The sequence below is a fragment of the Mycobacterium sp. BK086 genome, from assembly GCA_004362315.1.
GTDB lineage: Bacteria > Actinomycetota > Actinomycetes > Mycobacteriales > Mycobacteriaceae > Mycobacterium.
The window spans coordinates 225,351-337,405 of sequence record SNWL01000007.1 but is presented as its reverse complement, the minus strand read 5'-3'; the positions used below and the strand labels follow the sequence as shown (position 1 = coordinate 337,405).

Sequence of the window (112,055 nt, the reverse complement as noted above, 5' to 3'; positions counted from 1 at the left end):
CACCGCAGTGGCGAGGAGACCCGGCAGGAGTGGTTGCGCCGCAGGCTGATTCGACCCATCGGGCCGACGGCGGTCTACGTGGTGTTCGCGGTGCTGGTCGTGACGGCGCTGCTCGTCGTGGGGGTTGCGGGCTCGGAGCTGGACTTCGGCGCCTGGGCGGTGGCCATGCACCTGTGGTTCCTGGGCATCTACGTCCTGGTGGTCGCGCTGACGCCGGTCGCGGTGGCCGCGCACCGCCGCTGGGGTCTTTGGGTGCCGGTGGTCATGACCGTGGTGATCGCCGCGGTCGACGTGGCCACCATCGGTGCGCACGTGCCATACGTGGGCTGGCTGAACTATCTGTTGGTGTGGGGGTTGCTATACCAGCTCGGAATCGCCTGGCACGACGGCAAACTGCGCGGCTGGGTGCCCGTCGCGCTCGCTGCCTGCTCGGCGATCGTGCTGGTGCTTCTCGTGACCGTGGGGCCCTATCCGGTGAGCATGATCGGCGTCCCCGGCGCGGTGGTGGACAACACCGGGCCACCCAACCTGGCACTGCTTGCGCTCGGCTGCGTCGAGGCCGGAATCGCGCTGGCCGCCGCCCCTGCTGTCAATGGTCTGCTGAAATCGGCTCGTGCCCAACGTATTCTGGTCATCGCCAACGACAACGTGATGGCACTCTATCTCTGGCACATGGTGCCGGTGGTGATCGTGGCGCTGGCCGGTTATCCGACCGGGCTGCTGCCGCAACCGACGCTCGGCACGTCGGCTTGGTGGTGGTTCCGGCTGGAGTGGGTGGCGATCCTGGCGGTGGTGGCGGCCATCGAGCTGGTGTTCCTGTGGTGGGGACGCCGGCTGTTCTCCGCGCCGCTGCCGACCGTCGCGGTCCCCATCCCGCCGCGGCTTGGCGAAGTTCTGCTGTTCGCGGGCACTCTCGCGATCGCGGTCACGATGTCGGTGTTCGCCGCGCTGGGCTTCGCGCCACACGGGCGGTTTCCCGTCACGACGACCGTCGGCTTCGCCGTCGGCATCGTGTTGGTGGCGCTGGCCCCTATCGGTACGCGTCAAAGCCGAGCTTGACCGCCAGCGCCAGACCGGCGACCCCGATGAGGATGCGCAGTGGGGTCGCCGGTGCGTGCCGCACGACGACGGGGCCCAGCCGAGATCCGATCAGGCAGCCCGCGCCCAGCGGGATCACGGCCAACCAATGCACCGGCGCAAGAAAGGCGAACAGCACCGCCGCCACCGTATTGGCCAGCCCGAGCAGGATGTTCTTGGCGGCGTTGGCGTGCGCCAGGCTGTCCGCTCCGGCGTTGAGCAGCAGCGCCAGGAACAGCACCCCGGCCGCCGCTCCGAAATAGCCGCCGTAGAGGGCGATTCCGAACATCGCCGCCATCTCGGCCACCAGCACCGCCCGGCGCCGACGGCCCGGATGGGGTGTGCCCAGCGGCGCGACGATCGCCAGCGAGGCCGCCGCCAGCAGCACCGGAACCACCTTCTCGAACGCGTCCGCCGGGGTGGTCAACAGCAGCACGGCGCCGATGGCGCCACCGGCGACGGTCACCGGTGCGGCGCGGGTGATGAAGCGTCCCTGCCCGGCCAATTCAGGTCGCGATCCCCAGGCCGAGCCGATGCCGTTGAACACCAGTGCCACGGTGTTGGTGACGTTGGCCGTGACCGGCGGTAGGCCGATCGCCAGCAGTGCCGGATAGGTCGCCACCGAGGCCAGGCCCGCGATACTGCCGGTCAATCCGCCGAGCACACCGGCGATCAGCAGGATGGCTGCGTCCAGTGCGCTCAGAGTTTCTCCCTACCGGTGTGTCAGTGCTCGTAAGAAGAACATCAGGTTGGCCGGGCGTTCGGCAAGTCGGCGGATGAAATATCCGTACCACTGTGTGCCGAACGGCACGTACACCCGCATGTGATTGCCCTCGCCCGCCAGCCGTCGCTGCTCGACGTCCCGAATGCCATAGAGCATCTGGTATTCGAAACCGTCGGTGTCGCGCCCGAATTCGCGAGCCATCTCACCCGCGGCCGCGATCACGGCCGGGTCGTGCGAGGCAACCATCGGATAGCCGTTGCCGGCCATCAGTATCCGCAGGCAGCGCAGATAGGAGTCGGTCACCTCACCCGCATCGCGGAAGGCCACCGACCCCGGCTCGTCGTAGGCACCCTTGCACAAGCGGATCCGTGCACCCGACGTCGCGAACTCGGCACAGTCGGCTTCAGTGCGTTTCAGATAGGCCTGCAAAACCGTTCCCACCCAAGGGAACTCGACACGCAGGTCCCGCACGATCGACAGCGTGGAATCGGTGGTGGTGTGATCCTCGGCGTCGATCGTGACCCACGCGCCGACCTGTTGGGCCCGTTGGCAGATGGTGTGCGCGTTCTCGAACGCGATCTTGTCACCGTCTTTTGCCAGCGCCTGACCGAGCGCCGACAGCTTCAGCGACACCTCCAGCGCACGCACCGTCGCCTCCCGATACTCACAGCGCGCTCCGAGCGCGTCGAGCAGTTGCAGGTAGGCCTTGACGGTGGCCTCGGCCGCGTCGACGTCCGTGACGTCCTCCCCGAGATAATCGATGCTGACCAGCCGCCCCGAGTCGCGCAGCGCGGCGACCGCGTCCAGCACGTCGTCCTTCGTCTCACCGGGCACGAAGCGGCCGACGACATCGCGGGCCACGGGCATACGTTCGGCGCTGTGGCGCAAGCGATCTGAGCGGCTGGCCGCAATGATCACCGGTCGCGCGACGCGGCTGAAGACGCTCATCACTGCACCTCCATGTGTGGGTAGGTGTGGTTGGTGGGCGGGACGAACGTCTCCTTGACCGAGCGTGCCGACGTCCAGCGCAGCAGGTTCAGTGGCGAACCGGCTTTGTCGTTCGTTCCCGAGGCGCGCGACCCGCCGAACGGCTGCTGCCCGACGACGGCACCGGTCGGCTTGTCGTTGACGTAGAAGTTGCCCGCGGCGAAGCGCAGACACTCGGCCGCGGTCTGTACGGCCGTCCGGTCCTGGGCGATCACCGCACCGGTGAGTGCGTATTTGGACCCATGGTCGACGACATCGAGGACGTCGTCGAACTCGTCGTCGGGGTAGACGTGCACCGCCAGGATCGGGCCGAAGTACTCCGTGGAAAACGCTTCGTCGGACGGATCGTCGGACAGCAGCACGGTCGGGCGCACGAAATAGCCTTCGCTGTCATCACATTCACCACCGACGGCGATCGTGACACCGGGCGCGCTCTTCGCCCGCTCGATCGCCCGGGAGTTCTTGGCGAATGCGCGGGCATCGATGACCGCCCCGCCGTAGTTCGACAGATCGCTGACATCGCCATAGGCCAGTGCGGCAGTGGCGCCCAGGAAGTCGTCGCCCATGGCCTGCCACACCGAGCGCGGAATGAACGCCCGCGAGGCGGCCGAGCACTTCTGCCCCTGGTAGTCGAATGCGCCGCGAATCAGCGCCGTGCGCAACACATCCGGGTCCGCCGAGCTGTGCGCGACCACGAAGTCCTTGCCACCGGTCTCCCCCACCAGTCGCGGATAGGCGTCGTAGTCGGCGATGCGGGTGCCCACCTCGCGCCACAGGTGCTGGAAGGTGGCGGTGGACCCGGTGAAGTGGATACCTGACAGCCGGCGGTCGGCCAGCACGACATCGGAGACCGCATACCCGTCGCCGGTGACCAGGTTGATCACGCCGGGCGGCAGGCCGGCCGCCTCGAGCAGTTGCATCGTCAGGTAGGCCGAGAAGGTCTGGGTGATCGACGGCTTCCACACCACGGTGTTGCCCATCAGTGCCGGCGCGGTCGGCAGGTTGCCGGCGATGGCGGTGAAGTTGAACGGCGTGACGGCGTAGACGAAGCCGTCCAGCGGGCGGTAGTCGGTGCGGTTCCACACGCCGGGACTGCTGATCGGCTGCTGACCCAGGATCTGCCGGGCGAAGGCGACGTTGAAGCGCCAGAAGTCGACCAGTTCGCAGGGGGCGTCGATCTCGGCCTGGTAAGCGGTCTTGGACTGACCCAGCATGGTGGCCGCGGCGATCTTCTCCCGCCACGGCCCGGCCAGCAGGTCGGCGGCCCGCAGGAACACCGCGGCACGCTCGTCGAACGGGGTGGCGGCCCACTCGTGCTTGGCGGCCATCGCGGCATCGACCGCGGCCGCGGCGTCGGCGGTGGTCGCGTTGGACAGGGTGCCCAACCGAGCACGGTGCCGGTGCGGCTGTACGACGTCGATGCGCTCACCGTCGCCGAGGTGGTGGCGGCCGCCGATGACGTGTGGCAGGTCGATCGGGTTGGTGGACAGATCGTGCAGGGCCGCGATGAGGCGGGCCCGCTCGGCGGAATGAGGCGCGAAATCGTGAACCGGCTCGTTGGCGGGCACGGGAACTTCGGTGCGGGCGTCCATGCGATTCAGGATCGCGCCCGGCACGCCTCAATCTGTTGGCTTATCGGACAAGCATTGAGCGGGCTGCTAGTAGAATCCGACAACATGAGCGAGGCCGGCATCGGACTGGGCCAGTTGGTGTTGGCCCTGGATGCGACGCTGGTCCGGCTGGTCGAGGCGCCGCGAGGGCTGGACCGCCCGGTGCGCTCGGCCGCCCTGATCGACGGCGACGATGTGCGGCTGGGCTTATCGGTCAGCGTCGGCTCGGCGGATGTGTTCTTTCTGCTCGGCATCTCCGACGCCGACACCATCCGCTGGCTGGACCGGCAGATCACGGCGCACGGTCCGCCGGCCGCAATCTTCGCCAAGGAGCCCTCCGACACCGTCGTCGCCCGGGCGACCGCCGCGGGCACAGCCGTCGTCGCCGTCGACCCCAACGCTCGGTGGGAGCGGTTGTATCGCCTGGTCAACCACGTCTTCGAGCACCGGCGGACCGGCTCGGTCACCGATTCGGGCACCGACCTGTTCGCCTTGGCGCAGTCGATCGCCGACCGCACCCGCGGCATGGTCAGCATCGAGGACGCGCAATCTCATGTGCTGGCGTACTCGGCGTCCAATGACGAAGCCGACGAGCTGCGGCGGTCGTCGATCCTGGGCCGCGCCGGCCCGCCCGAACACCTGCGCTGGATCGCCCAGTGGGGAATCTTCGACCGGCTGCGTGCCGGACCCGACGTCATCGCGGTCGACGAGCGACCCGAGCTGGGACTGCGGCCTCGGCTGGCGATCGGCATCCATCGTCAGGGCTCCCCCGGCTTCGACGGCACCATCTGGGTGCAGCAGGGCACCCGGCCGTTGGCCGACGACGCCGAGGAGGTGCTGCGCGGCGCGGCCGTGCTGGCCGCCCGGATCATGGCCCGGCTGGCCGCGCGACCGTCCGCGCACCTGCTGGCTGTGCAGCAGCTGCTCGGGCTCGCCGACACCGACGGGGCGGACCTGACCACCCTGGCGCGCGAACTCGGCGTCCCCCTCCACGGGCGCGCGGCGGTGATCGGCTTCGTCGCCGGTGAACCGCACCCTCGGATGGCCGACGTTCTGGCATTGAGCGCCAGCGCTTTTCGACCCGACGCGCAGGTGGCCGCCAACGCCAATGGGTCGCGGGTGTACGTGGTGCTGCCCGACTCCGGGCGCACCGCCGCGGTCGTGTCCTGGATCCGCGGCACGATCAGCGCGCTGCGCACCGAGCTCGGCCTGGACTTACGCGCGGTGATCGCGGCGCCGATCGCCGGGCTGGCCGAGGTCGCCGGCGCGCGCCGCGATATCGACCGCGTCTTCGACAGCGCCGCCCGCCACCCGGTGTTCGGTCAGGTGACCACCCTGGCCGAGGCCCGCACGACGGTGCTGCTCGACGAGATCGTCACGCTGGTGGCGGCCGACCCCCGGCTGGTCGATCCGCGAGTGCGCCGTTTGCGCGAGGCCGAACCGGTGCTGGCCGAAACATTAGAGATTTACCTCGACAGCTTCGGCGACGTCGCGGCTGCCGCAGCGGCGCTGCATGTGCATCCCAACACGGTCCGGTATCGCGTGCGTCGCCTTGAGCAGGTACTTTCAACCTCACTGGCCGATCCCGATGTCCGCCTTCTGCTGGCGTTGGGCCTCCGCGCGACGGCTTGATCGGCGCCGTCAAGTAGCCGCGCCGCATTCGCCGAGAAAAATTATTAGAACTCTGGTAACAATGTTGCATCTGTTGCCGATGAGGCTTTTGTCATGACTGGGTGTGAGCCCCGTCACGACGCACCAAAACCTCGGTGAAAGGGCCCTCCGATCACCGTCGAACCACAAGCACCAAGGGGTCAGCATGAAACATCTGGGTCGAGTGCTGGTGGCGATGATCGCCGCCTTCGCCGCACTCTTCGTCGGGACCGGCACGTCACACGCAGGTTTGGACAATGAACTGAGTCTGGTTGACGGCGGTGGCCGCACGATGACGATTCAGCAGTGGGACACCTTCCTCAACGGCGTGTTCCCCCTGGACCGCAACCGGCTGACGCGTGAGTGGTTCCACTCCGGCAAGGCTGTCTACAGCGTGGTCGGCCCCGGTGCCGACGAGTTCGCGGGCACCTTGGAGCTGGGCTACCAGGTCGGCTTCCCGTGGTCACTGGGTGTGGGCATCAACTTCAGCTACACCACCCCCAACATCCTGCTCGACGACGCGAACATCTCCCCCACGGGCTTCAACCCGCTGGGCTCGGTGATCACCCCGAACCTGTTCCCGGGTGTCTCGATCAGCGCTGACCTGGGCAACGGCCCCGGCATCCAGGAAGTCGCCACCTTCTCGGTGGACGTCTCGGGCCCCAACGGCTCGGTCGCAGTGGCCAACGCCCACGGCACCGTCACCGGCGCGGCCGGCGGCGTGCTCCTGCGCCCCTTCGCCCGCCTGATCTCCAAGGCCGGTGACAGCGTCACCACCTACGGCGAACCCTGGAACATGAACTGACGAAAAGCGTCTGACCCCGCTTTGGGTGGGGCAGTTGGGCTTCCTAGCCCAGCCGCTCCACCGCGGCGGCGATTCGTTCGTCCGATGCGGTCAGAGCCACCCGAACGTGCTGGGAACCCCGGGCTCCGTAGAACTCCCCGGGAGCGACGAGAATGCCACGTTCGGCCAGCCAGGACACCGTCGTCCGGCACGGCTCACCGCGAGTAGCCCATAAGTACAGTCCCGCCTCGGAGTCGTCGACGGTGAAATCCGCCGACCTCATCGCGGCAAGCAGGACATCGCGGCGGCGCGCGTAGCGCTGCCGCTGCTCGAGTTCATGGGCGTCGTCGTCGAGCGCGGCCACCATGGCCGCCTGCACCGGCGTCGGCACCATCATTCCGGCGTGTTTGCGCACCGCCAGCAGTTCGGCGACCACATCGTCGTCGCCGGCGACGAAGCCCGCGCGATACCCCGCCAGCGATGACGTCTTCGACAGCGAGTGCACCGCCAGCAGCCCGGTATGGTCACCGCCGCTGACCGACGGATGCAGTACCGAGGTCGCCTCTGCCTCCCACGCCAAGCCCAGGTAGCACTCGTCGGACACCACCAGCGTGCCGCGCTCGCGGGCCCACTCGACGACCTTGCGCAGGTGGTCGCGGCCCAGCACCTTGCCGGTCGGGTTGCTCGGGGAGTTGATGAACACCACCGCGGGCGACTCGGGGCCCAGCTGGGTCACCGAATCGGCGGCGATCACCCGCGAGCCGGCCAGCCGCGCACCCACGTCGTAGGTCGGATAGGCCAGCTCGGGCACCACGACCACGTCGTCGGCGCCCAACCCCAACAGGGTCGGCAGCCACGCGATGAGCTCTTTGGTGCCGATGACCGGCAGCACCGCGTGCTCGGCCAGCCCGGTGATGCCATAGCGCCGCTGCAGCGCGGCCACCGCCGACGCACGCAGCGCCGGAGTGCCCGCGGTGGTCGGATAGCCCGGCGCGGAACTGGCCGCGGCGAGCGCCTCGCGGATCACCGGGGCCACCTCGTCCACCGGGGTGCCCACCGACAGATCGACGATGCCGCCGGGATGCGCCCGCGCGGTCGCCGTCACCTCAGCGAGGGTGTCCCACGGGAAGACAGGCAGCGCCGCCGAGACGGGGCGCCGCCGCGCACGCAGCGGGATCGGAGGCGTCAGTCCTCTTCCTTGGGCGGCAGATCCTTGACCGACTGCGGGTCGTTGTCGGTCTGCCCGACCTTCGAGGCACCGCCCGGCGAGCCGAGCTCGGCGAAGAAATCGGCGTTGATCTGGGTGTAGCCCGACCACTGATCCGGGACATCGTCCTCGTAGTAGATCGCCTCGACGGGGCAGACCGGCTCACAGGCACCGCAGTCGACGCACTCGTCGGGGTGGATGAACAACATGCGTGCGCCCTCGTAGATGCAGTCGACCGGGCACTCCTCAATACATGCCTTGTCCTTGATGTCGACGCAGGGTTCGGCGATCACGTACGTCACTGAGGTTCTCCTCGGTCTGTCTGCTATTCGGTGTGGCTGTGTGTCTAGCGCGGGCGCTGGGAACGCCTAGTATCCGATGCCGGTTGCCGGGTAGACGAGTCAGTGTGCCCTAACTTGTCCTGTACCCAATACCGGTTCACTCAGCTGTTTCGCGCGGTTACTGATACTAGACGTTGCGTACATTATCCAGCCACACAAAACACCAGCGGCGACGACACTCGGGCTACACCTCCCGCACGCGCACGACCTCGACCTGCCGCCCGACGAGCAGCGGCCGAATGACGCCGACGACATGCTCCTGGTAATGCGGTGAGTTCAGATGCGCTTGCTGCGCGTCCACATCGCGATAGCGCTCGACGATGATCAGTGAGGTTGGCTCTTCGGCGTTCTGCCAGGTCTCGTACGAGAGGCACCCCGGTTCGGCACGAGAGGCCGCGCGCAGCGCTGCCGTGTGTTCCACGACGGTACCGAGGGCGTCCTGCGTGGTCTGCCAATGCGCGATCACCACGACCGGCTCAGCGGCGTCCATCACTTCTGCTTCAGCGCGCTCGCCAGCGCTTCGCCGATGGCCGTCCCGGATTGCGGATTCTGGCCCGTGATCAACCGCCCGTCGACGACCACCTTCGACTGCCAGGGATCGGTCTGCTCGAACAGGGCGCCTTCGGCACGCAGGGCCTGTTCGAGATCGAACGGCACGTCCTGGTCGGCGTACCCGTTCTCCTCCGCGTCCGAGAATGCGGTGAGCCGGCGACCTTGCACCAACGGAGTGCCGTCGTCGAGCGTCACGCCCAGGAATGCCGACGGTCCGTGGCAGACCGCCGAGACGATCAGGCCCGCGTCCCAGGCCCGGCGCACGGTGTCCTGCACTTCGGGGTTTCCGGTGATGTCCACCATCGGACCGAGACCGCCGGGCACGAAGACCGCGTCATAGTCGAGCACGTCGACCTCGGACAGCTTCCGGCTCCGCGACAGTCGCCGGTATGCCTTGCTACCCAGGAACGACGTCTGCACGCTGTCGGCGTCGTCGAATCCGTCTTCGGGGGGCTTACCGCCGAGCGGAGAACAGAACTCGACGGCGATCCCAGCCTTGTCCAATTCATGGACCGGATGGGCGATCTCCGGAAAGAAGAAACCTGTCGCGCGATTGTGCGGTCCGATGACGGCCGCGTTGGTCACGACGAACAAGACGTACGGAACGCTCATGACGCATCTCCCTGAGCAGAAGTGCTTGTGTTCCATACCATCCCAGCACAACAGTGCCGTCGACGCGCCCCAATGCCCGAAGGTCAGGCCGCGCGGTCGGCGTAGGTCGTGGTGCGCTGCCGTGCCGGGCGGCCGATGCCCTCGGCGATGGCGACCAGCTCCTCGACCGACTTCGCCGAGCCGTTCTCCGAACCGGCCATCCGCGAGATGGTCTCCTCCATCAACGTGCCGCCCAGGTCGTTGGCGCCGCCGTTCAGCATCACCTGAGTGCGCTCGACGCCGAGCTTGACCCAACTGGTCTGAATGTTGGAGATCCTGCCGTGCAACATGATTCGCGCCAGCGCGTGAACCGCGCGGTTGTCGCGATGCGTCGGCCCCGGCCGTGCGCCGCCGGCCAGGTACAGCGGCGAGCTCTGATGCACGAACGGCAGCGGCACGAATTCGGTGAAACCACCTGTGCGGTCCTGGATGTCGCGCAGCACGTTGAGATGCCCCACCCAGTGACTCGGGGTGTCGACATGGCCGTACATCATCGTCGAACTCGACCGCAGTCCGACCTCGTGCGCGGTGCTGACCACCTCGATCCACATCGACGTGGGCAGCTTGCCCTTGGTGAGCACCCAGCGCACCTCGTCGTCGAGGATCTCGGCGGCCGTGCCCGGGATGGAGCCGAGGCCGGCTTCCCGCAATGCCGTCAGCCATTCCCGAATGCTCAAGCCACTCTTGGTGACTCCGTTGGCGATCTCCATCGGCGAGAACGCGTGCACATGCATGGACGGCACCCGCGCCTTGACCGCGCGGACCAGATCGGCGTAGCCGGTGACCGGCAACTCGGGATCGATACCGCCCTGCATGCACACCTCGGTGGCGCCGGCGACATGCGCCTCCCAGGCCCGGTCGGCGACCTCGTCGGTGGACAGCGAGTAGGCGTCGGCATCGCCCTTGCGCTGCGCGAACGCGCAGAACCGGCAGCCGGTGTAGCAGATGTTGGTGAAGTTGATATTGCGGTTCACCACATAGGTGACGTCCTCGCCCACCGCGTCTCGGCGCAGCGAATCTGCCAGCGCGGCAACGGCATCCATTGCCGGCCCGTCCGCGGTGGCCAGCGCCAGGTACTCATCGTCGGTGCACCCGGCAGGATCGCGCTCGGCCGAGCGCAACGCGGCCAGCACGTCGGTGTCGAGCCGCTCGGGTGCGCGGGCGGCCAGCTCGTGCACCTTCTCCCGGATGGACTCCCAGTCACCGAACGCACTGCCCAGATCGCTGCGCGTTTCGGTGAGCCGGCCCTCGCTGTCGATCGCCGTGTGCAAGTCGGTGCGCCCCAGCGACTCGGTGGCTTCGTCGGGCTCCTGCCACGGGCGACCCACCGGGTTGATGTCGAGGGCATAGCCCGTCTCCGGGTCGGCCAGCGCCTCGACGTGCCCCTGGACGCGGGGATCGATCCAGGCAGCACCGGCCTGCACGTACTGCGGCTGCGCGGTCAGCCGCTGCACCAGGTCGTAGCCCGCCTCGGCGGTGACTGCGGCCAACTCATCCAAGGCCGGCCACGGCCGTTCGGGGTTGACGTGGTCGGGCGTCAGCGGCGACACCCCGCCCCAGTCGTCGACGCCCGCGCCGATCAGGGCCAGGCACTCCTGCCGGGACACCAGGTTCGGCGGGGCCTGGATGCGCACCTTGGGCCCCATCACCAGACGGGTCACCGCCAGCGTGGCCAGAAAATCGTCGATGCCGGCGTCGGGCACCGACGCCATCGCGGTGTGGTCCTTGGCCCGGAAGTTCTGCACGATCACTTCTTGGACGTGACCGAATTCCTTGTGCGAGCGCCGAATCGCATGGATGGTCTCGGCCCGCTCGGTCAACGTCTCACCGATGCCGACCAGCAGACCGGTGGTGAACGGAATCGAGAGCCGGCCCGCATCGTCAAGGGTGCGCAGCCGCACCGCCGGATCCTTGTCGGGGCTGCCGTAGTGGGCCTCGCCCTTGGTCTCGAACAGCCGCCGCGACGTGGTCTCCAGCATCATGCCCATCGACGGCGCGACCGGCTTGAGCCGGGAGAGCTCCGACCAGCTCATCACCCCGGGGTTCAGATGCGGCAGCAGGCCGGTTTCCTCGAGCACCCGGATCGCCATCGCGCGCACGTAGTCCAGCGTGGAGTCATAGCCCCGTTCGTCGAGCCACTGCTTGGCCTCCGGCCAGCGCGCCTCAGGACGGTCGCCGAGAGTGAACAAGGCTTCCTTACAACCCAATTCGGCGCCGCGCCGGGCGACGTCGAGAATCTCGTCGGGCTCCATGAACATGCCCATGCCCTGAGCGCGCAGCTTGCCGGGCACCGTGACGAACGTGCAGTAGTGACAGGTGTCGCGGCACAGATGGGTGACCGGGATGAACACCTTGCGCGAATACGTGACGGGAAGGCGCCCGCCCGGTCCGCGGCGCCCGCCCGATTCGAGACCGGCATCGCGCACCCGCGCGGCACTCGCACACAGATCCGCCAAGTCCTCGCCGCGCGCGGTCATCGCGATCGCCGCCTCGTCGACGTTGAGGGCCACACCGTCCCGGGCTCGACGCAGGACACGTCTCATCGCGGCAGGCGAAGGAGTGTCAGACCGCGGTGGAACCACCGGTGTGGGCAGCGGACTACTGGGCTGCGAGTTCAGGGCCACTCCCCGGTAACCGTCGACAGCTGGGAAATCATCCGCGCGTCTCACAATCTGAAACTCGGGTGACGGACATGGTCCACACAGTAGTACTCGCATTAAGCGGCGTGGCCGCGTGTCTCAGCGGGTCACAAACCTGCAAACACGGCAAAGAAATTTGTAACACCGGGCTGCCGGCAACGTAAATTGTCATTGTTAGCTGCAATCCGAATCCGGGGGTTTTGCCATGACCGTGTCCATCCGTTCGTATCTGAGCGCAGGTATGGCGGCGATGGTGGCCGGATCCGTCGCGATCGCCCCGATCCAGCCATTGGCGCCGGCCTCGGTCACGGTCGACACCGTACGCCTGTCGGCGGCGGTGCAGCCGCTGGTCAACCAGGTCAACGCCGCTGCCGCGACACTCGGTCAGAACGCACCCACCGCGGCCGTGCAGCAACCCCTGGCGCAGAAGTCGGCGCAAGCCAACAACAACGTTTCCGACGCCATCGACGCGGTCTACGGCGCGATCATGTACTGGGCGGACTACTGGGCCCTGGAACTCGGGCCGTATTTACTGGGATGGGTCCCGTTCGGCTACCTCATCAGCGACCAGCTCTACATCTGGTACCCGAACTTCACCGTGCCGGTCTCCGCCAGCTTCGTCTACGACTTCCTCGACCCGGTGGTCAACGACTTCTGGAACTTCAATGTGTGGCGTGACGGGCTGACCGCACTCGCCAACACCACCAGGGTCCAACTGGGCGTCGTGACGCAGCAGGAGATCGCCTACGTCTTCAGCTTGGCCTGGTTCCCCTTCCCGCTGCCGCCACTGCCGCCGATCTTCGGCTTCAAAGTGCCCGCCGGTGCGGCAAATTCCGCCGCGGCCGCGGAGAAGACCACGACGACGACCAAATCCTCGGGGACGGGTCATTCCGCGCGGCCGCAGGCCACCAAACAGGATCCCGATACGACGGATGCGACGGACACAACCGATACGACGGGTGACACGGTCGTCGTCGCGGCCGCCAGCACGCCGACCGCGGCCAAGACCCCCAAGGCCGGTGCCGGCACGTCGTCACCTAAGAGCGGCTCGGCCAAGTCGGGTACTGACAGCGGACCGAAGAAGTCCACCGGCGGGTCGGCACGAAGCCACGGCCCGAAGGCAAACAAGAGCGCCGACTAGCGGGGGCGCCGCCACAGGAACCATGCCGGCGGCGCGGCGCCGAGCGCCAGGAACACCAGCACCGAGTAGGCCATCAGGCCGGGGCCGCCGAACACGATGTCACCGCCCGGCCCGCCCAGGGTCAGCGCGGCGACGGTCACCAGCCAGGTCATCAATGGCAGTGCGGCAAGACGGGCGGAATCCGTCCAGTGCACGGCCGCCCACACCAGTGCGAGGTTCAGTAGACCGCTGACCAAGGCGCTGATCGGGAACGGCACCGAACCCAGATAGAACGGGAGAAGCAGCGCTCCGGCCACCGCCGAGATGACGCCGTCGACGGCCAGCAGCGCGAGCACGACGGTGCGGATGGCCGGATCGGTCGCGCCCGGGTCCTCGGCGACCGCGACGGAACGCTTGGTGGCGGTCAGGTCGGGATGCTGTCGAGCACCGCAACCAGCGAGCCGACGACCCATTGGAAATTGTCGGCCCGGTCCTGCCAGTGCTGCAGGTTGGGATCGAGGTCGGGGTCCATGGCCGTCCCTTCGTCGCTGGGTGAACCGCAGCCTACCCCGCGGGCGGCCGCTTCAACCCCGTCTACTCGTCGAAGCCGAGACCGGCCAGAAGGTCGGTCTCCCAACCACGCTCGTCGGTCGGACCGGCCGTGCCCTCGACGAGGACGTAGTGCTCGGCGGACAACACGGGCAGAACGAGCTTGTTGGACAGGGTGAAAGCGCGCCGGGTCGGGCCGACCATCATCTGGGTGGCGTGGGCTTCGATGGCGTCCACCTTCGCCTCGACATGTTCGGGTGCCTCGACGACGGCGGTGATCTTGTCGTCGGTGAAACCGAACACGACGTCGGCGGGCGGCCGAATCCAGTCGGCCAGCACATCGGACTCGCTCAGCGCGTTGCCTGCATCGCGAAAAGCCGTGGCCCCGATGACACCCCAGTAGAACTTCGGCACCGTCCACGCCGAGGCGGCGACGGCGGCGGTGGTGATGCGGTGGGTCTGGATGTGGTCGGGGTGACCGTAACCACCGCCGGGGTCATAGGTCGCCACGACGTGCGGCCGTAGCTCGTCGATGACCGCGGTCAACAGGCCGACGGCTTCGTCGAAATCGGCGTCGACGAACTTGGTGCGACCGCGCTCGGGCGTGCCCGGCATGCCCGAGTCCCGCCAGTGGCCTGCGCCGCCCAGGAACCGCGGCCCGCTTATGCCCAGCTTCTGCAGGGCGCTCGTCAGTTCGGCGATCCGGTAGCCACCGAGCTGATCGGCCTCGTCGACCGCCAGACCCAGCCAGCGCTCGTCGATGATCTCGCCCTCTTCGCCGAGGGTGCACGTGACGACGGTGACCTCGGCGCCCCGCTCGACGTAGCGGGCGATGGTGACGCCGTTGTTCATCGTCTCGTCGTCGGGGTGGGCGTGCACGAACAACAACCGCGGAGTCTCCTGCGAAGCCACGAGCGTCACCCTACCGCCGCCGGTGGCATAGATTCGGCCCGTGAACCGGCGCGACCTGGAGTTCGGCTGCGCGGTCATGGCGATCGGTCTGCTGGCCGGGCTCGCCGGCGCCGCGACGACGTTGGTGCTGCACACCGTCGAGCATCTGACCTATCACTACAGCTTCGGATCGCTGCTGGACGGTGTCACGGGTTCGAGTCCGGTGCGACGGGCGGTCGGCCCGATGATCGGCGGCGCGCTGGCCGGCCTGGGCTGGTGGCTGCTTCGCCGGCGGACGCGGGTGCCGTCGCTGACCGACGCCATCGAGGCACCCGGGCCGATGCAGCGGCTGGCGTTGACCGTCGACGCCGGACTTCAAGTGCTGCTGGTCGGCGCGGGCGCATCCCTGGGCCGCGAAGGTGCGCCCCGCCAATTCGCCGCCGCCCTCGGCGATTTGGGCACGTCGCGATGGACGTTGACCGAGCAGGATCGCAGGCTTCTGCTCGGTTGCGCGGCCGGCGCGGGCCTTGCGGCCGTGTACAGCGTGCCGATGGGCGGCGCACTGTTCGCCATCCAGATCGTGGTGCGCAGCTGGAGTCTGCGAACGGTCGGCACGGCGCTGATCACGTCGAGCATCGCGGTGGCGGTCGCCGCCCCGGTCACCCACCTCGAAGTGCCGCTGCACTGGCCCAACCCCGAATTGTCCTATCTGCTCACCGGATTCGCGATCGTGCTCGCCCCGGTTGCGCTGGCAGTCGGGCGGGGCTTCAACCGCCTGATGGATTCCGCGAAAGCCCGCCGGCTCGGCGACTCGTGGCTGCTCATCCCGGCGATCGCGGCCGCCGGGCTGCTGATCGGCGTCCTGTCGCACTGGTGGCCCGAACTTCCCGGCAACGGCAAGAGCGTGCTGACCGTCAGCGTCGCCGACGGCCTGACCCTCGCTTCTGCCGCGATCATCCTGCTCCTCAAGCCGCTGCTGACCGCACTGTTCCTGCGCACCGGCGCCGTCGGCGGCATGCTCACCCCCGCACTGGCGACCGGCGCCGCGATGGGTTCGGTGGTGGCGGTGGCCGTCAACACCTGGACCCCGTTGACGGTCAGCGTGCCCGCGGTCTCACTGGCCTGCGCCGCGGGCGTGCTGGCCATCACGCAGGGCGCGCCGGCGTGGGCGGCACTGTTCGTGTGGGAGCTGGCCCGCCCGCCGCTGTGGCTGCTGATCGTCTTCGCCGCCGCGGCGGCCGCCGCGCATCTGCTCGACAGTCTGCTCAAAGAGCGGGCCGAGCGCCGTGTGCCGCACTGACCTCACGTACACAGGTCGACGACCTGCTTGCGGTCGAAATCTCCTTCGGCCTGCCGCGCGGCCTGGCGCGGATCGCTGTAGGGCACTCCGGCCAGCGCGTTCATCCCGACATCCTGCAGGTCGCGGGCGAACGCGCGGACCGCGTCGGCAAGACGGGCCGGGGTTTCGGCGTCGAGCTGGCGCAGCAGATAGTCGCCACCGCCGATCAGCGCCAGGCCGGCGTCGGGTGGCGCCAGATCGTTGCGCGCCTGCATGGTGGCCACCATCTTGAACGCGTTGCATACGCGCACCTTCGGATCACCTGGCAGCGCAGCGGAATTGGTGTCGCTTGCCGATACGCGCACCACCGCCCAGACCGAAAGGGCCAGCGCGATCACCGCGAGCGGAATCGCGATCGGCGCGAGCCGCTGCCAAATTGTCGGCGCGGTAAACGTTGGCGCAGAACGAACTTCGACATCTTCGTCGGCATCCGACATCAATTGACTATATCGGCCTTCGAAAGCAGAAGGGCATCAATGCATCTGGATATCCGTCAATCGTGACCTGAATTCCCAGTTTCGGACATGGTGTCCCATCGGCGGCACGGCCGAACCACGAACCCCTGACAATCGCCGCCGCATCGGGTAGAAGGACGGGGTGGACAACTCGGCGCTACACAGCTCAATGGCCCGCCGACTGCACCGGCGGGCGATCGCCACGGGCGAGATCGTCGTGCCCGCGGTGCCCGGCATGCTCGAAGACTATGTGGCGATGTGCGCCGCGCTGTTCGAGAGCCTGGGCCGGGGGTTCACCGACGACCAGATCGACAGCCTCCGCGAGATCCTGCGCGACCAGCTGACCGAAGCCTTCGCCGCGTCTCCCCGTTCGGAGATCGTGATCAGTTACGAGGCCCCGGTCGGCATGGTGGTGAACTACCACGTGAAGTGCCGCTGGTGGTCGGTCGAAGGCGCCTATGAGAACTGGATCGCCACCCGCGAACCACCGCTGTTCGGCTCCGAGCCCGACGCCCGGGTGTGGGCGCTGGCCGGCGAGGCGGCCGACCCTCACGCCTATCCGATCCTCGATCTGGGCGCCGGGACCGGACGCAACGCCCTGGCGCTGGCCCGGCGCGGCCACCCCGTCGACGTGGTGGAGATGACGCCGTCCTTCGCCGAGGCGATCCTAGTCGGAGCGCAGAAGGAATCACTGGCCGTCCGCGTGCTGCAGCGCGACATCTTCGCGACCCTGGACGACCTGCGCCGGGACTATCAACTGATCCTGCTGTCCGAAGTGGTGTCCGACTTCCGCTCGGTGGATCAACTGCGCGGCGTCTTCGACCTGGCCTCGCAGTGCCTGTCCCCGGGCGGCCGGTTGGTGTTCAACGCCTTCGTCGCCCACCGGGACTACACGCCCGACGAAGGCGCCCTTCAGCTGGGCCAACAGTGCTACACGACGATCTTCACCCTGCACCAGGTCGCCGAGGCGCTGGCCGGGTTCCCACTGGCGCTGGTGTCCGACGAGTCGGTCTACGAATACGAGAAGACTCACCTTCCGGCCGAGAATTGGCCTCCCACCAGCTGGTATGCCGACTGGGTCAGCGGCCAGGACGTGTTCGACGTGCCCCGTGAGGAACGGCCGATCGAGATGCGGTGGCTGGTCTACCAGAAGCCTCACGCGGTCGGCGGGCCCGGAATCGGCTGACGCCGGCGGATATTTGCTGGCGTTGTACCGGCCTATGTATCTATCGCGTGACACCCGTCACAGCCGTCCCACGCGTATCTGGTTTCTCCGATATTTGCGGGCGCGAAGACCCTCAGCTGCGCCTTAGCCACCTCCGCACGCGGATTGGATTGGCCCGCAAGCATTTTCTCCAGCGCGCGCCACGAACCCGGCCGACCGGATGGCAAAAATTCTCAGGAAGAGTCTTTAGCCTTATCAGCCTCCTCTCAGGTATCGTTCTGGTTTAGCCATGCCGCAAACAGCGGAGGGAGACGGCATGCGACGGGCCTTGGGGCCATTCCTCACCACAGGAGTGGCATTGGTGGCGGCCACTGTGGTCGTCGCTAACCCCGTCGCGCCTCCATCGCGGGACATGCAGATCTCGACGACTCAGCTGTCGACCAGTCCCGACCTGCTCAGCCCGTCCGACAAGTCGCTGCTCAGCGCGCTGACGCCGCAGCTGCCGACGTCGAATCTCGGCCCCGCGCTGGCGCAGATTCTGGCCGCCCTGGCCGCCGACGCCGATCGCATCAGCCGCGAGGTCTCGTCTGAGGTCAGCCCCGATGTCGTCGTCGCCGCGGCCGCGCCCGAGCAAACGGCATACCGGCCCGAACCCATGGTCGCGCCGTTCATCGAGTCGGCCAATGCCGCTGTCGCCGCCGCCGCCACGGGATTTGCTTCGGACGTCACCGGCTCCGCGGTGTTCCAGGTTCTCAATGGCCTCGTGGCCGACACCTCCTATCTCGGTGGGAAGGTCGTCGAGGCATCCGTCGCCCTGGTCCAGGTCATCATCCGGGTACCGGAATTCGTGATCACCGCGGTCCTCGACCTGCTCAACGGGGACGTCGCCGGCGTCCTCGAAACCGTCAAATCGGTGGTCAGAGCATTCTTCGGCCCCGCGCTGACCATCCTCGACGGAATCCGGGACGTCCTGTACGGCCGGCAGCCACCGCCGGTGCCGCCGCCCACCGCTGCCAAGCGGCTGGTGGAGAAGGTCACCGGGGCCGAGACCCCGAAGCCCGCAACGGGTGGGTCGGCGCGTCCGGGCCGGGCCGTCACGGGCGAGGGCGATTCGGCGCGCAAGCAGCTCGAGGCGCCGTCGGCCACCGTGCTCCGGCCTACCACCGCGTCGAAGTCGGCGGAGTCGACTGCGACGTCGACCAAGGCCCACAGCAACGACAAGCCGGCCTCGGGATCGACACGTTCGAAGGCTGGTTCGGCCCGGGATTCCAAGTCCGGCGCCAGCTCCGACTCCTCGTCCGACTGACCCGACCTGCCGAAAGCGGCAGCACGCACGATCAGGCGATCGTTGCATTCTCAAAAAACGCGCTCCGCAAAGGCGAATTTCCCACTTCCTCAGTTTGCTCTCAGGTACTTTTCGCAGGTCGGTACATTTCGGGGGAAGGGGCTTGGAATGCCTGCAGCAATCAACGCGCTCTATAAGACCAGCATCGCGCTCGTGGGGGCAGGCGCCATCGCCATGAGTCCGTTGGTTCCCAGCCAGGACGCCCGGACCACCTCCGTGCACCTCCCCCAGATCCAGCTCACCGACCTCACCGTTCCGGCGTTCGGGGCCATCCCCTACCAAATCGGTATCAACGTGCTGGGCGACGTCATCGCCGCGGCGCCGATCCTGATCGGCAGCACCCAGCAGTGCGAGACCTACTGCCTGGGGCCGAACACGCCCGCGCCCGACCCGACCTACGCCCCGTTCACCGGGTGGGGCCTCGTCGGACTGGGCCAAGGCCTGATCAGCAGCCCGGTCGCGTTCGTCCAAGCCCTGCAGAACGGCCAGGACCCCGCCCAGGCACTCGGGGTCGCGCTGCTGGCCATCCAGGTGCCGATCGCGAACACCTTCAGTCTTCTGCTCGCACCGCGCATGCCGTCCGGCGGCTTCCAGTTGCGCGCCACCCTCGACCGGGCGTTCGCCGCCTCCAAGCACGCGGTGGACTACGCGGTCAACATCGCCGCCCAGGCGTTGGTCACCGGCCCGATCACGGTCCTGGGTGGTGTCGTCGAAGGCACGACGGTGTTCGCGGCCACCCTGGCCCAGACGGGCGATTTCACCACCGCCTTCACCAACGGCATCGCCCCGATCCGGGCGTCGGTCACCACCGCCACCACTGACCTCGTGAACGAGATCAACGAGGGCCGCTCGACCATCTACGCCGACCTCACTGCCGGGCCGGGTGCCACCACACGGCCGATCCCCACGGTGCCGGCACCTACCGGGGCCGCCTCAAGCAAGAAGGTGAATTCGACGAAGGCCGCGCCCAGCGCGGGTCAGTCGAAGAAGGGTTCGGTCGCCGGCTCGAAGCGCGCGCACAAAGCCGGCTAGGCCTACTGCGCGGCCTTGGCCCAGCGGCCGGCGTCGCCGACGATGCCGACCGGCACCGCCCCGGTGAGGCTCACGTTCTGCACGCTCGGGCCTACCGCGACGATCGTGGTGTCCTGCAGGATCGGCAGCACCGTCGACAGGTTCCACAACCGTGGTTCGACCAGATTGATGACATCGTCGATCTTGGCCGAACCATCAAGGGCCGCATCGATATTGGGCTGGATGCTGCGATCACAGATGCCGGTGAGGTTCGACGGCGCCTGCACCAGCGCACCGGGTTCGGGCGCCGGCGGCGGTGTGGCGGTCTGCGTGGTGGTGGCCGGGCTCGGCGACGGCGGAGATGACGGGCTGGGCGACGCGCTCGCGGGTGTGGTGGCAGGCGCGGTCGACACGGCCGTCGCCTGCAAGGCCGGGCAGCCGTAGCGGGAGGCCAGCAGGGTGGCCAGGTCACCACCGGCGGCGTGCCAGCCGACGATCGCGTCGATCCGGTTGTTCACCAGCGCATCCCCGTAGAGCACCGGCGGATCCAGCGCCAGCACGGTCGCGGCGATGCCGACACTGCGCAGCTGATCGGCAGCGGTGTTGGCCACGGCCACCGACGTCGGGTCGTTGGCGGCCACCCCGATCACCAGCGAGAGTGTCTCGCTGTCCTTGCTGATCCGTCCGCGGGTGATCTCCGGCGGGCCGGGCTGCGGGGTGGCGGTGCGCGACCCCGCCGACGGCGGTGGCTGAACCGGCGATTCGGTTGGGGTGCGGTCGATTTGGAAGCCCACCTGCTCGAGCAGCTCCAGTGACCGCTGCGTGCCCAGGGCGGGCGGCGCGGTCGGCACATAGCCCGGATCGCTGGGCGCACGGACCTGCGCCTGGGCCAGAGTGACGGTGTTGTCGCTGCCGGCTCCCACCGCGGCCAGCAGGTCCACGTCGAGCAGGCCCAGGATCGCTTTGCGCACAGCAGGATCCGAGAGTTTGGGCGCCACCGCCCGCAGTGTCAGCTGCATGACCCGCGGGGTGACGATGCGTGCGGTGCGCACGTCCGGGATGGCCGACAACTGTGCGAACGCCGCCGCGCCGCCGTGCACCTGCGCCACCTGTGTGTCGCCGTTGCGGATCGAATCGGCAAGTGCGGCAGGCGCACCCGCGCGGCGGAACAGGATCTGGTCAGGGTGGGCGGGCGGTCCCCAGAAGCGGTCGTTGCGCGCCAGCAGGATCTCGTCACGCTGCGGGTCGATGTTGTCCACCCGGAACTGACCGGCGGTGACCGGCAGCGCACGGACCAGACCGGCCGGGAAGCCGCCCGGCACGTCCTTGACGATGTGGGCGGGCAGCAGATCGTTGAAGAGCTCCCGCCACGCCGGATACGGCTGCGAGAAGGTGACCACCGCGGTCTTACCGCCCTCGATCGACTGCACGCCGGTGATCAGGTCGTAGCCCGCCGGGTCGACCACACCCGGCTCACTGACCATCTGGCGCCACAGGTACCAGAAGTCGTCGGCGGCGATCGGGGCGTTGTCAGTCCAGGACGCTTCGGGGCGGATCTTGTAGGTGACGGTGAACGGGTTCTGGTTGGTCACCTCGGCCGAGACCAGCAGCGTGGGATCCATCTCCCAGCGCGAGCCTGTCGAGGTGGTCGGGTCGGGCACCGGGCGGAACGAGCTGGGCAGCACCAGCGCACTGATGGCCGCGTTGACCGGCGACTGGTCGGAAAGCAGATGCGGGTTGAAACCGGCGCCGATCGAGTCGATGCCCATGATGATCTGGGTCGCCCTCGGCGGTGGCGGCGGCAGCGAGTTCGTCGTGTCGGTGCTCTGCGGGGCGGGCGGCGGACTGACCGTACACGCGGCGGTGACCAGCACCGACACGAACACAGCCGCGGCTTGCAGGCTGCGATGTCGGTCCGGCACGCCCATCAGAGTAGCGATAGGCGCGGGCACTAACCCTGCTGCTTGGCCCGCGACTTGGCCCTGGCCCGGCTGGTGGCGTCCAGCTCGACCTTGCGGACCCGGACGATCTCCGGGGTCACCTCGACGCACTCGTCGGCCGCGCAGAACTCCATGGCCTGCTCCAGGTCGAGTTCCAGCGGCCGGGCCAGCGTCTCCATCACATCGGCGGTGGACGACCGCATGTTCGTGAGCTTCTTCTCCCGGGTGATGTTGATGTCGAGGTCCTCGGCACGCGGGTTGATGCCCACGACCTGCCCCTCGTAGGTGTCCTGGCCGGGCTCGACGAAGAACTGTCCGCGGTCGGAGAGCTGGATCATCGCGAACGGGGTGATCGACCCGGACCGGTCCGACACCAGCGAGCCGGTGTGCCGGGCGCGGATCTCCCCCGCCCACGGCCGGTAGCCGTCGAACACCGCGTTGGCGATACCGGTGCCGCGGGTCAGCGTCAGGAAGTCGGTGCGGAAGCCGATGAGGCCGCGGCTGGGCACGATGAAGTCCATCCGCACCCATCCGGCGGCGTGGTTGGTCATCTCCTCCATGCGGCCCTTGCGGGCGGCCATCAACTGGGTGATGGCGCCGACGAACTCGTCGGGGCAATCGATCGTCATGGCTTCGAAGGGCTCGTGCAGCTTGCCGTCGACGGTCCTGGTGACCACCTGAGGCTTGCCGACGGTCAGTTCGAAACCTTCGCGGCGCATCTGCTCGACCAGCACCGCCAGCGCGAGTTCGCCACGGCCCTGCACCTCCCACGCGTCCGGGCGGCCGATGTCGACGACCTTGATGGACACGTTGCCGATCAGCTCGGAATCCAAGCGGGACTTGACCATTCGCGCGGTCAGCTTGTGGCCTGACACCTTGCCTGCCAGCGGCGAGGTGTTGGTGCCGACAGTCACCGAGATCGCGGGCTCGTCGACCGTGATGCGCGGCAGCGCGTGGGCATGGTCGGGGTCGGCCAGGGTGTCGCCGATCATGATCTCGGGGATACCGGCGACCGCCACGATGTCTCCAGCCACCGCTTCGTCTGTGGGCGTGCGCTCGACGCCCTCGGTGACCAATAGCTCGGTGATCTTGGCGTTGGTGATGACGGGATGGCCGTCCACATCGCGCATCCAGGCCACCTGCTGGCCCTTCTTGATACGGCCCTTGTAGATCCGGATCAGCGCGAGACGGCCCAGGAACGCCGACGCGTCCAGGTTTGTCACCAGGGCCTGCAGCGGCGCCTCGGGGTCACCCTGCGGCGGCGGGATGTGCTCGAGCAGGACGTCGAACAGCGGGTCGAGGTTCTCCCCGTCAGGGTTCTCGCCGTTGGCGGGCTCGGTGGTGCTGGCGATGCCGGCCCGCCCGGACGCGTACAGCGTGGGCAGGTCGAGCGCCTTCTCGGCGGCGGCCTGGGCCTCCTCGTCGAGATCGGAGGCGACGTCGAGCAGCAGGTCGTGGCTTTCCTCGACCACCTCGGCGATGCGGGCGTCGGGCCGGTCGGTCTTGTTGACCACCAGGATCACCGGCAGGTGTGCGGCCAGGGCCTTGCGCAGCACGAACCGGGTCTGCGGCAGCGGGCCCTCGGAGGCGTCCACCAGCAGCAGCACGCCGTCGACCATGGACAACCCGCGCTCGACCTCGCCGCCGAAGTCGGCGTGGCCGGGGGTGTCTATGACGTTGATCACGGTCATGGTGCCGTCGGGGTGATGACGATGCACGGCGGTGTTCTTCGCCAGGATCGTGATGCCCTTTTCCTTCTCCAGGTCACCCGAGTCCATCAGGCGCTCGATCGCGTCGTCACCGCGGTGCGTCAGCGCACCGGACTGCCGCAACATGGCGTCCACCAGCGTCGTCTTGCCATGGTCGACGTGCGCCACGATGGCGACATTGCGGAAGTCTTGGTTATTCACGTGCCTGATTCTCGCAGCGCAGGTGCCCTTTTGCGAAAACGGGGAAGCACGAGCAGGGCCGCACCGAGGAAACAGAGCGCCCCGAGGAACGTCCCGAGGTTGGCCATCAGCTCGTCCTCGGTGATCCCGGTGCGCCGCACGAAGGCCCCCACCGCCGAGACGCCGAAGGCGATCGACCCGATCATGTTGATCCACTCGGCCTGCCAGTCCCGCGAGCCCAGCGCGATCAGGCCGATCGCGATGGTGGCCGCCGCCACCCCGAGTGCCGCACTCACCAGAAAGGCAACCGAACCCATCGCGTCCGGCGCCCACACGTAATGCCGGCGCACCCCCGTCGCATGCGCCCACACCGCGGCACCGGTGCTGACGTTGAACAGCACGGTTCCCGCGAATTGGATTGCCGCCGAAAGCCATTCGAGCTTGCGCGGCGGGGTGGCCAGCATCAGCTGCATCCAGGCGGCGGCGGTGAAAAACCAGGAGCCGATGAAGCACAGCCAGTTGGTGGCACCGGCACCCGCGACGGCCGAGAAGCCGGGGACGGTGGCCAGCGCGAAGAAGAACGAGCCGACGGCGAAGAGCCAGCACTGCCGCGACAGGGTCGCATACGTCCCCACACTCGGCATTTCAGCAGGCAATCCACACCGGACGCAAACCCCGCGGAGCTAGCCTGAATTACCGCCGTCAATTGGAGGTCTGACATGACGGTTTACGAAGTTCTCACCATCGCGGTCATCGTCGTCCTGGGCACCGCGGCCACTGCCGCCATCTACCTCGGACTGCTCAACTGGATCGGCGGGGCGTACATCGTGCGATGTGCCACCTGCCGGCACCTGACGGTCTCCTCAGACCGCGGGCAGCCGCAATCGTGTGCGCACTGCCGCCATCCCGTGCTCATGCATCCGGTGCATGCCGCCCATCACCCGCGAGAATTCGCGGACGTACGGGTGACCCGCGACTCGCTGAGGTACTAGGTCCGATGTAGCCACTTCTCAGCGCCTCGCTCCGCTGCGGCGAATCGGCGTGACTAGGTCCGATGTAGCCACTTCTCAGCGCCTCGCTCCGCTGCGGCGCATCGGCGTGACTAGGTCCGATGTAGCCACTTCTCAGCGCCTCGCTCCGCTGCGGCGCATCGGCGTGACTAGGGGTAGGACAGCAGAAGCATGACGCGCCCGCCCGGCGGTGGCTTGGCGAACGCGTCCGGCTCGAAACCGTAGTAGGTGCGCTGGTCCTCGGTGATCTCGTCGATCACCTTGCCGGTGGCTTTCAGCAAGCCGTTGTCGACGTCGTTCATCACGCCGCGGAAGTCGGCCACCGACAGGGATTCCGCGAGCAGCAGCGCCTGCCCACCGGTCTCGAGGTCGACGAGAATTCCGGCACCCGCGAAGTTGTTTCCGCCTCGGCCGGTACCGCGCGGCGCCCAGTACACCGGCTCCGACGCCGTCCGACCTTCGACTCGCCGGTAGTCGCCGACGTGGGTCTGCGAGTCGGCGACGGTGACCTCGGGCAGGTGCGCGATCGTGCGCTTTTCGGCCAGCCACATCCAGCCCAGCGGGATGCAGACGATGCCGTACATCAGCACCATCAGCATGAGCACCGGTTTCCAGGCGATCTCCCAGGACAGCCGTCGCGGTGAGACCGGCAGCCCCGACAGCTGATCGTCGAGTTGCTTGCGGCCGAATCTGAAGACGTACCAAGCCAATACCCGCGCCAGCGCCATACAGCCCAGGATGATCAGCCCGACGATCCCGGTGACGCGCCAGTAGAAGGTGCTGTCGCCCTGGTTGGTGGTGGCCGCGAACATCCCCGCCGGGATGGGCGCGGTGAGCAGAAGCAGCAGGGCGTAGGACGGGTGGCTGCTGAGGTAGACGTAGTTGACGCGGGCGGCGTTGTTGGCGGCGTACAGGGTGAAATCGCCGACGTTGGCGCGGACCACCGGTGCCCACGATCCTTGCACGATGCGGGGTTTGACCAGTGAGCGCACGAAGAAGAACCCGGCGATCAGCGCGACGACGAGGGCACCCCAGAAGGCACCGGGCATCGACTCCCCCGTGCCCGGCACCCCGAACGCGCCGTGGATGTCGATGGCCTTGCCGATGAAGAACGCCAGCGGCAGTGCGAAAAACAGCTCCAGTAGCCAGATTTGGATCAGTTGGGGGATGCGTGAGGCGATCCGGTCGAACGCCAGCACCCGTTGCCAGATGAAGCGGAGCACGCCCACGCGCCTGCCCTCAGCCGAAAAGAGGTGCGGTCGGGGTGAATTCGACGGGCATGGCTTCCAGCCCGCTGACGAAGTTCGCGGGCCGCAACGGCAGGTCGACACCGTCGGCCAACCGCAGATCCGGCAGCCGCGCCAGCACGCGGCGGGTCATGACCGTCAGCTCGAGGCGGGCCAGCTGATTGCCCAGACAGAAGTGCGTACCGAAGCCGAAGCTGACGTGGTTGTTGGGGGCGCGGTCGATGCGGAACACGTCGGGGTCGCCGAAGACCGTCTCGTCGAAGTTCGCCGACTCGAACAGCAGCAGCATCTTCTCCCCGGCATGCAGCGCGGTGCCGTGAAAGTCGGTGTCGGCGGTCAGGGTTCGGCACATGTTCTTGATCGGCGAGGTCCAGCGCAGCATCTCCTCGACCGCCCCGGGCAGCAGATCGGGATCGTTCTGCAGGGCCTGCCACTGATCGGGATGCCTGCTCAGTTCGGCGGTCCCGCCGGACAGCGTGTGGCGGGTGGTCTCGTCGCCGCCGATCAGGATCAGCAGCGTTTCGGCCAGGATCTGCTCGTCGGTGAGCCGCTGCCCGTCGACCTCGGCGGCGATCAGGATGCTGACCAGATCGTCGGCCGGCTCACGGCGGCGGGACTCGACGAATACACCCATGAACTCGTTGTACGAACTCAGCGCATTGGCCGCCGTCATCAACGATTCTTCGGAGGCCACCGAACTCAGCGCCACCACCATGTCGTCGGACCACGACAGCAGGGTGGCGCGATCTTCGGGTGCCACGCCGAGCATGTCGCCGATGACGGCCATCGGCAGCGGCGCCGCCAGGTCGCGGACGAAGTCACACTCGCCGCGCTCGCACACCGCGTCGATCAGCGTATCGCACAGCGTCTCAATGGAATTCATCTTGTCCGCGACCCGCTTGCGGGTGAAGCCGGCATTGACCAGCTTGCGGCGCAACAGGTGCGCGGGATCGTCCATGTCGATCATGTGCGGCAATGCGGGCGTGGTCGGGCGAATGCCGCCTGCGTTGGAGAACAGTTCGGGGGCACGCTCGGCGTCGATCACCGCCCGGTAGGTGGTGGCGGCGGCCAAGCCGTTGCGATCCCGGAAGACCGGTTGATGGTCGCGCATCCAGCGATAGGCGTCGCGCGCCTGTCCACTGGCGTAGAACCGGCCGTCCATCAGATCGACGCCGGCGGTGACGTCCGTGAGCACGCCCCAGATCATAGGGTGACGGGCTCACGCCCCAAGGCGTTTCGCGAGCTCCGGCAGCCAGGCCCGGTCGGCGGGCACCCAGTCCAATGCCGCCAGGTCGCTCGCGGTGACCCAGCGCAATGCGCGGTGGTCGTGCGGGTGCAGCGCCCCGCCCGTGTGAGTGACCAGGTAGGCGCGCAGGACCAACGACTCCGAGATCGGCACGTCCGCCCCCACGCGCTCGCCGACGACGACGTCGACCCCGAGTTCCTCACGCAGCTCCCGCACCAGCGCGTCGGCCTCGGTCTCTCCCGGGGCGACCTTGCCGCCCGGCAGCTCCCAGAGCCCGGCGAGTTCGGGTGGCCGCTGGCGCTGTGCCACCAGAAGCGTCGCGCCGGAGATCAGGGCTCCGGCGACGACGATCTGGGACACGCCAATGAGCTTATGTCGTGGTGGGATTCGCCTTCACGATGGTCAGCTCGTAGTCGTTGCTCTGCCACCCGTTGAGGAAGGCACCGATCGGGACCGCCATGTCCTGGCCATATCCGGGCCCGCTGTCGTTGAAGTACACCGTGCCGCCCACCAGGTCGACGGCGATCACCACCGCTTCATGGTTGGCGCGGGTGTAGTTCGGCGTCGCCGACGTCCGGTAGTCCGGCTGGGTGCTCCACACGGAGTCGGTGTTGATCGTCACCATGGTCGCGTTGCCGGCGGCCAGGGCCGCCGCCAGATCGTTGAGCGCGATCTGCGCGTCGGTGGCCGTGGCACCGGTGATCCGGTTACCCGCCTCGTCGTAGGTGCCGTACCGCTTGGTGGTCGCCGTGACGTTCCAGTCGGTGTTGGTGTTCATCAACTGGACCGCGTCCTTGACCGCCACCCCGTTGGCGATGTCCTCGTCGAGGTACATCCGCCGGCCCGGGTAGACGACGCTGGCCGTGGTCTTGGCGAGATCGACCATCGTCGTCTCGTCGGGCTTGTTTCCGGTGACCTGGCCGACCGCCATCGCCGTGGCCATCAGGGTGCAGTTCGAATAGCTCTGCTTGACCCAGTAGACGGAGTTGTCACGGTCGCCGTAGTAGCCCGTGCCCGGCACCGTGACCACGATTTCGCGTTCGACCGTGTCGAGCTTGGCCACCCCCAGCCGGACGGCGATGGTGTGCAGTGCCTGCTGCAACATGCCAAGCGCGCCAGGCAGATCCGCCGCGGTCCCGTTGTCGACCCGGATCGTGAAACGGTCGGTGATACCTGGGGTGACCAGCTCCGAGTTCGGCGTGTATCGGTATGTGCCCGTTGCACTGTCGTAGGTGACCGTGCCGTGGGTGGGCTGCTGGCTCACCCCGTAGGTGACGGCGTAGCCGTTGTTGCTCACCCCGTTGGCGTCCACCCGAATCGTCTTGCCGGAGCCCGACGGGAGATACCACGTCGGCGACAACGTGGGCGTCCGGTTGAAGAAGATGTAGCTCAGCTGGCGGGAGAGATCGCTCCACATCGATTGCAGGGTCTGCATCGGTGTGGCCGCCGCCGTCGCGCCGGCAGTGGGCGTCGCCGCTCGCAGGGCCACCGCCGCGGCCGTGGCCGGGGCGCCCGGATCACCGTTGATTCCGGCAACGCCGTTGGTTCCACCCTGCCCGCCGGTGCCACCGGAGCCGGTGCCGCCCCAGCCACCGCTGGCGCCGCCGCCTGCCGCCCCGCCGTCACCGGCGCCCTGGCCACCGTTGCCACCATTGCCGCCGTTGCCGCCGATGGCGCCCTTGCCGCCGTTGAAGCCGTTTCCGCCCGACCCGGCCGCGCCGGCCCATCCGCCGTCACCGCCGTCACCGCCGCCGGTGCCGCCAAGGCCACCGTTGCCGCCGTACCCGCCGTTGCCACCGTCACCGCCTGTGCCGCTGGTGAATCCGCCCAGGCCGCCCCGACCGCCGGCACCGCCAGTGCCACCAGTGCCGCCCGCCGCATTCGCACCGCCGGCACCGCCATCGCCACCCGTGCCGCCGTAGCCGCCGAGGCCGCCGTTGCCGTCAGGGTCGTTCGTCCAGCCGCCGGACGACCCGACTCCACCGTTACCGCCCCGGCCGCCGGCGCCGCTGCGCCCGTTGGCGCCGTTGGCGGCGATGACGAACAGGTACCGGCCGGCTCCCCCGGCTCCGCCGTTGGCGCCTCCGGCACCCCCGAAACCGCCGTCACCGCCGTTGCCGCCCGCCGCGCCGTCCCCGTCGGCGACGGTGCCGGGATACCTGCCGTTACCGCCCTGGCCGCCCTGGCCACCTTGGCCGCCGACGCCGCCGTTACCGCCACTGCCGAAAACGAAGCTGCCGCTGCCGCCGTCGCCACCCTTGCCGCCCGGTCCGCCGTCGCCACCGGTCCCACCGTCGACATTGGGGCCGACCACCGGGCTGGTGCCGGGCACGCCCGTCTGGCCGGTGCCGCCGTTGCCGCCACTACCGCCGCTGCCAAAGACCGACAGCAGGCCGACGTTGCCGCCGATCCCGCCATCGCCGCCGCCGAAGCCACCGGCGCCGCCCGCGCCACCGTTGCCCGACCACAGTCCGCCGGTGCCGCCGTGTCCGCCGTCGCCACCGTGATCCCCGGTGGCGCCGTAGTACGGGCTCGTGCCGCCGGCACCACCGGCGCCGCCGTTGGAGAAGATCGAGAACAGTCCTCCGCTACCGCCGTTACCGCCCTTGCCACCGTTGGTGGATGCACCGCCGGCACCACCGGCACCGGCGTAGCCCCACACCGACATCAGACCCGTGTCGCCGCCGTGGCCGCCGTCGCCGCCGGTCGCGCCGATGGGTATCGCGTTCCCGCCGGCACCCGCTGCGCCACCGTTGCCGAAGTAGAGGCCGCCGGTCCCACCGTTGCCTCCCTGGCCGCCAGTGCTGTCGACCTCGGCCTCGCCGGCCAGCACACCGCCCTTGCCACCCTTGCCGCCGTTGCCGAACATGCCGGCTGATCCGCCGTTACCGCCCGTGGTGCCCTGTGCGAATGCCTCACCGCCGGCACCACCCGCACCGCCGTTCCCGGCGATCAGGCCGCCGGTTCCGCCCTTGCCGCCGTTACCGGCCTCCACACCCGCGCCGCCGGCACCGCCGTTGCCGAACCAGCCGGCCGCGCCGCCATTGCCGCCGTTGAACCCGGCGCCGCCGTCGCCGAAGAATCCGCCGTTGCCGCCCTTGCAGGCGTTCACGCCGGTGCAGGTGTCCGCCGTCCACGAGTAGCCGTTGCCTGCGATGAGCCCGGCATTGGGATGCGCGGCGGTCCCGTTGCTGAAGAAGATGCTGACGACGTCTTCCGGTGTCGGCAGCGACGGCACCGCCGCCGCCCTGGGCAACGTCACACGCGCTGCCGCAGGGGCTTTCGCGCTGGAGTCGGACTCGGCGACCGCCGCGGCCGCCTTGGGCTTCGACGACTTCGACGCGGCCGGCGGCTTGGAGCGCACGGTCGGCCGATGCTGGCCGGTGGACTTGGTACTGCTGGCGGACGTGCTCGGTCCTTTGGCGCCATCAGAGCTGCCCGTGTCGGCCGCTGCCGTCGCGGGCATCGAGGCCAGCGCGGCACCGATGCCGATGGCTACCGCGGACGCGCCGAGCCAACCACCGAATTCGACGGGAAGTGCCCTGATTCGGGTGATCGTAGGCATGGCAAAGGAATTCATCAGCGCCCCCGGAGTTGATGTGCGAATGTGCCCGGATTCCGTCCCTCTTCTCGAGACGGGGCCTGTCGAGCAACGCACGCAACCTAGCACCGTTCTGGCAAACATGTCCCGCAATTGAGACTGATGTCCCGGTTTCTTTGCCTTCCGCTCGCGCGCCCGTTGGAGAAGACTGGCCCCATGCCACTAACCGATGAAGAAATTGCTTCAGCCATCAAGGATCTCGACGGTTGGGAGCACACCGACGGGACCCTGCGCCGCTCGGTGAAGTTCCCGACATTTCTCGACGGCATCGACGCCGTGCGCCGGGTCGCCGAACACGCCGAGGACAAGGACCATCACCCCGATATCGATATCCGTTGGCGGACAGTCACTTTCACTCTTGTGACCCACTCCGAGGGCGGAATCACCGACAAAGACGTGCGGATGGCGTCCGATATCAGCGGGATTGTCGACGACCGCTGATCGCGATCCAGGCCAGCGTCGCCAACGTCGCGACGATGTAGACCAGGCCGGGCCACGCCAAATACCAGGGCCGGCTGATCTGCCAGATCGTCGGCTGGGCGAAGCTCAGCAGCCACGGCACCCCGATCAGCGTCAGCACCAACCAGCCCCACCCCAGGACGCGCGCGCCCGCTCGGGTTCGCCACGGCCCGTGGATGAGCCAGATCATCAACGGCAGCAGCCACACCCAGTGATGGGTCCACGAGATCGGTGAGATCAGCAGTCCGAACAGCTGTACCACCAACAGCGAGCCAAGCCGGTCGCCGTCCAGCGCGCGCCAGGCCAGCAGCGCCAGCACCGCCGTCACCGCGATCCCGGCCAGCACGATCGGTCCATAGCCGGCGTCGTGGCCGAGGATGCGGGAGATCGCGCCGCGCCAGGATTGGTTGAACGAGGTTCCGATCGGGCCGACGCGGCCGGCGTCACCGAGCAGATCGGTGAAGTAGAAGCGGGCCTGCTGTCCGATCACCGCGACCGACAGCGCGACGGTGCCGAAGAAGACGACCGCGGAGAAGACCGCCGCGCCCCAGCGGCGCACGCCGAGGAAGTACAGCCCGGTGATCGCCGGGGTCAGCTTGATCCCGGCCGCCACGCCGACCAGCAGACCGGACAACCACCACCGAGTGCTGTAGGCGGCGTAGAGGACGGCCAGCACGAGGATGACGTTGATCTGGCCGTAGTCGAAGTTGCTGCGCAGCGGTTCGATCCAGATCCCGACGGCGGTCCACAGCATCGGCACATGGTGGCCTTGCCAGGGTTGGGCGCCGAGCAGCCGCTGGCTGACGCGGACCACACCATAGAGCGCGGCGACGATGCCGAGCTGCCAGCAGAACGCCACCAGTCCGAACGGCAGCAGGTGCAGCGGGTAGAAGACCAGCGCGGCGAACGGCGGATAGGTGAACGGCAGCGGGAAGTCGGGAGTCTGGTCGGCGTAGACGTACGAGTAGAGCGTGCCGGGGTGATCCAGCGCGCCCGCGCCGCCGAGATACACGTGCAGATCGACGAAGTTCGCACCGTTGGGCACCAGGTAGGTCCACGCCAGTCGGGCCGCGATGCTGACCGCCAACACCACCGGCGCCAGCCAGGCTCGCCGCGCCGAGGCCACCGGGGCCGCTGTGTCCACCGTGCGACTCTAACGACGGACCCTGCGCCGGGGTCTTCGGCGCGCTAACCGGCGCTGCGCACCGGTTACCGCCCAACTCGATTCAGGGCTCAACCCGCCTCTGGCATCACCATCGGCAATCACTGCCGTAACGGTTGAATAAACACCACACGTGTCACTTGAGTAACTCTAGTAACGGACTACCTTCGGGTTCAGACCTGCACTCAAGGGAATGGGATAACCATGTCACGTATATCAAAGCTGTTCGCCGCCAACGCAATTGCGGCTGCCGGGCTGTGCTCGGCAGCGCTCGCACTGAGCCCGTCCGCCGCCGCTGACCCGGGGGTTTCGCCTGCTGTTCCCGGCGTGCCCGCGCTCAACATGTTCCAGCAACTGCTGACGAATCCGGCGGCCGCCGCCGGCGTGTTGCAGAGCGCCGCGACCGCGCTGTCCGGGGCATCCGCCCTGACCGGCGCACCGTCGACGCTGCCGGTGTCGCCGATCGGCGGGGCCCCGGCCACCTTGCCGGTCTCCCCGATCGGTGGCGTTCCGGCCACCGCGCCCGTCGCCGCTCCGGCTCCCGCCGCGGCCAGCAGCATCGCCGGACCGATCATCCCGCTGCTGAACCAGCTGGGTGTCCCCGGTGACCTGGCCAGCCTGACGCCGTCGAACGTGCCGTTCCCGGTCAAGGTCGGCGACAACCTGTCGGTCGGCGCGCCGGCCCCGGTCGCCCCCGTGGCCACCGGCGTTGCCGGACCGGCCGGTGTTCCGCCGGCCAGTGCGCCGGTGGCACCGACCACTCCGGGTGGCGCTGGCATCGGCCAGCTGCTGCCGCTGTCCGCTCTGCCCTGACCAACCACCACCCGATGAGGGAGTTCACCGTGCTGCGGAATGCCAAGCTGGCTCTTCTGCTGACCACCGCCGTGGCCGCGACCAACCTGGCGTTCAGCCCGGTCGCGGCCGCGGACCCGGCCATCCCGCTGGATCCCGGCCAGCTGCCCGGCCTCGACGCCATGCAGATGCTCGGCCCGGTGGTTCAGCAGGCCGCGGGGAACCCCTCATCGGCGCAGTCGCTGCTGCTCGCGGCGGCTTCGCAACTCGCAGGCGGCGCCGCCACGCCGGGCGGCTCGGCGGCGCTTGCCGAGCAGGTCACCAAGTTCGTACAGGAGGGCGGGGCCGCCGGCCCCTCGGCCGCACTGCCGTCGGCGGCTTCCCCCGCCGCCGCGGCGACCGGCATTGCGCACGGCACCACGCCGCTGATGACGCCGGGCACCGGAAACGGCCCCGTCCCCCTGCCCGAGCACCTCCCCGACGGCGCCGCACCCAGCTCGATCTTCGGCACCCAAGCACATCTGCCGGTCGGCATCGACCCGGCGCACGCCGCCGGCCCGGCACCCGAGGCGATGCCCGAGGTGCCCACCCCGGTTCAGGTCGTCACCCCGTCGGCGACGCCGGGCGCGACGCCGGTCGGCAACTCGATCAACGTCGCGACACCGAACCCGGCACCGGCACCCGCGGCCGCGCCGAACTACGACCCGGCCGCCCCGCCGACGCAGGACTTCATGTACCCGTCGATCAGCAACGGCTGCCTCAAGGACGGCGGCAACGTGATCGCGACCGCGATCTCAGTCGCCGGCCCGGCGAAGATCCCCACACCCGGACCGACCGCCGGCCAGACCGCCTACGTGTTCACCGCGGTGGGCACCCCGGCTCCGGCTGCCGAGCAGAAGCTGCCGCTGAACGTCACGTGGGTCAACCTGACCACCGGCAAGTCCGGCAGCGCCACTCTCAAGCCCAACCCCGAGATGAACGCGGCGGGGCCGACCACGCTGATGGCCATCGCCGATACCGGCTCGGGCAGCATCATGTCGACGATCTTCGGCCAGGTGACCACTGTCGACAAGCAGTGCACCTTCATGCCGACGATCGGTTCCACCGTCGTGCCGTAAAGCGCGAAAAGCCGCGCTAGGGTTGGGAAATCGAATTCCCAACCCTAGGTCGGTTCGACATGGAGACGCTCGATCCCTTTGACGCGATGATGCTGACGGCCGAGCTGATTTCCAGCCCCATGCACGTCGCGGTCGCGTTGATCATGAGCCCGCCCGAGGGCATGACCGGCACGGAGTTCATCGACGAGGTCTACGAGCAGGGGCTGACGGCGCCGGATCCCGTGGACCCTCGGCTGCGCCGGCGCCCGCATCGCGGCGTGGAGACCGGTGGCCTGTGGGCGTGGCGCGACGTGGCCGACCTCGACCTGAGTCACCACGTGCACCGGCTGACACTGCCGCGCGATTCGAGTACAGAAGATCTGTGGGCACTGGTGTCGGAGTTGCACGCCGAGCCGCTCGACCGGTCGGCACCGATGTGGATGGCGTATCTGATCGACGGACTCGACGGCGACCGGTGCGCGCTGTACATCAAGATCCATCACATCGTCGTCGACGGCGTCGCGGGCCTGAAGATGATCAGCGACTCGCTCACCGAGGATCCCGACCGGCGCGAGATGCCGCCGTTCTACGCGGGCGCCTCTCCCACCTACCCGACAAAACGCCGGAGCCTCAATCCGCTGTCGGTGGTGCGTGACGTGGCGGGCGCCGCGGCCTCGGGGCTGAGCCTGGCCCGCCACGTCGCGTCCGCGGAGGTGGCCAACATCATCGGCGGGCTGGCGACGTCGACCGTCGCGACGCCGTTCGGCGCGCCACGCACGCGGTTCAACACCAAGCTCAGCCCGCATCGGGTGTTCGCCGCAACGAGCTTGGACCGCAAGCGAATTCGCGCAATCCAGGATGCCGCCGATGTCACAAGCAACGACGTGGTGACGGCGTTGATCACCGGGGTGCTGCGGGACTGGCTGATTAAACAGGACGAGCTGCCGCACGAGTCCCTGGTGGCGCTGTGTCCGGTGACGGTGCGCGGGCACGACTCGTCGGGGGACGACGGGCACGGCAATCAATTCGGCCTGGGCCTGTGTCCGCTGCCCACCGCCATCGAGGACGCGGCCGAGCGGCTCAGCCTGGTCCATTACGCGATGTCGAACGTCAAGCATCAGGTCGCGGCCAACGGTCCCGGCGCGATGCTGATCGTGCTGATGCCCGCCGTCGTGCCGACCGCGCTCGCGCCGCTGCTGCCGTTCGGGTCGCGGGTGAAGCCCAGCTACAACCTGCCGATCTCCAATGTGCCGGGCCCCCAGACGCACAGCTACTTCAACGGTGCCAGCGTCGACGAGATCTATCCCGTGTCAGTGGTGTACGACGGGATGGCGCTCAACGTGACGTTGTGCTCCTACGCCGACCGGATCGGCGTGGGCTATATCGCCGACCGAGAGGTGGTGGCCGACGTCGACGACCTGGTTCCGCTCACCGAAACCGCGCTCGCGGAACTCGAGGCCGCCGTCGGGGTGGCCTAACTGCGTTGAGTCAGTAGGCCATGAACAGGATTTCGTCCCGCCCGTAGTCCATGCCGGGGTGCGCGGCGGCCAGGTGCTGCTTGGTCAGGTCGACCAGTTCGTCCTCGTCCTTGGCGCTGATCGCCTCACCACACGGGCAGTTGATGTGCGTCTTCATGGTTCCTCCGTTATCCGGCCTTTGCTTTGGCTGCGGCCTTCATCTTCTTCTTGTACGCCCTGACCTCTTCCAGCGACCCCTTGTCGACCACATCGGCGATCGACATGTGGGTGCCGGCCCTGCCGTAATCTCCGGCGGCCTCGCGCCAGCCCTTGGGGGTGACGCCGTACTGCTTGCCCAGCAGGGCCAGGAAGATCTTGGCCTTCTGCTCACCGAATCCGGGCAGGGCCTTGAGTCGGCGCAGCACCTCGGCGCCGTCGGGGTTGCCGTCGAGCCACAGCTGGGCGGCGTCACCGTCGTAGCGGTCGACGATCTCGCGGGCCAGATCCTGCACCCGCTTGGCCATCGAACCCGGAAAACGGTGCACGGCAGGCGTTGTCGAAAATTTCTCGGTGAACTGCTCGGGGTCGTAATCGGCGACCAGCCGGGGGTCGATACCCCCGATGCGCTCGACGATCTTGCGCGGTCCGGCGAACGCCACTTCCATGGGAATCTGCTGATCAAGCATCATTCCGGTCAGCAATGCGAACGGATCCTCACTCAACAGGTCGTCAGACGCGGGATCCTGGGTGAGCTGCAGTCTCGCCATGGGATGAGTGTAGGCACGTGAGGATGTAGGCGGAACGCCTGAGCAGGACGGGAGGGACGATGTCGGGTGCGGTCGCGCTCGCGCTGGCGGTCGCCCTGGCCGCGGTCGCACTGATCGTCGGCGCCATCGCCGTCCTGACCCGCAGCGTGGTCAGCACCCCCGCCGAGCGCACGGTGCACGCCGCCCTGCACACCGCCTCGCTGGCGGCCCGCTCGCTGCGCAAGGGCCTGGACGCCGACTCCGCTGCCGCCGCCGCCCCCCACCTGCGCGGCCTGACCGGTTCCGACGGTGTCGCCCTCTACAGCGGCGACACCGCCCTGCTCGCCTTCGACCCGCCCGGCGAGTTGTGGACGCCGGCCACGCTGGAGATCTCCCACCACACCGCCCGCGACGCGATCACCGGTCAGCGCCGGGTACTGGCCCGCGAACAGTCCCCCGCCGTCGTCGCCCAGCCGATCCTCGACGACGACGACGCGGTGATCGGCGTGCTCGTCGTCGTCAACACCGACGAACCGTCGCCGGGCATGCTCGGCGCCATCGCCGAAGTCGCGCGCTACGCCGCCAGCCAACTCGAGCTGGCCGAGCTCGACGCGTCGCGGGCCCGCCTCGACCGCGCCGAAGTGCTCGCGCTGCGCGCCCAGATCAGCCCGCACTTCATCTACAACGCGCTCAACACCATCGCCTCGTTCGTCCGCACCGACCCCGACCGGGCGCGCGATCTCATCCTGGAATTCGCCGACTTCACCCGCTACTCGTTTCGCTCCGCGGGCCCCTACACGGTGCTGGCCGACGAACTGCGCAACATCGACCGCTACCTGACGCTGGAACGCGCCCGCTTCGGCCCCAATCTGGCGGTGACACTGCAGATCGCGCCCGAGGTGCTGACCGTCGTCGTGCCGTTCCTGGCGCTGCAACCGCTGGTGGAGAACGCGGTTCGGCACGGCCTGGCCGGGCGGCAGGGCGGATCCATCGAAATCGTCGCGCGTGACGAAGGGTCCGACTGTGTCATCAGCGTGGAGGACGACGGCATCGGCATGGATCCCGAAATCCTGCGCTCCGGGCATGGCGACGTCCTTGGCGAGGGTGAGCAGAGCGCCCACGTCGGGCTGAGCAATGTCGACCATCGACTGCGCGCCGCCTTCGGCAACGACTACGGTCTGGTGGTCGAGACGGCCCTGGATGCGGGTACGAAGGTGATCATGCGGGTGCCCAAGTTCCGCGCGGGCGTACGGGTTTAAGGAGAACCATGGCAGGGCTGTGGGTGCTGGCGGTCGACGACGAAGCCCCCGCGCTCGACGAGCTCACCTATCTGCTCGGCGAGCATCCTGACATCGCCGAAGTGACCGGCGCGGGCGATGCGACCTCCGCGCTGCGCATCATCAACGAACGCACCGTCGATGCGATCTTCCTCGACATCAACATGCCCGGCCTGTCCGGCCTCGAACTGGCCAGTGTCCTCGGCAATTTCGCGCACCCGCCCGCCGTCGTCTTCGTCACCGCGCACGACGACAAGGCACTGGCCGCCTTCGAAGTCGGCGCGCTGGACTATCTGCTCAAGCCGATCCGCAAGGAGCGCCTCGACGAGGCCGTCCGCCGGGTGGTCACTGCGCGCACCGCCGAGCCGGCTGACGAACCCCAGGCCGACGCCATCCCCGTCGAACTCGGCGGCGTCACCCAGCTGGTGCCCTGCGACACGATCGGCTGGGTGGAGGCCGAAGGCGACTACGCCCGGCTGCACGCGGCATCCGGCTCGCATCTGGTGCGAATCCCGTTGAGCACCTTGGAAGATCGCTGGCGCAATCGCGGCTTCCAGCGGGTGCACCGCTCCTATCTCGTCGCGCTGAGTATGGTCACCGGCCTCCGCACGTCGGGCGCATCGACGCTGGTGCGGATGCGCGCCAACGGCGCATCGGCGGCCATCGAGCTCCCGGTCAGCCGCCGCCAGGCCCGCGAACTGCGCGACCGGCTGATCCGCGACCCGATGCGCACCTTCCGCCCAGGGGCCACCAATGACTAAGCCGGGCCGCCCGCAACGCGAACGCGTGGTCCTGGCCCACCGCCGCGGAACCCGCGTGGTGCACACTCGCGTCGAAGTCCAGGAGCAGACCGAAATCGGCGACGCACTGGTCCGCGGCCTGGTCCGAGCCCAGCTCGGGCTGGCATTGCGACTGGCCGCCCTGGTGGCCGGCGCCATGGCCGCACTGCCGTTGATCAACGCGGTGTTCCCAGAGTTGTCCAACGCCAGCGTATTCGGGATACGGCTGAACTGGCTGACGCTGGCGGTCCTGGTCTACCCCGCGCTCTACGCCATCGGCCGGCTCTTCATCCGGCTGGCCGAACAAGGCGAACGCGACTTCATGGGTGTGGTCGACGATGAGAGCCCGCCGTGAGCTCGACCGCGACGGCCCTGACCGCCGGTGGCCTGCTGGCCGCCGCGGTGGCGACGGTGGCCGTCGGCGCCTACGGGGTTCGGCTGTCGCGCACCACATCCGACTTCCTGGTGGCCTCGCGCACCGTCGGGGCCCGTTGGAACGCCGCCGCCATCTCCGGCGAATACCTCTCGGCGGCTTCGTTTCTCGGCGTCGCCGGGCTGATCGCCAAGTACGGCGCCGACGCGCTGTGGTACCCGGTCGGCTTCACCGCGGGCTATCTGGGCCTGCTGCTGTTCGTCTCGGCTCCGCTGCGCCGCTCCGGCGCCTACACGGTGCCCGACTTCGCCGAGTTCCGGCTGGGCTCGCCGCGGGTGCGCCGGGTCGCGATGATCGTGGTCGTCACGGTCTGCATCCTCTACCTGATCCCGCAATACCAGGGCGCCGGCATCGCCCTGAAAGCCCTTCTCGGCGTTCCGGTCTGGCTCGGCCCGCTCGTCGTCGGCGGGATCGTGATCGTCAACGTCGTCGGGGGCGGGATGCGGTCCATCACGTTCGTGCAGGCGTTCCAGTACTGGCTGAAGCTGACGGCGGTCGCCGTCCCCGCGCTGGTGCTGCTGACGCATTTCGGCCACGACCATCCCCCACTCGGCGGCCCTCTTCCGCCGACCGTGGACCAGCAGACCGTCGTCACCGTCGAGACCGATGTCGTGGTCACCGTCGCCGACCCCACTGGTGTCACGGTGGACAACCACGCGCTGGAAACCCCCGGCCGGTACACCCTGCAGGGAGGCACCACCCTGACCCTCGCGCCGGGCGCCCAGACCCCCGTCGTCGCCGGGGCACCGGCCAGCGGCACGGCCTGGATCCAGAACGGCGGCGGGCTGGGCGGCAACCATCCTCTCTACCAAGTGTTTTCGATCATGGTGGCGACGTTCCTCGGCGCCATGGGCCTGCCCCACGTACTGGTCCGCTTCTACACCAACCCCGACGGACGTGCGGCCCGCCGCACAGCCTTGACCGTCATCGGCCTGCTGTCGTTCTTCTATTTGTTCCCCGTCCTGCTCGGGGTGTTCGCCCGGCTCTACGTGCCACAGCTTCTCGTCACCGGCAAGGCCGACGCCGCCGTACTGCTACTCCCCTCGGCCGCCATCGCCGGGCTGCCCGGTGAGCTGATCGGCGCCCTGGTCGCGGCCGGAGCCATCGCGGCATTCCTGGCGACATCGTCGGGCCTGCTGGTCAGCATCGCCGGCGCACTGTCCACCGACGTGCTGCGCGGCCGGGTCAGCGACTTCCGGTTGGTGGCATTGATCGCCGGGCTCATCCCGATTCCGCTGTCGCTCGTCGCACCCGTGCTGGACCTGTCCCGCGGCGTCGGCCTGGCGTTCGCGGTCGCGGCCTCCACGCTGTGCCCGCTGCTGGTACTCGGGATCTGGTGGCGCGGGCTGACCGCCGCGGGCGCGATCGCGGGTCTGGTGGTCGGGGCGCTGGCCTCCGGCGTGGCCATCCTGGTCGCGGTGACGGGCTGGGTCGACGACGACGTCCTCGGCGGCTGGCTGACCACACTGATCGGCTACCCCGCCGCGATCACGGTGCCGCTGGCGTTCGCGACCATGATCCTCGTCAGCCGGCTCACCCGACGCGACGTGCCACCCGACGTGGCGCGCATCTTCGCCCGCATGCACGTGCCCGAACGGCTCGGCATGGGCCTGGATCGGGCACCGCGCGGCTGACTCCCCCCGACCGTTCAGCGCCGCCCGCCAACCGTTCACCGCATCGTCCGCGCGGAGCCTAGGGCTGTGACGCACCTCTCAATACGCTGTGAAAACGATCGGAGTTCACAACCTGAGCTGAGGAGCATCTGGTGCCCACAACCGACCTGCCGCCGCAGGAAACCCAACCCAGCGGCGCCCAATATCTGGCCGTACAGGCCAGTCCCGAATTCCAGGAGCTGCGCCGCACCTTGCGCCGCTTCGTCTTCCCGACGACGGCGTTCTTCCTGATCTGGTACGCCACCTACGTCATTCTCGGTGCGTTCGCCCACGACTTCATGGCCATCAAGGTGTGGGGCAACGTCAACGTCGGCCTGCTCATCGGCCTTGGTCAGTTCCTGACGACGTTCCTGATCACCGGCCTTTACGTGCGGTTCGCCAACCGGGAACTCGACCCGCGCGCCGAAGCCATCCGCAACGAGATGGAAGGCAGCGCCCAGTGACCACCACCGTGCTCGCCGAGGCCAGCCGGATCGGCAATCCCATCGTCAACATCAGCATCTTCGTGGCGTTCGTGCTCATCACGCTGTTCATCGTGATCCGGGCCGGCCGCACCAACACCAATGCCACCGAGTTCTTCACCGGCGGACGTGCCTTCTCCGGACCGCAGAACGGCATCGCCATCGCTGGCGACTACCTCTCTGCCGCAAGCTTTCTCGGCATCGCCGGCGCCATCGCGGTGTACGGCTACGACGGCTTCCTGTATTCGATCGGCTTCTTGGTGGCCTGGCTGGTAGCCCTGCTGTTGGTCGCCGAATTACTGCGCAACACAGGCAAATTCACGATGGCGGATGTGCTGAGCTTCCGCCTCAAGCAGCGACCGGTGCGGGTGGCCGCGGCCACGTCGACACTGACGGTGTCGCTGTTCTACCTGCTGGCGCAGATGGCCGGCGCCGGTGGCCTGGTCGCCTTGCTGCTCGACGTGCACGGCCGCACCGCCCAATCCGTCGTGATCGCGGTGGTCGGTGTGCTGATGATCGTCTACGTCCTGGTCGGCGGCATGAAGGGCACCACCTGGGTGCAGATCATCAAAGCCGTCCTGCTGATCGCGGGCGCAGCGATCATGACTCTGCTGGTGCTGATCAAGTTCGGGCTGAACTTCTCCGACATCCTCGGTTCGGCACAGCAGATGGTGCACGACGCCACCACCAAGGGAGTGGCCAGCCGCGACGTGCTGGCTCCGGGCGCGCAGTACGGTGCCAACACCACCTCCAAGATCAACCTGCTGTCGCTGGGGCTGGCACTGGTGCTCGGCACGGCGGGCCTTCCGCACGTGTTGATGCGCTTCTACACCGTCCCGACCGCGAAAGAGGCTCGGCGGTCGGTGGTTTGGGCGATCGGCCTGATCGGCGCCTTCTACCTGTTCACCCTGGCGCTCGGCTACGGCGCGGCGGCCATGGTCGGCCCCGACAAGATCCTGGCGGCTCCGGGAGGACAGAACTCGGCGGCACCGCTGCTGGCGTTCCAGCTCGGCGGGGTGATCCTGCTCGGCATCATCTCGGCGGTGGCCTTCGCCACCATCCTGGCGGTGGTGGCGGGTCTGACGATCACCGCGTCGGCGTCGTTCGCCCACGACGTCTACGCCAGTGTTCTCAAGAGCCACAAGGTGACTGAGGACGAACAGGTGCGGGTCTCCCGGATCACCGCGGTGGTCCTCGGTATCGCCGCGATCGGCCTTGGCATCCTGGCCAACGGCCAGAACGTCGCCTTCCTGGTGGCCTTGGCGTTCGCGGTGGCCGCCTCGGCCAACCTGCCGACGATCGTGTACTCGCTCTACTGGAAGCGGTTCAACACCCGCGGCGCACTGTGGAGCATGTACGGCGGCCTGATCAGCTGCCTGGTGCTGATCGTCTTCTCGCCGGCCGTCTCGGGCAACAAGACGGCGATGATCCCCGGCGCGGACTTCGACTTCTTCCCGCTGGCCAACCCCGGCATCGTGTCGATCCCGCTGGCATTCCTCCTCGGCATCATCGGCACGCTGACGTCCAACGACACCGGCGACCCGGAGATCAATGCCGAGATGGAGGTCCGGTCGCTGACCGGCGTCGGTGCCGAGAAGGCCACGCACCACTAAATGAGGTGAGAATCTCGCCGGACGCGGGAATGGTGTGGGTGTGCAGACGTTGCTGATCCCATGACCCGCATCCGGCGAGATTTCGCCTTCGCCCTGCTGGCCTACGCGTTCGCCGCGATCATGGTCGGCACCACGCTGCCCACCCCGCTGTACGCGCTCTACTCCGAGCGCATGCACTTCTCGGTGCTGACCACGACCGTCATCTACGCCACCTATGCCGGCGGGGTGTTGTTCGCGCTGCTTGTGTTCGGCCGCTGGTCCGACGCCATCGGCCGGCGGCCGGTCCTGTTGGCCGGCACGGTGTGCGCGCTGGCCAGCGCCGTGGTGTTCCTGATCGCGGACTCGATACCGCTGCTGTTGGTCGGCCGGGTGTTGTCGGGCCTGTCGGCGGGCATCTTCACCGGCACCGCCACCGCGGCGGTCATCGAAGCCGCACCGCCGAGCTGGCGCACCCGCGCACCGGCGGTGGCCACCATCGCCAACATCGGCGGGCTGGGCTCCGGTCCGATCCTCGCAGGCATCCTCGCCCAGTACGCCCCGAGCCCGCTGACGCTGACCTTCGTCGTGCACATCGCGCTGGTCGTGCTCGCCGCGATCGCGGTGCTGCTGGTTCCGGAAACCTCCAGCCGAACCGGAAAGATAGGGCTGCAACGGCTTTCGGTGCCGCCCGAGGTCCGGTCGGTGTTCATCGTCGCGGCACTGGCCGCGTTCGCCGGGTTCACCGTCACCGGCCTGTTCACCTCCGTCGCGCCGTCGATGCTGACCACCCTCATCGGGATCGGCGACCACGCGCTGGCCGGGGTGATCGCCGGATCCATCTTCGGCGCGTCGGCCATCGCCCAGATCTTCGGCACCCGCATCGCACCCCAGCGCGCCGTCGCCATCGGCTGCGCGATCCTGACCGCGGGCATGGGAATTCTGGTTGTGGCACTGCACTATTCGTCACTGATCGGATTGATCGCCGCGGCGGTGGTATCCGGTATCGGCCAGGGCATCAGCTTCAGCCGCGGGCTGGCCGCCGTCGCCGAGCTCACCCCACCCGAACGCCGGGCCGAGGTCAGCTCCACCTACTTCGTGGTGGCCTACATCGCGATCTCGATCCCGGTGATCGGCGAGGGTTTCGCCGCGCAGGCCTGGGGTCTGCGTACCGGCGGCATCGTGTTCGCCACCGCGGTGGGGGTGCTGGCGCTGGCCTGCCTGGGCGCAATTCTCTGGCAGGAATCCCGCGCAAAATCAGGTAGATCTACCTACGCCGACGCGGGCTAGATTTTTCTGCATGACCCTGGCGTTCCCCACCCCCGACGAGGTTGCGGCGCAGACATCACCGGATCGCGATCGGGCGATCGACGTCATTCGCATCGGCTCACTTCTCGGCGTCGTGGCGGGCCACACCGTGATGGCGACGAGCATCATCACCGACGGTGTCCTGCACTGGGATAACCTGCTGACCACCTCGGTGATCTTCCAGGCCGCGACGTGGATCTTCCAGATCATGCCGCTGTTCTTCTTCGCCGGCGCCGCAGCCAGCATGGCGTCCTGGCGGCCCGACGTGAGCTGGGGCCAGTGGCTGATGAAGCGCTGCGCCAGGCTTTTTCGACCCGTCTTCTACTACCTGACGTTCTGGGCGGTGGCCCTGACGCTGCTGCACGAAGTCCTCCCCCCGCACGTCTACGACCCGGTGGCCGGGGTGTCGACACAACTGCTGTGGTTTCTGGGCGCCTACGTCCTGATGCTGGCGGTGATGCCGCTGCTGGTTCGAATCACCACCGCCCATCGGCTGATCGCCGGTGTGGCAGCCGTCTATGTCCTGGTCGCCGCCGTCGACGCCATCCGGCTCACCGTTGCAGGCTCGCAGGGGCTGGGGTTCGCAAACCTCGTGGTGTGGCTGATTCCCGGCATGTTCGGGGTGGCCTACCGCCGCGGGCTGCTGCGGCAAGCGACAGCGCTGAGGGCGGCGGTGGCGATGCTGGCGGTCAACGTCGCGTTGGTGGCGTTCGGCCCCTACGAGCTGAGCCTGGTCGGTATCGAAGGTCAGCGGCTGGCCAACATGACACCGCCGTCGCTACTACTGGCCGGGCACGCAATCATGATGTGCTGCTTGGCCATTGCCGCGATGCCCGCCATCCAGCGGTGGGCTCGGAATCCCCGAGTGTGGCAGTTGACGGCGATCGGCAACTCGGGTGCGATGACCCTGTACCTCTGGCACATGCCCGCCCTGCTCGGAATCCACCTGCTGTTCGATCTCGCCGGCCATCCCCGCTATCCCGGGCAGCCGGACTTCCTGGCGATCTCCGTCGCGCAGCTGCTGCTGATGGCGGTACTGGTCGCGGTGTTGTTCGTCGCGCTTCGGCCCCTGGAGAACAATCCGCTGCCCGGCTGGGACGGCCCGATCGCCGTCACCGGAGCCCGCAGCATCGGCGTCGGCGTCCTGCTGTGCGTGGCGGGGCTGGCCACCCTGGTGTCGGTGAAATGGGGACTGAAGGACGACGGCCTCTACTGCACGGCGGTGACGCTGCTCGCCCTGATCGGCGCGCGGGTTTTGACAGCCGGAAAGCGCCCTGCGGCAAGGCTTCCCGAAGAGATCGCGGGCTAGCCGCTCTTGCGGCGGAACTCCCGGCGGCCACCACCGGCCGCGCCGTGCGACCGGGACTGCTTGGCTCCGCCGTCGGTGTGCGCGGCGCCGCCGGCAGCTTTCGCCTTCTTACGCTCCAGCGCCTCGCGGAACTTCGCCTTGGTGTCGTCCTGCGGATCGGACTCAGATTCGGCCATGCTGGTCAGACTAGCGCCACGCGACCGAAGTCAGCGGATACCGGGCGGCATTCCGTAGACGTGGGAGATCGGCATCTTCAGCAGCACCCGGCGGTCGTCGACCATCGCGCGGCGGTAGTCGTCCCAATCAGGATGCTCACCGGCGACGTTGCGATAGAGCGCGATCAGTGCTTCGACGGTGTCGTCGTGCGGTGACGCGGCCGGCGGGGTGAGGATCGCATTGCCCTCGGCGACGGCATAGGACCAGCCGTCGTCGGAGGACACCATGATCGAGGCCCGAGGATCGCGACGCAGATTGCGGGTCTTGGCGCGCGGCTCGGTGATCGACACTTCGATGACGAGAGCGTGCGGGTCGAAGTGATACGTCACGTTCGACAGCTGCGGTCGCCCGTCACGTTTGATGGTCGCCAGCACACCCAGCTTGTTGCCCGCGATCACCGCCAGCAGCTTGTCGTCGAACACGTGACGAGACATCCCTCGAGACTACGTCGCTAGCATCGAAACATGACCCGCTATGCGGCATTCCTGCGCGGTGTGAACGTGAGCGGCACGACCATGAAGATGGCCGATGTCGCCGCCGCCTTCACCGATGCCGGTTTCACAGGAGTCAAGACCATCCTGGCCAGCGGCAACGTGCTGCTCGACAGCGGCGCCGCGGCGAAGACGGTCCGCACGAAAGCCGAAGCGGCGCTGCGGGATGCGTTCGGATACGAGGCCTGGGTGCTGGTCTATGACTTGGAGACGGTCGGCACCATCGCAGCGGCCTATCCGTTCGAGGCCGAGGTCGACGGGTACCAGTCGTATGTGACGTTCGTCAGCGACGCAGAGATCCTCGACGAGCTCGCCGCACTGGCCGACGAACCCGGGCCCGACGAGAAGATCGCGCGCGGCGACGGCGTCCTGTACTGGCAGGTGGCCAAGAACTCCACCCTGGATTCGACGATCGGCAAGACGATGGGCAAGAAGCGCTACAAATCGTCGACCACCACCCGCAATCTGCGGACCCTGGCGAAGGTACTGAAATGACACCGAAGATCGACGCCAGTGAGCTGCGCGGCGTCTCCGAGACCGCGTTGATGACACTCAACGGCCGCGCGCATCAGGCCGGCCTGCCCGGGCCGATCCTGCACGACCCGATGGCCATCGCGCTCGTCGACTCCATCGACTTCGACTTCGACAAGTTCGGCCGCAAGGGCCAGGAGATGGCGCTGCGCTCGCTTGCAGTCGACGCCTGCGCGGTCAGGTACCTGACAACGCATCCACACGCCACCGTCGTCGCGCTCGCCGAAGGCTTCCAGACCAGCTTCTGGCGGCTGAGCGAGGCCGTGTCCGATCCTCAGTTCCGCTGGTTGTCGGTCGACCTGGCCCCGGTGATCGAGCTGCGCGAGCGGCTCCTGCCGTCGTCGCCGCGGATCAGCGCGCTGGGCCAGTCCGCGCTGGACTACAGCTGGATGGACCAGGTGGACACCGCCCAAGGCGTGTTCATCACCGCCGAGGGCCTGCTGATGTATCTGCAGCCCGCCGAGGCGATGGACCTGATCACCCAGTGCGCCAAGCGTTTTCCGGGTGGGCAGATGTTCTTCGATCTGCCGCCGACGATGGTCAAGAGGCTGGCCCCGAAGGGGTTGAAATCGTCGAAACACTACCGGGTGCCACCCATGCCGTTCAGCCTGAGCACCGTGCAGCTGGCCGATCTGGTCAACACGGTGCCGGGAATCAAAGCGGTACATGACATCCCGATGCCGAAGGGCCGCGGCTTCTTCTTCAAGACGCTGTTCCCCGCGGTCTGGCATTTCGGCCCCACGAAGCGCTTCCGCGGCTCGTACACCCTGCTCGAATTCGGCTGAGCCGTCAGCCGAACGCGGAGTCCAGGTACTGCAGCGCCTCGTGCTTGCCGAGCCCGAGCGCCCGGGCGGCCTCCACGTAGGCGTTGGCCGCGGCCGCCATCGCGGCGTCGGCCGGATCGGCCCGTGCCACGAACGTCCCGAATCGGCCCCGGGTTTCGACGATCCCCGCGGTCTCCAGCTCCCGGTACGCACGCGCCACGGTGTTGACCGCCAGCCCCAGCTGGCCGGCCAACTCACGCACCGTCGGCAACCGGGTGCCCGGTGGCAACCGCCCTTCGCGAATCCCCTCGATGATCTGCGTTCTGAGCTGATCAAACAATGGACGCGCCCCCGCTGCGTCTATGCGCAGTCCCAGCCCCAACTCCGACACATGCTAAGTATCGCTTAGACCGGCTATTTTGGGGGATGTGCGTATCGCGGTGCTGAGTGGGGCGGGGATTTCCGCCGAGAGCGGCGTGCCGACCTTCCGCGATGACAAGACCGGGTTGTGGGCCAAGTACGACCCCTACGAACTGTCGAGCACCGACGGCTGGCAAAGCCATCCCGAGCGAGTCTGGGCCTGGTATCTGTGGCGTCACCACCTGGTCGAGCGGGTGGAGCCCAACGACGGCCACCGCGCGGTGGCGGCCTGGCAGGACTACGCCGACGTCACCGTGATCACCCAGAACGTCGACAATCTGCACGAGCGAGCCGGCAGCAAGACCGTTCACCATCTGCACGGCAGCCTGTTCGAATTCTGGTGCGACACCTGCGGTTCTCGCTACCACGGCCCGCTACCGGACATGCCCGAGCCCGAGCTGGAGAAGATGCCGCCGCAGTGCGACATCTGCGGCGGACTGATCCGCCCCGGCATCGTCTGGTTCGGGGAGCAATTGCCCGATGGGCCGTGGCAGGCCTCGGTGGAGGCGGCCGCCCTCGCCGACGTCCTCGTCGTGGTCGGCACCTCGGGGATCGTCTACCCGGCGGCCGGGTTGCCCGAGGTGGCGCTGGCGCGCGGGGTGGTCGTGGTCGAGGTCAATCCCGAGCCGACCCCGCTGTCCGACACCGCGACGCTCTCGATCCGCCAGTCGGCGAGCACGGCGCTGCCGCGCTTACTGCAGCAGCTGCCCGAGCTTCTCAAGCCTTGATAGCCCGTCCCAGCGCGACCTCCTGCGCCGGCAGCGGCACCCACGCCGGCAGCATGGCCTCACGGCGCGCGGTGTCGATGGTGAAACCGGCACCTGCGATCGAGCGCTCCGTCTCGCGGTGGGTGTGGCAGTTGCCGGTGAACCGCGGCCAGATCGTCGCGTCGGCCAGGCGCTGCAACCCGCCCCGCCAGCCGGTCGAGGCGATGTGCTCGAAGAAGCGCAGCTGCCCGCCCGGCTTCAGCACGGCGGCCAGTTGACGCAGCACCCCGTCCGGGTCGGCCACCGAGCACAGCACCAGCGAGCACACCACCGCGTCGAAGGGCTCCGTCGGCGGCATCGTCTCGATCGTCGACTCGATCAGCGTGACGGGAACCGGGGCCGTCGCGGCGGCCGCTTTGGCGAGCGGCGCCAGGCGGGTTTCGGGCTCGAGCGCCACGACCTCGGTCACCGAATCGGGGTAGAACGCGAAGTTGGTTCCAGTGCCCGCGCCGACCTCCAGGACACGCCCGGACAGGTCTAAGAGATTGGCTCGGCGCAGCTCCCGCATGGCCCGTGACTCGTGGGCGGAGAGCACCGTCCAGAAGCGGGCGAAGAAGGGATTGTCAAAAGTCTCTGTAGCCATCGTTGTAGCGTCCTTCCTGCTGCTAACCACCCTAGTCACAGACAGTTTTCGGGCCTGACCTGCGGGTAAGGTACTAGCGAGTAACCATGGACCTGACTCGCGAGTAACCCGGCACCTGACTCGGGAGTAAGAATTGCCAGGAAACTCCGAATCGTGACTCAATGATTCCTTAAAAGAGACTCATAGAGTCCTGGGTATGTGGATCGACGACACCAGTGCCGATGTCATCAAGATCGATTTCGATGAGCTCTACCACGGTGATTTTCTCGTGGAGGGCGATACCTCGGAGCAGTTCGAGGATCTCCCCCCGCTCGCTAACGCCAGCTGAGCTCAGCGCCAAAAGGCGCCAACACCGCTAGCGTGCGGCGTGGCGCCCTCTGGAGCTTCTGATACGCGTTGAGTGCCCGCCTGTTTTCAGGCGGGCACTTTCGCGTCTTCACTGGGTTCGACCATCCCGGCCAGCCGCCCGGCGATGATGTCCTCGGCCTCGTTGACGATCCGGCTGATGAGCTCGCCACAGGTCGGAATGTCGTTGATGAGACCCATCGCGGTGCCCACGGTCCAGATGCCGGCGTCGATGTCACCGTCGTCGAACACCTTGCGGCCACGCACGCCGGCCACCAGATCCTTGACGTCCTCGAACTGGCCGCCGCCCTTGAGGATCTCCACCACCTCGCGCGAGACGATGTTGGAGGCCACCCGGGCGGTGTTGTGCAGGCTGCGGAAGATCAGCTCGGTGCCACGCTCGTCGCCGGCCACGATGGCGTCCTTGACGTTCTGGTGAATGCAGGACTCGACCGTGCACATGAAGCGCGAGCCCATGTTGATGCCGTCGGCGCCCAGCGCGAGTGCGGCCACCAGGCCACGCGAATCGGCGAACCCGCCCGAGGCGATCATCGGGATCTCGATCTTGTCGGCCGCCGCCGGGATCAGCACCAGGCCCGGGATGTCGTCCTCGCCCGGGTGTCCCGCACATTCGAACCCGTCGATGCTGATGCCGTCCACGCCCAGGCTCTGCGCCTTGACCGCGTGCCGGACCGACGTGCACTTGTGCAGCACCTTGATGCCGTTGTCGTGGAACATCGGCAGGTGCGGAGCCGGGTTGGAGCCGGCGGTCTCAACGATCTTGATGCCTTCGTTGACGATGACCTGGCGGTACTCGTCATAGGGCGGCGGGTTGATCGACGGCAGGATCGTGAGGTTCACTCCGAACGGCTTGTCGGTCAGGTCCCGGGTGCGGGCGATCTCGTTGGCCAGATCCGCCGGAGTCGGCTGCGTGAGCGCGGTGATGAAACCGAGCCCGCCCGCATTGGCAACCGCCGCAACAAGTTCCGCGCGACCGACCCACTGCATACCGCCCTGGGCGATCGGGTGCTCGACACCGAAAACCTCGGTGAACTTTGTCTTGATCGTCATGTCCGTCCTTACCGGGGAGCCATCCGGATCGCGCCATCGAGGCGGATCACTTCGCCATTGAGCATCGGATTCTCGACGATATGCGCTGCCAGCGCGCCGTACTCGTCGGGGTCTCCGAGGCGGGCCGGGTGCGGCACCTGCTTGCCCAGCGAGTCCTGTGCCTCCTGCGGCAACGAACCGAGCAGCGGCGTCTTGAACAGGCCGGGAGCGATGGTGACGACGCGAATGAGCTCGCGGGCGAGGTCACGGGCGATCGGCAGGGTCATGCCGACCACGCCACCCTTGGACGCGGAGTAGGCGGCCTGGCCGATCTGGCCGTCGAACGCGGCGACCGAGGCGGTGTTGATGATGACGCCCCGCTCCTCACCCACCGGCTCGGTCTTCGAAATCCGTTCGGCGGCAAGGCGAAGCACGTTGAAGGTGCCGATCAGGTTGACCTGGACGACGGCGTTGAACCAGTCCAGCGGGAACGGTCCGTCCTTGCCGAGGGTCTTGACCGCGTTGCCGATGCCCGCGCAGTTCACATTGATGCGCAGCGGACCCATTTCCTCGGCGAGGTCGAGGGCGGCCGAGACCGACTCGGGGTCGGTGACGTTGGCCTGGGCGAACCTGGCGCGCGGGCCGAGCTCGGCGACGACGTCTTCACCCTTGAGGTCGATGACCACCACGGATGCGCCCTTGTCGAGCAGTCGCTTGGTGGTGGCCAGGCCCAGGCCTGAGGCCCCGCCGGTGACGACGGCTACGGCGTCCTTGATCTCCACGAATGGGTTTCCTTTCGATAGCTCGACCTACTGGTTGGTTGGGGACTATACCCAGTCCCTCAGAACTGCTTCGTTGTCGGCTCCCGGGACGCCGGGAGCACTCGGCGCATCGAGCGCCGTCCTGGAGAACCGGGGGGCCGGCGCAGGGAACGTGGAGCCCTGCTCGGTGTAGAACGTATCGCGCTCGGTGTTGTGCGGTTCGGTGTCCACTTCGGCGAACGACAGCACCGGGGTACAGCACGCATCGCTGCCGGTGAAGACCTGAGCCCAGTGATCGCGGTCGTGGGCGGCGAACGCTTCAGTGAGCACCGCTCGCAGTTCCGGCCAGCGGGCGATGTCGTTCTGATCGGGCAGGTCAGCGGCGTTCAGGCCCAGCTTCTCGAGGAGTTCGGCATAGAACTGCGGCTCGATCGCGCCGACCGCGACGTAGCGGCCGTCGGAGCATTCGTAGGTGTCGTAGTAGGGCGCGCCGGTGTCGAGCATGTTGGTGCCGCGCACGTCGCCCCACATCCCCATGTGGCGGAACGCCCACATCATCTGAGCCAGCACGCTGGAGCCGTCGACCATCGCGGCGTCGATGACCTGACCCTTACCGGAGCGCTCCCGCTCCCACAGCGCCGAGAGGATGCCGACCAGCAGGAACATCGAACCGCCGCCGAAATCGCCGGCCAGGTTCAGCGGCGGGACGGGGCGCTCGCCGGCCCGGCCGACGGCGTGCAACAGGCCGTTGAGCGAGATGTAGTTGATGTCGTGGCCGGCCTGCTGGCTGCGCGGGCCGGTTTGGCCCCAGCCGGTCATCCGGCCATAGATCAGGCGCGGGTTGACCTTGGCACAGTCCTCCGGGCCCAGCCCGAGGCGTTCGGTGACGCCGGGACGGAAGCCCTCGATGAGCACGTCGGCCTTGGCGATGAGCCCGAGCACCATGTCACGATCGTTCGGGTCTTTGAGGTTCGCGCCCACCGACCGGCGGTTGCGCAACAGGTAGTCATTGCTGGGAGTTCCGCCGCCCTTGCCGAGCCGGTCGATACGGACGACGTCGGCACCCAGGTCGCCGAGGATCATCGCGGCGTGCGGCCCCGGGCCGATGCCGGCCAATTCGACGACGCGCAAACCGCTCAGTGGTCCGGCCATAGCTGTCTACCCTCCAGTTGATTGATCGCCGTCTTAACTATTTACACGTGGGCTGACCCGGCGCGGGCTGCGCCCCCGTCGGGGCCTACTGTGCAGCCATGACGACCATCGACGCTTACGCCGGTATCCCGGAACTGACCGTGTCGCTCGACGGCGGACTGCTGACGGCGACGCTGAATCGGCCGGACAGCCTGAACTCACTGAACGCCGCGATGCTGCACACCCTGGCCGACGTGTTGAACCACGCGGCTGACGACCCGGCCGTGCGGGTCGTGCGCCTCGGTGGAGCCGGCCGCGGGTTCAGCTCGGGTGCGGGCATCAGCGCCGAGGACCAGTCGAACCGCAGGCCGGATACCCCCGACGAGGTGCTGCAGGGAGCCAACCGTGCCGTGCAGGCGATCGTGAACCTGCCGAAGCCGGTCGTGGCGGTGGTGCAGGGACCGACGGCGGGAGTCGGGGTGTCGCTGGCGCTGGCCTGCGACATCGTATTGGCTTCGGAGAAGGCGTTTTTCCTGTTGGCGTTCACCAAGATCGGACTGATGCCCGACGGCGGTGCGTCGGCGTTGGTGGCCGCATCCATCGGCCGGGCCCGCGCGATGAAGATGGCGCTTCTGGCCGAACGCCTCTCGGCTGCAGACGCATTCGACGCGGGTCTGATCAGCTCGGTGTATCCCGCCGACGAGCTGGAGGCCGGGGTGGCCGCGGTGATCGACAAGCTGGCGAACGGCCCGGCCGTTGCGCTGCGCAAGACCAAGCAGGCGATCAACGCCGCGACGCTGACCGAACTCGACGCCGCGATCGGCCGGGAGAGCGAAGGCCAGCTGATCCTGTTGGGAACCAACGACTTCCGCGAGGGCACCAAGGCCTTCCAGGAGCACCGATCGCCGGAGTTCACTGACAGCTAGGCGATCTCAGACCGAGATTGCGTAGACCTTTCCGCCGCCATTCGCCCCCGCATAGACAGTGCCGCCGTCCGGGCTGGTCACGATCGGGCCTGCGCCGTAGATGTTGCGGATCGTGTTGGTGACTTTGTTGGTGGCCGTATTGATCACCGTCACCGTGTTCGTGAAATAGCTTGCGGCGTAGAGTGTTTTTCCGTCTGGACTGATGGCCAAGTCCTTGAATGTTCCCGCCAAACCGATCGGAATGGTGGCTGTGACGACACCAGTAGCCGTGTCGATCACAGACACCATGCTCCCCGTATCTGAAATGACACTCGACGTATCCGCGGGGTTGTTGGACACGACATAGAGCCTGTTGCCGCTCGGGCTGATTGCCACGCCCTCCGTGGCAACGTTGAAGCCGCCGGCTGTGATCATCTTCGCGACGGCGTTGTCAGCAGTGTTGACCACTGCCACAACGCTTGATTCGGTGAACGATCCGTCTGTCTGGCGGGTAAAGAGTCGCCCGGTGACGTAAAGCCTTGCGCCGTCAGGGCTGAACACCAGACCAGTCTGGTTGTGGAAGCTGGGAGAGAATCCGTAGCTGGTGATGGTGGCACCGACGCTGTTGTCGGCGGTACTGATCACCTTGAGAGATCCGTTGTTGCAGACGTCGCTGCAACTTCCCCAGTAACTGGTGTCCACGGCGTAGATCGTGCTTCCGTCGGGACTTACCGCGACCCCGGCGGTGGAGGCGGAGCTCAGGGTGATGGTCGTCGTGACGAGATTGGTGGCGGTGTCGATCACCTGGACAGCACCGCCACCGGGCGTGGTGTTCGTGCTGTAAGTCGAGTCCGTGACGTAGACGTAGCGGCCATCCGGGCTGACCGCCAGGTCCTGGGGATTCAGTTTGACGCCGATCGTGGCGGTGACTTTCTTGGTGGCGGTGTCGATCACGGTCACCGCTCCGCTTCCGTTCGTGTTGCCGTTCAGGACGTAGACACGTTTGCCGTCGGGGCTGATCGCCAGGGAACGAATACCTGTACCGGCGTCGATGGGGGTCACGGTGCCGCCCGGGGTCACCACCAGGGGCAGCACCGGCACGGTGATGGTCAGGACGGTCGCGGCGACCGCATCGGTGGCCACGACGTTGAACGAATCCGTTGTGCCCAGGGTGGCGATTTGGCGAGCCGCCTGGCTGGGGGTGTAGGAGAACGTGCCGTCGTAGAACACGGTCACGTCGCCCATGCTGGGGTCGTTGTACACGTACTCCATGGCCAATCCGGCGGGCTGGGTGAATGACCACGTGCCGGTCACTGTGCCGGTGACCGGGTCAGGAGTGCTCACGGTCGGAACTCCGGCGACGGGCGTAAAACCCAGAGCATTGTTCAGGTTCCGGAACATTCCCCACACCAGTCCGCCAACGGGATTGGCGGGCCGATAACGGGTGTTCACCCCGAACAGGTTCTCCAACGCCGAGATCAGCCCAGCGACGAGTTTGGTGACGGGATTGGCCGTCGCCGACGCCCGGGGTACCGCCACCGCTCGAACCGTCGACGTGGCGGGACGGTCCACTGCGACGCGCGCGCTGCGAGCGACGCTGCCGCGCCGCGGGGTGGCTGCGGCAACCGTGATCGTCGCGCGCGCCGTCGGCGGTCGCCGATCGGCTGAGGGGGCTACCGGTGTCGAGGACCGGGCGCTGACGCGGGGCGAGATCGACGGCGATCTCGTGCTCGGTGGGCGAGCAGTGTCGGACCTCTTGCCAACCGCCGTGGTGGACCCGCCGCTGTCGGCATGGGCCGCACCGGCACCACCGGTGGCCAATGCCGCGCCGACGCCCAGCGCGACCACGCCGCTCCCCAGCCACGCATAGGCCTGGCGGTGTCGCGTCGATGAGACCTTCGTATGACCTTTTTTCGCGACCATGTCGCACCCCCGAAGCTGACATCCGTCGCACCCGAGTAATCGACGGTGTCGTCAATTCAATGTCACCCCAGCGATCGCACATAGACCGCGCGAAAAACTGCCAGGACATTCTTAGGTTCGATGCTGGTCAGCGGGGCCGTCAGGTGCCGCGGACCCGTTCGGCCGACCTGAAAATCGTTGGACTCGGCCGCGATCCGTCAGCGACCATCGACGGATGAGCACGCCCTGCGACATCGACGAGCCGGTGAGAACCACCGGCCGATGGCGCGTGCTCGCGCCCTTCCAATTCCGCGAATTCCGTCTGCTCATCGCGGCGATGTCGCTGTTCCTGTTCGCCGAAGGCATGTGGGCCGTGGTGATGGCCCTTCAGGTCATCGCACTGGCCGACGACCCGGCCGCGCTGTCCTTGGTCGCGGCCTGCCTGGCCGGCGGCATGCTGGCCTTCATGCTGGTCGGCGGCATCGTCGCGGACCGGGTTCCGCAGCGCGCCATCATCATCGCCGTCGAGGCCGCGAATGTCGTCGCGACCGGCGCGGTGGCCGTCCTCGGCCTGGTCGGCGAGCTCAAACTGTGGCATATGGCCGTCGCCGCAACGGTTCTCGGCATCGGCGCGGCGTTCTTCTTCCCGGCCTACAACGCCTATCTGCCGCGCATCCTGCCCGCGGAGCACCTGCTCGCCGCCAACGGTGTCGAAGGCACGATCCGGCCGACCCTGCAGCAGGCCGTCGGCCCCGCTGTCGCGGGTGTCCTGATCGGGCTCACGTTCCCCGCTGTGGGCTCGGTGGCGGTGACGGTGCTCATGGTGATCGGCCTGATCCTGCTGGTGGCGATGCGTCCCGGGCACGGCGAGCACATCGTGCTGACCGTCGAGCGGGAGAAGCCGCACGTGCTCGCCGACCTCCGTGACGGGCTGCGCTTCGTGGTCCACACCCCATGGCTGCGCTGGACGCTGCTGTTCGCCAGCACCTGGGTGTTCTTGGCGCTGGGTCCGATCGAGGTGCTGCTGCCATTCATCGCCCGTGACCGGTTCGCCGACGGCGAGCAGGTGTACGGCCTGATGCTCGCCGCATTCGGGGTGGGAAGTGCGATAGGTGCCGTGGTGGTGGCCTCACGGCCGCTGCCACGGCGCTATCTCACGGTGATGATGACGATGTGGAGCGTGGGCTCGGTGCCGTTCGTGATCGTCGGCACGACGTCCTCGCTGCCACTGATGCTGGCCGCGCTGTTCCTCATCGGTATCGGTGAAGGCGCTGGCGTCATCTGGGGCACCCTGCTACAGCGTCGCGTACCGCCGCACATGCTGGGCCGGGTGTCGAGCCTGGACTTCTTCGTCTCGCTGGCATTCATGCCGGTGTCGATGGCGGTCGCAGGTCCACTGTCCAAGGTGGTCCCGGTGGAGGTCATCTTCGCCGTGGTCGGTATCGCACCGGTACTGCTGGCCGCGGTCGCGCTCGTCGCGGCGCGCATGCCCAGGGACGAAATCGCCCACCCACTCGGTTAAGTCGACACACCGAACATCGGCGGCAGTGCCAGCACCATGATCAGCCCCCACACCACGTGGGTGAGGACAGGTGCCAGCACTCCGCCGGTGGCTCGGCGCTGCCAGGCATTCACGGTGCCCAAGATGATCGCGGCGAAGCCGAGCATGGGATTGCCACTGGCACAGGTCGCCACGATGTACAGCAGCGTGGAGATCAGCACCGGATGGAACCCGCCGAGCGCGGAATACAGCGCCCCGCGGAAGAACAGCTCCTCGGCGAAACCATTCACCAGCGTGATGATCACGACCAGTGTCAGGCTGCCGTGGTTGGCGTACTCCAGAACTCGCGAAATGAGTTGGGCCACCGGCCCGATCTCGCGAACCACGAAACCACCCACCACGAACACACCCCCGAGCAGAAGCCCGATCGTGATGCCGGTCAGCACCGGTCGCTGATTGCGCCCACGCCAGCGGATGCAGCCCAGGTGCAGAGGACCCGACAGCAGCGACCCGAACCCCCATGCCGCCGCCAGTGCGAATGTCAGCCAGTAGAACGCCGTATCGCCAGGGGTCCGGCTCAACGAAAGACCAAGCAGCACGGCGCCGACGACCAGCACCACACAGACGATGATCCGTCTGCGCCGAATGACCGATGGCCATTCTGACTGCGGCACAGCATTATTGGTGACGACAGCGCGAATCTCGGCCAATGTCGTCATCCGGCACGCACCTTCGCCAGCAGCAGGTCCAGGCCGGTGCGCAGCGCGCCCGCCAGCGGTCCCGGCACCGCGTCGAGCAGTCCCAGCGCGGGCCGCGCCACCGAAGGCGTCACCGTCGCCGCCATCCGCCGCAGCCGAAGGACGTCTCCCCCGGCCCAGACCGGGTCGCTGTCGGCCAGGTGGTGCGGGTCGGCCAGCTTGTCGACCGGACGCGGCTCTCGACGGGACACCGCCGCGGCGACGGCGTCTTCGATGGCGGTGAGCCCACCCGGCGGATCGGGCACGTGATCACGTAAGACAGTGTCGGAGGCCGTCATCGGATGGTCCAGTGATTCGATCAGATCGGCCGCCAGCCCCGTCGGTACCGGCACCGCGGCGCCGGCCACCCGGCCCACGACAGCGCGCGGCAGGACATCGCGCATCGGCAGACCGGCCCGGACCGCACCCACCGCGTCGATGTAGGTGGACAACAGCTCGCGATAGGTCATGCGGCCCGGCCCGGCGATGTCGTAGGAGCCGGCAGGCACCAGCGCCGAGTCCGCCGCGGCCAGCAGGTAATACAGCACGTCGCGGATCGAGATCGGGTCGATGTCGTGATCGGCCCAGGGCGGCAACGGGATCAGCCAGAAGCGGTCCCCCACATAGCGGACCATTTCGAACGACGTCGACCCGGCACCGATGATCACCGCGGCTCCGAGCCAGACCAGCTCGGCCCCGCCCTCGATGTTGAGCGCCGCGGCCACCTCGGCCCGGCTGGCCAGATGTTCCGACAGCGTGCCGTCGTCGGGCACGAACCCGCCGAGGTAAACGATCCGCCGCACCCCGGCCGCCTTGGCCCCGGCCGCGACGGTCGACGCCGCGGCGTTGTCCAGCTCGCGGAAGCCGGGCTGACCGATCGCGTGCACCAGGTAGTAGACGACGTCGATCGGACCGGCGACGGCGAACGCCGTCTCCACCGACGTCGGATCGTCGGCATCCAGCACGACGGCCTGCACGCGATCACACCACCCGAACCGACCGAGCTTTTCGGGGTCGCGCGTGGCGGCGACGACCTCGTGTCCGGCGTCGAGCAGGCCGGCGATCAGCCTGGAGCCGACGTATCCGGTGGCACCGGTGACCAGAATCCGCTGCGAGTGCACGCTAGGACTATCGGCATTCTGGCGCCGGCGCAAACCTACTCAGGGTTGCGGTGCAGGTCGATGAGGTGTTCGTAGACCGCGGCGTTGAGGTTGTTGCCGTCCAGCTCGGCGTCGGAGAGCTCGCGGCGGACCTTGGCCGGTACCCCGGCGACCAGTGAGCGCGGCGGCACGACCATGCCCTGGGGCACCACCGCGCCGGCACCCACGATCGAGCCCGCGCCGATCACCGCTCCGTTGAGCACGATGGAGCCCATCCCGACCAGGGACCCGTCCTCGACCGTGCAGCCGTGCAGCACCGCGTTGTGCCCGACCGTCACGCCGGCGCCGATCCGCGCCGGGAATCCGGGGTCGACGTGCACGGTCGCGCCGTCCTGGATGTTGCTGCCCTCGCCGACCTCGATCGACTCGGCCTCCGCGCGCAGCGTCGCCGAGTACCAAACGCTGGCCCGCGCCGCGAGTCGCACCTGCCCGATCACCGCCGCGTTGGGGGCGACCCAGGACTCTTCGTGCAATTCGGGCGATTGTCCGCGCACGGACATGATCAATGGTTCGGCCATGGCGGTCATCGTAGGCAGACGGGTTCAGCTGCCCTGAAACACCTTGCGGTAGCTCGAGGGCGACATGCCGAGGCCGCGCCGCAGATGGTGACGAAGATTACCGCCCGATCCCAGGCCGGCGCGGCGGGCCACCTCGTCGACGGGCAGATCGTGGGTCTCCAGCAATTCGCGGGCGAGCTCGACCCGGCGGCTTCGCACCCAGCCGCCGGGCGACTGCCCGGTCTCCTCGCGGAAGCGGCGACAGAACGTGCGCTCGCTCATCTGGGCGTGCCGGGCGAGTTGTTCGATCGACAGCTCCTCGTCGAGATGATCCAGCGCCCACTGCCTCGTCGCCGCGGTCGAGGCATATCCGTCGTCATCCCCCGGCACCTGTCGCTCGATGAACTGGGCCTGCCCGCCCTCGCGCCACGGCGGCACGACGCAGTAGCGGGCCACGTCGTTGGCCACCGACGCGCCGTGGTCCGCGCGAATGATGTGCAGGCACAAGTCGATTCCGGCGGCCAGCCCGGCCGACGACAACACGTCCCCGTCGTCGACGAACAGCACGTTCTCGTCGAGCACCACATCGGGGTGCAGAGCGCGCAGGTCGTCGGCGAAGCGCCAGTGCGTGGTGGCGCGCCTGCCCTCGAGTAGTCCTCCGGCGGCCAAGACGAAAGCGCCGGTACAGATCGACACCATCCGCGTGCCGGGCCGGATCGAGGCCAGCGCGGCTGCGGCGTCGGGCTCCAGCACGCCGTGCAGCCGGGCGGGCTGGTAGCGGGTGCCGGGGACGACGACGGTGTCGGCGGTCGCCAGTGCCTCGGGGCCGGCCGCCGGGACGATGGCGTAGCCGTTGGTGGTGGCGACCGGGTCACGGCTCAGCCCGCACACCACCACCTCGTAGAGCGGCACCCCATCGGCGCCGGTGGCCGCGCCGAACAAGAGCGGCGCGATCCCGGCGTCGAAGCCGACGACGTGATCCAGCAGCAGAACGGCCACGCGATGCATGCCGCCAGTCTGGCATGTTTTTAACGAATAGTGTCATTCTTGCCACTAGCCGGATCGGCACCGAAACGCCAGAGTGATCCGGTGACCTCCACATCCTCTGGACCGGCCACCCGGACCGGCCTGCACTGGGCCTGGGTCGTGGCCGCCGTCAGCTTCGTGGCGATCCTCGGCGCGGCCGGGTTCCGCTCGGTCCCCGGCGTGATGATGAACCCGCTGCACCACGAGTTCGGCTGGTCGCACGGCACCGTCGGCTTGGCGATGTCGGTCAACATGACGCTGTTCGGGCTCACGGCTCCGTTCGCGGCCGCCCTGATGGACCGGTTCGGCGTGCGCCCGGTGCTCGCGGCGGCGCTGCTGCTGATCGCGTCGGGTTCGGCGGCCAGCGTGCTGATGACGGCGAGCTGGCAGCTCGTGCTGCTGTGGGGCGTTCTGGTGGGCGCGGGTACGGGCGCCATCTCGATGGGATTCGTCGCCACCGTCGCGGTGCGATGGTTCGAGGAACGCCGCGGGCTGGTCACCGGGGTACTCACCGCGGCCGGCGCCACCGGGCAGTTGATCTTCCTGCCGATCATCGCGGAGGTGACCACCCGCCACGGCTGGCGCTGGGCGTCGCTGATCGTCGCGGCCGCCGCCCTGGCGGTGGTACCGCCAGTGCTCCTGCTGATGCGCAACTATCCCGCCGACAAGGGCCTGTTGCCCTACGGGGCCACCGAAACCGAAGCACCGCAAGCAGTTCCGGCGTCGAGTTTCCGGGCCGCGTTCGACGGTCTCGTCATCGGCGCGCGCGTCCCGGCATTCTGGCTGCTGGCAGGCAGCTTCGCGATCTGCGGCATGACCACCAACGGACTGATCGGCACACACTTCATCCCGGCGGCCAACGACCACGGCATGCCCACCACCCTGGCGGCCGGGCTGCTGGCGACCGTCGGTGTGCTCGACGTCGCGGGCACGATCCTGTCCGGGTGGCTCACCGATCGCGTCGACCCTCGGCTGCTGCTGGTGGTCTATTACCTCGGCCGCGGGCTGTCGTTGCTGGCGCTGCCCGCCCTGCTTTCTCCGCAGGCCGAGCCGGGCACGTGGGTGTTCATCATCTTCTACGGGCTGGACTGGGTGGCCACCGTGCCGCCGACGATCGTGCTGTGCCGCGAGTACTTCGGAACGCGCTCGCCGGTGGTGTTCGGCTGGGTATTCGCCGCCCACCAGGTCGGCGCGGCCGTGGCGGCCGTCGGGGCCGGCCGGCTGCGCGACCTCCAGGGCACCTACGACCTGGCGTTCTACCTGGCGGCCGGACTGTGCGCGGTGGCGGCTCTGCTGTGCTGGCGGGTCCGCCGTCCAGGGCTCTGACCAGCCGATTCACCGGTCGTTTTGAGACTCACACTTTGCTGCACGTACGATTCTCGGCGGCGCAGCGGTAACGGGGACCCGCATTTCGCCGACTCCATTAGAGACTCAAAGGAGCCGAAGTGAGCACTCGTACGAAGTCCCTGGGCGTCGCCGCGGCGCTTGCGGCCATCGCCGTCGCCATCCCGACCGCCGTCCAGGCCTACGCCGATCCGACGCCGACGCCCACCACTCCGGCCGCGCCGACGACGACAACGTCGGCCTTTCCGGCAGTCGGCCCGACCCAGCTGCCCGATCCGCAGGGCTCGGGCTGCGACGCCTACAAGAACCGCATCCCAACCGGTGCCGGATCGTTCGCGAGCATGGGCACCCAGCGGGCGACAGCGGCCATCGCCGCCAACCCGGATCTGAGCACCTTCAGCGCGGCGATCTCCGGCGGCTTGGACCCCGCCGTGAACATCGTCAGCGTGATCGACGGCGGCCCGTACGTGGTGTTCGCACCGACCAACGACGCGTTCGCCAAACTCGACGAGAGCACCCTGGCGCAGCTCAAGAGTGACCCGGCGCTGCTGACGTCGACCCTCTTCTATCACCTCGTCCTCGGCTACCTCGGCCCCGACGACCTGCACGGCAAGATGCCGACGCAACAGGGCAGCGTCGTGAACGTGACCGGCAAGGGCGGCGACATCAAGATCAACGATGACGTCAAGGTGGTGTGCAGCTACACCGCGTCCGGCGCCTACATCTACATGATCGACACCGTGCTCAGCCCGGGCGATGCCCCGGAGCCGAACACGGCGACGACCACCACGAGCACGTCGGCCACCGAGACCCCGACGTCGACCTCGGCCGAGACGTCGTCGTCGGCGCCCTCAACGACGCCGACGACAACGACCAAGCCCGCCTAGCGCGCCTTCCAGACCGGCTGGCGCTTCTCGGCGAAGGCCAGCGGCCCCTCTTTGGCGTCCTCGGACTTCATCAGAGGGCCGATCTCGCGCATGGTGCGGGTCCAGCCGGCCTCGTCGTCGGTGATGATGCCGTCGTCGACGCCGACCGCGACGCGCTTACTGGCCTGCACGGCCAGCGGAGCGTTGACCGTAATCCGTTGCGCCAGAGCCAAAGCCGCGTCGACGACGGTACCGTCGGGCACCACGTCGTTGATCAGGCCCCAGTCGAGCGCTTCGGCGGCGGTGATCGGTTCGCCGGTGAACAGCATCTGCATGGCCACCTTGCGCGGCAAATGGTCGACGATGCGGAACACGCCGCCGGCCGCGGCCACCAGGCCACGCTTGACTTCGGGCAGGCCGAACTTGGCACTCTGCTCGGCAACCACCAGGTCGCTGGCCAGCGCCAGCTCGGTGCCGCCGCCCAGAGCGGTGCCGTTGACCGCGGCGATGGTCGGCTTGTCGATGAAGTGCCGGACGTAGCCCGCGAAGCCCCACTCCGGGTGCTGCGGGTGAAAGAGGTTCTCCCGCTTATAGATCGCCTTCAGGTCGGCACCGGCGCAGAACGACTTGTCGCCGGCACCGGTGATCACCACAGCCCAGACGTCCGCGTCGTCCTGGGCCTGCTGCAGCAGGTCACCGACCGCGGTGCTGACCGCACCGTTGACGGCGTTGCGCGCCTCCGGGCGGTTGATCGTGATGAGCAGGACGTTGCCCCGCCGCTCTCCAAGAGCGGCGGGGGTCTCGACGTCGGTCACTACAGCAGCTCGAGGATGGTGGCGTTGGCCTGGCCGCCGCCTTCGCACATGGTCTGCAGACCGTACTGAATGTTGTTGTCCCGCATGTGGTACAGCAACGTGGTCAGGATGCGGGCACCGGATCCACCGAGCGGGTGGCCCAGCGCGATGGCGCCGCCGTTGGGGTTGAGCTTGGCTTCGTCGGCGCCGATGTCCTTCAGCCAGGCCATCGGGACCGGCGCGAACGCCTCGTTGACCTCGAAGACACCGATCTGGTCGACACTCAGCCCGGACTTGGCCAGCGCCTTCTGGGTGGCCGGGATCGGCGCGGTCAGCATGATGACCGGGTCGGCGCCGGCGAGCACCGCAGTGTGCACCTTGGCCAGCGGCTTGAGGCCCAGATCCTTGGCCTTGTCTGCCGACATGAGCAGCAGCGCGGCCGAGCCGTCCGAGATCTGGCTGGAGTTACCGGCGTGGATCACACCGTCTTCCCGGAAAGCCGGCTTGATCTTGGCCATCGACTCCACGGTGCCGCCGCGGCGGATGCCGCCGTCTTCGAGCACCACGGTGTCGTTGCCGTCGGCGTCGGTGGTCTTGATGCCCACGATCTGGTCTTTGAAGGCACCCGAATCCTGTGCGGCGGCGGCCTTCTCATGCGAACGCAGGGAGAACTCGTCGAGCTCGGTGCGGGACAGGCCCCACTGCTCGGCGATCATCTCGGCACCGACACCCTGGTTGGGCGTGCGGTCGTAGCGAGCTTTGAAGCCGGCCGAGTAGGGGTTTCCGCCATTGGCCAGTGAGGCACCCATCGGGGTGCGCGACATCGACTCGACACCACCGGCGACGACGACGTCGTAGTGGCCGGCCACCACGCCGGCGACGGCGAAGTGCAACGACTGCTGACTGGAGCCGCACTGGCGGTCCACGGTCACACCGGGGACGGTCTCGGGCCAACCCGCGGTCAGCACTGCCGTGCGGGCGATGTCGAGCGCCTGCTCACCGGCCTGCATGACGCAGCCCCAGATGACGTCGTCGACGAGGGCAGGGTCGACACCAGCGCGCTCAACCAGGCTGTTGAGTACCTGAGCCGACAGCTCGGCCGGGTGGATGCCGGACAATCCACCGTTGCGCTTGCCAACTGGCGAACGTACAGCTTCGACAATTACCGCTTCAGCCATCGGCCTACTCCTTAAAGACGGGATGATCTTTGGATCAAAACACACGCCTTTTGACGACCGTCAAGCGGGTCAACCAACCGTTCGGTCAGCCCCCGACGTGACGTGCACCGGCAACGTGTCGTCCCACGGCTGGCGGTTCACCATGTCGGCGACGTTGACGTAGCCGGTCTCGAACTCGCCGGTCGCGGCGTCGACGAGCCGGTACTCCTGGCGCTGCCGGTGCAGCGGCTGGCCGTCGAGCAGCACCACGCGCACCTCACCGGGTTCGAAGTGGCAGCGCTTCTGCATCGCGGCGATCAGCTGCTCGTTGTGCATGTGGCCGTCGCCGAAGTTCCAGCCGATCGCCATGCTGCAGATGCGCTCGCCGTCGGTGATGGAGTAGTCGTCCTCGTTCTCGCCGGCCATCGCGCGGTGGGCCAAGGTGAACAAGGCCTTGCCGTGGGTGTTGAAGGCCCGGAACGCATATCCCATGAACAGCGGGATCTGCGCGGCTTCCTTACTGCCATAGAACTTTTCGAGCTGCGCGGCAGGCATGTTCGCGATCGTCACCAGGTTCTGCTCGATCTTCGCCTCGGCCGAGGGTTTCACGCACCACAGCGTGGTGTCCCAGTTGCCGGCGTAATAGCGCATGCCAGGCAGGAAGGAAACCTTGCGCGGCACCGTGTTTCCGAGCACGACCGTCGTGACGAGCGCGGCGAACAGCAGGATCGGCCACGGCGAGGTGAGGTCGGTGATCCCGATCTGGGCGTGCGCGACGAACAGCGACAGCACCGAGAAGATCATGAAGACGTTCCACTCCAGCGGCACACCCATCGGGATGGCCGACAGGATGCCGAGGTGGAAGCAGACCATCGCGATCGCCGCGATCGTGGTCGGCCAGCCCCCGTGGGAGAAGAACAGCGCCAGCGGAACGCCCATTTCGATGGCGGTGCTGATGTGGGCCAGGGTGTGCGACATCGGGCCTGGCCGAAGGTCTTCGGGGAACTTGTTGAAGAACATCCGCTTGAGGAAGCGGGGCCGCACCACCGGGCTGTTGGACATCATCGTGGAGATGACGAACGGGAAGTGCCGGGTGAGCTTGGAGGTCGCCGCACCGATCCAGATCGCCATGCAGACGAGCTTCGCGGCGATGATGATGTCGACACCGGAGAACAGGAAGGCCACCGCGAAGGCGCCGTACACCTCGCCGCGAGCGGCCAGGAAGATCACCTTGTCGCGCAGGCCCGCCAGCGCCAGCAGCGCGACGATCGTCGCGATCTGCCACGTCGGCAACAGACCGACTTCTGTGCCCAGCTCTGGGATCGGGCCCGTTCCGCCGGAGAACAGCGCGACCAGGATCATCACGATCAATGCCGCATAGAGCGCGATGTCGACCGGGCCGCGGTTGTCACCCTTGGTCAGCGGCACCAGGTTGGGCCACGGTGGCAGCCGGATCGTGTTGGGGCGCAACCAATAGATGATCGAGCCCATCGGCGGCCAGAACCGGTTGTTGAGCGGGCCGAACCCGCAACCGAGGCCGACGACCTCGAAGAGCATCGTGTAAAGGACGGCCTTCTCGTAGACGATCGGCTCCGACCACCACGACCCGATATCGCCCAGTCCGCCGATGCCCGCGGTGGCCCAGCCGAACAGTGCACCGACGAAGACGTACAGCAGGATCTTGATGACATAGAACAGGTGCAGAGCCACCGGAGTGCCGAAGCCGACCTCGGCCCAGTGCCGGGCCATCGGCTTGATCTTCTCCGCGCGGGTGCCCTTGCTCCACGTCTCGAAGTCGATGACGGGTACTTCCTGCTTCAGAAATCCCATGCCGGAAACACTAGAACGCGTTCTAGTCGGGTGGGCCAGAATTCCCGCGCGGCGGGACTGAGGTCAGGCTTTTGCGGGTGGGCGGTAGAAGATGGCCAACTGCCCGATGCCACCGCCCAGGCCGAGCACCAGCGCGACGAGCAGCCCGCACCAGCCGTGCAGCCACTGGTAGACGCTCGTGCCGTGGAACAGCGCGTAGTCCAGGCTGTACTTGCCTGCGCCGGTGGTCGCGAGCGCCACGGCCGCGGCGGCCAGCACCAGGTTGTACTCCCAGCCCTCCTTGACGATGAAGAAGCCGTTGTGCCGGTGCACCGTCCACGCGGCGACGAGCATCAGTGCGACGAACCCGGCGGCCGGCACCGGGGTCAGCAGACCGAGCGCCAGGCCGATACCGGCGGCCATCTCGGTGCTCGCGGCCACTCGGGCATGGAAGGTGCCCGGCTTCATCCCGATGCTCTCGAACCAGCCGGCGGTGCCCTTGATCCGGCCGCCGCCGAAGAACTTGTTGTAGCCGTGGGCGGCCATCGTCAAGCCGAGCACCACACGCAGGATGAGCAGTCCGACACTGTAGGCAGTCATGGCAGTAAACCTAGAGCATCGCCCCGACTGCTGGGCAGGTGCTCAGCCCACGTAGCCGATCACCGGCATGGTGTAGCTCAACCCACCGTTCTCCATCCAGTGCATCAGCGGCTGGTAGTCACTGTTGGGCGGCTGCGGCATATAGCCGCGGCTGGTGGCGCCCTCGATGGGCTGGTTGAACTGGCGCATCCTAAGAACGTTGGCCCACAGGTAATCCTGGATCTCGGCCATGGTGGTGAGATCCTTCTCCTTCTTGAAGATCTTCATGATCTTGTCTTTGTCATCGCCGTCGTCGATCAGGCCTTCGACCAGATCGTCGAAGTCGCCTTTGCTGATCGTGTAGAGGTTGTCCCCGGTGACTGTCTCGGCGCTCAGGTAGCCCTGCTCGGCGACGATCGCGACCTGAGTCTCCTTGAGCGCTTCCTGCGCGTTCGGCACGTAGCCGAGATCGATCGAGCTGAGTTGCGAGTAGGGGTTGATGACGTAGAGACCGCCCCAGCGGTGATGGCCGTCGACGATGTAGAGGCCACCGTCGGCGGTGAGGATCACGCTCTTGGCCAGCACGGTGCCGCCGGCCAGATAGTCCTCCAGCAGGTCGGGGTCTTGCAGCGGATCCTCCAGCGCCTTGGTGGCGTCGATCTCGTTCTGCGACGGGATCAAGCTGGACACCGCCGCCGTGATCGGGGTGACGGCGATGGCCTGGTTCGGGATCCCCCTGGTGTAGCCACCGGTGGTGATGAGATCCAAAAGTGGTGTGTTACAGGTTGATTGGCACTGCTCACCGGTGAGGGGGTCGGTCTTGAGGTAGGTGTTGAACAAGTTGACGAAGCCGTCCGGGTCTTCGTCGTAGGCGGCCATCAGGATCTGCTGCAGCTGGTTAACGGCGACCATATCGGGCAGCGGCACCCCGTCGGTGGTCATCCGTTCGGTGTTCTCGGCGCTGTTCAGCACGATCTTCGCGGTGCCGGCCAGTCCTCCGTTGGGGATCCAGTTGTTCAGGTAATCGGCCAGTTCGGTGGCGGTGGGCGTCCGGCCGAGGGCGACTTGGAAGATCTCTTGGATCTTCACCGCGCGGAAGCTGTTGGCCCTGATGAATTGCACGGCCACCATCTGCGTCGGCTGGCCGGACCGCAGCCGCTGGACATAGATCGCGGCCTGGGCCGCATCGGTGGGCTCACCCAGCAGGCTGCGGTAGAACAGCTGGACGTAGCTGTCGGCGGTGCCGCCGCTGAGCCGATAGAACTCTTTGGTGCTGGCGATCTGCGCGACGACCAACGGCTCGGGCAGGCCCATCCGCAATTCCATGGTGCCCATCGCCAATTCGTTTGTGGTGGGGGCCCGCCCGAGGAGCTCGAGGTAATAGCTCGTCACCTGCTGTTGCCGGAAGGCCGTCGACCGGTAGAGGTTGCCCACCACGGCGGCCTGCCCCCGTGAATCCAGCAGGTTGGTGTAGCGCTCCAACTGCTCGGCGGTGGGGTCGGCGCGCAGGATCTCACGGAACAGGCCGGTGACGATCTCGGTCGACGTGCCCGCGTCCGATGGTGCGGCGGCGGCCACCCGCACCACCCGCCGCGACGCCGCGGCCGGTCGAACCGTGGTCCGAGGTCGCGTCGCCGCCTGGCGCACAGACGTTTTCGGGACGTGCCGTGCGGACCCCGCCGAGTGTGACGGGCGAGCCGAGGACGCCGATCCGCTGTCGTCGGCCGACGCGATGGCCGGCACGGCGAGCATCGCCGCACCGACTCCGGCCGCCACCGCACCGGCCTGAAGCCACCGCACTACCGTCACATCCGCCATGGCACATGGCTTACCAGCCCGGGCAACCCGGGATAGCGGGCGTCAACTGGGCTTCACGTGGGCGACGGCAAATATTCAGCCCGCCAGGGCGGCCCGCAACCGGTCGAGGTAGTCGTCGACGTCGACATTGTCGGGGTCGGCGTTGATGCTCAGCGTGATGGTGTCGCCGAGGCCGTGCACACCGTGGGTCAGGCTCATCATCGGCGACAGCCCGGAGAACCCGGCGGCGAGCAGGACCGGGAGACCGCCGAAGGACAGGTCCGCGGGTCCGCGGTTCACGCTGGACACCACGGTATTGCCGGTGACCGTGGCACCGCGGGCATCGGGATCGAATTGCCGGACTCCCCAGCGCATCAGCGGCGCCGGGATGGCGGCGGACGCGGCGGCCGAGGCCCGCATAGCCGGATGCTCGCCGCGGCGGCGCTGTGCGGCCAGCTCGGCGGCGATCAGCTCAGCCCGGCGGGCGCGGTCGACGTCGGGATGCAGACCGATCCCGACATTGCGAAAGTTGTTGTGGCTGCCCGGATCTTGCTGTCCGGCCATCGTGACCTCGGCGCCCAGAGTCGACGTGTCTTCGCCGCGCCCGGCGAGGTAGCCGGCCAGCGCCTCGGCGACCGCGACCAGTACCCCGATCGTCACGGTCGGTTTCGCCAGCTGCTCGCGCCGCAGTACCAGCGTGCGCACCACCGGTGTCGCCAGCGGCCGCGCGTTGATGCTGAGCAACGGGCATCCCGGCGCGGGCGGCGGCACCAGCCCAGCCTCGGTATCGCGCACCAGCATCCGATGCGCCCGTCCGGCGGCCAGCCCGCGTAGCGGGAGGAATCCGCGCCGAGGGGCGGCGGGCACCGGCACCGGTGTCGGCCTGCCCAGAAGGGCACCGGCCAGTGCGGTCCCCCGACTCCCGTCGGCGAACGCATGGCCGGTCTGCAACACCACCACCGAGCCCGTCCCGCTGCAGCCGGGAACGCCCGTGACGCGCGGGAAAATGTGTGCGCACCAAGTCATTCGGCGAAGATCGAGCGTGTCGCGGCGCAGTGCCGCCGCGGCGTCCAAGCATCCCTGCCAGTCCACTCCCCCGGCGTGGTCAACGACGAACTGCTCGGCCCCGACATCACGGGGGCTCCAGAGCGGGTAGCGCCAGCCGCCGTCGTCGACGACCTTCAGGCGCAGTTCGTCGCAGGCCTGCGCCCGGCGCATCAGCTCCTCGACGGCGGCGTCCGAAGCGTCGGGCGAACCGTCGAAGGCGTACAGCACCAGTTGATCGTTGGGAATCACGGCCGACAGCCAGAACATCTGCGCGTCAACCGCGGTCATCCGTCTGCTGGCTACCATGGCAGCCATTGTCCTAGGCTCTCAATGTGATGCCGTCTCCTGGTCCGAATCGCGCCGCGCTGATCACCGGAGCCTCCTCGGGTATCGGCGCCGAGATCGCCCGGCAGCTCTCCCGCCGCGGCCACCACGTCGTGCTGGTCGCTCGCCGCACCGAACAGCTGACCGAACTGGCCGGACAGCTCACCGGTCCCAGTTCTGTTGTCGGAGCTGATCTTTCGAAGCCGTCCGACCGGGCCGCGCTCCCCGACCGGGTGGCCGCCCTCGGGCTCGAGGTCGACATCCTGGTCAACAATGCCGGGCTGTCGACCACCGGCCCGGTGTCGGCGGCCGATCCCGCCGCCGAGTTGAACGTGGTGGAGGTCGACGTCGCCGCGGTGGTTGATCTGTGTACCCGGTTCGTGGCGGGCATGGTCGACCGCCGGCGCGGGGCGGTGCTCAACGTCGCGTCGTTGGGCGCCTTCGGACCGTTGCCCGGCCAGGCTGTCTACGGCGCCGCCAAGGCCTTCGTGCTGTCCTACACCTACGCGCTGCGCGAAGAACTCAAACCCAGCGGTGTCACGGCCACCACCTTGTGCCCCGGCCCGGTCAAGACCGGATTCGGTGCGGCCGCCGGGATCTCCGACGAGGACGCCGAGGCCGCGCTGCCCAAACCGCTGTGGGTGTCGGCCGAAGATGTGGCCAAGGCCGCCGTGGACGGATTGGCGGCAGGCAAGGCCGTCGTCGTACCGGGACGGCTCAACCACGCGGCCACCGCGGTCTACCAGTTGACGCCGAAGCGGCTACTGCTGCCGATGCTGGCCCGCAGCCACCCCAGCCTCAAGAAGAAGTAGCCGACAGGCTCAAGTAGCTGACAGAAAGGCGACGATTCGCGCGCCTACGGCGTCGGGCTGTTCGAGCTGCAGGAAATGTCCGGCGTGCTCGACGACAGCCACATCGCTTCCCGGCGGCAGGATGTCACGCACCCACGGGGTGAATTCGGCTGTCATACAACCGTCGTCGTTGCCGTGCAGGTACAGCGTCGGTAGCCGCGGGGGCTCGAGCCACAGGGGCTGCAGTTCGGCATAGCGGGCCGGCGGACGGGTGTTGCGGATCATTGCCCGGTAGGTGCCCAGCGCAGCGCGCCAGCGGTCCGGGGTGCCGATCGCGGCGTCGACATGGCGCAGGTCCTCGGCGGCGTTGTAGCCGGGCGACCAGCGCCGCCACAGCAGCGGGACGATCCACGACGGCGAGCGTTCGGGCAGGGCGGGCAATTGGAAGTAGCTGATGTACCAGCTGCGCAGAAACTGCCTGGCGCCCAGCCTCAACAAGCGGCCCTTGTTGGCCAGCGGCCTGCCTGCGCTGGGCCGCATCGCAGCCGACGGCGGCACCGACATGACGACGGCCTTGACGAACGGGCTGTTCGGCATCGCGGCCAGGCCGGTGGCGGCGATGGCGCCCCAGTCATGCCCGATGACCACATCGGCGTCGGTGGGACCACACGCGGCGCGCACCTGCAGCGCGTCATCCATGACGGCCCCGATGTGATAGCTGCCGTCGGTGGGGATCGACGAGGGCACGTAGCCGCGCATGAACGGGGCGACAACGCGGTAGCCGGCCGCCACCAGGTGGGGTGCGAGTTTCCGGAAACCGTAGGCGGTGTCGGGAAAACCGTGCAGGCATAAGGCGATTGGGCCGTCGGCCGGGCCCCAGCTGAGCGCACGCAGCTGGACCGCCGGCGCTGAGACGTCAATCCAGCGTGGCTCGGTCATCGAACGCCGGAGATCACTAGACCGGATCGAATCCCGAGATGAGCCAACGACCGTTGACCTTGTCCAGGGTCACCCGCACGCTGGACGTGGTGTTGGTGGGCGCATCAGTACCCATCACGACGGTCTGGTTCACGAACAACAATGCCACCGCATGTTCGCCCTTGGGCGACACCGACACCGATGCCGCGGCGGGCACCTGGGCCACCGCCGAGATCTTCTTCTCCTTGGCGCCGGGGATGACGACGTTGTTGACCAGCTGGGTGTAGGCGTCCAGGAAGCTTCCGGTCAGCCGGTCGCGCGCCGCACCCAGATCCTTGTCGACGGTCTCGGCCTTGTAGCTCAGCAGGGCGACGGTGGAGTCCTTGGCGGCCTGCACCGATTCGGTGCGGGCGCGATCGGCATCCCGGGTCGACCACGCCTGCCAGCCGAAGAACCCGGCCGCCACGGCCAGACCCACCGCCAGCACCGACACGACCACCAGAGCGGCCACCGTGACCCGGCCCGCGCGCCGCTTCGGTTCGGCTTCGGGCGTCACCTCGGTCTCCGAGGTCTCCTCGACCTCGGCCTCCTCCACGGTGCTCTTGGTCAGATCGAGTGCGGGAGCCTCCTCCGCCTCACTCTTCGTCAGATCGAGCGGCTTATCGGGCTTGTCGTCGGTCGTCACGGTACGAACTCCACTTTCGAGACCTTCGCTTCATCGGCACCGGTCTTCTTGACCGTCAAACGCATCCGCCAGGCGCGCGGCGGCTGGTTGGCCGCACCGGCATTGGAGGTCGTGACGGTGACGGCCACCAGCACCTGACCCTCGTTGCCCGACACCGACTCCAGTCCGGCCTCGGTCACCTGTCCATCCGATTTCGACTGGGCCTGCTTGACCACCTCGATGAACGGCTGGGACCGCTTGGCGAAGTCGTCGTAGAACGAATCGGTGGCGGAGTCCAGGATGCGCTGCACATCCTTGTCGGCCTCGTCGAAGTGGATGGTGGTCAGGTTGATCGCACCCTGCCTGCCGACTCCGACCAGGAGCTCGCGCAACTGGGTGGCCTCCTTGGCCTCGTACCAGCGATAACCGAGCCAGCCGGTCAAACCGCCGAGGACCACCATCACGACCGTCACGATGATCAGCGCGACGAGGACACCGCCAGATCGCTTGGGTCCGGGGGCCGGCGCAACGAGCACTGCCTCGTCCGGAGTCTCGGTGGTTTCGGTGGTCGCTTCGACCTCGTCTGGCGTAGCGGCCTCGCCCTCGGGCGCGGCAGGCTCGTCAGCCATAGTTCTCCCTCTGCGGCACTACGGGCCGATTCACCCGCACTGGGGCGAAAGGCTACCGGTAGGCCCTGTGAGGGCCGTCACGGGTTCGCTGCGGCAGCCTCCAGATCGGCGATGACGATCTTGCGCATTCCGAGCATGGCGCCGGTCGCGGCGGCCGCCCGGGCCGGATCGGGATCGCTCAACAGCTCGAAGAGCCGGGTGGGTACCACCTGCCAGCTCAGACCGAAGCGGTCCTTGAGCCAGCCGCACTGCGACTCCTGACCACCGGCAACAAGGGCGTCCCAGTAGTAGTCGACTTCGGCCTGGTCAGTGCATTCGACCAGGAACGACACGGCCTCGGTGAACGAGAACACCGGTCCGCCGTTGATCCCGACGAACCGGGTGCCGTCGAGGGTGAATCCGGCCGACACGACTTCGCCCGCGGTGCCGGGACCTGCCTCGGTATACCGGTTGACGTATTCGATGGACGAGTTCGGAAAGACGCCGGTGTAGAAGCGCATCGCCTCTTCGAGGTCGTTGTCGAACCACAGCGACGGGGTGATGGTTGGCACGGCTGGCCTCCTGTAGGTGGGTGTCGTTGGGGTTGACCTGTCGGGGTGCCGAAAGTCATCGCTAGCACCGCTAGGTAACGTGCTGTTCAGGTTCGGTCGAGAGGATGCCCGTGAGCAGCACAAACAGTGGTTTACAGACAGTGGAGTTCCGGGGCGACAACGACCTCACGCTGGTGGGCGACGAATGGAACCGCGGCGCCCCGCAGGCGGCCGACCGGCCGACGATCCTGATGCTGCACGGCGGCGGCCAGAACCGGTTCTCCTGGAAGAACACCGGCCAGGTGTTGGCCGACCATGGCTTCCACGTGATCGCGCTGGACGCGCGCGGACACGGCGACAGCGACCGGGCGCCCAAGGGCGAGTACTCGGTCGACGCGCTGTCCACCGACGTCCTGCACGTGCTCGAGCAGATCGGCAGGCCGGTGGTGTTGATCGGGGCCAGTATGGGCGGGCTGACCAGCATCCTGGTCGCCGAGGCGGCCGGACCGGTGACGGTGACCAAGCTGGTGCTGGTCGATGTGGTGCCCCGCTTCGAGAAGGGCGGCAGCGCCCGGATCCGGGACTTCATGTTCAGCCATGTGCACGGTTTCGAGAACCTGGAGCAGGCGGCCGACGCGATCGCCGAGTACCTGCCACATCGCAAGCGGCCCAAGAATCTCGACGGCCTGAAGAAGAACCTGCGGCTGCGCGACGGCCGGTGGTTCTGGCATTGGGATCCGGCGTTCCTGACCGCGCCCGACGACGACCCGTTCATCCGGGTGGAGCGGATCGAGCAGGCGGCCATCGACCTGACCATCCCGATCCTGCTGATCCGCGGCAAGCTCTCCGATGTGGTCAGCGCCGAGGGGGTGCAGGACTTCCTCGCCAAGGTGCCGGGGGCGGAATTCGTCGAACTCGCCGATGCGGGTCACACCGCCGCCGGCGACGACAACGACGCCTTCAGCGAGGCCGTCGTCTCGTTCGTCACCCGTTAGCGGGGCTCGAGCACGAAGATCGGCTTGTGCCCGGCGGACGGTGAGGTCAACACCTCCGGGATCTCATCCCACCCGTAGACCCCGCTCGTGACGAGTTCCGGGTGCAGCGCTCCTGCGGCGACAGCATCCAATGTCGGTGTCATATTGGGGCGGGCATGACCTTTGCCGTTGTGGAAGTGCACTCCACGAACGTAGAGCTGCAGCATCGGCAGCGTGACGTCCTGGAAGTAGATGCCGACACTGTTGACGTGACCTTCGGGCACGACCGACATCAGTGCTTTGCGGAGCCGATCTGGATCGGCGGAGGCATCTATCGCAAGGTGAAAGTCCTTCTCCCGCTTGCCATTGATGTCCACGACCTCGGCGCCAAGCTGCGCGGCAACCGACATTCGGATGGGGTCGTCGTCGAAATACACGGTGCGCGCCCGAGCGCAGTGCACCGCGACATCGACGCAATACAGGCCGATCGATCCGGTTCCGCCGAAGACCGCGACCTGCGGGTCGGCGATCCCGTGGATCGTCGGCATCACCGTTTCCCAGCCCAGGGCCAGGTTGTCACTGATCGAGGCGAGGTGGACGGGATCGGCACTCGGCGGCAGCGGGGCCAGGTTGTAGTCGGCGTAGGGCACCCGGATCAGTTCTGAGAAGGTCCCGCCCCAGGATCCGTTGACCGGCAGGCCGTACTGCGCGTCACCGTGGCGCAGGCACCGGGCCGGATGACCGAGCACGCATTGTGCGCAGCTGCCGCAGGCGATGTGCCAGGCCACACCCACCACGTCACCGACCGCGACATCGGCACAGTCCGGTCCCACCTCGACCACTGTGCCTACGCATTCATGGCCGAGCGGAAACGGGCCGAACCCGGAGAACGGAGTCTTGTCGGCGATGACGTGGTGGTCCAAGTCGCACGTCGTCGCCGCGAGCGGCCTGACCAGCGCATCGCCGGGCTCGATGATCCGCGGCGCTTCGACCTCGTCGAATCGCAACCGCCCTGGCGCGACGAACATCAGACTTCTCATCCCGGCCTCTCCTATAACGACTGTTATAACCGGGCCAACGGTAGGCTATAGCGATCGTCATAGCAAGAGAGGTTGCGGTGGCAGAAGACAAGCGCTCGCGGCAGCGCATGGTCGTCGGGGCGGCGGACATGATCAGTCGGCGCGGCCTCAACGCGACCAGCGTGCGTGAACTGGCCAAGCATGCCGACGCGCCGCTCGGTTCGACGTACCACTATTTCCCCGGTGGCAAGTACGACCTGGCGACCGAGGCCGTCCGTTGGGCCGACGATCTCACCGTGGACGTCCTGTCACGGGAACTCGCCGCAGGGCCCAGGGCCGGCCTCCAGGCGTTCCTGGATATGTGGCGAAAAGTCGTGCTCGACAGCGACTTCCGCGCCGGCTGCCCCGTGCTGGCCGTCTCGGTCGAGGACGTGCCCGACGATCACAGCGCACCCCGGGATGCTGCGGCCGCCGCCTTCGGGCGATGGACCGCATTACTCGCGGAGTCGCTCCGCAAGTCCGGCTGCCAAGAGGCCGAAGCAGAGCGCGTCGCGACTCTCATCGTCGCCGCCGTCGAAGGCACCGTCGCGATGTGCCGAGCCCAGCGCAGCATTGCCCCGCTGGACCAGGTCACCGCGCAACTGTCTCTGATCGTCGACCAGGTCACCCGTTAGACGGGTCGCCGTCCTCGCGACGGATGATCCGCCCCAGATCATCCCGATCGGTCAGGTTGAGCTTGACGTAGATCCGGTACAGGTGGCCTTCCACCGTCCGTGTCGACACGACGAGCCGCGCCGCGATCTCCTTGTTGGACATCCCGCGCGCCACCAGGTGGGCGATCTCCCGCTCGCGCGAACTCAACGGCAGTGGTTGCGAAGTCGCGGACAGCGCAGGGGTTTTCAGCCCACCGCAGGCGGCGCCCAAGCGATCCGCGGCAGCCGCCGCCTCCAGTGAGTTGCGGCGCTGCCCGGCCGCCTCGAACAGCGCCGCCGCCTGGGCGGCCGCGTCGGCCGCCGACAGCAGCGCCCCGATCCGCTCGAATTCCTGGGACGCCGAAAACACCTCTGCCCCATCACCGTTCATCAACCCGATGGCATGGGCCGCGTCGACAGCGGCCAGCGGCCCGCCGATCGCCGACGCCACCTCGACCACCCGCGGCAGGCAGCTCTTGTCGCCGAAGCGCGCGGCGGCGTGCAAGGCCATCAGCTCGATCGCCCGCTGCCCCGATGCGGCGGCCAGATCGGCGGCTTCCAGCGCCGCGGTGATCGCACCCGAGGTATGCCCCATGGCCGCCGCCAGCCATCCCTCGACGTTGCGGACGTGTGGTTCGAACATCGTCGCGCCCCGGCTGACGAGCTCGCGCAGTTCGGCCACCAACGGGGCGGCCTCCGCGTCGTAGCCGAGCCCGCAATAGCACTGCACCAGAAGCAATCTGGCGGGCAGGTTCCACGACGCGGCCGATTCGCCGCTGAGCGCGGCGAGCGTCTCCTCCAGCCTGCCCATCGCCACCCGCAGCTGGCCGCGGCCCATCTCGACGGTGCCGGCCAGGACGTTGGCCATCGCGCGGACTCGGTACTGACTTGGCGAGGTGATGCGCACGACGTCGCCTGAACGGGCTTGTGCCGCATCGAAATCGCCGGCCAGCGTCAATGCCCGGACTTCGCCCAACGTCAGCAGGAATCGCTGCAGTGCGTCGATCTTGTCGTACACTTCGCGACCCCGGGCCGCCGCCCGTGCCGCGTCGGCAGTACACCCCTTCAGGGCGGCGGCCATACCGCCGCCGAATACGGCCCAGCCGACGGCGATCGGCGGAGCGGTCGGGTCAGCCAGCACTTGATCCGCAAGCTCGGCGGCTTCCTCGAGTCGGTTGTCGAGCACCAGCAGCGCCGCGGCGAGTCCGTCGACGACCAGCCGCAGCCTCGGGTGACTGACCCGCTGCTGCAACATCGCCAGGATCTCGGCGGCGGCCTCACTGTCTCCGATCGACCACTGCAGGTTGGCAATTCGCGCCATGCCCCAGCGAGCCAATTCGAATTCGGTGAGGGTGTCGGGGTCGAACGACGCCAGAATCTCTTCGGACTCCGGCGCCCTGCCCTGCCACAGCAGGGTACGTGCCAGCAGTTCACTGGCCACCAGCCCGCCACCCTGGGCGACGGCAACGCGGGCCAGCCGCTCGGCCAGCGTGATGTTCATCAGCGCGATCGCGTCTTCGGCTGCCCGCGAGAGGAATTCGGCATCCACCTTGGTGTCGGCGTGCAGGGAGAGTTCGGCCCGGCGCAGCCGTTGCGCGGGAGCCTGCGGCGGGTGTAAGTCCATGGCGGCCAACAACTCTGTCCGCAGCCGGCGACTCGCCACCTCGCCGAGGTTGCGTCTGATCACCTCGCCGATCACCGAATGGGTGAAATGGATGTCGGCGGTGCCGGTGTCGTCGACGATGCGGATCAGGCCGCGCCGCTCGGCGCGCTCCAGCGTCTCGGTGTTGACGAGTTCGGACATCACGGCCAACGTCGCCGGTTCGGATACCGCGAGCAGATGCAGCGCTCGCTGCTCGTCCTCGGGCAGCCGGTCCAGCCGGCTGCTGAGCAGCGGGGCAAGCTTGGCTGCGACCGCGGCCTCTCCCCGCAGCTGCCAGACGTCGTTGACCTGCCGCAGGGTTCCGGCCTCCAAAGCACCTTCGACGAGGTGCCTGACGAACAGTGCGTTGCCGCTGGAGGCCTCCCACATGAGGTCGGCCGACAGCTGTTCGAGGTGTCCACCCAACGCGGTCTCGACCAGTTCGACAGCCTCGTCCTTGGTGAACGGGACGATATCCAGTCGGGCGAGATACCCGTCCTTCCACAAGGCGGTGATCGTGTCGGGGATCGGCTCGCCGCTGCGGGCGGTCGCCACGATGCGCACCGCGCCTTCGACGGCGAGTTGATGTACCAGGGTCGCCGACAGATGGTCGACGAGGTGAACATCGTCGATCCCGATGACAGCGAGCTTCTCGCGCCGAACGGCGCGAAAGGCAGCGCCCAGCATGGCAACTGGGTCGGCGGGCATGGGGCCGCCGAGCAAGTGGGCGAAGACGCCCAGCGGCACCTCGCGAGCGGACTCGGTGCCGGCCACCCACACCGCACCCGCGCGCGATGACTGGGTGGCCATCCGGGCCAAGGTGGTTTTCCCGACGCCCGCGTCGCCGAGAAGCAATGTGCCGCACATGCCAGGCCGACCGTGCAGCGTCGCCTGGATCGCGGCTAGTTCCTTTCCCCGTCTCAGGACGGGCCAGGACCGGCTCTCCCCCACGGCCGCAGTTTACGCAGCTACCGGCGTCGAGCCAGTGGATTCGGTCAACGTTTCACCACGATCGCTTGCACCGGTTCGCTCGCCACGACGGTGAACGGAACGGCAATCGGGAAGTCGTCGGTGAGCGAGCCGATTTCGCATCGTCCGATGATGGTTGCTAGCGCCAGCGTGGCTTCCAGCATCGCGAAGTGATCGCCGATGCATGAGCGTGGTCCCGCGCCGAACGGCAGGTATTGGTAGCGCTCGATCTGCTTTGCCCGATCCGGGCGAAAGCGCTCCGGGTCGAAGCTCAACGGGTCGGGCCACAATGCCGGATCTCGTTGAACCGCCCAAATTCCGAACGCGACGAGAGTCCCGGCCTCGACACGGTAGCCGTCGACTTCGATATCGCGCACCGCGGTCCGGGTCAACGCCGCACCGGGCGGGCACAGCCGCAGCGCCTCATGTAGTACCTGAGTGGTGTAGGTGAGCCGGGACACGTCCTCGGGTGTCGGTCCGGCAGGTCCGAGCGCGTGCACCTCGGCACGCACCCGGTCTTGCAGATGGCGATGTTGGCCCAGCTGCCACAGCGCATACGTCAGCGTCGTGGCGGTGGTGTCGTGGCCGGCCAGCATGAACACGATTAGCTCGTCACAGATTTCGTCATCCGACAATGACCGGCCGGTATCGGGGTCGACCGCGTCGAGCAGTGCCCGGACCAGCGGCGCGTCCCGATCCGGGTCACGCCGACATGCCATCAGGATGTCGTGGGCGAGCTTGTGCAGGGTCTTGCTGGCGTTGCGGGCGCGCCTGCGCGCGGGTGTCGGTAGCCAGCTCGGCGCCCGCAGTGGACTCATGGCCCGATCGGCGACGTAGGACAGCGTGACTTGCAGCGGTCCCGCGATCTGGTCGCTGCACTCGTCGAGGTCGATGCCGAGAATCGAGCGGCCCAGCGCCCGCAGCGTGAGAAGCCTGCACTGGCTGTCCAGATCGATCTGGGCGCCATCGCTCCAGCTGTCGCAAATCGCCTGCGCCGCTTGAGCCATGTGGCCGCCGAACTCCAGGACGTGCTTCTTGGTGAAGACGTGCTGGAGACTGCGCCTTCGCGGCAGCCACTCGGCATGCGGAAGGCTGAACAGGTTGCCGCCCAGCAATTTACGCAGCTCCACATGGACACTGGCGGTCTTGTCGACGAACGCGCCGCTGCGCCCGATCATGTCGCGCCCGCCGCGTGGTGAGGTCACCACCACGATGGGCTGCACCAACCATTTCGGGCCGAGCACCACACGACTCACCGGCCCGCCCGCATCGCGCATCCGCTCGAAGCCGGTGTGGAAGTTGCGTAGGGCGTCCATCTTCTCGCGATAGGACATCGGATTCTCGGGCGCCAGGGGTAGCGCGCTGACATCGACGGTTTCGTGGATAGCGACCATGAAACTCAGGATCAGACCACCACGGCGGCCGCCTTAGAGTGGTCGACTACTCCATTTACCGCAGAATCGGAACACTGCGATGCCGTTCGTCGGTGAGGATCTCGAACATGGCTCGGCGGGCCGCGACCAGTTCGGCGTCAAGCCCGTTGCCGGACACGGTGATCCGGCAGTTTGCCAGCGCTGAGTTGTAGCAGTACTTGGTGTGGGAGTTGGTGTCGGTGTAGGTCAGCCCGATGACATCGCCCGGCTCAGCGGTGATTTCGCCGCGTACCTCGAATCCGTCGGCACGGCCGCCGAACGTCCAGCGAAACGGTTCGTAGGACCCGTGGGTGTGCCGGGCAGCCAGCACCGAACGCACGGCCACCTCCCACCCGGCGTGGCGCAGCACGAACAACGTCGCCGCCGGTAGCCGCAGCGGCCCGACGGCAGCGCGGGCCGTGACGACTTCGAGGCTGGAGCCCGGGTGACCGTCGAATCCGCACACCTGGCCGAACGCGTACGCCGGCGTGTGTTTGCTGCCCCAGTTGTGATTGACGCTGCCCCGCCACGACCCGACCGCGACCGTGGTCTCGCCGAACACGAGCGTGCCGTCGAAGCGAGCCAGCGGGTGGCGTACCTGGGTCTTGGCGGTCGGGAACTTGGCCGTGTACGCGCGGTCGGTGAGCAGCTTGACCGCCGGTTCATCGCCGGGTGCGATGGCCAGATCCCAGCTGGCGCCGTCCAGCACGCCGCGGGCCCGCACGTCGTCGATCACGGTGTCGGCGATCCGCGCCGACCACGGATCGGACAGGTAGTCGGCGTCGGTCAGCGGATGGGGCACCTTGATGGCGCGATTGCCCCCGCCGTCGGGGTCGAAGACCATCACCCACACGTCGGCCACCGCCTCACCGGGTGACGGCAGCAGCAGCGTCCAGCGCAACCAGATCGCCTGCGCCCGATCCGGGTGATTGGCGCGGATGAATCTGCTCTCGTAGTAGGGAGGCATCATCAGTTCAGGATTCCCGACCGGAGGGCGGCGCAGGAGTGGGTTGGACGATTGCGGCGGCGATATTGGCGGTACTGGCGGTGGCCGAGGCCATCGCGCTGGTCGTGCTGCGCTCTCGCCTGCAGGCCAGCGAGCGCGACGCCGAGGAGCTGCGAGCCCGCCTGGACACCCGCACCATGCTCTGGTCCGGCGGCCGGGAGGCGGTCAAGCAGGTCTGGCAGACCGCCAATCTGGTGCGCACCCAGGGCCTGGGCGGTGCGGTGCGATCGTCGATCGAGGAGCTCGCCGATTGGGCCGATGTGGAACGCCCGGATCTGGCCCGGCTGGCTCCGGACGGGAAATTGGTGGTGATGTTCTCCGATATCGAAGAGTCCACCGCGCTCAACGAACGCATCGGCGACCGGGCGTGGGTGAGGTTGATCGGTAGCCATGACCGGTTGGTCCGCCGCCTGGTCAAGGCGCACGACGGGCACGTCGTCAAGAGCCAGGGCGACGGTTTCATGGTGGCGTTCGCCGATCCCACTGCTGCGGTGAATTGCGCGGTGGCGATGCAGCGCGCATTGGAACGCGATGCGAAACGGGCGCGGCACAACAGCATTCGGGTGCGCATCGGAATCCACATGGGCAAGTCGGTGCTGCGCGGCGACGACGTGTTCGGCCGCAACGTGGCAATGGCGGCGCGGGTCGCCAGCCAGGCCGACGGCGGCGAGATCCTGGTCAGCGAATCGGTGCGCACCGCGGTGGGTGATCGGCAGTCCTTCGACCGGGGCCGTGACGCCGAACTCAAGGGGTTCAGCGGAACCCACCGTCTCTACGCGGTGGCCTAGTTTTTGCGTTGAGTCAGTAATGAGAGCGACTTTTGTTGGAAATTCATCGCTCTGCTTACTGACTCAACGGCTGTCGGTGGCTTCGGCGTGCCGCTGATACAGCCGCGCGCGAATCTCGTCAGGGGTGTAGGCCTCGCGGCGGCGCTGGTCCCGAGCGACGAGAACACCACCGGCGACGACGCCGGCCGCACCGGCCAGCCCGATCAGCTTCCAAATACCGCGCATGCCGACCAGACTAAGCTGCGGTGGTGACCGAGCACACCGTGTCTTTGACACAGGCGCTGAACGAGACCCGTACCGGTGACGTCTGGCTGTTCCGCGGCGGGTCAGGCCCGGACCGGGCGATCCAGACCCTGACCAACGCGCCGGTCAACCACGTCGGCATGACGGTCGCGCTCGACGACATGCCGCCACTGATCTGGCATGCCGAACTCGGCCACAAGCTCCTGGACCTGTGGACGGGCACCAATCAACGCGGCGTGCAACTCAATGACGCGCGCGAAGCCATCGAACAGTGGCTGCACCAGTACGGTCAGCGCTGCTGGTTGCGTCAGCTCACCCCGGCCGTCACCCGCGAACATGAAGACCAGATGCTGAAGGTGATCGCCCGGATGGATGGCACCCCGTTTCCGTCCACCGCGCGGCTGACCGGCCGCTGGTTACGCGGCCGGCTCCCCACCGTCAGCGACTGGACTCGCGGAATTCCGTTCGTGCACAAGAAAGTTCGCGAATCCGCCGAGCGACGCAAGGTCGCCGAGCGGGAAGTGGGGCTGCAGACCGCCTACTGCGCCGAGACGGTCGCCATCACCTACGAGGAGATGGGCCTGCTGGCCACCGAGAAGAACGAGAACTGGTTCGACCCCGGACGATTCTGGAGCGGGGACACTCTGCCCCTGGTCGGGACCTACCGACTCGGCGACGAAATCCGAGTCCTCGCAGACTGATTGGTCAGCGGCCTCATGCCGCCCAGACCGACAGGAGTTTGCCCTTCGGATCGCGGAACATGATCCCGGTGATCGTCTTGCCCTGCGGGACGTCGTAGGCGAGGTGCGCGGCGACCTGCTGTCCATCCTGAAGCTGTCCGGAGGTGATGCCCGGCTGGACGGCACCGACGGCAGGCGCGACGTTCCCACCGTCGGCGGTCCGCGCGACGAACCAGAACCCGTTGTAGGCGACCGTTCCGCTCTTGGCGACGATCGTCACGTCGACGGCGAACATCGTTCCCTTGGCCGGGACGATCTGGGCGTTGCGCGGGACCGGAGCCAGGTTGTCCACGGTGTAGGTCGCCGTACCGCCGTCCGAGGCGATGTCGACCGCGGTCCCGAACGGCACGGCCTGCTTGGCGGACGCGGTCGACGTGGCCGGTGCCGCGGGTTGTCGGGTGTTCGAGCCCGAACCACCGCACCCGGTAACGACGAGTGCGACGGCGATCATGCCGAGAAGTACCGTGGACGAGCGTGTTCCGCGCATTTGCGGATACTAGCGCGCCGCGGCGCCGCCGAATTTCGCGCGGGCCTCATCGGTGACCGGGGTGAACAGATTGACGAGATTGCCGTCGGGGTCGCGGAACAACAGCGCCCGGTTGCCCCACGGCATCGTCGTCGGCTCGGTCACGATGTCGTCGAGATGCTCGCGCAGACGTTCAAAATCGGCGTCGACATCCTCGACGATGAACTCCAGAATCGTGCTCCGGTTGGCTGCCGGCTCGGCAGATCCGACGCCGAACAGCGGCACCGTCTTGTCGCTGCCGATCGCCAGAGTGCCGATGGCCGTGGGAATCTCGGCGAACAGCTCGTTGCCCCACACGGCGGCGACTCCGGTGACGAGCTCGTAGAACCCGACGAGCCGGTTGACGTCGGCCGTGATGATGCGTGTCGAGATGAAGTTCATGCCGGGGATGCTAGGCATTGCCTCCGACAAATCCGCGTGATGAACGGTTCACCTACCGCACCACATTTGTCAGATTGGCCCCGGTGAGATTGGCTCCGCTGAGGTTCGCACCGGTCAGGATCGCCCCGGTCAGGTTCGCGACCCGCAGGTTCGCCCCGCCGAGATTTGCCGACGTCAGGTTGGCCGACGTCAGGTTCGCACCCTGAAGATTCGCCTTGACGAGGTTGGCGCTGGTCAGATTCGCCCCGGACAGGTTGGCCCCGACCAGGTTCACGGCTTGCAGGTACTGCCCGATCAACGTGGCGTTGCTCAGGTTCGCACCGGCCAGGACCGCTCCGGTCAGGGTGACACCCTGAAGGTTCTGTCCGGTCAATATCGCGTTGGTCAGATTGGCCGACGTCAGTGTGGCCCCGGTCAACGTCGCACCGGTGAGGTTCGCCCCCGCCAAGGTGACCTTCGTCAGATTCCGGCCTTGAAGGTTCTGGCCGCTCAGATTGGCGTTGGTCAGGACCGCTCCGACCAGCGTCACGCCGGTCAGGTCAAACCCCTGGAGGTTCTGCCCCGTCAGAGCGGCACTGGTCAGATTGGCGCCGGTCAGCGTCGCACCGGTCAGCGTCGCCCCGACCAACGTGACTCCGGTGAGGTTGGCGTTGGCCAGATTTGCACCCGCCAGCACCGCGCCGCCCAATCTGGTCCCAGTGAGATTTCGACCCTGAAGGTTCTGCCCGGTCAAGTTGGCGTTGGTCAACACGGCCCCGACCAACGTCACGCCCGTCAGATCGAGACCCTGCAGGTTCACCCCCGTCAGATTGGCACCGGTCAGATTCGCACCCGACAGCGTCGCACCGGTCAGCGTCGCCCCGACCAACGTCACCGAGGTGAGGTTCCGGTTCTGAAGGTTCTGCCCGGCCAGATTGGCGTTGGTCAAGTTCGCCCCGACGAGCGTCACGCCGGTCAGGTCCAACCCTTGGAGGTCCCGCCCGGTCAGGTTGGCGCTCGTGAGATTCGCTCCGGTCAACGTCGCACCGGTGAGCGTGGCACCCGCCAGATTCGCCTTGGTCAGATTCGCACCCGACAGGTTCACGCCGGACAGGTTCGCCCCGGCCAAGGTCGCCGAGGTGAGGTTGCGATTCTGAAGGTTCTGTCCGGTCAGGTTCGCGTTGGTCAGATTCGCCGCGGTAAGCGTGACGCCCGTCAGGTCAAAACTCTGAAGATCTTGGCCCGTGAGGTTGGCGAGGCTCAGATTCGCTCCCGCCATGCTCGCCCCGGTCAGGGTGGCACCGGTCAGATTGGCCTTGGTGAGATTGGCACCCGAGAGGTTCGCTCCCGTCAACGTCGCTTGGATGAGGATCGCGCCAGTTAGGTTGCGGCCCTGCAGATTCTGCCCGGTCAGATTGGCACCCGAGAGGTTCGCCCCGACCAGCAGAGTGCCCGTCAGGTCATAGCCCTGCAGATTCTGGCCGATCAGATTGGCCAAGCTCAGATTCGCCCCGGTCAACGTCGCGCCGGTCAGATTCGCACCCAGCAGCGTCGCCCCCGCCAGGTTCTTGCCCAGCAGGTTCTGCCCGCTCAGATTGGCGTTGGTCAGATTCGCCCCGGCCAGTGTCACACCGGTCAGATCGAACGCTGAAAGGTCCTGTCCGATCAGATTCGTCAGCGACAGATTGGCCCCGGTCAGCGTCGCCCCGGTCAACGTCGCACCAACCAAAGTCGCCCCAGTCAGGTTGCGGCCCTGCAGGTTCTGCCCCGTCAGGTTGGCATTGGCCAGGATCGTGCCGACCAGCGTCACGCCGGTCAGATCGAAGCCCTGAAGGTTCTGCCCGGTCAGATTGGCCGCCGTGAGATTCGCCCGCGTCAGCGTCGCCCCGGTCAGGGTCGCGGTCGACAGATTCGCCCCGACCATCGTCGCCCCGGTGAGGTTGGCGCCCGACAGGTTTGTCCCGACGAACAACGCCGCGGTCAGCTTCGCCCCCGTGAGGTTCGCGCCGGACAACGTGGCCCCGGACAGTACCGCCGAATTCAGATTCACACCCTGAAGGTTCTGGCCCGTCAGATTGGCGTTGGCCAATCCGGCTCCGGCCAGCGTCACGCCGGTCAGATCAAATCCCTGAAGGTTCTGCCCGGTCAGATTCGCGTACGTCAGATTCGCGCCCGTCAACGTCACACCGGTCAACGTCGCGCCGACCAAGGTCGCCCGGGTCAGATTCCTGCTCTGCAGGTTCTGACCCGTCAGATTCGCATTGGTCAGGTTCGCCCCGGCCAGCGTGACACCGCTCAGATCGAAACCCTGGAGGTTCTGGCCCGTGAGGTTCGCCGACGTGAGGTTCGCCCCCGCCAGCGCGGCACCGGTCAATGTCGCGCCGACGAGCGTCACCGAGGTCAGATTTCGACTCTGAAGGTTCTGTCCGGTGAGGTTCACGTTGGTCAGGTTCGCGCCGACCAGCGTCACCCCACCCAGGTTGAAGCCCTGCAGATTCTGCCCCGTCAGGTTGGCAGCGGTCATGTTCGACCCCGCCAGCGTCGCCCCCGTCAACGTCGCTCCGGCCAGGGTCGCCTTGGTCAGATTCGCCCCCGACAGGTTCGCCCCGGTGAAGTTGTATCCGGTCAGGTTCAGACCGGCGAGGTTCTTCCCACTGAGGTTCAGGTTCGAGCAGTCCTTGTTGGGCGCACACCCGCTGAGCGGATTGACGGCCGCCGCCGAAGGAGCCGCAGCGGCCCGGACCACCCGGGGCGAGTTCACCCGGGCACTCTTGGCGACGGCATTCACCGACCGCTTGGGACCGGCCGTCTTGCTCGACGGTCCCGCCGACGAATCGGCGTGACTGCTCGACGATCCGGATCCTGCCGACCCGCCGGTGTCGGCAGCAGCAACCCCGGCCCCGCTGGCCAGCGCCGCGCCGACGCCCAGTGTCACCGCACCCGCACCGAGCCACAGGTACGGCTGTCGCCGGCGTTGCGCTTTCGCCGATGCCTTCGAGGTGTGCCTACCGGACATGTCGCCCCCAACCACGCGTAGACCAGCAATTTCATTGCATCTGAAACATCTATACGCCTCGACGTCCCAGATTTTGTCGTGTCAGTCAATTTGCCGACATCGTGTTTCGGGCACCAGAATTCGCGAAATCGACGTGGCTACGTCAGCCGACATCGGCGCAGGCCATAACCCGCACGGAATTCACATTCGCGGCACGAACAGCAAACGATCAGACGAGACGGTCGAGCAGTGGCCGTGCCGCGGCGGTGACGCGTTGGTGGTCATAGGTGATCACCATGTCGTAGCGGCGTTTCTCGGCGTCGACCGAATGCACTGCGGGACTGGGGCGCTCGCGGGCGATCAGCCCGCAGGCCGTTTCGGGCCCGAGCACCAGCAGCGTCGACTCGCGCAACAGCGGATCGTCGCGGTGCAACGTCACTCCGCGCACTCTCGGCCCGAATCCGCTCAAGCTGTTCCGGCCGAACACCGCCACCAACGGCGACCTTTCGGCGATGGCCGAATACATCTGTTCGGTGTGCAGATCCAGATGCTCGTCGGGATGCAGGGTGGCAAGGACGATCGGAGCGTTCTGCGCGGTGGCGGCGATCCCGCCGATGTGGTGGGACAGGGCGGTCAATGTCTGCTTGCGTACCGTCCGGGTGGGCAGGCCGGCAATCGCCAGGTCCATCGTCGAATGATGCGCGGCCGGCGGGCAGGGAGTCCGTCGCGCGGGCCAGTCAAAGGGTTTCGGCGTGCTGGTCACCTCGCCGGGGGCACCGAACCAGTTGCCCTGGCCGAGCGTCGCTCCGTACGCCAGCGCCTGCTCCAGATGGTCGGCGGTCTCGATGCCTTCGGCGCAGATCACGGCGCCGGTGCGCTCGTGGTGAGCGATGATCCCCGCGACCGTGCGGGCATGCATCCGATCCGGCTGCCGCTGAACCAAGCCCATGTCGAGCTTGAGGATGTCCGGCGCGACGACATCGAGCAGTACCAGCGAATCGGGATCTGAGCCGATGTCGTCCAACGCGATCGCGAACCCCAGCGACCGCAGAGCCGCAACCTTGCGCAGCAACGCCCGGGGGTTGGTGAGCAGGCCCCGCTCGGTTATCTCGAACGTCAGACGGAACGCCCCGGCGGCGCGCATGACATCGGCATCGACGGTCGGATCGACGGCTGGTGTCGCAGGTTCGCAATTGACCAGCAACAGCGCCCCCGGCGTGAACCTGCGCTGGACCGCACCCTGCGTGGCGGCACGAATACACAGCTCGTCGAGGCGATCCAGCCTGCCCGTCTTCGCGGCGCGGTCGAAGATGTCGAGCGGCGACGGATTGTCCAGGGAGGGCCAGCGGGCAAGCGCTTCGTAGCCGACGATGGTCTCGCTGGGCAATTCCACGACCTGCTGAAACGCTGCGACCAGGCCGTTACCCGCGATGGCTTGGTCGATGAAGTCGGTCATGACGTCCTAGGGATGATTTGGCGCCTCATCACGCGCGCACGGCTGACACCGATGAGGTCAAGTTAGCTGTGAGGATGCGATTTGACTGTGTCGCTACCCGTTTTGCCTGCACCGGCTACCCAAAGGACAGCAAATCACCTCAATGATTAGGTGAGGCTTCGCTGGGGCAAGATATCTGACATCATCAAATTGACCGGCACGCTGAACAGCGGCCGGATCCAGAGGCCAAAAGGGGAGGCTAGGCGGATGCAGCCCAGGAGGCAGCCCGCTCCGGTCGTGTCGACCAAGCTGCGGGCGCCGGCCTTGAGTGGCGGGCTGATCACCCGTGAACGCCTCATTGACCTGCTGCGGGCGGGAAGCACCAAACGGCTGGTATTGATCCACGGCCCAGCGGGTTTCGGTAAGACGACGCTGGCGGCACAGTGGCAGCGTGTGCTGAGTTCCGAAGGCGTGCCGGTCGCGTGGATCACCCTGGGCCGCGACGACAACGACACCGGCTCGTTCCTCGGCCATCTCGTGGAGGCGGTTCGCCGCGTGGAACCCACTGTCGGCGCCGATCTCGGTGGGTTGTTGGAAGCCGAGTCCGACGATGCGCAGCGCTACGTGTTGGCCGAGTTGGTCAATCAGTGCGCCGATTACGGCCGACCGCTGGCGATCGTGCTGGACGACTGGCATCTCATCGAAGGGCAAGGTGCCACAGCGATATTGGAGTTCCTGCTCGACGTCGGACCCGACAATCTGCATCTGATCGTGACGAGCCGGACCCGCGCACCCGCAATCGGGCGACTCAAGGTCGGCAAGCAGGTTTACGAAATCGATGCCACTCAGCTCCGTTTCGACCAGGACGAATCAGCCGCCTTCCTCCTCGAACTCAACGCGCTCGAGCTCGATCGTGACGACGTGCACACGTTGTGGTCCAGCACCGAGGGATGGGTGGCGGCATTGCAACTGGCCACCTTGTCGCTGCGCAACAGCGCGGACCCGGCGGCGCTCATCCGCGACTTCTCCGGGCGCCACCACTCCATCGGCGACTACCTGGCCGAGAACGTTCTCGACACGTTGCCTGCCGACCTTCTGGATTTCCTTCTGACGACGTCGATCTGCGAACGCCTCTGCGGCGGGCTGGCCGCCGCAGTGAGCGGCGAACCTCGCGGTCAGGCCATCCTCGAGGATCTCGAACGTCGCGATCTGTTCCTGCGGCCGCTCGACGACAACCGCGAATGGTTTCGTTACCACCATCTGTTCGCCGGATATCTCCGGCAGCGGCTGGAGCGCGATCACGGCGACCGGATCGTCGGTCTGCACCGCACGGCCTCAGCCTGGTTCGCCGAACACGGTCTCTACAGCGAGGCCGTCACGCATTCACTCAACGCGGGTGACGGGCCCCAGGCGGTGGATCTGATTGAGGGCCAGGCCATGTCGCTGGTCGAACACAGCCGGATGGCAACGCTGCTCGCGCTGGTGAACAAGCTGCCCAAACCGCTACTCGCCGACCGGCCGAACCTGCACATCGGAATCGCCTGGGCCAACTGCCTATTGCAGCGCAGCACGCAGGCTCAGGTTTCGCTCGACCTGGCCCGTGCCGCGCTGGGCTCGGCGCCCGAAAGTGCCACCGCCGGCGTGTTGGGCGAAGCAAATGTCGTGCAGGCGTGCATCGACGTCTACGGCGATCGCATCGACCGGGCCGCAGACCTCGTCGCGCCGTATCTCGTTGAGAACTCCGGGTACCGGCCGTTCCTGGTCGCGGTGTCAGCCAACATCAGCACCTTCGTCGACATCCACAATTTCGCCTACGACTCGGCAGAAGCCCGGCAACGCTGGGCCACTCCGTATCACGAGACTGCCACCGGACCGTTCGCCGGCGTCTACGGACGGTGTTTCGCCGGCCTGGCCGCATTCGCCCGGCTCGATCTGATCAGCGCCGAGAGTCGCTACGCCGAGGCCAGGGCGGTGGCCGAGCGGATGGCCGGGCGACACTCCCACGCGGCCCGACTGGCTGGTGCGCTGCTCGGCCGGGTGCACTACGAGCACGGCAATATCGACGCGGCGGAAAAGCTGTTGGAGGAGTGTCACGAGCTCGGTGCGGAGAGCGGCGTCGCGGATTTCATGATCGCGACCTACAGCACGCTGGCCCGCATCAAGGTCCTGCGGGGCGATATCGACGAAGCCATGGCTCTGCTCGAAGAGGGAATCTATACCGCACAACATCTTTCGATGCCGAGGCTGTCGGCTGCGCTCTACAGCGATTGCCTGCGCCTGCATCTGGCCGTCGGGGACATCCCCCGCGCCAAGGACGCGCTGGCCCGCAGTTCCAGTGACGTCGCCACGGGGCAGGACGGTATCGCCTTCGCCGTGCGCTATTACCAGCGCGGGATGCGAGCCCGAATCATGCGCGCCAATCGCGACTTCGAGGGAGCATGCCGCATCCTCGCGGCGATGCGCGACGAGAGCCGGTCGGTCGGCTGGCGGTACGGCGAGGTCGCCACCAGCATCAAACTGGCGAAAGTCCTTTACCTGAGCGGGGATACGGCCTCCGCGTCGAGTGTGCTGGTGCCGGCGCTTGCGACAGCGGCTCGGGCCGGGCTGATCCGCACGGTTATCGACGCCGGCCCGGAGATCGTGACGATGGTTGCCCAGCTTCGCGAGGCCAGCCGCACCAGTCGCCAGCCCACCGGCTTCCCCGAGGTGCCTGCGAACTACCTGTCCCGAGTGCTCGCGACCGCCCACGCCGATGCGCGCAGCGCCGCGATCCCGGTCATCGCCCGCGTCGCCGATCGGTCGCCGCTGCCCGAAGAGCCGCTCAACGCAAGGGAAGTCGACATCCTGCAACTGCTGGAACGTGGCCTGTCCAACAAGCAGATCGCCCGCAACCTCGGCGTGACGATCAACACCGTGAAGTGGTACCTGAAGAGCATCTACATCAAGCTCGGCGTCGGCAAGCGTGGCGATTCGATTTCCGAGGCACGCCGCAGGCACATCCTGTAGGCAGCCCGGCGGCTTGCCTGATCGGCAAAATTCCTTGCCGACCGTGCCTCCGCGTCGGCACCATCGCGTTGTGACCAAGACTCTCAATCCATTCGACGACGCGGGCCACGTAGCGATGTATGCGGAGCGCGCCGCTCAGATGGTGCCCGCTTATCGGGACATCCATCGCCTGGCCACCGTGCTCATCGACGAACGTGCACCGTCAGACGCCAGGATTCTGGTGCTCGGGGCGGGTGGCGGACTGGAAACCAAGGCGTTCGCCGAAGCTCAGCCAGGGTGGACGTTCGACGCCGTCGACCCCGCTGCCGCGATGTTGGACCTCGCCGCACAGAACCTCGGACCCCATGCGGCGCGGGTTCGCATGCACCATGGGTACATCGACGACGCGCCGCCTGGCCCGTTTGCCGCTGCGACCAGTCTGCTGACACTGCACTTTCTCCCCTACGAGCAACGGCGTGACACCGCGGCGCAAGTGCGGCAACGACTGGTGCCCGGTGCGCCATTCGTCGTTGCACACCTGAGCTTTCCGCAGAGCGATGACGCCGAGCGGGAGTTGTGGATGGGGCGGCACGTCGCGAATCTCGTTGCGGCAGGCATCGATCCCGACGATGTGGTCAAGGCACGCAACGCCATTACGACGGACGTCCCGGTGCTGTCGCCGGAGCAGGATCGCGCGGTCCTGCTCGAGGCGGGGTTCACCGGCGTCACCGAGTTCTTCTCGGCGTTCACCTTCCGCGGGTGGGTCGGCTACGCCTGATCACCAAGCAGGTGGGCGTAGGGATCACCTTGCGTCAAGAAGCGATCTTCGGCCAGGTAAAATCACCAACTGGCCGGATTACTGCGGGCATAAACGGGGACGGTGCGGTGGCGCTCATTGGACGGAAGAGAGCGACGCTCCAGTCCACTCCACCGCCAAGCCCGCCCGGGTGGTTCACGACCGCGTTGGCCCAACAGGCCGAACACTCCGAAATCGACGTCGATGACTGCCGGATACACCTGCGTGCGTGGGGAAGCCGCGATCTGCCCCCGCTGTTGTTCGTGCACGGCGGAGCCGCCCACTCGGGGTGGTGGGACCACATCGCACCGTTCTTCACCCAAACCCACCGCGTTATCGCGCCTGACCTGAGCGGCCACGGCGACAGCGGGACTCGCCCCGAGTACCGCCCCAGCACCTGGGCGCGCGAGGTGCTGGCGGCCGCGCAGGCCGAAGGGCCATCCGGTCGGCCGACCATCGTCGGTCACAGCATGGGCGGCTCCGTCGCGTCGGCCGCGGCCGGACACTACGGCGAGCAGATCGACAGCATCGTCGTCATCGACTCACCGCTTCGGGACGAGGCGCCCGAGGAGGAGCGGCTGCGCGATCGCAAACACCACTCGCACGGATACCGATCGAAAGACGAGATCCTCGAACGATTCACTCCGGTTCCCGCCCAGAGCGTCGTGCTGCCCTACATCTGGAGTCATATCGCCGACCAGTCGATACGTCGAACGCCAGAGGGGTGGTTCTGGAAGTTCGATCCGGCGATCTTTCATGTCCGGATGGGTCGCGTGCCCGCGGATGAGGAGAAGCTCGACCGCGCGATGGCCGAAATGCGTTGCCGTATCGGCTATATCCGGTCCGAGGCTGGTTTGGTCTCACCCGAGATGGCTGAGCGGATCCGAAGCATGCTGCAGCTGCGAGGCCCGTTCGTCGAGCTCGCAGAGGCCGGCCACCACCCCATGCTGGATCAGCCGCTGGCGCTGGTCGCGACCATCCGGACTCTGCTCGAAATGTGGTCCATCACTTAGTGCACGAGCTTGAGCCCCACCACGCCGGCGATGATCATCACCAGGAACACCGATTTCAGCACCGATGCCGTCTCGTCCCCGGTCGCCATCGCGTAGCCCACGGTGAGCACCGCGCCGATGCCCACCCACACCGCGTAGGCGGTACCGATGGGCAGATCCCGCATGGCGTAGGCCAATCCACCCATGCTGGCGGCGAGTGCCACGAAGAAGACCACGCTCGGCGTCAGCTTGCTGAAACCCTCGGATTTGCCCATCGCGGTTGCCCAAACCGCTTCGAGCACACCGGATATGACGAGAATGAACCACGACATGACGATGCTCCTGGGCCGTCTTGTCGCACACCGGGTACGGCACCCATCGTCCGGAAGCCAATCTTCAGGCTCTGCCTACCAAGCTGTCACAGCGGCAGACCAATGGCAACGTCAGATCAGTCACCACGCACATAGCGCAGCTGGGCGGTGCCGTTGTCGAAGACGCGATGGTCGGCGAGTCTGAGGTCGAGCCGCACATCGTCGGGCAGGGCGCGCAGACCGCCGCCGACGACCTTGGGGACCACGAAGAACTGGAACTCGTCGACCAGGCCGGCACGGATGGCCGGGCCCGCGGTGGTGGGCCCGAAGATCTCGACGACGCCCGCCGTGCTGTCGACGATGCGGCGTAGCTCGTCCAGGCTCAGGTCGGGCAGCAGGCGGACTCGGTCTGTCTCGATCTCACTCGTCAGTGTCGACGACACCACCACCTTGTCGATGTTGCGCCAGCGCCTGGCGAACTCCTGCTCAGCCGGACCCCAGACCTCGTCGACCGGATCGGTCTCCCAGTACTGCATCAGCGCGAACGTCTTGCGCCCCAGCACCTCGATCGTCACGTCCGCCATGCGCTCGACGTGGACGGCGAACACCGCATCGTCCGGGCCCGACCACTGGAAGTCGCCGTCCGCGTCGTTGACGTAGCCGTCGAGGGATACCGTTGTGTCGTAACTGAGTTTTCCCATGCCATACAGACTCGCGCACGCGGCCTAACTCATCGCGAGTGTGCTCCCTACGCAGAAAAAGCGTGCCGATCCCGCACATAGGCAGCACACTCGGCGGATGGCTAACCACTGGGCTGGAGTAACTATCGACTGTGCCGATCCCATTCGGATGTCGACCTTCTGGGCCGCCTTGCTTGGCATTCCAGCCTCGAACGAACATGGCTCCGACCCCAATTGGGCGACCGTGGGTTCGCGGTCGGGACCGCTACCCCGACTCACGTTTCAGCGCGTACCGGAACCGAAAGCCGACAAGGTCCGCATCCACCTCGATCTCGAGGTCGACGATATCGACGACGGCCGCCAGCAGGTCGAGAACCTCGGCGGACGCTTCTCAGGCTCGCGACACGATTACGACGAGGGCGTCGTTCTGAACATGCTGGATCCCGAGGGCCATGAGTTCTGTCTGGTGCAGTACTTCGATACGTCGGAAACACAGCCTTAGCGAGGCACATTGAAGTAATCGCGCCAAGCGACGATCTTGTCGTCGACCACGTCGAAGGCTCCCATACAGCGGGCCGCAATCTTGTTGCCGTCGTAGACCATGTGGTCGACGCGCTCTATCAGCACCGTGTCGCCGTTGACCGCGACGTTCAGGATCTCCGCGTCGAAGGAGTCGGTGCGCCGAACGTAGCCTTCGACAGCCTGGCGAATTTCGTCGCGTCCTCGGTGGACGCCCAGCGCCACGTTGTCCCAGATGCCATCGAGATGGAAATGGCTGACGATCTCATCGACATCGAGCCCGTGCCATGCATTCAATTCGGCGCGAACTACTTCCTCGGGCGTCATTGCACCTCCTGGAAACGGTCGACGATGAACCAGGGTTCCAGAGTACGAACGAGCACGGATGTGCGTCGCACTTCGGACATGTCGACTACACGTTGAACCGGAATTCCACCACGTCGCCGTCGACCATCACGTAGTCCTTGCCTTCCATCCGCACCTTGCCCGCGGACTTGGCCGCCGCCATGTTGCCGGCCGCCACCAGGTCGTCGTACGACACGACTTCGGCCTTGATGAAGCCCTTCTCGAAGTCGGTGTGAATGACACCGGCCGCCTTGGGAGCGGTATCACCCTGGTGAATCACCCACGCGCGGGCCTCTTTTGGCCCCGCCGTCAGGTAGGTCTGCAGCTTCAGCGTGTGGAAACCGGCCCGCGCCAACGCATCCAGCCCGCGCTCGGTCTGCCCGATCGACTCCAACAGCTCGGCGGCCGACTCGTCGTCGAGCTCTTGGAGCTCCTCCTCGATCTTGGCGTCCAGGAACACCGCATCGGCCGGTGCGACCATCTCCCGCAGCGAGGCAACCCGCTCGGGGTCGGTGAGCACCGACTCGTCGCAGTTGAACACGTAGAGAAACGGCTTGGTGGTCAACAGGTTCAGCTCGCGCAACAGATCAGAGTCGACCTTCTTACCCGCGGCGAACAGCGTCGTGCCGTCATTCAGCACCTGCTGGGCCGCGACCGCCGCCTCGTGGACCGGCTTGCGCTCCTTGTTGTTGCGGGCTTCCTTCTCCAGCCGGGGTATCGCCTTCTCCAGCGTCTGCAGGTCGGCCAGGATCAGCTCGGTGTCGATGACCTCGATGTCGGACTTTGGGTCCACCTTGCCGTCGACGTGGACCACGTCGTCGTCAGCGAACACCCGGACGACCTGACAGATCGCGTCGCACTCACGAATGTTCGCCAGGAACTTGTTGCCCAGGCCCGCGCCCTCGGACGCGCCCTTCACGATTCCGGCGATGTCGACGAACGTGACCGGCGCGGGCAGGATCCGCTCTGAGCCGAAGATCTCAGCAAGTTTTGCCAGCCGCGGGTCCGGCAACGGAACCACGCCCTCATTGGGCTCGATGGTGGCGAACGGATAGTTGGCTGCCAGCACGTTATTGCGGGTCAGCGCGTTGAACAGAGTCGATTTTCCCACGTTGGGCAGACCGACGATTCCCAGGCTCAGGCTCACAGGGAACACAGTCTAGGAGAAAGGTCCTCCAGACCCCCACGCCCACGGCCCCGCCGCCGGTCCACATTCAGCCAGAACCGGTACGGTCTACGTGTGTCAGCACAGCGAGCCAGGTCGTCGGTGGCGGCCGCGAATCGCTCGGCGCATCCGAATCTCCCCGGCGTGCCCTGGTGGGGTGCCGTTCTGATTGCTGTGATCGCCACCACAATTGGATTCGCCTTCGATGCCGGCTCGAGCAATAAGGATCTCGGCACCGTCTTCTCCGTCATGTACGCCGTCGGCTGTGTGGCCGCCGTGCTGGCGGTCCGCCAGTCCAGCATCTTCACCGCCGTGATCCAGCCGCCGCTGATCCTGTTCGTCGCCGTGCCCAGTGCCTACTTCCTGTTCCACGGTGCGGAGTTCACCGGCATCAAGGACACCCTGATCAACTTCGGCTATCCACTGATCGAGCGCTTCCCGCTGATGCTCTTCACGTCGGCGGGCGTGCTGCTCATCGGTTTGGTGCGCTGGTACTTCGCGATGTCGGGCAAGTCGACGGTGGCCGCCGACCCTGCCGACCCTGATGCCGAGGCGACCCCCGGGATGTTCGCCGGGCTGGTGGCCAAGCTCACCTCGGCCGTCCGGCGCGACGACGCCGACGAGGACGAGGAGGAAGCACCGCGGCACGGCATCGAGCGCCCCGCCACCGCGAAGCGGCGCTCGAGCTCGAGCCGATCCGGCAAGCGGCCCGCGCCGACCCGCTCACGGCACGCCCGTCCCCCGCTGGACGACATCACCGAGGCGCCCGAGCGTCCCCGTCGCTCGTCGACGCGACGCCGACCCGACGCCGATCCCGACTACAGCGATCCCCCGCGGCGCCGCCGCCAGCCGCGCGACCCGAACCGCGTACCGCCGTCGTCCCGGCGTGAGCCCCGCGAACCGCGTGAGCCTCGGGAACCGCGTGTACCTCGCGAACGCCGCGACCCCTACGGCGCTGCCCGGCCGTACCCGCCCTACGAGCCGTATCCGTCCTACGAGCCGCCGCCCCGGCAGCGTCCGCCCCGGACCAACGGCGACAGCGGAACCCATCACCCGGTGTCGCGGGTGCGCTATCGCGGCGAAGGTGAAGACGACGCTCAGAGCTCGCCGCGCAGGCCGCGACGCTCGAGTGAATGGGACGCCGAGTCCTGGCGTTCCGACCGCTGACGGTCTAGGCCCGGGCGGGACGAATCTCTCGCGGCAGTGCGAACACCAACGTCTCGTTGGCCGTCGTCACCGATTGCACAGTGCCGTAACCGTATTCGGCCAGCCGGTCCAGCACACCCTTCACCAGGATCTCGGGAACGGACGCACCTGACGTCACCCCGACGGTGGTGACCCCGGACAGCCACGCCGAGTCGATGTCCTCGGCGTAGTCGACCAGCCTGGCCGCATTCGAGCCGGCATTCAGCGCGACCTCGACCAGGCGCACCGAGTTCGACGAATTCCGCGAGCCGACCACGATCACCAGGTCGCATTCGGGCGCCATCGCCTTGACCGCGCCCTGGCGGTTCTGGGTGGCGTAGCAGATGTCGTCGCTGGGCGGGTCCTGCAACGTCGGGAACTTCTCGCGCAGCCGGCGCACCGTCTCCATGGTCTCGTCGACGCTCAGCGTCGTCTGGGACAGCCAGATGACCTTGTTGGGGTCGCGCACGGTGACCTTGTCGACGGCGTCGGGGTTGTCGACGACCTGAACATGGTCGGGCGCTTCACCGGCGGTGCCGACGACCTCTTCGTGGCCCTCATGGCCGACGAGCAGGATGTCGTAGTCGTCACGGGCGAACCGCTTGGCCTCGTTGTGCACCTTGGTGACCAGCGGGCAGGTGGCGTCGATGGTCTTGAGATTGCGCGCCGCGGCTTCCTCGTGGACCGTCGGCGCGACACCGTGGGCGGAGAACACCACGATGGCACCCTCGGGCACCTCATCGGTCTGCTCGACGAACACCGCGCCGGCCTTGGCCAGCGTCTCCACCACGTAGCGGTTGTGCACGATCTCGTGGCGCACATAGACCGGCGCCCCGTGCTTCTCCAGCGCGCGCTCGACGGTCTCGACGGCGCGGTCCACGCCCGCGCAGTAGCCCCGCGGCTCGGCCAGAAGCACCCGCTTGCCGGTGACAGGCTCGGCTGCCGTGCTGGCGGCGCCGGGAATCCCCATGTTGACGGTAGGCGGCATGGTTTCAGGGTACGTTCCCGCAACCTGACCGGGCCAGCCGTAGGCTGGGGCCCATGGCAACTGCACCGTATGGGGTTCGTCTGCTGGTCGGCGCTGCTGTGACCGCCGTCGAGGAAACCCGGAAGCTGCCCCAGACCATCCTGATGTACCCGATGACGGTGGCCAGCAATATCGCGCACATCGTAATGAAGGTGCAGCAAGACCTCGCTGACCTGGTCATCAAGGGCGACTCCGCGCTGGAGAACATCTTCCCGCCGAAGGACGAACAGCCCGAGTGGGCGACCTTCGACGAGGACGAAGCCGACGACGACGGACCCGTGCTCGACGGTGAACGCCTGACCGAGGGCCGTTTCGCGCTCTACACCGTCACCGACGGGGTCGAGACCAAGTCCCAGGCCACCACCACGGCGACGGCCACCGCGACCGCGCCGGAGATCGTCGAGGAACTCGACTACGAGTCGCTGACGCTGGCCCAGCTGCGTGCCCGCCTGCAGTCGCTGAGCGTCGCCGATCTCGAGGCGCTGCTGGCCTATGAGGAGTCCTCCAAGGCCCGCGCACCGTTCCAGACTCTGCTGGCCAACAGGATCACCCGCGCGTCCGCCAAGTGACCACCGCCCAGGGCAACTCTGCGGAGAACCCGTATCCGGTCCGTGCGGTCGCCATCCGCGTCGCCGGCTGGATCGAGAAGCTCGGCACCGTGTGGGTCGAGGGTCAGCTGACCCAGATCAACGTGCGCAGTTCGACGGCCTTCATGGTGCTGCGCGATCCGGCGGCCAACATGTCACTCGACATCAGCTGCCCGCGTGATCTGGTGCTCGCGGCCCCGGTGAAGCTCACCGAGGGCACCCAGGTCGTGGTGTGCGGCAAGCCCACCTTCTACACCGTCCGGGGCTCATTCTCGTTGCGCGTCAGCGATATTCGCGCGGTCGGCGTCGGCGAGCTGCTGGCCCGCATCGAGCGGCTGCGCAAGCTGCTGGAGGCCGAGGGCTTGTTCGACCCGCGCCTCAAACGCCGGCTTCCGTTCCTGCCGTCGACCGTCGGGCTGATCACCGGACGGGCCAGCGCGGCCGAGCACGATGTGACGACGGTGGCCGCCGCCCGCTGGCCGGCGGTGCGCTTCGCGATCCGCAATACCGCGGTACAGGGCGTCAACGCCGTCGCACAGATCGTCGAGGCGCTGGCCGAGCTGGACGCCGATCCCGAGGTCGACGTCATCGTGATCGCCCGCGGCGGCGGCAGCGTGGAAGACCTGCTGCCGTTCTCCGACGAGACGCTGTGCCGCGCGATCGCCGCCTGCACCACCCCGGTGGTCAGCGCGGTCGGCCACGAGCCCGACAACCCGCTGTGCGACCTGGTCGCCGACCTGCGCGCGGCCACGCCCACCGATGCCGCCAAGAAGGTCGTCCCCGACGCCGTCGCCGAAGGCGCCCTGGTCACCGAGCTGCGGCAGCGCAGCGCCCAGGCGCTGCGCAATTGGGTCGGCCGCGAACAACGCACGCTGACGAATCTGCGCAGCAGGCCGGTGCTGGCCGATCCCCTGCGCGGACTGACGCAGCGCGGCGAGGAGATCGAGCGGGCCCGCGCGGCGGTGCGCCGCGATGTGAAGCGGCTGGTGGTGGCCGAATCCGACCGGATCGGCCACCTTGCCGCCCGGCTGGCCACCCTGGGCCCCGCGGCGACGTTGGCCCGTGGCTACGCCGTGGTTCAGACGGCCGACGGCGAGATTCTTCGCACCAGCGCCGATGCGCCCGCCGGGACCCGGCTGCGCATCCGGGTCGGCGACGGCGCGATCGGCGCCACCAGTACGGGCCCGACGGATGGAGCCGCATGAGTACGTCTGACGATATGAAGCCCATTAGTGAGCTTGGCTATGAAGAGTGCCGCGACGAGTTGATCGACGTCGTCCGGGTGCTCGAGCAAGGCGGGCTCGATCTTGATTCGTCGCTGAAACTGTGGGAACGAGGCGAGGAACTGGCACGACGCTGCGAACAGCACTTAGCCGGAGCCCGCAAACGCATCGAGGATGCGCTGGGCGCACGCGACGACGACGAGGACTGAGCGGCCCGGGTCCATTACCTGCGGTATTGGAAAACTGGAACGTGTTTCAGTTATCCTCGCCGCCATGGGTGACTCAACGCTGACGACTGAACTCGGCCGCGTCCTGGTGACCGGCGGCGCCGGCTTCGTCGGCGGCAATCTGGTGACCGAACTGCTCGAGCGCGGACACTTCGTGCGCGCCTTCGACCGGGCCGCCTCCGCGCTGCCACCTCACGAGCGCCTCGAGGTGCTCCAGGGCGATATCTGCGACACCGCCACCGTCGCGGCGGCGGTCGACGGGATCGACACGATCTTCCACACCGCCGCGATCATCGATCTGATGGGCGGGGCATCGGTCACCGACGAGTACCGCAAGCGCAGCTTCGACGTCAACGTCGGCGGCACCAAGAACCTGGTTCAGGCCGGGCAGGCGGCCGGCGTCAAACGCTTCGTCTACACCGCGTCCAACAGCGTGGTCATGGGCGGCCAGCGCATCAACGGCGGGGACGAGACCCTGCCGTACACGGCGCGATTCAACGACCTCTACACCGAGACCAAGGTGGTCGCCGAGAAGTTCGTGCTCAGCCAGAACGGCGTGGACGGCATGCTCGCCTGCTCGATCCGGCCGAGCGGCATCTGGGGCCGCGGCGATCAGACCATGTTCCGCAAGCTGTTCGAGAACGTGCAGGCCGGCCGCGTCAAGGTCCTGGTGGGCAACAAAGACGCCAAGCTCGACAACTCCTACGTACACAACCTGGTGCACGGATTCATCCTGGCCGCAGAGCATTTGGTCGACGGCGGCTCAGCACCCGGCCAGGCCTACTTCATCAACGACGGCGAACCGATCAACATGTTCGACTTCTCCCGGCCGGTCGTCGAGGCCTGCGGCGAAAAGTGGCCGACCGTCTGGGTTCCCGGCGGGGTGGTCCATGCGCTGCTGAGCGGCTGGCAGTGGCTGCACTTCAAGTTCGGTCTGCCCCAGCCGCCGCTGGAACCTCTTGCGGTGGAACGGGTCTCGATCGACAACTACTTCTCCATCGACAAGGCTCGCCGCGACCTCGGGTACCAGCCGCTGTTCACCACCGAGCAAGCGCTCAAAGAGTGCCTGCCGTACTACACCGACCTCTTCGCCGAGATGAAGAAGAGCTAGGACGCCATCGCCCGCAGCCGCCGCCACGCCGCCTGCGCCACAACGGGTATGCGGGACGCGGCGAACATGCCGTGGAACAGCAAGCTGTCGTCCTTGGGGAGCACTCCCCCGCGCTGCAGTCCGTCGAGGATGTCGTAGAGGGTCTCCCCCTCCTCCATCAAGCCGTCGGCGTTGAAGTGGTAGCGGTCGACGGCCGGGGCCTGGATGAACCGGCCGTTGCCATAGATGCACGGCGCCGAATCGTCGTAGGGATAGAGCCGCAGCGGTCCGGTCCAATGGCCACTGCCGATGTAGCGGATCACTGTTCGCACAGTGCCTTCCGGGGTGACGTCGAGGTACACCTGGTCGGGTAGCGGGTCGTAGCGCCAGTCCGGTATCGCCTCGAAGAACGCGAAGTTGTACGTGACGAAGTCGTCGATGCCCACGATCGTCCTGCCGAAGGTGGTGACGTCGGTGTAGCGGATGTCGGGTGCGTACAGCTCGTGGTTGAGGTCCATGTCGCGGACCAGGAAGCTCCACCAGTATTTCTTGGCCCAGGTCATCACCCAGGACAGGTCGGTGCCGAACTGCGTGCTGTAGTGCTCGAGCTTGCGGTCGAAATCCACGAACCATTGTTTGGTCATCGCCTGCAGTTCGGGCTCCTGGTAGACCCGAATCGGTTCGGCGCGATTGGAATCCAGGTACGTGGGCACATGCCCTTGCAGCCGTGGGCGGTCCAATGCCTGCTGGAACATCTCTTCGTCGAACATTGAAATCCCCTTACTCTGGTAGCTCCATCGACAGCAGGGTCAAAGTCGCTTTCGTGCAGTAGGTCACCAGCTCGTCGCGGGTGAACTTGCCGGTACCGGACAGCCATTCGATGAAAGCCGCAGCCAGCCCGCCGGACAGCAGGGTGGCGTCCAGATGCCGGCGGGGCCGCATTCCTCCCACAAACGCGGGCAACGCGACCACCCCGCGGGCGCGCAAGACGTCGTTGGTCAGCGCCTCCCGGAAGATGATTCGACCGGACTCCGGGTGCGCCTCAAGATGATTGGCGGCCGTTTCGAACGCCGTGCGCAAGCGATCCTCGAACTCGGCCGCACCTGAGTCGGCCACCGCGGCACCGATCGCGTCCCGAAGCTGCTGCACGGCCCGTTCGTACGTCGCCAGCAGCAATGCGTCGGCGTCGTCGAAGCTCTCGTAGAAGTGCCGCGGGCTGACGTTTGCCGCGCGACACACCGCCCGCACCGCCAGCGCGGAAGCACCCTCAGTGCCGACGATCTCGTGGCAGGCAGCGATCAGGCGCTCCCGCCGCTCGCCGGCGCGTTCGTCAGACGATGTCCCCCGCCACCGGTCCTCAGGAGAAGCGCTCACGCAGCTCACCTGGATCAAGCCCGAAATCTTCTGGCGTGCAGCGCTGATAGCCATGCGCCTCCCGCGGGTGCGCGGCGTGATAGGCCTCGACGAACTCGCCCGGTCGCTCGACCGGCTCCATACCGGCCGCGGCGTAGATCATCTCCAGACAGGCGGCGGTGTCGTTCACCAGCATCGAATAGTCCAGGTCGACAAAGGTATTCGTGGCGGAAGCCCGGAAGGCGGCGGCCCGGCGGAACCACAGCTCGCTCTGATCCACCTGCTGACGGCCGACGTCCTCTGCGTCGACATCGTCACTGTAGGTCGCCCGGTACACGCCGAACAATGTCGCACCGGAGGTCAACGTGTCGACGATGTCGCGGTGGATCTGCACCACGATCGCACCGGGGAACGCCTCGACCAGGTGATCCAGCTCCGCGGTATGAGCAGGCGCCTTGAGGACGAACCGCCGCTCATCACGAGAACCAATGAGCTGCAGTATCTCTCGATACCGCGCGTAGGATCCGGCGAAATCCTGAGCCGCAAGCCAGGCGGCATAGGACGGCAGCCGCATCATCGACGTGAAGCCCCAGTTCCGCAGATCGGTGCCCAGCGCGAGCACACACTCTTCGGGCAGATTCGGTCCCGACGGATGCACGAACGCCATATCCGGGTTCAGGGTGTGCAGCAATTGGCTTGCGGTAGAGGTGATCTCCGAGTCCGGCGGCAACCAGGGCGCCACGAGTTCGACCGGCAGCGGGGCGTGCAGCCGTGGATCGCGACCCAGGAGACGGAACAGGAAGGTCGTGCCGGTGCGCCAGCCGCCGACGATGACGATCGGGGGTGCGAGTGGGGTCTCCCGCAGGCCGGGATTGTCCCGGAAGCACTGGGCGATCTGGGCGCCGGCCGTCAGCCGGCCGGCTGCGGCTTGCAGTGCCATCCGGATGCCGACGGCGTTGAGCCTCGCATCCTGCTCGGCTGAGCCGAGGAACACGTCGAGCCCCTCGCGCCAGCCGTCAGCGAAATCATCAACGCTGGCACCGTGTTTGGTGGCGCGCCTGATCACCGCCTCGGCGTCGAACCGGTACTGCTCGGGCCGCTCGGACCGATCCTTCTCCGCTGCCGCGTACACCTGCAGCGCCACGGGAGTGCGGGCAGGAGGAGTCCACGTCATAGCTCGGCCACCCTGACCCGCCGAACCGTCGGCAGCTCTGGATCCCCCGGCGGTTGCAGGAACCGCATGACGAACAGGCCGAACGTCCGACCCTCGGTGTCGAGCCAGTCGTAGCCGTCGATGCCGGGATCGTGCTCGGCGAGTGCGAAGCGAAAGCGCCCGTCCGACACCGTGCTGGTCGCTCCGGTGCGGCACACGACCCGATGCCGGTAGTCGAGAGAGTTCAGAAATCGGCTGTAGAGCACGATGTTCCAGTGCCGGCACTCTGGCACGGCGCCTTCAATGGCGAGCGCCTCCCCCTCGTCGAGGTTCCACGCCCCGCGCACGTATTCGATACCGGGTTCGGTGAAGGCCGCACCGCCCGTCATTGCCGACCAGTGCCGCACGGCGTTCGGCGCAGCGACGTCCTCGACAACCGAGAACTGATACACGGTCGGGATCTGCGCCATGAACGCGCCGAGCTGCGAGAGTCGGCGCTTGAGGTCCGCGGGATCGGGCTGCGGGGCCGAGACGGGTGGATTCACCGTGTCGATCCGGCACCATCCTGGGCGCTGCGGGTCGACGACGTCGTGGATGTAGCGCACCCACACCGACGTCGCACCCGCGGGTACGTCCAGCGCCAACTCGAAGGTGCCATCGGCGTCGATCACCAGGCCGTCGGTGTCGACGCGGGCCACCGCGGCGGCCGTGGCCAGGGTGCCGGAGTAGACCGTGATCGACTGGTACCGGGAGTCGCCGACGTTGCCGGTGATGCGGTAGGCGCGGTCATCCCGGATGTCGGTGATCCAATACCGATAGTCGGGGTTGTCCATGAAGAACTTCTCACGCCAGCCGTTGAACGGCATCAACTCCGGTGTGTCGGAATCACTTTCGAACCGACCGGTCAGGTTGTTCAAGGCGCGGAACAGAGCTCGGAACCCGTCTTCACGTTCCCGAGGGTCGAGGCCGGCGGTGAGCTCGTCGAGCTTCTTCCCGGCATCACGAAGGCCGTCGATCAGGCGTGTCCAGCCGTCTGCCGCATCCATCGGAAACGAGTGTTATCTATGGGTGGGCAGGTGTCAACATCACGTCTTTGACCACCTGCCCGTACGCGGCCTTCTGCTCGCCGGTGAGCGTCGGGGCGAAGACCACGACGATGTCTTCGACCTGCAACATCTCAGGAACCGCAGCGGCGTAGAGCTCTGCGCGTCCGGTGCTGGGGAACTTCAGGATCGACAGGGTGTCGGTGTCGGTCGCCTGCACGCAGCCCGCCTCCGGACACGTCGTCGACGTCACGTCGTGGGCATTCACCGCAGGCAAGTTCGCTTTCGCGATCGCGTCCAGCACGGTATTGACAGAGACATCGTTGAGGATGACCGCGCCGCCGGCTGCGGTTGTGACGGGTGCGTGCGCGCCGTGAGCACCGCAGCCCGCCAACGCCACGCCAAGCACGAGCACCACCAGGCCACGTCGCCTCACCATGGTTCCGAGCGTAGCGAGCGTTGAGAACGCGCAGAACCGTGACAGCCGACCTTCGATGCGAATAGCGTTGGCAGCACGCGGGGATTCGACCAACCAGGAGGCACCTCATGCCTGACGGCAAGCCCAATATCTTGGTCATCTGGGGCGACGACATCGGGATCACCAACCTCAGCTGTTACAGCGACGGAATCATGGGCTATCGCACGCCCAACATCGACCGCATCGCCAACGAAGGCATGCGCTTCACCGACTCCTACGGCGAGCAGAGCTGCACGGCCGGACGAGCAGCATTCATCAGCGGCCAAAGTGTGTACCGGACCGGCATGAGCAAAGTCGGGGTCCCCGGCGTCGACATCGGCTGGGCCGCCGAAGACCCGACCATCGCCGAATTGCTCAAGCCGCTGGGTTACGCCACCGGCCAGTTCGGCAAGAACCACTTCGGCGATCTGAACAAGTACCTGCCGACCGTGCACGGCTTCGACGAGTTCTACGGCAACCTCTACCACCTCAACGCCGAGGAAGAACCTGAGCAGTTCGACTACCCGCACAAGGATCAGTTCCCGCGTCTGTACGAGAAGGCGCTGCCGCGCGGGGTGATGGACTGCAAGGCCCTCGACGAGGTGTCGACAGAACCCGATGACGAGAAATTCGGTCCAGTGGGCAAACAGACCATCGTGGACACCGGGCCGCTGACCGCCAAGCGCATGGAAACCATCGACGACGACATCGCCGATCGCACCGTCGAGTACATCAAGCGCCAGCATGAGGCCGGCAACCCGTTCTTCGTGTGGTGCAATTTCACCCACATGCACCTCTACACGCATGTGAAACCCGAGAGCCGAGGGCAGGCCGGGCTCTGGCAGTCCGAGTACCACGACGCGATGATCGACCACGACAAGAACGTGGGGACGGTGCTCGACGCGCTCGACGAGCTCGGCATCGCCGACGACACCATCGTCATCTACTCCACCGACAACGGCCCGCACCGCAACTCGTGGCCGGACGCTGGCACAACACCCTTCCGCAGCGAGAAGAACACCAACTGGGAAGGCGCGTACCGGGTTCCGGAGATGATCCGCTGGCCGGGAAAGATCAAGGCGGGCAGCGTTTCCAACGACATCATCCAGCACCACGACTGGCTGCCCACGCTGCTGGCCGCCGCGGGCGACCCCGACGTCAGCGACAAGCTGCGCAAGGGCTATCAGATCGGCGATATCGAGTACAAGGTACACATCGACGGGTTCAACCTGATGCCGTACCTGATGGGCGAGGTCGAGCACAGTCCGCGCCGCGGCTTCTTCTATTTCAACGACGACGCCCAGATGGTTGCGATGCGATTCGAGAACTGGAAGATCGTGTTCGCCGAACAACGATGCCAAGGCACGCTGCAGATCTGGGCGGAGCCGTTCACCGAACTGCGGGTGCCGAAGTTGTTCAACCTGCGCACCGACCCGTTCGAGTACGCCGACATCACGTCGAACACGTACTACGAGTGGTTCCTCCGGCGAGACTTCTTCGCCTTCTACGCGACCGCCATGGCCGCGGCGTTCCTGGACACGTTCAAGGAGTTTCCGCCGCGACACCCACCGGCCAGCTTCAGCATCGACCAGATCGTCAAGAAGCTCGACGAATTCTTGGCTGCCGACTAGATGCTGGACTCGTGGCACGACGGCCCCACGAAGTCGGCGCTCGTTGAATTCGTAGCCCGCGCAGCCGATTCGGTGGCACCCGAGGAACGCGTCGCCGTGTTCGACAACGACGGCACATTGTGGTGTGAGAAGCCGGCCTACATCCAGCTCGACTTTCTGGTGCGCCGGATTGCCGAACAGGTGGCCGCCGACCCCGCGCTCGGCGACAAGCAGCCGTACGCCGCGGCGGCCGCCGGCGACCTCCACTGGTTCGGGGACGCCGTCACCAAGCACTACAACGGTGACGACTCGGATCTCAAACTACTTGCCGGGGCCGTACTTTCGGCCAACGCGACGATCAGCACCGAGGAGCACGCCGCCAGGGTGAGCGCATTCTTCGCCGAGGCGAAGCACCCGTCGCTGGGTCGGGCGTACACCGCATGCGGGTACCGGCCGATGGTCGAGTTGTTGCGCTACCTCGAGTCGTTCGGCTTCACCAACTACATCGTCTCCGGTGGGGGCCGCGACTTCATGCGACCGGTCACGACAGCGATGTATGGGGTTCCACCCGAGCGGGTGATCGGCAGTTCGGTCGGATTGATCTTCCAGAACGGCGAACTGCTGACCACCGCGCAACCCGAATTCCTCAACGACGGCCCGGTCAAGCCGGTCCGGATCTGGGGGCGGGTGGGCCGGCGGCCGATCCTCGCGGTGGGTAACTCGAACGGCGATATCGAGATGCTGCAGTACACCGTGGCGGGGGCCGGACCGTCACTGGCGATGCTCGTCTGCCACGACGACGCTGAGCGCGAATTCGCCTACACCGCAGGCGCGGAGAAGGCTCTGGACCATGCCGAGAAATTCGGCTGGACCCGGGCCAGTATGCGCGACGACTGGCGAACCGTCTTCGGTGACTGAGCCCGAGCTGATCCGGATCCCTGGCCAGACCGTCGTGCTGGGGTCCGACCGGCACTACCCCGAAGAAGCTCCGGCGCATTCCGTCACGGTCGACGGCTTCTCGATCCAGGCTCGCCAGGTCACCAACGCCGATTTCGCCGAATTCGTCGCGGCCACCGGCTATCTCACCGTGGCAGAGCGGCCGTTGAACCCTGCCGACTATCCGGGCGCGCCCGCCGCGAACCTGCAACCCGGCTCGATGGTGTTCCACCGCACCAGCGGACCCGTCGACCTGCGCCACCTCAGCCAGTGGTGGACCTGGACACCCGGCGCGTCGTGGCGGCACCCGCGGGGCCCGAACTCGTCGATCGACAAACGGGCCGCGCATCCCGTCGTACACGTCGCCTTCGAGGACGCGCAGGCGTACGCGACGTGGGCGGGGCTGGCCTTGCCCACCGAAGCGGAGTGGGAGACGGCGGCCCGCGGGGGCCTGGACCAGGCCGCCTACACGTGGGGCGAGCAACCCGAAAGACCCGGCGAGCGGCTGGCGAACTACTGGCACGGCGAATTCCCGTGGCGCCCCGAACCCGGCTACGGGCGGACCGCCGATGTCGGCAGCTTCCCGCCCAACGCCTACGGCCTGTTCGACATGGCGGGCAACGTCTGGGAATGGACCACCGACTGGTATGGCGGGACCGAGGCCGCCAGCTACGACCCCGCGCAGCCTCAGTTCAGGGTCCCGCGCAAGGTCGTCAAGGGTGGCTCGTTCTTGTGCGCGGACAGCTACTGCATGCGCTACCGGCCCGCCGCACGCCGTCCACAGATGGTCGACACCGGTATGAGCCATATAGGTTTCCGCTGCGTGAGGCGCCATGCTTCACTAGAACGCGTTCCAGAACCGCGATGAAGGGGGCTTGATGTCCGACGCTGTGCTGGTAACCGGCGCATTCGGGTTGGTGGGAAGCGCGACGGTCAAGCAGTTGGCGAGCGCCGGCCGTCGTGTGGTGGCCACCGACCTCGAGACCGAGGCGAACCGCAAGGCCGCCGCCGACCTGCCGTCCGGAGTGCAGGTGCGCTGGGCCGATCTCACCGACCCGGCCGCGGTCGAATCGCTGCTGGCGGTGGTGTCCCCCGCCGCGGTCATCCATCTGGCCGCGGTGATTCCGCCGCTGTGTTACGCCAAGCCAGGGTTGGCCTACAAGGTAAACGTGGGCGCAACCGCGAACCTGGTGAAAGCCGCTGAGGCACAAGCGAAACCGCCGCGCCTGGTGCAGGCGTCGAGCATCGCCGTCTACGGGCCGCGCAACCCCTACACGATCACCGATGTGCTGACCGCCGAGACGCCGGTGAACCCGTACGACAACTACGGCAAGCACAAGGTCGAGGCCGAGGCGTTGGTGCGGGCGTCGAGTCTGGACTGGGTGATCCTGCGGCTGGGCGGCGTGCTGACCACCGAACCCAACCTGGGCATGGACCCCAATCTGATCTTCTTCGAGGGCGTGCTGCCCACCGATGGACGGCTGCAGACCGTGGACGTCCGCGACGTGGCGTTCGCGTTCGCCGCGGCCACCACGGCCGACGTCCTGGGCCAGACCCTGCTGATCGGGGGCGACGACAGCCACCGGCTGCGGCAGGGCGAGATCGGGTCGGCGACGTCTGCGGCCATGGGGCTGGTCGGGGCGCTGCCGCCGGGACGCAAGGGCGACCCGAACGACGACGGCGGCTGGTTCGCCACCGACTGGATGGACTCGGCGACCGCCCAGGCCGTGCTCAAGCATCAGCATTACTCGTGGCCGGACATGCTGACCGAGACCGCCGACAAGGTGGGCTGGAAGCGGTACGCGTTCCGGGTCATCGCGCCCGTGGCCCGCGAGTTCCTCAAACGCCAGTCGCCGTACCGCGGCCAACCGCCCGGTTACGGCAATCCGTGGGAGGCGGTGCGGCGCAAGTGGGGTGCTCCGGAAAACGACGGGAAGGTGTCATGAGCGAACGGGTGGCGGTCATCATCGGAGGCGCTTCCGGGATCGGCTGGGCGACGGCACAGACACTGGCGGCGCAGGGTGCGCGGGTGACGATTGCCGACCGCAACACCGAGCTGGCACAGGAGCGCGGGGCGACGCTGGGCGAACCGCATACCTGGGCGGCGGTGGAGGTCACCGACGAAGCCTCGGTGGCAACGCTTTTCGACGATGTGGTGGCACGCGAGGGCGGGCTGCACGTGGTGGTCAACTGTGCCGGGTTCAGCGGGTTCGGGGTCATCACCGAATTGGATGTCGAGCAGTTCCGCTCGGTGGTGGACGTCTGCCTCAACGGTGCGTTCATCGTGATCAAGCACGCCGGGCGTCATCTCGGCGAGGGCGGCACGTTGGTGTCGCTGACGTCGCTCAACGCCCGCCAGCCGGCGATCGGGATGAGTGCCTACTGTGCGGCCAAAGCCGGGCTGTCGATGCTGACACAGGTGGCGGCATTGGAGTTGGGCCCGCGCGGGATTCGGGTCAACGCCGTCGCACCCGGCTTCGTCCACACGCCACTGACCGAGGGCGCGGCCGTGGTCCCCGGAGTGGTCGACGAATACGTCGAGAACACCGCGCTGGGACGGGCAGGCACGCCGCAGGACATCGCCGACGCGGTGGCGTTCTTGTGCTCGCCGCAGTCCTCGTGGCTGACCGGAGAGATCCTCGACCTCAACGGCGGCGCGCACTTGAAGCGCTACCCGAACATCGCAGAGCACCTGACCCGGCTGATGAATCAGTAGTTCGGTGAACACCGAATTCACCCTGACCCAGAAGCGCGCGCTGGCGATCATCACGCTGCTCGCCCTGGTGTTGGGGGCGTACTTCCTGCGGCACTACTTCATCCTGGTGGTGATCGCGGCGATCGTCGCCTATCTGTTCACTCCCCTGTACAACCGGTGCCGGCAACGGTTCGGGTCCGGCCTGTCGGCGACACTGACGGTGCTGGCCGCGTTGGCGACCGTCATCATCCCCGTTGGAGCGTTGTTAACGCTTGCGGTGCTTCAGATTTCGCACATGGTCATCCATGTGGCGGACTGGGTGGAGACCGCGGACATGTCCACGGTCGGCAACAACGCGCTCGAGTACGTCAACCAGGCGCTGGCCAAACTGCCGTTCGGCCACTTCGCCGTCTCGACGGATTCGCTGCGCGACACGATGATCAGCGTTTCCCAGAACCTCGGCCGGTGGGCGCTGCACGCACTGCAGGGTGCCGCGGGCGGGGTGATCGGCGTGGTCACCTCCGCGATCATCTTCTTGTACGTGCTGGTCTCGCTGCTGACCAATCAGCAGCAGTTGCTCCTGTTGATCCGCAGGCTCAACCCGCTGGGCGAGGAGGTCACCGACCTCTATCTGGCCAAGATGGGCGCGATGGTCAAGGGAACTGTCAAGGGCCAGTTCATCATCGCGCTGGTGCAGGGCGTGCTGGGCGCGGCGTCGATCTACATCGGCGGCTTCCACCAGGGGTTCTTCATCTTCGCGATCTTCCTGACCGCATTGTCGGTGATCCCGCTGGGCAGCGGCATCATCACGATCCCGTTCGGCATCGGGATGATGTTCTTCGGCAACATCGGCGGCGGTCTGTTCGTGGTGCTGTTCCACATCATCGGCGTCACCAACGTCGACAACTTCCTGCGACCGATCCTGGTGCCGCGCGAGGCCCGGCTGGATCCGGCCCTGATGCTGCTGGCGGTGTTCTCGGGTATCGCGATGTTCGGCTTCTGGGGCATCGTGCTGGGCCCCGTGCTGATGATCATCATCGTTACGACGATCTCGGTGTACCTGGCCGTGTACAAGGGCGTGGAGATGACATCGCACGAACCACCAGAAAAGCGCCGCCGAATGTTCCGGCGGCGCCTTCGGGCTGAAGCTGATGCGACGGCGGCCGCCGCGGACGGCGAGCCTTCGGAAGACTAGTCAGGCCCAGGCAGTCTCACAGTTCACCGGTGCCGTCTACTGCGAAGGCCTCGATGTGCGCCAGTTCGTCGT

Annotated in this window: 112 protein-coding genes, 1 pseudogene and 1 riboswitch (2 of these 114 cut by a window edge); of the genes and pseudogenes, 50 read left to right on the top strand and 63 right to left on the bottom strand. The window is 67.3% G+C overall.

What is annotated here, in order from left to right:
• Positions 1 to 1,059, top strand: the 3' portion of a protein-coding gene (locus tag EV580_RS25365; RefSeq protein WP_286171851.1) for an acyltransferase family protein. Its footprint begins 201 nt before the window's first position; the window shows 1,059 of its 1,260 coding nt (coding positions 202-1,260); the start codon falls outside the window, past its left edge; the stop codon is at positions 1,057 to 1,059.
• Here EV580_RS25365 and EV580_RS25360 read toward each other — a convergent pair.
• From EV580_RS25360 to pruA, 3 genes are read right to left on the bottom strand one after another with little or no spacing between them, the layout of a single operon-like run.
• Entirely contained in the window at positions 1,031 to 1,780 is a 750-nt protein-coding gene (locus EV580_RS25360) for a sulfite exporter TauE/SafE family protein (RefSeq protein WP_166654905.1), read from the bottom strand. The genes EV580_RS25365 and EV580_RS25360 overlap by 29 nt on opposite strands.
• Positions 1,781 to 1,789: 9 nt before the next feature.
• Positions 1,790 to 2,749, bottom strand: coding sequence for a proline dehydrogenase family protein (locus EV580_RS25355; RefSeq protein ID WP_133694675.1), 960 nt, complete (start codon positions 2,747 to 2,749; stop codon positions 1,790 to 1,792).
• On the bottom strand, positions 2,749 to 4,380 hold the full coding sequence (pruA, locus tag EV580_RS25350) for an L-glutamate gamma-semialdehyde dehydrogenase (protein ID WP_133694673.1): 1,632 nt from the start codon (positions 4,378 to 4,380) through the stop codon (positions 2,749 to 2,751). The genes EV580_RS25355 and pruA overlap by 1 nt, the downstream gene beginning before the upstream one ends.
• Before the next feature lie 84 nt (positions 4,381 to 4,464).
• On the opposite strand from pruA, the gene EV580_RS25345 reads away from it, so the two are divergent.
• Positions 4,465 to 6,030: a PucR family transcriptional regulator gene (locus EV580_RS25345; RefSeq protein ID WP_133694671.1), complete on the top strand. Its 1,566-nt coding sequence runs from the start codon at positions 4,465 to 4,467 to the stop codon at positions 6,028 to 6,030.
• A 184-nt stretch (positions 6,031 to 6,214) separates the two neighbouring features.
• On the top strand, positions 6,215 to 6,853 hold the full coding sequence (gene mspA, locus EV580_RS25340) for a porin MspA (RefSeq protein ID WP_133694669.1): 639 nt from the start codon (positions 6,215 to 6,217) through the stop codon (positions 6,851 to 6,853).
• A 43-nt stretch (positions 6,854 to 6,896) separates the two neighbouring features.
• On the opposite strand, the gene dapC is transcribed toward mspA, so the two are convergent.
• The 5 genes from dapC to EV580_RS25315 all read right to left on the bottom strand — a co-directional run bounded on the left by dapC (position 6,897) and on the right by EV580_RS25315 (position 12,126).
• Positions 6,897 to 8,003 (bottom strand): succinyldiaminopimelate transaminase, encoded by a 1,107-nt coding sequence (dapC, locus tag EV580_RS25335; protein ID WP_166654904.1) that lies wholly within the window; start codon positions 8,001 to 8,003, stop codon positions 6,897 to 6,899.
• 14 nt (positions 8,004 to 8,017) lie between these two features.
• Positions 8,018 to 8,341: a ferredoxin gene (gene fdxA / locus EV580_RS25330; RefSeq protein ID WP_005147036.1), complete on the bottom strand. Its 324-nt coding sequence runs from the start codon at positions 8,339 to 8,341 to the stop codon at positions 8,018 to 8,020.
• 223 nt (positions 8,342 to 8,564) lie between these two features.
• Entirely contained in the window at positions 8,565 to 8,870 is a 306-nt protein-coding gene (locus tag EV580_RS25325; protein ID WP_133694667.1) for a putative quinol monooxygenase, read from the bottom strand.
• Positions 8,870 to 9,544, bottom strand: coding sequence for a type 1 glutamine amidotransferase domain-containing protein (locus tag EV580_RS25320; RefSeq protein ID WP_133694665.1), 675 nt, complete (start codon positions 9,542 to 9,544; stop codon positions 8,870 to 8,872). Before EV580_RS25320 ends, EV580_RS25325 begins: the two co-directional genes overlap by 1 nt.
• Before the next feature lie 83 nt (positions 9,545 to 9,627).
• Positions 9,628 to 12,126, bottom strand: coding sequence for a bifunctional FO biosynthesis protein CofGH (locus EV580_RS25315; protein ID WP_502703945.1), 2,499 nt, complete (start codon positions 12,124 to 12,126; stop codon positions 9,628 to 9,630).
• Positions 12,127 to 12,427: 301 nt separating this feature from the next.
• On the opposite strand from EV580_RS25315, the gene EV580_RS25310 reads away from it, so the two are divergent.
• Positions 12,428 to 13,363, top strand: coding sequence for a hypothetical protein (locus EV580_RS25310; protein WP_133694664.1), 936 nt, complete (start codon positions 12,428 to 12,430; stop codon positions 13,361 to 13,363).
• Here EV580_RS25310 and EV580_RS25305 read toward each other — a convergent pair.
• Together EV580_RS25305 and mshB are read right to left on the bottom strand one after the other, a co-directional pair.
• A complete protein-coding gene (locus tag EV580_RS25305; RefSeq protein ID WP_166654882.1) occupies positions 13,360 to 13,815 on the bottom strand; it encodes a hypothetical protein in 456 nt (151 codons plus the stop codon). The two genes, EV580_RS25310 and EV580_RS25305, sit on opposite strands and share 4 nt — an antisense overlap.
• A gap of 121 nt (positions 13,816 to 13,936) precedes the next feature.
• Positions 13,937 to 14,803: an N-acetyl-1-D-myo-inositol-2-amino-2-deoxy-alpha-D-glucopyranoside deacetylase gene (gene mshB, locus EV580_RS25300; RefSeq protein ID WP_133694662.1), complete on the bottom strand. Its 867-nt coding sequence runs from the start codon at positions 14,801 to 14,803 to the stop codon at positions 13,937 to 13,939.
• 40 nt (positions 14,804 to 14,843) lie between these two features.
• Between mshB and EV580_RS25295 the strand changes: the two genes are divergently transcribed.
• On the top strand, positions 14,844 to 16,082 hold the full coding sequence (locus tag EV580_RS25295) for a chloride channel protein (RefSeq protein ID WP_133694660.1): 1,239 nt from the start codon (positions 14,844 to 14,846) through the stop codon (positions 16,080 to 16,082).
• A 2-nt stretch (positions 16,083 to 16,084) separates the two neighbouring features.
• Here the strand turns inward: EV580_RS25295 and EV580_RS25290 are convergent, their stop codons facing one another.
• Entirely contained in the window at positions 16,085 to 16,558 is a 474-nt protein-coding gene (locus tag EV580_RS25290) for a hypothetical protein (protein ID WP_133694659.1), read from the bottom strand.
• Between the two features lie 187 nt (positions 16,559 to 16,745).
• Between EV580_RS25290 and EV580_RS25285 the strand changes: the two genes are divergently transcribed.
• From EV580_RS25285 to EV580_RS25275, 3 genes are all read left to right on the top strand, one after another.
• The gene (locus tag EV580_RS25285) at positions 16,746 to 17,762 is read left to right on the top strand and encodes a class I SAM-dependent methyltransferase (RefSeq protein WP_133695031.1); all 1,017 of its coding nucleotides are present in this window, start codon (positions 16,746 to 16,748) and stop codon (positions 17,760 to 17,762) included.
• Between the two features lie 295 nt (positions 17,763 to 18,057).
• Positions 18,058 to 19,047: a hypothetical protein gene (locus tag EV580_RS25280; RefSeq protein ID WP_133694657.1), complete on the top strand. Its 990-nt coding sequence runs from the start codon at positions 18,058 to 18,060 to the stop codon at positions 19,045 to 19,047.
• A gap of 147 nt (positions 19,048 to 19,194) precedes the next feature.
• Entirely contained in the window at positions 19,195 to 20,118 is a 924-nt protein-coding gene (locus tag EV580_RS25275) for a hypothetical protein (RefSeq protein WP_133694655.1), read from the top strand.
• 2 nt (positions 20,119 to 20,120) lie between these two features.
• On the opposite strand, the gene EV580_RS25270 is transcribed toward EV580_RS25275, so the two are convergent.
• From EV580_RS25270 to EV580_RS25260, 3 genes are read right to left on the bottom strand one after another with little or no spacing between them, the layout of a single operon-like run.
• The gene (locus EV580_RS25270; RefSeq protein WP_133694653.1) at positions 20,121 to 22,025 is read right to left on the bottom strand and encodes an ABC transporter family substrate-binding protein; all 1,905 of its coding nucleotides are present in this window, start codon (positions 22,023 to 22,025) and stop codon (positions 20,121 to 20,123) included.
• Between the two features lie 23 nt (positions 22,026 to 22,048).
• Positions 22,049 to 23,947 (bottom strand): translational GTPase TypA, encoded by a 1,899-nt coding sequence (gene typA, locus EV580_RS25265; RefSeq protein WP_133694652.1) that lies wholly within the window; start codon positions 23,945 to 23,947, stop codon positions 22,049 to 22,051.
• Entirely contained in the window at positions 23,944 to 24,570 is a 627-nt protein-coding gene (locus EV580_RS25260; protein ID WP_133694650.1) for a hypothetical protein, read from the bottom strand. Before EV580_RS25260 ends, typA begins: the two co-directional genes overlap by 4 nt.
• A 75-nt stretch (positions 24,571 to 24,645) precedes the next feature.
• Between EV580_RS25260 and EV580_RS25255 the strand changes: the two genes are divergently transcribed.
• Complete coding sequence (locus EV580_RS25255; RefSeq protein ID WP_133694649.1) at positions 24,646 to 24,918, top strand: hypothetical protein; 273 nt, start codon at positions 24,646 to 24,648, stop codon at positions 24,916 to 24,918.
• Between the two features lie 167 nt (positions 24,919 to 25,085).
• On the opposite strand, the gene EV580_RS25250 is transcribed toward EV580_RS25255, so the two are convergent.
• The 4 genes from EV580_RS25250 to EV580_RS33910 are packed head-to-tail and all read right to left on the bottom strand — an operon-like array spanning position 25,086 to position 30,994.
• Positions 25,086 to 26,165: a hypothetical protein gene (locus EV580_RS25250; protein WP_133694647.1), complete on the bottom strand. Its 1,080-nt coding sequence runs from the start codon at positions 26,163 to 26,165 to the stop codon at positions 25,086 to 25,088.
• 10 nt (positions 26,166 to 26,175) lie between these two features.
• Positions 26,176 to 27,390: a cytochrome P450 gene (locus EV580_RS25245; RefSeq protein WP_133694645.1), complete on the bottom strand. Its 1,215-nt coding sequence runs from the start codon at positions 27,388 to 27,390 to the stop codon at positions 26,176 to 26,178.
• A 12-nt stretch (positions 27,391 to 27,402) separates the two neighbouring features.
• Positions 27,403 to 27,789: a (deoxy)nucleoside triphosphate pyrophosphohydrolase gene (locus EV580_RS25240; RefSeq protein WP_133694644.1), complete on the bottom strand. Its 387-nt coding sequence runs from the start codon at positions 27,787 to 27,789 to the stop codon at positions 27,403 to 27,405.
• Positions 27,790 to 27,799: 10 nt separating this feature from the next.
• Complete coding sequence (locus tag EV580_RS33910) at positions 27,800 to 30,994, bottom strand: Ig-like domain-containing protein (RefSeq protein ID WP_166654881.1); 3,195 nt, start codon at positions 30,992 to 30,994, stop codon at positions 27,800 to 27,802.
• 192 nt (positions 30,995 to 31,186) lie between these two features.
• Between EV580_RS33910 and EV580_RS25225 the strand changes: the two genes are divergently transcribed.
• A complete protein-coding gene (locus tag EV580_RS25225; RefSeq protein ID WP_133694642.1) occupies positions 31,187 to 31,471 on the top strand; it encodes a 4a-hydroxytetrahydrobiopterin dehydratase in 285 nt (94 codons plus the stop codon).
• Here the strand turns inward: EV580_RS25225 and EV580_RS25220 are convergent.
• Positions 31,446 to 32,615 (bottom strand): mannosyltransferase, encoded by a 1,170-nt coding sequence (locus EV580_RS25220; protein WP_166654903.1) that lies wholly within the window; start codon positions 32,613 to 32,615, stop codon positions 31,446 to 31,448. The two genes, EV580_RS25225 and EV580_RS25220, sit on opposite strands and share 26 nt — an antisense overlap.
• A 240-nt stretch (positions 32,616 to 32,855) precedes the next feature.
• Here EV580_RS25220 and EV580_RS25215 point away from each other — a divergent pair, with 240 nt between their 5' ends.
• The 3 genes from EV580_RS25215 to EV580_RS25205 are packed head-to-tail and all read left to right on the top strand — an operon-like array spanning position 32,856 to position 36,018.
• Positions 32,856 to 33,464, top strand: coding sequence for a hypothetical protein (locus tag EV580_RS25215; RefSeq protein WP_133694639.1), 609 nt, complete (start codon positions 32,856 to 32,858; stop codon positions 33,462 to 33,464).
• Positions 33,465 to 33,478: 14 nt separating this feature from the next.
• Positions 33,479 to 34,561, top strand: a complete 1,083-nt coding sequence (locus tag EV580_RS25210; protein ID WP_166654880.1) for an Rv1157c family protein — start codon at positions 33,479 to 33,481, stop codon at positions 34,559 to 34,561.
• A gap of 59 nt (positions 34,562 to 34,620) precedes the next feature.
• The gene (locus EV580_RS25205) at positions 34,621 to 36,018 is read left to right on the top strand and encodes a wax ester/triacylglycerol synthase family O-acyltransferase (RefSeq protein WP_133694637.1); all 1,398 of its coding nucleotides are present in this window, start codon (positions 34,621 to 34,623) and stop codon (positions 36,016 to 36,018) included.
• Between the two features lie 10 nt (positions 36,019 to 36,028).
• Here the strand turns inward: EV580_RS25205 and EV580_RS25200 are convergent, their stop codons facing one another.
• Positions 36,029 to 36,175 (bottom strand): hypothetical protein, encoded by a 147-nt coding sequence (locus EV580_RS25200; RefSeq protein WP_005147085.1) that lies wholly within the window; start codon positions 36,173 to 36,175, stop codon positions 36,029 to 36,031.
• 10 nt (positions 36,176 to 36,185) lie between these two features.
• Positions 36,186 to 36,764 (bottom strand): HhH-GPD-type base excision DNA repair protein, encoded by a 579-nt coding sequence (locus EV580_RS25195; protein WP_133694636.1) that lies wholly within the window; start codon positions 36,762 to 36,764, stop codon positions 36,186 to 36,188.
• Positions 36,765 to 36,823: 59 nt separating this feature from the next.
• Here EV580_RS25195 and EV580_RS25190 point away from each other — a divergent pair, with 59 nt between their 5' ends.
• From EV580_RS25190 to EV580_RS25155, 8 genes are all read left to right on the top strand, one after another.
• Positions 36,824 to 38,002 carry a sensor histidine kinase gene (locus EV580_RS25190; RefSeq protein ID WP_133694634.1) on the top strand — a complete coding sequence of 393 codons (1,179 nt, stop codon included), beginning with the start codon at positions 36,824 to 36,826 and terminating at the stop codon, positions 38,000 to 38,002.
• 8 nt (positions 38,003 to 38,010) lie between these two features.
• The gene (locus EV580_RS25185) at positions 38,011 to 38,781 is read left to right on the top strand and encodes a LytR/AlgR family response regulator transcription factor (RefSeq protein WP_133694632.1); all 771 of its coding nucleotides are present in this window, start codon (positions 38,011 to 38,013) and stop codon (positions 38,779 to 38,781) included.
• The gene (locus tag EV580_RS25180) at positions 38,774 to 39,154 is read left to right on the top strand and encodes a hypothetical protein (RefSeq protein ID WP_133694631.1); all 381 of its coding nucleotides are present in this window, start codon (positions 38,774 to 38,776) and stop codon (positions 39,152 to 39,154) included. Before EV580_RS25185 ends, EV580_RS25180 begins: the two co-directional genes overlap by 8 nt.
• A complete protein-coding gene (locus EV580_RS25175; protein ID WP_133694629.1) occupies positions 39,151 to 40,866 on the top strand; it encodes a sodium/solute symporter in 1,716 nt (571 codons plus the stop codon). The genes EV580_RS25180 and EV580_RS25175 overlap by 4 nt, the downstream gene beginning before the upstream one ends.
• Positions 40,867 to 40,997: 131 nt before the next feature.
• A complete protein-coding gene (locus EV580_RS25170) occupies positions 40,998 to 41,348 on the top strand; it encodes a DUF485 domain-containing protein (RefSeq protein WP_133694627.1) in 351 nt (116 codons plus the stop codon).
• Positions 41,345 to 42,979, top strand: a complete 1,635-nt coding sequence (locus tag EV580_RS25165; RefSeq protein ID WP_133694626.1) for a monocarboxylic acid transporter — start codon at positions 41,345 to 41,347, stop codon at positions 42,977 to 42,979. The genes EV580_RS25170 and EV580_RS25165 overlap by 4 nt, the downstream gene beginning before the upstream one ends.
• Positions 42,980 to 43,039: 60 nt before the next feature.
• Complete coding sequence (locus tag EV580_RS25160) at positions 43,040 to 44,245, top strand: MFS transporter (RefSeq protein WP_133694624.1); 1,206 nt, start codon at positions 43,040 to 43,042, stop codon at positions 44,243 to 44,245.
• Between the two features lie 10 nt (positions 44,246 to 44,255).
• Positions 44,256 to 45,572, top strand: coding sequence for an acyltransferase family protein (locus EV580_RS25155; protein WP_133694622.1), 1,317 nt, complete (start codon positions 44,256 to 44,258; stop codon positions 45,570 to 45,572).
• Here the strand turns inward: EV580_RS25155 and EV580_RS25150 are convergent.
• On the bottom strand, positions 45,569 to 45,748 hold the full coding sequence (locus EV580_RS25150; protein ID WP_133694621.1) for a DUF5302 domain-containing protein: 180 nt from the start codon (positions 45,746 to 45,748) through the stop codon (positions 45,569 to 45,571). The two genes, EV580_RS25155 and EV580_RS25150, sit on opposite strands and share 4 nt — an antisense overlap.
• 30 nt (positions 45,749 to 45,778) lie before the next feature.
• Positions 45,779 to 46,222, bottom strand: a complete 444-nt coding sequence (locus tag EV580_RS25145) for a PPOX class F420-dependent oxidoreductase (protein WP_133694619.1) — start codon at positions 46,220 to 46,222, stop codon at positions 45,779 to 45,781.
• A 30-nt stretch (positions 46,223 to 46,252) separates the two neighbouring features.
• Between EV580_RS25145 and EV580_RS25140 the strand changes: the two genes are divergently transcribed.
• Positions 46,253 to 46,774 carry a DUF1697 domain-containing protein gene (locus EV580_RS25140; RefSeq protein ID WP_133694617.1) on the top strand — a complete coding sequence of 174 codons (522 nt, stop codon included), beginning with the start codon at positions 46,253 to 46,255 and terminating at the stop codon, positions 46,772 to 46,774.
• Positions 46,771 to 47,595 carry a class I SAM-dependent methyltransferase gene (locus tag EV580_RS25135; RefSeq protein ID WP_133694616.1) on the top strand — a complete coding sequence of 275 codons (825 nt, stop codon included), beginning with the start codon at positions 46,771 to 46,773 and terminating at the stop codon, positions 47,593 to 47,595. The genes EV580_RS25140 and EV580_RS25135 overlap by 4 nt, the downstream gene beginning before the upstream one ends.
• A 4-nt stretch (positions 47,596 to 47,599) precedes the next feature.
• Here EV580_RS25135 and EV580_RS25130 read toward each other — a convergent pair whose 3' ends face one another.
• The gene (locus tag EV580_RS25130) at positions 47,600 to 47,965 is read right to left on the bottom strand and encodes an Rv1152 family transcriptional regulator (protein WP_133694614.1); all 366 of its coding nucleotides are present in this window, start codon (positions 47,963 to 47,965) and stop codon (positions 47,600 to 47,602) included.
• Positions 47,966 to 48,002: 37 nt separating this feature from the next.
• Between EV580_RS25130 and EV580_RS25125 the strand changes: the two genes are divergently transcribed.
• Positions 48,003 to 48,722: an NAD-dependent deacylase gene (locus EV580_RS25125; RefSeq protein ID WP_133694612.1), complete on the top strand. Its 720-nt coding sequence runs from the start codon at positions 48,003 to 48,005 to the stop codon at positions 48,720 to 48,722.
• Here EV580_RS25125 and EV580_RS25120 read toward each other — a convergent pair.
• Positions 48,712 to 49,344, bottom strand: coding sequence for a class I SAM-dependent methyltransferase (locus EV580_RS25120; protein WP_133694610.1), 633 nt, complete (start codon positions 49,342 to 49,344; stop codon positions 48,712 to 48,714). The genes EV580_RS25125 and EV580_RS25120 overlap by 11 nt on opposite strands.
• Before the next feature lie 196 nt (positions 49,345 to 49,540).
• Between EV580_RS25120 and EV580_RS34345 the strand changes: the two genes are divergently transcribed.
• The gene (locus EV580_RS34345) at positions 49,541 to 49,672 is read left to right on the top strand and encodes a hypothetical protein (protein ID WP_005147116.1); all 132 of its coding nucleotides are present in this window, start codon (positions 49,541 to 49,543) and stop codon (positions 49,670 to 49,672) included.
• A gap of 86 nt (positions 49,673 to 49,758) precedes the next feature.
• Here EV580_RS34345 and EV580_RS25110 read toward each other — a convergent pair whose 3' ends face one another.
• The 3 genes from EV580_RS25110 to EV580_RS25100 are packed head-to-tail and all read right to left on the bottom strand — an operon-like array spanning position 49,759 to position 52,652.
• A complete protein-coding gene (locus tag EV580_RS25110; protein ID WP_133694609.1) occupies positions 49,759 to 50,760 on the bottom strand; it encodes an NAD(P)H-dependent flavin oxidoreductase in 1,002 nt (333 codons plus the stop codon).
• An 8-nt stretch (positions 50,761 to 50,768) separates the two neighbouring features.
• A complete protein-coding gene (locus EV580_RS25105; RefSeq protein ID WP_133694607.1) occupies positions 50,769 to 51,521 on the bottom strand; it encodes a 3-hydroxyacyl-CoA dehydrogenase in 753 nt (250 codons plus the stop codon).
• Positions 51,522 to 51,566: 45 nt separating this feature from the next.
• On the bottom strand, positions 51,567 to 52,652 hold the full coding sequence (locus EV580_RS25100; protein WP_133694605.1) for a CaiB/BaiF CoA transferase family protein: 1,086 nt from the start codon (positions 52,650 to 52,652) through the stop codon (positions 51,567 to 51,569).
• Positions 52,653 to 52,750: 98 nt separating this feature from the next.
• Between EV580_RS25100 and EV580_RS25095 the strand changes: the two genes are divergently transcribed.
• Positions 52,751 to 53,557 (top strand): enoyl-CoA hydratase, encoded by an 807-nt coding sequence (locus EV580_RS25095; RefSeq protein ID WP_133694604.1) that lies wholly within the window; start codon positions 52,751 to 52,753, stop codon positions 53,555 to 53,557.
• A 6-nt stretch (positions 53,558 to 53,563) separates the two neighbouring features.
• Here the strand turns inward: EV580_RS25095 and EV580_RS25090 are convergent, their stop codons facing one another.
• A complete protein-coding gene (locus EV580_RS25090; RefSeq protein WP_166654879.1) occupies positions 53,564 to 55,075 on the bottom strand; it encodes a YncE family protein in 1,512 nt (503 codons plus the stop codon).
• Between EV580_RS25090 and EV580_RS33905 the strand changes: the two genes are divergently transcribed.
• Both EV580_RS33905 and tet(V) read left to right on the top strand, forming a co-directional pair.
• A complete protein-coding gene (locus EV580_RS33905; RefSeq protein ID WP_166654878.1) occupies positions 55,035 to 55,406 on the top strand; it encodes a hypothetical protein in 372 nt (123 codons plus the stop codon). The genes EV580_RS25090 and EV580_RS33905 overlap by 41 nt on opposite strands.
• Before the next feature lie 267 nt (positions 55,407 to 55,673).
• Entirely contained in the window at positions 55,674 to 56,960 is a 1,287-nt protein-coding gene (gene tet(V) / locus EV580_RS25085; protein WP_133694601.1) for a tetracycline efflux MFS transporter Tet(V), read from the top strand.
• On the opposite strand, the gene EV580_RS25080 is transcribed toward tet(V), so the two are convergent.
• From EV580_RS25080 to EV580_RS25065, 4 genes are read right to left on the bottom strand one after another with little or no spacing between them, the layout of a single operon-like run.
• The gene (locus EV580_RS25080; protein ID WP_133694599.1) at positions 56,957 to 57,658 is read right to left on the bottom strand and encodes a CPBP family intramembrane glutamic endopeptidase; all 702 of its coding nucleotides are present in this window, start codon (positions 57,656 to 57,658) and stop codon (positions 56,957 to 56,959) included. The genes tet(V) and EV580_RS25080 overlap by 4 nt on opposite strands.
• A complete protein-coding gene (locus tag EV580_RS25075) occupies positions 57,655 to 58,797 on the bottom strand; it encodes an NAD(P)H-binding protein (protein WP_133694597.1) in 1,143 nt (380 codons plus the stop codon). Before EV580_RS25075 ends, EV580_RS25080 begins: the two co-directional genes overlap by 4 nt.
• A 35-nt stretch (positions 58,798 to 58,832) precedes the next feature.
• Positions 58,833 to 59,354: a gamma carbonic anhydrase family protein gene (locus tag EV580_RS25070; protein ID WP_133694596.1), complete on the bottom strand. Its 522-nt coding sequence runs from the start codon at positions 59,352 to 59,354 to the stop codon at positions 58,833 to 58,835.
• A 24-nt stretch (positions 59,355 to 59,378) separates the two neighbouring features.
• Positions 59,379 to 60,341, bottom strand: a complete 963-nt coding sequence (locus EV580_RS25065; protein ID WP_133694594.1) for a GlxA family transcriptional regulator — start codon at positions 60,339 to 60,341, stop codon at positions 59,379 to 59,381.
• 81 nt (positions 60,342 to 60,422) lie between these two features.
• Between EV580_RS25065 and EV580_RS25060 the strand changes: the two genes are divergently transcribed.
• Complete coding sequence (locus EV580_RS25060) at positions 60,423 to 61,685, top strand: MFS transporter (RefSeq protein ID WP_133694592.1); 1,263 nt, start codon at positions 60,423 to 60,425, stop codon at positions 61,683 to 61,685.
• Positions 61,686 to 61,804: 119 nt separating this feature from the next.
• Complete coding sequence (locus tag EV580_RS25055) at positions 61,805 to 62,590, top strand: fasciclin domain-containing protein (protein ID WP_133694590.1); 786 nt, start codon at positions 61,805 to 61,807, stop codon at positions 62,588 to 62,590.
• On the opposite strand, the gene EV580_RS25050 is transcribed toward EV580_RS25055, so the two are convergent.
• The 6 genes from EV580_RS25050 to EV580_RS25025 all read right to left on the bottom strand — a co-directional run bounded on the left by EV580_RS25050 (position 62,587) and on the right by EV580_RS25025 (position 70,067).
• Positions 62,587 to 63,384 carry a crotonase/enoyl-CoA hydratase family protein gene (locus tag EV580_RS25050; protein ID WP_133694588.1) on the bottom strand — a complete coding sequence of 266 codons (798 nt, stop codon included), beginning with the start codon at positions 63,382 to 63,384 and terminating at the stop codon, positions 62,587 to 62,589. The genes EV580_RS25055 and EV580_RS25050 overlap by 4 nt on opposite strands.
• Positions 63,384 to 64,541 carry a thiolase family protein gene (locus EV580_RS25045; protein ID WP_133694586.1) on the bottom strand — a complete coding sequence of 386 codons (1,158 nt, stop codon included), beginning with the start codon at positions 64,539 to 64,541 and terminating at the stop codon, positions 63,384 to 63,386. Before EV580_RS25045 ends, EV580_RS25050 begins: the two co-directional genes overlap by 1 nt.
• A gap of 69 nt (positions 64,542 to 64,610) precedes the next feature.
• Entirely contained in the window at positions 64,611 to 66,350 is a 1,740-nt protein-coding gene (locus EV580_RS25040) for a DUF3556 domain-containing protein (RefSeq protein WP_133694585.1), read from the bottom strand.
• A 63-nt stretch (positions 66,351 to 66,413) separates the two neighbouring features.
• A complete protein-coding gene (locus tag EV580_RS25035) occupies positions 66,414 to 66,929 on the bottom strand; it encodes a DoxX family protein (RefSeq protein WP_133694583.1) in 516 nt (171 codons plus the stop codon).
• A 42-nt stretch (positions 66,930 to 66,971) separates the two neighbouring features.
• The gene (locus tag EV580_RS25030; RefSeq protein WP_133694581.1) at positions 66,972 to 68,717 is read right to left on the bottom strand and encodes a hypothetical protein; all 1,746 of its coding nucleotides are present in this window, start codon (positions 68,715 to 68,717) and stop codon (positions 66,972 to 66,974) included.
• 84 nt (positions 68,718 to 68,801) lie between these two features.
• The gene (locus tag EV580_RS25025; RefSeq protein WP_286171849.1) at positions 68,802 to 70,067 is read right to left on the bottom strand and encodes a WS/DGAT domain-containing protein; all 1,266 of its coding nucleotides are present in this window, start codon (positions 70,065 to 70,067) and stop codon (positions 68,802 to 68,804) included.
• Positions 70,068 to 70,087: 20 nt separating this feature from the next.
• Here EV580_RS25025 and EV580_RS25020 point away from each other — a divergent pair, with 20 nt between their 5' ends.
• The gene (locus EV580_RS25020) at positions 70,088 to 70,888 is read left to right on the top strand and encodes an SDR family NAD(P)-dependent oxidoreductase (protein ID WP_133694580.1); all 801 of its coding nucleotides are present in this window, start codon (positions 70,088 to 70,090) and stop codon (positions 70,886 to 70,888) included.
• A 9-nt stretch (positions 70,889 to 70,897) separates the two neighbouring features.
• On the opposite strand, the gene EV580_RS25015 is transcribed toward EV580_RS25020, so the two are convergent.
• The 4 genes from EV580_RS25015 to EV580_RS25000 form a co-directional block, all read right to left on the bottom strand.
• Positions 70,898 to 71,806, bottom strand: a complete 909-nt coding sequence (locus tag EV580_RS25015; RefSeq protein WP_133694578.1) for an alpha/beta fold hydrolase — start codon at positions 71,804 to 71,806, stop codon at positions 70,898 to 70,900.
• A 16-nt stretch (positions 71,807 to 71,822) separates the two neighbouring features.
• A complete protein-coding gene (locus tag EV580_RS25010; RefSeq protein ID WP_133694577.1) occupies positions 71,823 to 72,470 on the bottom strand; it encodes a hypothetical protein in 648 nt (215 codons plus the stop codon).
• Positions 72,467 to 73,078 (bottom strand): Rv1363c family protein, encoded by a 612-nt coding sequence (locus EV580_RS25005; RefSeq protein ID WP_133694575.1) that lies wholly within the window; start codon positions 73,076 to 73,078, stop codon positions 72,467 to 72,469. The genes EV580_RS25010 and EV580_RS25005 overlap by 4 nt, the downstream gene beginning before the upstream one ends.
• Positions 73,079 to 73,155: 77 nt before the next feature.
• A complete protein-coding gene (locus EV580_RS25000; RefSeq protein ID WP_133694573.1) occupies positions 73,156 to 73,629 on the bottom strand; it encodes a VOC family protein in 474 nt (157 codons plus the stop codon).
• Positions 73,630 to 73,739: 110 nt separating this feature from the next.
• On the opposite strand from EV580_RS25000, the gene EV580_RS24995 reads away from it, so the two are divergent.
• Positions 73,740 to 74,603 carry an alpha/beta fold hydrolase gene (locus EV580_RS24995; RefSeq protein WP_133694571.1) on the top strand — a complete coding sequence of 288 codons (864 nt, stop codon included), beginning with the start codon at positions 73,740 to 73,742 and terminating at the stop codon, positions 74,601 to 74,603.
• Here the strand turns inward: EV580_RS24995 and EV580_RS24990 are convergent.
• Entirely contained in the window at positions 74,600 to 75,622 is a 1,023-nt protein-coding gene (locus EV580_RS24990) for a zinc-dependent alcohol dehydrogenase (protein ID WP_133694570.1), read from the bottom strand. The two genes, EV580_RS24995 and EV580_RS24990, sit on opposite strands and share 4 nt — an antisense overlap.
• A 77-nt stretch (positions 75,623 to 75,699) precedes the next feature.
• Here EV580_RS24990 and EV580_RS24985 point away from each other — a divergent pair, with 77 nt between their 5' ends.
• Positions 75,700 to 76,275 (top strand): TetR/AcrR family transcriptional regulator, encoded by a 576-nt coding sequence (locus tag EV580_RS24985; RefSeq protein WP_133694568.1) that lies wholly within the window; start codon positions 75,700 to 75,702, stop codon positions 76,273 to 76,275.
• Here EV580_RS24985 and EV580_RS24980 read toward each other — a convergent pair.
• The 3 genes from EV580_RS24980 to EV580_RS24970 form a co-directional block, all read right to left on the bottom strand.
• Entirely contained in the window at positions 76,265 to 78,802 is a 2,538-nt protein-coding gene (locus tag EV580_RS24980; protein ID WP_286171848.1) for a helix-turn-helix transcriptional regulator, read from the bottom strand. The two genes, EV580_RS24985 and EV580_RS24980, sit on opposite strands and share 11 nt — an antisense overlap.
• 128 nt (positions 78,803 to 78,930) lie before the next feature.
• On the bottom strand, positions 78,931 to 80,298 hold the full coding sequence (locus EV580_RS24975; RefSeq protein WP_133694565.1) for a cytochrome P450: 1,368 nt from the start codon (positions 80,296 to 80,298) through the stop codon (positions 78,931 to 78,933).
• A 55-nt stretch (positions 80,299 to 80,353) separates the two neighbouring features.
• On the bottom strand, positions 80,354 to 81,286 hold the full coding sequence (locus EV580_RS24970; protein ID WP_133694563.1) for a hypothetical protein: 933 nt from the start codon (positions 81,284 to 81,286) through the stop codon (positions 80,354 to 80,356).
• A 35-nt stretch (positions 81,287 to 81,321) separates the two neighbouring features.
• On the opposite strand from EV580_RS24970, the gene EV580_RS24965 reads away from it, so the two are divergent.
• Positions 81,322 to 82,110 (top strand): adenylate/guanylate cyclase domain-containing protein, encoded by a 789-nt coding sequence (locus EV580_RS24965; protein ID WP_133694561.1) that lies wholly within the window; start codon positions 81,322 to 81,324, stop codon positions 82,108 to 82,110.
• A gap of 63 nt (positions 82,111 to 82,173) precedes the next feature.
• Here the strand turns inward: EV580_RS24965 and EV580_RS24960 are convergent, their stop codons facing one another.
• A complete protein-coding gene (locus tag EV580_RS24960) occupies positions 82,174 to 82,335 on the bottom strand; it encodes a hypothetical protein (protein WP_133694560.1) in 162 nt (53 codons plus the stop codon).
• A 38-nt stretch (positions 82,336 to 82,373) separates the two neighbouring features.
• Here EV580_RS24960 and EV580_RS24955 point away from each other — a divergent pair, with 38 nt between their 5' ends.
• The gene (locus tag EV580_RS24955) at positions 82,374 to 83,054 is read left to right on the top strand and encodes a guanylate cyclase (protein ID WP_133695021.1); all 681 of its coding nucleotides are present in this window, start codon (positions 82,374 to 82,376) and stop codon (positions 83,052 to 83,054) included.
• A gap of 13 nt (positions 83,055 to 83,067) precedes the next feature.
• Here EV580_RS24955 and EV580_RS24950 read toward each other — a convergent pair whose 3' ends face one another.
• The 4 genes from EV580_RS24950 to EV580_RS24935 all read right to left on the bottom strand — a co-directional run bounded on the left by EV580_RS24950 (position 83,068) and on the right by EV580_RS24935 (position 88,430).
• On the bottom strand, positions 83,068 to 83,580 hold the full coding sequence (locus EV580_RS24950; RefSeq protein WP_133694559.1) for a DUF1942 domain-containing protein: 513 nt from the start codon (positions 83,578 to 83,580) through the stop codon (positions 83,068 to 83,070).
• A gap of 9 nt (positions 83,581 to 83,589) precedes the next feature.
• Positions 83,590 to 84,000: a VOC family protein gene (locus EV580_RS24945; protein WP_133694558.1), complete on the bottom strand. Its 411-nt coding sequence runs from the start codon at positions 83,998 to 84,000 to the stop codon at positions 83,590 to 83,592.
• A gap of 52 nt (positions 84,001 to 84,052) precedes the next feature.
• Positions 84,053 to 86,995 (bottom strand): pentapeptide repeat-containing protein, encoded by a 2,943-nt coding sequence (locus EV580_RS34115; RefSeq protein ID WP_133694557.1) that lies wholly within the window; start codon positions 86,993 to 86,995, stop codon positions 84,053 to 84,055.
• A 208-nt stretch (positions 86,996 to 87,203) separates the two neighbouring features.
• Positions 87,204 to 88,430, bottom strand: coding sequence for a sensor domain-containing phosphodiesterase (locus tag EV580_RS24935; RefSeq protein WP_133694556.1), 1,227 nt, complete (start codon positions 88,428 to 88,430; stop codon positions 87,204 to 87,206).
• Positions 88,431 to 88,676: 246 nt separating this feature from the next.
• On the opposite strand from EV580_RS24935, the gene EV580_RS24930 reads away from it, so the two are divergent.
• The 3 genes from EV580_RS24930 to EV580_RS24920 all read left to right on the top strand — a co-directional run bounded on the left by EV580_RS24930 (position 88,677) and on the right by EV580_RS24920 (position 93,203).
• The gene (locus EV580_RS24930) at positions 88,677 to 91,415 is read left to right on the top strand and encodes a winged helix-turn-helix domain-containing protein (RefSeq protein WP_133694555.1); all 2,739 of its coding nucleotides are present in this window, start codon (positions 88,677 to 88,679) and stop codon (positions 91,413 to 91,415) included.
• A 70-nt stretch (positions 91,416 to 91,485) separates the two neighbouring features.
• A complete protein-coding gene (locus tag EV580_RS24925; RefSeq protein WP_133694554.1) occupies positions 91,486 to 92,172 on the top strand; it encodes a class I SAM-dependent methyltransferase in 687 nt (228 codons plus the stop codon).
• Between the two features lie 107 nt (positions 92,173 to 92,279).
• Entirely contained in the window at positions 92,280 to 93,203 is a 924-nt protein-coding gene (locus tag EV580_RS24920) for an alpha/beta fold hydrolase (protein ID WP_133694552.1), read from the top strand.
• Here EV580_RS24920 and EV580_RS24915 read toward each other — a convergent pair.
• Together EV580_RS24915 and EV580_RS24910 are read right to left on the bottom strand one after the other, a co-directional pair.
• Positions 93,200 to 93,514 carry a DMT family transporter gene (locus EV580_RS24915; protein ID WP_133694550.1) on the bottom strand — a complete coding sequence of 105 codons (315 nt, stop codon included), beginning with the start codon at positions 93,512 to 93,514 and terminating at the stop codon, positions 93,200 to 93,202. The two genes, EV580_RS24920 and EV580_RS24915, sit on opposite strands and share 4 nt — an antisense overlap.
• A gap of 9 nt (positions 93,515 to 93,523) precedes the next feature.
• Positions 93,524 to 93,589: riboswitch (guanidine-III (ykkC-III) riboswitch) on the bottom strand.
• Between the two features lie 41 nt (positions 93,590 to 93,630).
• Positions 93,631 to 94,194 carry a dihydrofolate reductase family protein gene (locus EV580_RS24910; protein ID WP_133694549.1) on the bottom strand — a complete coding sequence of 188 codons (564 nt, stop codon included), beginning with the start codon at positions 94,192 to 94,194 and terminating at the stop codon, positions 93,631 to 93,633.
• 97 nt (positions 94,195 to 94,291) lie between these two features.
• Between EV580_RS24910 and EV580_RS24905 the strand changes: the two genes are divergently transcribed.
• The gene (locus EV580_RS24905; RefSeq protein WP_133694547.1) at positions 94,292 to 94,675 is read left to right on the top strand and encodes a VOC family protein; all 384 of its coding nucleotides are present in this window, start codon (positions 94,292 to 94,294) and stop codon (positions 94,673 to 94,675) included.
• On the opposite strand, the gene EV580_RS24900 is transcribed toward EV580_RS24905, so the two are convergent.
• A complete protein-coding gene (locus tag EV580_RS24900; RefSeq protein ID WP_133694546.1) occupies positions 94,672 to 95,019 on the bottom strand; it encodes a limonene-1,2-epoxide hydrolase family protein in 348 nt (115 codons plus the stop codon). The two genes, EV580_RS24905 and EV580_RS24900, sit on opposite strands and share 4 nt — an antisense overlap.
• 85 nt (positions 95,020 to 95,104) lie before the next feature.
• On the bottom strand, positions 95,105 to 96,184 hold the full coding sequence (ychF, locus tag EV580_RS24895; protein WP_133694544.1) for a redox-regulated ATPase YchF: 1,080 nt from the start codon (positions 96,182 to 96,184) through the stop codon (positions 95,105 to 95,107).
• A gap of 93 nt (positions 96,185 to 96,277) precedes the next feature.
• Here ychF and EV580_RS24890 point away from each other — a divergent pair, with 93 nt between their 5' ends.
• The gene (locus EV580_RS24890) at positions 96,278 to 97,369 is read left to right on the top strand and encodes a DUF6542 domain-containing protein (protein WP_133694542.1); all 1,092 of its coding nucleotides are present in this window, start codon (positions 96,278 to 96,280) and stop codon (positions 97,367 to 97,369) included.
• Between the two features lie 4 nt (positions 97,370 to 97,373).
• On the opposite strand, the gene EV580_RS24885 is transcribed toward EV580_RS24890, so the two are convergent.
• On the bottom strand, positions 97,374 to 98,375 hold the full coding sequence (locus tag EV580_RS24885; RefSeq protein WP_133694541.1) for a 4-hydroxy-3-methylbut-2-enyl diphosphate reductase: 1,002 nt from the start codon (positions 98,373 to 98,375) through the stop codon (positions 97,374 to 97,376).
• A gap of 53 nt (positions 98,376 to 98,428) precedes the next feature.
• On the opposite strand from EV580_RS24885, the gene EV580_RS24880 reads away from it, so the two are divergent.
• The 4 genes and pseudogenes from EV580_RS24880 to EV580_RS24865 form a co-directional block, all read left to right on the top strand.
• Entirely contained in the window at positions 98,429 to 98,983 is a 555-nt protein-coding gene (locus tag EV580_RS24880; protein WP_133694539.1) for a lipid droplet-associated protein, read from the top strand.
• A complete protein-coding gene (xseA, locus tag EV580_RS24875; RefSeq protein WP_133694537.1) occupies positions 98,980 to 100,206 on the top strand; it encodes an exodeoxyribonuclease VII large subunit in 1,227 nt (408 codons plus the stop codon). Before EV580_RS24880 ends, xseA begins: the two co-directional genes overlap by 4 nt.
• Positions 100,203 to 100,433 (top strand): exodeoxyribonuclease VII small subunit, encoded by a 231-nt coding sequence (locus EV580_RS24870; protein WP_208114660.1) that lies wholly within the window; start codon positions 100,203 to 100,205, stop codon positions 100,431 to 100,433. The genes xseA and EV580_RS24870 overlap by 4 nt, the downstream gene beginning before the upstream one ends.
• Before the next feature lie 52 nt (positions 100,434 to 100,485).
• A pseudogene (locus EV580_RS24865) lies at positions 100,486 to 101,593 on the top strand (NAD-dependent epimerase/dehydratase family protein); the annotation flags it as partial.
• On the opposite strand, the gene EV580_RS24860 reads toward EV580_RS24865, so the two are convergent.
• From EV580_RS24860 to EV580_RS24840, 5 genes are read right to left on the bottom strand one after another with little or no spacing between them, the layout of a single operon-like run.
• On the bottom strand, positions 101,559 to 102,311 hold the full coding sequence (locus EV580_RS24860; protein ID WP_133694535.1) for a nuclear transport factor 2 family protein: 753 nt from the start codon (positions 102,309 to 102,311) through the stop codon (positions 101,559 to 101,561). The pseudogene EV580_RS24865 and the gene EV580_RS24860 sit on opposite strands and share 35 nt — an antisense overlap.
• Before the next feature lie 10 nt (positions 102,312 to 102,321).
• Entirely contained in the window at positions 102,322 to 102,915 is a 594-nt protein-coding gene (locus EV580_RS24855; protein ID WP_286171847.1) for a TetR/AcrR family transcriptional regulator, read from the bottom strand.
• Entirely contained in the window at positions 102,899 to 104,068 is a 1,170-nt protein-coding gene (locus EV580_RS24850; protein ID WP_133694531.1) for a sulfotransferase family protein, read from the bottom strand. Before EV580_RS24850 ends, EV580_RS24855 begins: the two co-directional genes overlap by 17 nt.
• Positions 104,065 to 105,093, bottom strand: a complete 1,029-nt coding sequence (locus EV580_RS24845) for a DUF1214 domain-containing protein (RefSeq protein ID WP_133694530.1) — start codon at positions 105,091 to 105,093, stop codon at positions 104,065 to 104,067. Before EV580_RS24845 ends, EV580_RS24850 begins: the two co-directional genes overlap by 4 nt.
• A 16-nt stretch (positions 105,094 to 105,109) precedes the next feature.
• Positions 105,110 to 105,529 (bottom strand): hypothetical protein, encoded by a 420-nt coding sequence (locus tag EV580_RS24840; RefSeq protein WP_133694528.1) that lies wholly within the window; start codon positions 105,527 to 105,529, stop codon positions 105,110 to 105,112.
• A gap of 107 nt (positions 105,530 to 105,636) precedes the next feature.
• Between EV580_RS24840 and EV580_RS24835 the strand changes: the two genes are divergently transcribed.
• Genes EV580_RS24835 through EV580_RS24810 form a run of 6 tightly spaced genes read left to right on the top strand, consistent with a single transcriptional unit; the run spans position 105,637 to position 111,983 of the window.
• On the top strand, positions 105,637 to 107,178 hold the full coding sequence (locus EV580_RS24835; protein ID WP_133694526.1) for an arylsulfatase: 1,542 nt from the start codon (positions 105,637 to 105,639) through the stop codon (positions 107,176 to 107,178).
• Positions 107,179 to 108,075, top strand: coding sequence for an HAD family hydrolase (locus EV580_RS24830; RefSeq protein ID WP_133694525.1), 897 nt, complete (start codon positions 107,179 to 107,181; stop codon positions 108,073 to 108,075).
• Positions 108,068 to 108,961: a formylglycine-generating enzyme family protein gene (locus tag EV580_RS24825; RefSeq protein WP_133694523.1), complete on the top strand. Its 894-nt coding sequence runs from the start codon at positions 108,068 to 108,070 to the stop codon at positions 108,959 to 108,961. Before EV580_RS24830 ends, EV580_RS24825 begins: the two co-directional genes overlap by 8 nt.
• A 10-nt stretch (positions 108,962 to 108,971) precedes the next feature.
• The gene (locus tag EV580_RS24820; RefSeq protein ID WP_133694521.1) at positions 108,972 to 110,039 is read left to right on the top strand and encodes an NAD-dependent epimerase/dehydratase family protein; all 1,068 of its coding nucleotides are present in this window, start codon (positions 108,972 to 108,974) and stop codon (positions 110,037 to 110,039) included.
• Complete coding sequence (locus EV580_RS24815) at positions 110,036 to 110,809, top strand: SDR family NAD(P)-dependent oxidoreductase (RefSeq protein WP_133694520.1); 774 nt, start codon at positions 110,036 to 110,038, stop codon at positions 110,807 to 110,809. The genes EV580_RS24820 and EV580_RS24815 overlap by 4 nt, the downstream gene beginning before the upstream one ends.
• Before the next feature lie 4 nt (positions 110,810 to 110,813).
• Positions 110,814 to 111,983 (top strand): AI-2E family transporter, encoded by a 1,170-nt coding sequence (locus tag EV580_RS24810; RefSeq protein WP_133694518.1) that lies wholly within the window; start codon positions 110,814 to 110,816, stop codon positions 111,981 to 111,983.
• A 16-nt stretch (positions 111,984 to 111,999) separates the two neighbouring features.
• On the opposite strand, the gene EV580_RS24805 is transcribed toward EV580_RS24810, so the two are convergent.
• Positions 112,000 to 112,055 carry the final stretch of an aldo/keto reductase gene (locus EV580_RS24805; RefSeq protein ID WP_133694516.1) on the bottom strand. 949 nt of this gene lie beyond the right edge of the window, so the window shows 56 of its 1,005 coding nt (coding positions 950-1,005); its start codon lies off the right edge, out of view — the gene reads right to left on this strand; it ends in the stop codon at positions 112,000 to 112,002.

Bases quoted from the DNA above. Each gene is read 5' to 3' on its own strand.
- EV580_RS25355 (WP_133694675.1), bottom strand. From the start codon at position 2,749: ATGAGCGTCTTCAGCCGCGTCGCGCGACCGGTGATCATTGCGGCCAGC.
- pruA (WP_133694673.1), bottom strand. From the start codon at position 4,380: ATGGACGCCCGCACCGAAGTTCCCGTGCCCGCCAACGAGCCGGTTCAC.
- EV580_RS25345 (WP_133694671.1), top strand. From the start codon at position 4,465: ATGAGCGAGGCCGGCATCGGACTGGGCCAGTTGGTGTTGGCCCTGGAT.
- mspA (WP_133694669.1), top strand. From the start codon at position 6,215: ATGAAACATCTGGGTCGAGTGCTGGTGGCGATGATCGCCGCCTTCGCC.
- EV580_RS25325 (WP_133694667.1), bottom strand. From the start codon at position 8,870: ATGGACGCCGCTGAGCCGGTCGTGGTGATCGCGCATTGGCAGACCACG.
- EV580_RS25320 (WP_133694665.1), bottom strand. From the start codon at position 9,544: ATGAGCGTTCCGTACGTCTTGTTCGTCGTGACCAACGCGGCCGTCATC.
- EV580_RS25315 (WP_502703945.1), bottom strand. From the start codon at position 12,126: ATGAGACGTGTCCTGCGTCGAGCCCGGGACGGTGTGGCCCTCAACGTC.
- EV580_RS25310 (WP_133694664.1), top strand. From the start codon at position 12,428: ATGACCGTGTCCATCCGTTCGTATCTGAGCGCAGGTATGGCGGCGATG.
- EV580_RS25305 (WP_166654882.1), bottom strand. From the start codon at position 13,815: ATGGGTCGTCGGCTCGCTGGTTGCGGTGCTCGACAGCATCCCGACCTG.
- EV580_RS25290 (WP_133694659.1), bottom strand. From the start codon at position 16,558: ATGTCGGATGCCGACGAAGATGTCGAAGTTCGTTCTGCGCCAACGTTT.
- EV580_RS25285 (WP_133695031.1), top strand. From the start codon at position 16,746: ATGGCCCGCCGACTGCACCGGCGGGCGATCGCCACGGGCGAGATCGTC.
- EV580_RS25280 (WP_133694657.1), top strand. From the start codon at position 18,058: ATGCGACGGGCCTTGGGGCCATTCCTCACCACAGGAGTGGCATTGGTG.
- EV580_RS25275 (WP_133694655.1), top strand. From the start codon at position 19,195: ATGCCTGCAGCAATCAACGCGCTCTATAAGACCAGCATCGCGCTCGTG.
- EV580_RS25270 (WP_133694653.1), bottom strand. From the start codon at position 22,025: ATGGGCGTGCCGGACCGACATCGCAGCCTGCAAGCCGCGGCTGTGTTC.
- EV580_RS25260 (WP_133694650.1), bottom strand. From the start codon at position 24,570: ATGCCGAGTGTGGGGACGTATGCGACCCTGTCGCGGCAGTGCTGGCTC.
- EV580_RS25255 (WP_133694649.1), top strand. From the start codon at position 24,646: ATGACGGTTTACGAAGTTCTCACCATCGCGGTCATCGTCGTCCTGGGC.
- EV580_RS25245 (WP_133694645.1), bottom strand. From the start codon at position 27,390: ATGATCTGGGGCGTGCTCACGGACGTCACCGCCGGCGTCGATCTGATG.
- EV580_RS33910 (WP_166654881.1), bottom strand. From the start codon at position 30,994: ATGCCTACGATCACCCGAATCAGGGCACTTCCCGTCGAATTCGGTGGT.
- EV580_RS25225 (WP_133694642.1), top strand. From the start codon at position 31,187: ATGCCACTAACCGATGAAGAAATTGCTTCAGCCATCAAGGATCTCGAC.
- EV580_RS25215 (WP_133694639.1), top strand. From the start codon at position 32,856: ATGTCACGTATATCAAAGCTGTTCGCCGCCAACGCAATTGCGGCTGCC.
- EV580_RS25210 (WP_166654880.1), top strand. From the start codon at position 33,479: ATGAGGGAGTTCACCGTGCTGCGGAATGCCAAGCTGGCTCTTCTGCTG.
- EV580_RS25205 (WP_133694637.1), top strand. From the start codon at position 34,621: ATGGAGACGCTCGATCCCTTTGACGCGATGATGCTGACGGCCGAGCTG.
- EV580_RS25200 (WP_005147085.1), bottom strand. From the start codon at position 36,175: ATGAAGACGCACATCAACTGCCCGTGTGGTGAGGCGATCAGCGCCAAG.
- EV580_RS25195 (WP_133694636.1), bottom strand. From the start codon at position 36,764: ATGGCGAGACTGCAGCTCACCCAGGATCCCGCGTCTGACGACCTGTTG.
- EV580_RS25190 (WP_133694634.1), top strand. From the start codon at position 36,824: ATGTCGGGTGCGGTCGCGCTCGCGCTGGCGGTCGCCCTGGCCGCGGTC.
- EV580_RS25185 (WP_133694632.1), top strand. From the start codon at position 38,011: ATGGCAGGGCTGTGGGTGCTGGCGGTCGACGACGAAGCCCCCGCGCTC.
- EV580_RS25180 (WP_133694631.1), top strand. From the start codon at position 38,774: ATGACTAAGCCGGGCCGCCCGCAACGCGAACGCGTGGTCCTGGCCCAC.
- EV580_RS25160 (WP_133694624.1), top strand. From the start codon at position 43,040: ATGACCCGCATCCGGCGAGATTTCGCCTTCGCCCTGCTGGCCTACGCG.
- EV580_RS25155 (WP_133694622.1), top strand. From the start codon at position 44,256: ATGACCCTGGCGTTCCCCACCCCCGACGAGGTTGCGGCGCAGACATCA.
- EV580_RS25150 (WP_133694621.1), bottom strand. From the start codon at position 45,748: ATGGCCGAATCTGAGTCCGATCCGCAGGACGACACCAAGGCGAAGTTC.
- EV580_RS25145 (WP_133694619.1), bottom strand. From the start codon at position 46,222: ATGTCTCGTCACGTGTTCGACGACAAGCTGCTGGCGGTGATCGCGGGC.
- EV580_RS25140 (WP_133694617.1), top strand. From the start codon at position 46,253: ATGACCCGCTATGCGGCATTCCTGCGCGGTGTGAACGTGAGCGGCACG.
- EV580_RS25135 (WP_133694616.1), top strand. From the start codon at position 46,771: ATGACACCGAAGATCGACGCCAGTGAGCTGCGCGGCGTCTCCGAGACC.
- EV580_RS25120 (WP_133694610.1), bottom strand. From the start codon at position 49,344: ATGGCTACAGAGACTTTTGACAATCCCTTCTTCGCCCGCTTCTGGACG.
- EV580_RS34345 (WP_005147116.1), top strand. From the start codon at position 49,541: ATGTGGATCGACGACACCAGTGCCGATGTCATCAAGATCGATTTCGAT.
- EV580_RS25110 (WP_133694609.1), bottom strand. From the start codon at position 50,760: ATGACGATCAAGACAAAGTTCACCGAGGTTTTCGGTGTCGAGCACCCG.
- EV580_RS25100 (WP_133694605.1), bottom strand. From the start codon at position 52,652: ATGGCCGGACCACTGAGCGGTTTGCGCGTCGTCGAATTGGCCGGCATC.
- EV580_RS25095 (WP_133694604.1), top strand. From the start codon at position 52,751: ATGACGACCATCGACGCTTACGCCGGTATCCCGGAACTGACCGTGTCG.
- EV580_RS25080 (WP_133694599.1), bottom strand. From the start codon at position 57,658: ATGACGACATTGGCCGAGATTCGCGCTGTCGTCACCAATAATGCTGTG.
- EV580_RS25070 (WP_133694596.1), bottom strand. From the start codon at position 59,354: ATGGCCGAACCATTGATCATGTCCGTGCGCGGACAATCGCCCGAATTG.
- EV580_RS25065 (WP_133694594.1), bottom strand. From the start codon at position 60,341: ATGCATCGCGTGGCCGTTCTGCTGCTGGATCACGTCGTCGGCTTCGAC.
- EV580_RS25045 (WP_133694586.1), bottom strand. From the start codon at position 64,541: ATGGCTGAAGCGGTAATTGTCGAAGCTGTACGTTCGCCAGTTGGCAAG.
- EV580_RS25040 (WP_133694585.1), bottom strand. From the start codon at position 66,350: ATGGGATTTCTGAAGCAGGAAGTACCCGTCATCGACTTCGAGACGTGG.
- EV580_RS25035 (WP_133694583.1), bottom strand. From the start codon at position 66,929: ATGACTGCCTACAGTGTCGGACTGCTCATCCTGCGTGTGGTGCTCGGC.
- EV580_RS25025 (WP_286171849.1), bottom strand. From the start codon at position 70,067: ATGGCTGCCATGGTAGCCAGCAGACGGATGACCGCGGTTGACGCGCAG.
- EV580_RS25020 (WP_133694580.1), top strand. From the start codon at position 70,088: ATGCCGTCTCCTGGTCCGAATCGCGCCGCGCTGATCACCGGAGCCTCC.
- EV580_RS25015 (WP_133694578.1), bottom strand. From the start codon at position 71,806: ATGACCGAGCCACGCTGGATTGACGTCTCAGCGCCGGCGGTCCAGCTG.
- EV580_RS25005 (WP_133694575.1), bottom strand. From the start codon at position 73,078: ATGGCTGACGAGCCTGCCGCGCCCGAGGGCGAGGCCGCTACGCCAGAC.
- EV580_RS24990 (WP_133694570.1), bottom strand. From the start codon at position 75,622: ATGAGAAGTCTGATGTTCGTCGCGCCAGGGCGGTTGCGATTCGACGAG.
- EV580_RS24980 (WP_286171848.1), bottom strand. From the start codon at position 78,802: ATGTGCGGCACATTGCTTCTCGGCGACGCGGGCGTCGGGAAAACCACC.
- EV580_RS24975 (WP_133694565.1), bottom strand. From the start codon at position 80,298: ATGGTCGCTATCCACGAAACCGTCGATGTCAGCGCGCTACCCCTGGCG.
- EV580_RS24970 (WP_133694563.1), bottom strand. From the start codon at position 81,286: ATGATGCCTCCCTACTACGAGAGCAGATTCATCCGCGCCAATCACCCG.
- EV580_RS24960 (WP_133694560.1), bottom strand. From the start codon at position 82,335: ATGCGCGGTATTTGGAAGCTGATCGGGCTGGCCGGTGCGGCCGGCGTC.
- EV580_RS24950 (WP_133694559.1), bottom strand. From the start codon at position 83,580: ATGCGCGGAACACGCTCGTCCACGGTACTTCTCGGCATGATCGCCGTC.
- EV580_RS24945 (WP_133694558.1), bottom strand. From the start codon at position 84,000: ATGAACTTCATCTCGACACGCATCATCACGGCCGACGTCAACCGGCTC.
- EV580_RS34115 (WP_133694557.1), bottom strand. From the start codon at position 86,995: ATGTCCGGTAGGCACACCTCGAAGGCATCGGCGAAAGCGCAACGCCGG.
- EV580_RS24935 (WP_133694556.1), bottom strand. From the start codon at position 88,430: ATGACCGACTTCATCGACCAAGCCATCGCGGGTAACGGCCTGGTCGCA.
- EV580_RS24930 (WP_133694555.1), top strand. From the start codon at position 88,677: ATGCAGCCCAGGAGGCAGCCCGCTCCGGTCGTGTCGACCAAGCTGCGG.
- EV580_RS24915 (WP_133694550.1), bottom strand. From the start codon at position 93,514: ATGTCGTGGTTCATTCTCGTCATATCCGGTGTGCTCGAAGCGGTTTGG.
- EV580_RS24910 (WP_133694549.1), bottom strand. From the start codon at position 94,194: ATGGGAAAACTCAGTTACGACACAACGGTATCCCTCGACGGCTACGTC.
- EV580_RS24905 (WP_133694547.1), top strand. From the start codon at position 94,292: ATGGCTAACCACTGGGCTGGAGTAACTATCGACTGTGCCGATCCCATT.
- EV580_RS24900 (WP_133694546.1), bottom strand. From the start codon at position 95,019: ATGACGCCCGAGGAAGTAGTTCGCGCCGAATTGAATGCATGGCACGGG.
- EV580_RS24885 (WP_133694541.1), bottom strand. From the start codon at position 98,375: ATGCCGCCTACCGTCAACATGGGGATTCCCGGCGCCGCCAGCACGGCA.
- EV580_RS24880 (WP_133694539.1), top strand. From the start codon at position 98,429: ATGGCAACTGCACCGTATGGGGTTCGTCTGCTGGTCGGCGCTGCTGTG.
- EV580_RS24870 (WP_208114660.1), top strand. From the start codon at position 100,203: ATGAGTACGTCTGACGATATGAAGCCCATTAGTGAGCTTGGCTATGAA.
- EV580_RS24860 (WP_133694535.1), bottom strand. From the start codon at position 102,311: ATGTTCGACGAAGAGATGTTCCAGCAGGCATTGGACCGCCCACGGCTG.
- EV580_RS24850 (WP_133694531.1), bottom strand. From the start codon at position 104,068: ATGACGTGGACTCCTCCTGCCCGCACTCCCGTGGCGCTGCAGGTGTAC.
- EV580_RS24845 (WP_133694530.1), bottom strand. From the start codon at position 105,093: ATGGATGCGGCAGACGGCTGGACACGCCTGATCGACGGCCTTCGTGAT.
- EV580_RS24840 (WP_133694528.1), bottom strand. From the start codon at position 105,529: ATGGTGAGGCGACGTGGCCTGGTGGTGCTCGTGCTTGGCGTGGCGTTG.
- EV580_RS24835 (WP_133694526.1), top strand. From the start codon at position 105,637: ATGCCTGACGGCAAGCCCAATATCTTGGTCATCTGGGGCGACGACATC.
- EV580_RS24830 (WP_133694525.1), top strand. From the start codon at position 107,179: ATGCTGGACTCGTGGCACGACGGCCCCACGAAGTCGGCGCTCGTTGAA.
- EV580_RS24820 (WP_133694521.1), top strand. From the start codon at position 108,972: ATGTCCGACGCTGTGCTGGTAACCGGCGCATTCGGGTTGGTGGGAAGC.
- EV580_RS24815 (WP_133694520.1), top strand. From the start codon at position 110,036: ATGAGCGAACGGGTGGCGGTCATCATCGGAGGCGCTTCCGGGATCGGC.